Consider the following 115,343-nt stretch of genomic DNA (forward strand, 5'->3'; position numbering starts at 1 on the left):
ATAGCAATTTTATAAAATTTAATTAATGTCGATATGGGAATTCCCCTGTTGCTTTTAAACCGCTTAATTGCGGTTTCTTTATATATAAATTTAACAAACTAAACATGTTGATGATATTGATGTCGTTGACATCTAGTAACCGTACCTAAACCTCTGTATATACACGTTTTGGGCATCCACAGAATCGACAGCAAAGCTAGACACGCACACAACTCAATATAGCTAGTACGCTGTCACCTTATTAACTCACATAAAGATATTTAACATGGAAAGATACTCATCACCGATATCTTATTTCTGGGGCGCTATATGCACGCTTTTAGGCGCACTTAGTTTAAATGATATTGCCATTATTGTCGGTATTATCTTATCAATAGCGACATTTATTATTAATTGGCTGTATAAGCGCCGAGATTTTTATCATAAAAAAAACTTGAGAGAGCAATATTATGCGAAATACCACAAAAATAGCGACGAGTGCGATTTGTAGTGTTTCGGTAATAATCGGTATTGTTATTACCAACTACTCAGATGACATAAGAACAAGTCAATCGGGTCTTGAAATAATCGGTAATGCTGAATCCTGCGTACGAGAGCCTTATTATTGCCCAGCTAACATATTAACGGTTGGCATTGGTTCAACGGGTAATCATATTGAACAAAAAATTTATACTGATGATGAGATAGCAAAGCGTTGGGTCGATGACATAAAAACGGCTGAACAATGTGTTAATCGCTATGCTAAAGGCTTTCATCTTCCCCAGTCTGTTTTTGACGCTGTGACCTCAATTACCTTTAACGTTGGATGTACAAAAATGCGAACATCAACAATGTATAAACATCTGAATAACGGTGATTATAAGGCGGCTTGTAATGAATTCCCAAGGTGGAATAAAGCAGATGGTAAGGTTCTAAAAGGTTTAGCAATCAGACGAGAAAAGGAGAAGGCGTTATGTCTATCTTATGTTTTATCATCGCATCGATAATGGCTATCAAAGGTGTCAACGGCTGGGGTTGGTTTTTATTTGTCTCGTTATTGTTGAGAGATTCATCATGTTCAACGTATCAAAAGTAAATATATCATTGATTAGTATGTTGTTATTTGCTTGTTATTTCGCCTACAAATGTCGGCAAGATGAAAAGCTTGCAGTGGTGAGAGCAAATAAAGCTGAAGCAAAGTACGAAAAATACATACAAGATAATAATGAAGTTAAAAAAATTGAATCAAACATTATTGAGGCGATAAGAAATCGGTGTAACTAGCCCCCCCTAAAATAGTACAGCAAAAAAGTAGAAAGTTCTCTATGATAAAAGTAAAAGAGGATTCAATTATGAAAAAAATGACTGAACATCAAATCGTCGCTATTTTAAAAGAAGCTGAAGCAGGTATTCCTGTCAAGGAACTCTGCCGTAAATAGGGCATGGGTAATTCAACTTTTTATCAATGGCGGGAAAAATACGGCGGTATGAAAATTTCAGACATCAAACGCTTAATTTTGTTATGGATAAGCTGATGAAAAATTGATATCGATTCGTTTTCGAACATTCAGCGTAATAGGTGTCTTTTTTGCTTTAAAGCAAAATCATAAAAAAAACAATAAAATCAATGGTTATTTTAATTTCTTGTTGTTTCGCTCACAATGCTTTATTTGCTTGGTTGTTTACAAATAGAATTCTAATAAGATCAATGCTGATGTTGTTTTGGGATTTGGTGATAATCTTTTAGATCAAAAAATACCTAAAACACTAGCCAAGATTTTTTTTAACAGTTATACTTTCATCAATTAAAAAACAAGCTCACTAAGCGAGCAATTAATTATAAAAAAGTGAAACAAAACAAAAATTTACTTGACAGGTCAAACAAAATGCCGTATCATCTTAAACACCAAACACCAAACACCAGCGCTGGCAGTCCTATGTCTTAAATCGTTCGATTAACGCTGTTGGTCGAGTTTGTCGCTTTAGTTCATTTATCCCTTCGGGGTCATCTCTTAAATTATTATCACAACTTGCTAAAAAACCGTTACAGGCGTTGTCGCTATTACTATTTTTGCTATATTCATGGCATTTATATGCATTACCTCGTGATAATAATCGCAGTGATGCAATCATGCTGCCACCAGCCCCCTTTATCATGTTTGCTTCCCCTCATCTTTCCCCTTATTCATTTACTAATAATTCCGATGGGTTCGGTCCTACACCCACCGCGCCAGGATTTGTCTACAATAAAGGATTTTACAACACCCAATCATATGCCTCTAATTTTCCTACCACAGGGGCTAATGGGTTGTATTTTGATTTAGTCCTAGGTGGCGATGCCAATGATTTGATATGGAATACACCCATTACACACGAAGGAATTACTGCCACTGTAACCAAAATAACAGCGAATGATTCTTGGGTTCATGAAGCTTGTTCGAGTGTGAGTGTGATTCCCTGTGAACCACAGTTAGAAGCAAAAGTATTTGTACGCGTCACTTTAAACGGTCCATTTGCCGATAATGCTCAGATAAATTCCAATAATCCTGTCCCGGTCTTTAAGCCAAGTTTGCCACAAACATTTGAATTAGTCGGTATAAATAGACATAATGAAGAGGTTGTAAAATATGGTTTTGTGTTGAAGCACTGGTTTGTCAATCGCGGTGATAAAAAAGGTAACCAATCAGAGCAAACTGCATGGTGCAGTGCGATAAATTATCGTATACCAAGAGTAAAAGATCTGACCAATGCGAAGTGTCGTCCCAACCACCCTCGCGAAGATTTTCCTTGTAGAAATGGAATAGATGGCGCCTTACCCCAATCATTAGATTATAATACGTTATTACGTCATGTTGATGCTGGCTTTATAACCGAGTGGGGGTCTTTGCTTAGTAATGCTGGCTTCAAGAACGACCGCTACTGGACTAGCGATAGCGATTTCTTCGTAGACTCGGGCTATGGTAAAGTAAAAAATCCAAATTCAAATTTTGTTTCTAGTATCAATTATGGTATGTGCGTTCACCCTTAATACTGACTTCTTAATTCTTGTATAAAAGGATATGCAACTTGACATAAATCAAAGATAAAGCTGTTAACGTATAATGCTCAACGTTAGTTAGTCTAAGTCGCCAAGCGAGCTAACGTTAAGTGCGTTTGTACAGCCAGCATATGTTTTTAATGCTGGCGTAAAAGTATTATTTAAACATCAATAAAATCAATCCTTTTTCTGACTGTTTTTTTATTGATAGCGCATTCACATTTTATAAAAGCCAAAGGTTATTATTATTTATTCAGAGTTAGAAAGTGTTAACACCACCGTAGCTTGTTACGTTATGGATAAGCTGATGAAAAATTGATATCGATTCGTTTTCGAGCATTCAGCGTAGTAAGTGTCTTTTTGGTTTTAAAACAAAATCATAAAAAAAACAATAAAATCAATGGTTATTTTAATTTCTTGTTGTTTCGCTCACAATGCTTTATTTGCTTGGTTGTTTACAAACATAATCCTAAACACTACACTAGTCAATGTTCTCAACGGGGTGCCCAGTGGGGCTGAGAATGTTAGCGTTAGATTAGCATAACCCGTCGAACCTGAACTGGATCATGCCAGCGGAGGGATTTGAGTTATTATACCTACTCAAACCTTTTGTCTTTTATTTGCTATTTTGGAGGCAAAATGTTTTGTAAAAAATTGTTATTATCTTTGGTATTATCTGCACTTTTTATGGCAAATATTGCAAATGCTACCAACATAAAACCTACCTTGATTGTGTATAGCTACAACTCTTTTATTTCTGAGTGGGGGCCAGGGCGGGAAATTGAAAAGGGATTTGAAGCGCAGTGTGGTTGCGAAGTTGAGATTGTTACATTAGGCGATGGCGTATCGATTTTAAATCGAATGCGTCTTGAGGGCGATAAGACCAATGCCGATGTTGTTTTGGGATTAGACAATAATCTTTTAGAACAGGCTAAACAAGCCAATATTGTTATTCCTCACCAAATCAATAAACCCGATAATTTAAATACCAACTGGTGGGATGATGATTTTGTGCCTTATGATTTTGGCTATTTTGCTTTTATTTATAATCAACAAAAAATCAGCAATCCACCACGCTCTATGCATGAATTAGTTGATAATAAAGCCAACTGGAAGATTATCTATCAAGATCCTAGAACCAGCACTCCGGGGTTAGGTTTATTATTTTGGATAAAGAATATTTATGGTGATGATGCCTCATCAGCATGGCAAAAAATAGCTAAAAACACCGTGACAGTAACTAAGGGCTGGAGTGAAGCTTATGGGCTATTTTTAAAGGGTGAAGCTGATTTTGTGCTTAGCTATAGCACTTCACCTGTTGCTCATATTATGAATGATAATGATTATCGTTATGCTGCGGCTATTTTTGATGAAGGGCATTATCGTCAAGTTGAAGTTGCTGGTATTACTAAATATAGTCAGCAACCCGAATTAGCACGGGCTTTTTTGCAATATTTATTGACCCCCGATGTGCAACGTCAATTTGCTGAGAAAAATACCATGTACCCTATTATTAATACATCGTTACCTGAAGCTTTTAAGCAAGTTAAGCCTATAAATAAAGCGCTTGAGTTTGATGCAAAGCAAGTTGAACATAATCAAAAAACGTGGGTACGAGAATGGCAGTCTGCCATTAGCAAGTAGTTTTATTTTACCTAATGTCGAAGTTAAGAATATTACTCCCAGGAATTAGCGCTGCTAGCCTGATCTTAATGATATTAGGCGCAGCACTCTTTGCGCTTTGTTTGACTGCGATTAAATTTAATAATTTAGTCGTCTATTTTGATGAGTATTTATTACATGTTATTTGGATAACTTTATTTCAAGCAACATTATCGACTTTATTATCTGTATTATTGGCAATTATCATGGCTAAAGCTTTGTCGATGATTGATTTTTTAGGTAAAAGATTATTATTGCGCATTATGCCAATTACCTTTATTTTACCGACACTTGTTGTAGTCACTGGGTTGTTGTCGGTTTATGGTAAACAGGGCTTATTAGCGACTGTTTTCGGTTATTTTGGGGTGCCTTTTATGACATCGATTTATGGGTTAACAGGCATTTTACTTGCACATGTATTTTTAAATTTTCCGTATGCTTGCTGTCTATTCTATCGAACGTTAAATAGTGCACCAGTTGAACACAAACAGCTAGCTGCACAATTAAACTTTTCAAGTTTTACTTACTTTAAATTGATTGAGTGGCCATTACTGCGTCGGCAACTGTTCCCGATGGCTGCGCTTATTTTTATGCTGTGTTTTTCTAGCTTTGCGATCGTATTAGCGCTAGGAGGTGGACCAAAATATACAACATTTGAAGTCGCCATTTATCAATCTATTCGTGACTTAGATTTAGCTCAGGCTGTGCTTTTAGCTTGTTTACAGTTTATTTGTTGTGTTTGTTTTATTTGCTTGATGCAAAAATTTACTCATAATAATAACCACCATCAAAAACCTAATACATGCTATGTTAGGCAAAGTTACCGTTTGCCTGTTTCAAATCATTTAGCCTTTTTATGTATGATTATTATTGTTACTGGTGGGTTATTTATTTTGCTACCGATTATGACCCTACTCATTGGAGGGGGATATTTTTTTCAATGGTCATTTTTAACTGCGTCTTTTCAACAGGCAGTTATGTTTTCATTATTAATTGCTTTTGGCTCAGCTACTATTGCCATGTTGCTAGCATTGTTATTACTTTATACTAATAGCCGTTTGTTAATTAATCACAAAATACAGTGGAGCAACCAATTAATGTTAGTTGGATCGCTAATTTTAATTATTCCAAGCATGGTATTTTCATCAGGTCTATTTTTATTATTATTTCCCTTTGCGCATAGTTTTATCGTTGTTTGCCTTTTAATTATGCTATGTAATGGTTTAATGGCATTGCCTTTTATATTGAAAAATCTTGCTGTACCTATGTTTGATGTTGTATCGCGCTATTGGCAATTAAGTCAATCACTTAATATTAATGGCTTTTTTCACTTTTATTTGATTGAATATAAAGCACTAAAAAGATTAATTATCCAGAGTTTTGCTCTGTCTGCAATATTATCATTGGGTGATTTTGGTATTATTGCTTTATTTGGTGGGAAATCAGTGACCACATTACCGTATTATTTGTATGAACAAATATCAAGTTATCATTATAAAGAAAGTGCCGTAACGGCCGCATTATTGTTAATATTATCTTTTAGTTTATTGGTTGTGATGGATTATGATCGAACTAAATCAAATTAATTATCATTACGATAATTTTAGAATGCATTTTAATCTCAAAATTGCAGCAAAAGAAAAAGTCGTCATTATTGGACGCAGTGGTGCTGGTAAAAGTACCTTGTTAAATTTGATTGCTGGATTTGTTTTACCAAACTCGGGGCAAATTTTACTTAATCATCAAAATATGACTCGCACCTTGCCAGGCAAACGCCCCGTTTCGATTTTATTTCAACGTAACAATTTATTTAACCATTTAACCGTTGAGCAAAATATTGGTTTAGGTATAAAACCTTGTTTAAAACTGAATGCATCTGAACGGCAAACAATAGAAGATATACTAGTTAAGGTTAGTTTAGCAGGTTTTAACAATCGTTATCCTAATCAGCTTTCAGGCGGGCAACGGCAACGTGTGGCATTAGCGCGTTGTTTAATTCAGCATCGCCCTGTTTTATTGTTAGATGAACCATTTTCAGCGCTCGATCAAGCTCTGCGTTTTGAAATGTTGGCGTTAGTCGATCAAATTTGTGATGATTTCAATTTAACTTTAATGATGGTATCACACTATCTTGATGATTCACTTAATTATTTTTCACGTTGTTTGGTGGTTGATAATGGCAACATTGTTTTTAACGATTTACCAACACAGCTTGCACAATCTAAACATAACGAAATTGCAAAAATGTTGGGTTTTAATTATTCTTAAAAAGGGTTGAAGCTTGGAAATAACACTTTTACCTGCCTATTTTATTATTCAATATTAAGTGAATTGTGATTTTATTGAGTTAAAAAATTACGATTAATTGATTAATTACAAATTTATTAATTAGATGTTTATAAATTGCACTATCTCTATTTTGTTGGTCAACGCTTAAGGTTTAATTAATCTATTTAGATTAAATTACCTTAATTATTAACAACATTAATTAATTATTTATGCAAAATGGACATACATGCCATAAGTTTAGTTGGTTAGTACTTAGCTCTGATAGCTTATTTTTCACTTATTTGTTTGTGCTTTACCGCTATATATTTTTATTTATGATCACGACGAAGATGTTTATCAAATACTATCCCAGAATATATTAGTAAGAAACGAGAAAACACTGACTTGAACTGTGTTTTCTGCTTTGGTTATTGCTAGCGTGAATATCAACGTATACAAACCATTATCAAACTATGTCAATCGAAAATTTAGCACATAAAACGTAATTCACACATGATTAGTTTTTACTGGATTAAGTGATAGCTTATATGTTACTGAAAAAATTTTAGTTAATCGGAAATTTTCCATGAATCGATCCGTTGGGTTGGTGATCCTTATGATAAAAAAGGGTTAATTGATTTTGATAAATTAGAAAAGTAGCTATCGTCGGTGTTTACACTGCCACTTAAGGTGTGATATTGTATATTTATACAGTTATATTTTATTTGCCGTAATACCGTTTATGCGAAAAATTATTCATGTTGATATGGATTGTTTTTATGCCGCTGTTGAAATGAGAGATAATCCCCGTTATCGTAATGTGCCTATTGCGGTGGGGGGCGATCCTCGTAAGCGCGGTGTGGTGGCTACTGCCAATTATTTAGCACGCCAATATGGTGTGCACAGTGCAATGTCAATGGCACAAGCTATAAAACTGTGCCCCAATCTTAAAATTATACCCGGTAGGCATGCGGTATATAAAGAAGTATCAAACCAGATCCACCAAATATTTAAGCGGTATACCCAAGCGATTGAGGCGCTATCACTTGACGAAGCTTATCTTGATGTGACTGATTGTAAACTATGTCACGGCTCGGCAACTTTGATTGCGCAAGATATCCGCCAAGCTATTTTTAAGGAACTTGAGTTAACCGCATCGGCTGGTGTTGCTCCACTGAAGTTTCTTGCCAAAATCGCTTCTGACATGAATAAACCTAATGGTCAATATGTGATAACACCTGATGAAGTTGATGGCTTTATTGAACAGCTCCCTTTAAAAAAAATTCCTGGTGTGGGAAAAGTGACTGAAAAAAAATTAGCTGATTTGGGATTATTTACCTGTCAAGATATAGTCAATTATGATGTGACTAAATTATTTAACCATTTTGGCAAATTTGGGCGAGTCTTGTATGAACGATGCCAAGGTATTGATGAGAGAGAAGTATGTAATGACAGGCAACGCAAATCGGTTGGTGTCGAGCGCACTTTAGTTGATGATATTCATCATTGGGAAGCGTGTTTATTACAGTTTGATTCATTATTTGAAGAGCTTGAAAAACGATTAAGTAAAGTGCGTTCTGATTTATCGATCGCTCGGCAGGGTGTCAAATTTAAGTTCGATGATTTTCAACTTACCACTCAAGAGCATGTATGGTCAAAACTAGATAAGGCCGATTTAATTAAACAAGCCCATAAAGTTTGGTTAGAACGTCGTAACGGGCGTGGCGTTCGGTTAATTGGTTTTCATGTCACGTTAATCGATCCACAAGTTGAAAAACAGCTCATTTTTCCATTTTAAGCTTTTTTCTTATAAAAAAAGAGGATGCAGGCAAAGCCTGTATTCATCCTCATAATCATTTATCAATTAATGGATAATTATCACTTTAAACTTGCACCATTGGTGCTAATAACTTTTTTATACCATTCAAAAGAATCTTTTTTATAACGCTTCATGCTACCGTTGCCTTCATTATCACGGTCAACATAAATTACACCATAGCGTTTTTTCATTTCACCAGTGGTAAATGACACCACATCAATAATCCCCCAAGCGGTATAGCCCATCACATCAACACCATCATAATCCATGGCGGTTTGCATCGCTTTGATATGAGCACCTAGGTATTCAATGCGTGGTTTGTCATGCACTTGGTTACCATTTTCTAGCTCATCAATGGCACCAAATCCATTTTCGACAATAAATAATGGTAACTGATAACGATCATATAAACGGTTTAAGGTATAACGTAATCCTTCAGGATCAATAGGCCAACCCCAGTCACTGCTTTTAATATAAGGATTTTCAACCGCATTAGGTAGCGCTCCGTTAACAATGTTATCGCGATTGTCATTTTTGGCATCTGCTTTTACAACCGTTGACATGTAGTAACTAAAACCAATGTAATCAACTGTACCTTGTTTTAAATAAGCAAGATCTTCTTGTGTAATATCAAGTTTATAGCCTTCACGTTCGAATTCTTTTAATGCATATGCAGGGTAATAGCCACGAACGTGAACATCAGGGAAGAAGAAGCGTTGATGCATAGCGATTTCTGATGCCATCATATCTTCAGGGTTACAAGAATATGGATAAATTGGCACATGTGACACCATACAACCAATTTGAAAATCTGGATTGATTTTTTTACCAGCAATCACCGCTTTGGCACTGGCTAATAGTTCATAGTGAGCAACTTGGTACAGAACTTCTTGCGGATTTTCGCCCGGTTTAACTTGGACGCCCGAATTCGTCCAAAAGAAGATAGGATTACTGGTATCCATTTGATTATTAATTTCGTTAAATGTCATCCAGTATTTGACTTTATTTTTATAACGCTCAAAACACGCAGTGGCAAAACGTTCAAAAAATTCCACTGTTTTACGGTTTCTAAAACCACCATAATGGCGAGCTATATGTAATGGCATTTCAAAATGTGATAGCGTGATAACAGGCTCTATGCCATGAGCAATGAGTTCATCAAAAACATTATCATAAAAGCGCAGGCCTTCTTCGTTTGGCTCAAGCTCATCACCTTTTGGAAAAATGCGTGTCCAAGCAATTGACGTGCGTAAACATTTAAGACCTAATTCAGCAAAGAGTTTGATATCATCTTTATAATGATGATAAAAATCAATGGCCGTATGGTTTGGGTAAAACTTATCGGGTTCAATATCTTGGGTGATTTGTCTTGCAACGCCATGAGCACCAGCGGTCATAACATCAACCACGCTGGGTCCTTTACCGCCTTCGTTCCAGCCACCTTCAAATTGGTGAGCGGCTAAAGCGCCGCCCCATAAAAATGGTTTTTTAGTCATTTTTGATTCCTTGTTATTGCTTAATTTTAAATATGATATCATCAACTGTTACTTCTGTTTTATCCGTTAATGAAATGAATTGGTATTGATCGGTATTAACAATAATAATTGGGGTGATTAACGGGTAGCCAGCTTGCTTAATTGCCTCAGGATTGAAGCTGATGAGTAAATCACCTTTTTTTACTTTTTGGTGTAATTCAACGTGATATGCAAACTCGTTATTGGTCAAATTAACCGTATCAATCCCCACATGAATTAGTAACTCAACGCCGTTATCTAATGTTAAACCAATGGCATGTTTAGAATTTTCAAATACCGCAGTTACCTCGGCATCAAAAGGCGCATAGACGTGATTATCAGTCGGTTCAATCGCAATCCCTTCGCCCATTAATTTTTGTGAAAAAGCAGGATCAGGTACTTCACTTAGGGGTAAAGCATGTCCTGTCATTGGGCTTGTGATATCCAGCTCGTCAAGCAAGACTTTAGGCGTATCATTTTCAATAACAGACTCATCTTGTTTCGTTTCACCAGTACCAAAGATTTGAATTAAAACGACAGGTCCCACCAAAGCAATAAGTGACCCAACTGCAACACCAATAAATGAGCTAGGGCTGTTTGGGCTAATTGCATTGACGATAGTTAAAGGGCCAGGCAAACCAGCATAAGCAAAGTAGTGAGGAGAAAAGAAACCAGCCACAATACCACCACAAGCAGCCGAAATACAGCCATAAATAAATGGCTTTTTAAAACGTAAGTTAACGCCATAAATAGCCGGTTCGGTTATCCCAAATAAGCCAGTAATAAAAGCGGATAATGAAATGCCTTTCATCTCTTGAGTTTTTGTTTTTAAATAAAAACCAAATGCTGCCCCGACTTGACCAATAACGGCGATGGTTTGAAATGCTTGGAAAGAGTCTTGACCATATTGTTTAAAGTTTTCAACGATAACCGGTGTGATCCCCCAGTGCACGCCAAAAATAACAAACACTTGCCAAACTGCACCAATAATTCCACCAGCAAACGATGGAGCTAAATTAACAAACCAGTTATAACCATCAGCAATATATTGTGCACCATTGGCAGTTAATGGACCAACAATAAGTAATGTTAAAGGTACCATAATAACAAGACTAAATAATGGTAATAGCACCGGTTTTATAATACTGTGCAGGCGAGGTTCTAAGAAGCGCTCTAAATAAGAGAGTAACCAAACTAAAAAGAGTGGTGGTAAAACGGTTGAGGCATAAGTGGTTTTCGATAGTGCAATGCCAAATAGATCAATTTCTTGCCCCTCGCTTATTAGTTTTGCAAACTCAGTCCATGTCGGCGATAGCAGTGCTGCACAGCAAGCAACGGCGATATATAAGTTACAACGGAAATGCTGTGAAGCGGTAATGGCAATAAAAATTGGCAAAAAGACAAAAGGCGCCCAAGAGATGAAATTGAACACCTCAAAAGTTCCAGTCTTTTCTAGCTCAGGGCAGACCAATTTAAGTAAAATCAAGATACCTTGCAAAATTCCTGATGCGGCTAAAATATAGACAAACGGGGCAAATACAGCCGACATTGTTGCAATGATGCGATTTAATATGTTGCTATCATTTTCTACTTCAATTTTGTTATCAGTATTAACGAGTTGAGTAAAAGCGTTATAGACTTTATCAACATGCGTACCAATAACCACTTGGATTTGACCGCCTTTTTCAACAACGGTAATCACGCCTGGTAATTTAGCAATGTTTTCTTTTGCGTGATCTGGTGTATGTTGGGTAACAAGGCGAAGGCGTGTTGCACAGCGAGAAACGGTAACAATATTTTTCTCACCACCTAACTCATTTAAAATATCAACAGCTAGCTTGTTATAATCTCTAATTTTTGATGACATCCATAAACTCCTTAAAAGCAATTCAGTAAGATTATTTTATAGGCAATTTCAAAATTGTTAATTAACAATTATATTGTTTGTGATCTAGATCGACTTTTTACATCATTTAATTTAAAAGTTAACCTAACCTGTATAAAATAATAGTTAAATTGCTTATTCAATAAAAAGATATATCAATGATTAAATATCAAGATGTTGCCAAAAAAATTAAACAGACGATCTATCAGCAACAATTAGCTAAAGGTACTCAACTTGCTAATATTGAAGGGTTGATTAATCAGTATCAGGTGAGTCGTAGCACAATTATTAAAGCGCTCAATTGTCTGGAACGACAAGGCGTTATTTATCAAGTGCAAGGTAGCGGTATTTTTGTTCGTGAGCGCAAAAAAAGAGGCTACCTCAGTTTTTTACAAAGCCATGGCTTTACTGTTGATTTAGATGATGTATATGGTTCATCTAAAGTGTTTAATGTTGACATTATCAAACCCAGTGCAAGAGTGAAAGAAAACCTACAATGTGATGATTGTGAAGATGTTTATTTTGTAAAAAGATTACGTTATGTTGATGATAAATTATATTGCTTAGAACAGTCCTATTATCGCAAAAAGCTTATTTGTTATTTAAATACAGACATTGTTGAACGTTCAATTTTTAGCTACATTCAAGAAAATTACAATATCAATATTGGTTTTTCTGATAAATATTTTCAAATCATCAAAATTGATGCAAACATAGCAAAATATCTTGGGTTACAAGCGGGGGATCCTGCTCTTTGCGTTGAAGAAATATTTTATACCTCATCTGGTGAGCCGTTTGATTTCTCAAAAATTATTTACCATTATGAAAATGCAAGATTTTGCATACAAAATCATTCAAAATAAGCCATTTAACATAGTCAAAACGGCGCTACGCTGTTATAAAAATTGGCGGTAAATAGGTACTAATTCTTATTATTTTCGATAACAATTTTATATCTAAGTTAATTAGCTTGTTTTATTGGTGGTTTGTTATCTGCCATGATGCCAACCAATGCGTGAGGTTTATAGCATTCTTCTAAGTAGTTTAGTTCGTCATTGCTTAATTGTAATTGGGTTGCTTTGACGGCTTCTTGAATTTGTTTGGTTTTTGTTGCACCCACAACAGGAGCAGTAACTTTAGTTAATAGCCATGCCAATGAAACTTCCGTCATGGATACTTGGTGGCGTTCAGCAATTTCTGCAACTCGATCGATGATCACGTGGTCTTGCTCGGCGGTTTTGTCGTATTTCTTCTTCGCATAGTTATCCGCATTGGCGCGTACAGTTTGGGTGTTATATGGACGAGCAAGGCGACCGCTGGCAAGTGCGCTATAAGGCGTCATAGCAATATTATCTTCTTGGCATAATCCAAATAATTCTCGCTCATCTTCACGCATAATTAAGTTATAGTGGCTTTGAATTGAAACAAACGGTGTTAAGCCTTCATATTTTGCTATGGTGTTTGCTTTTGCCAGTTGCCATGCATAACAGTTCGAAATGCCAATTGCACGGATTTTGCCTGCCAGAATATTTTGATGAAGGGTTTCAAGGACTTCTACTATAGGTGTGTTGTAATCCCAATAGTGATAAATATAAAGATCGACGTAATCCACCCCCAAATTTTTTAGGCTTTGGTTGAGTGATTGGTTGATAGCTTGTTGCCCAGTTATGCCATTAGCAATTTGCTCAGCTGTACGTGGTAAAAATTTTGTTGCTATGACCACTTCATCACGCTGGCTCATATCGCGTAATGCTTTGCCAACATATCTTTCGCTTGAGCCATTTTGATAAGCGATTGCGGTATCGAAAAAATTAATACCTTGCTCAAGAGCATATCCAATAATTTTGCTGCTTTCTGATTCATTTAGTGTCCAGTTGTGAATACCTGCTGTAGGATCGCCAAATCCCATACAACCTAAACAAATCTGCGAGACAGTTAAATCACTATTACCCAGTTTAGTGTATTGCATGATCACTTTCCTCTATTTAAAACAGAAACCTCTAATGCGCCTTATTATATTGCGCTTTTATTTTTATAGTAAATTTGAATGTGGGTTAATGTGATATCGATCACTTTTTTACAAAAAATAGAACGGATAAGAACTTCATCTATTAAATTAAAAAATATATTAAATTAAAACATATACTAAATTAAGACATAGCAGATTATGGCAAACCATATTGCTTGATTATTTATAGGGCAGGGAAAAGTCAATGCGCAATTCCATGCCCTTTATCGTTAATAATTAGATGTTATCACTGCCACCAACCCCTTTAAATTTTTCAACCATTGTTGCTATTTTTTCAAAAACCCGACGTTTTTTGATTAAATATTGTGGATTAAGTGGGCTCATCTTCGGTAACATTTCGTTTAATTCAGTGCCATTTTCGGTTGCATATTTGCGCTTTAATGAAGAAGCAATATAGCGTTTGGTTGCTGCTTCATTTAAATTCTCTTCTCCGATTAAGACGTTAATTTCAGCTTGTTGCTGACGTTGTGCATATTGATAAAAAGCATCAACCGTACTGGCTTTGTCGGGAATGTTATTTAAATCCGTTTGATTAATAAACTCAACAATTAACCCTTCTTTAGCTCGGTTTTCTAAACTTGAACGAATCAATCGTTGAGTCTCTTCAACAATATCTTGTTTGGTTTTTTCTTGTTTATTTTGTTCATAAATTAGCTCAAGAATATAATCCAATTAGTCTTTGGTTTTTAGGTTTGGGTTGTACTATGTTATAACAAAGCAAAAAAACTAAAAACCAAAACCCTTTTTTTCGCCATATTTTAAAAGTAAAGAAAATCAAATAATTAAAAACTTCCCTCAAAAAAGGGTTTTTAAAACCCAAATCACTATTTGCCTTTTTGCATACAATATTGATAGTATATTAGCTTCTAGTTCACTGCCGTGTAGGCAGTTTAGAAATTGTTGTAGGTCTGATAGATAGTATTCAGTATGTTCACTGCCGTGTAGGCAGTTTAGAAATCTCACCTGGCATTGCATATTGCACTTCCGCAGTTCACTGCCGTGTAGGCAGTTTAGAAAAGTATTTAAGTGATGCATTAGCCAGCTTTAACGTTCACTGCCGTGTAGGCAGTTTAGAAAATAGATGCTAATTTATTGGAAGTCATTATTAAGTTCACTGCCGTGTAGGCAGTTTAGAAAAGATGGCTCTACATTAGTATTAGGCACGGATTGTTCACTGCCGTGTAGGCAGTTTAGAAAACCTAAAATTATCAGGCGAACAGATGAATTAGGTTCACTGCCGTGTAGGCAGTTTAGAAAAAACCAACGATAAATTACCGTTGGTTGTTGTTGTTCACTGCCGTGTAGGCAGTTTAGAAACTTTGCAGCTATTCAATGTGCGAAAAGGCTACGTTCACTGCCGTGTAGGCAGTTTAGAAATGACATAGCAGAGCCACCAGCACTCGCTGATGGTTCACTGCCGTGTAGGCAGTTTAGAAATATCAGTTCTGCTGAAGCGATAGCACTGGCATGTTCACTGCCGTGTAGGCAGTTTAGAAATGTTAATACTGCGTCTTCAAATGCTTCAAATGGTTCACTGCCGTGTAGGCAGTTTAGAAATGACCTGATATACATTTTATGTATACCAGCCTGTTCACTGCCGTGTAGGCAGTTTAGAAATAAAAGTCCCCGACGGTACAAAGAAATTATAGGTTCACTGCCGTGTAGGCAGTTTAGAAAGCTCGGGCATGCAGTCGAAGCAACGACTGATTGTTCACTGCCGTGTAGGCAGTTTAGAAATGAAAGTCTGGTAATTGGTGACCGCATTAAATGTTCACTGCCGTGTAGGCAGTTTAGAAAAAGATCTACAATGGTCCAGCTTATAAAAAAAAGTTCACTGCCGTGTAGGCAGTTTAGAAAAACCCATGTGACTGGACGAACTCCATCAATAAGTTCACTGCCGTGTAGGCAGTTTAGAAATTGGTTAGATTTAGCTACTTATCAGCGTATAGGTTCACTGCCGTGTAGGCAGTTTAGAAAGTTGCGATACAAAAGAAGGTAAGCAGCAATGGGTTCACTGCCGTGTAGGCAGTTTAGAAAGCATTCTGGATCTGAGCATGAACAATATTGATGTTCACTGCCGTGTAGGCAGTTTAGAAAAGAACACAAACAGCAGGTTTATAAAATTATGCGTTCACTGCCGTGTAGGCAGTTTAGAAACAGTCGAGTTAAAAATTGTCATGATAATTGTCGTTCACTGCCGTGTAGGCAGTTTAGAAAAGATAATAAAAATAGAGCTGTGCCAAAAGTTAGTTCACTGCCGTGTAGGCAGTTTAGAAATGTCGGTCGACCCGTTATTTCAACGCGACCTTGTTCACTGCCGTGTAGGCAGTTTAGAAAGCCCGTTTTCGTTTTCTCATTTGAATTTAAGTGTTCACTGCCGTGTAGGCAGTTTAGAAAAACAGCACGTTGTGCTTCAAAACGTGCAGCATGTTCACTGCCGTGTAGGCAGTTTAGAAAGAATCGGCAGATAGCAACAATACAATGATAAGGTTCACTGCCGTGTAGGCAGTTTGGAAATGATAAATGATTTCCTAATAACGATAAGCTGTTTTGCTGAAAAATACTTTACGCAGTATTACCGTATGATAAAAGCGAATAGATCGTTGTCAACTTTATGAGGCGCTAGTTATTTGTTCTTTTTGCCATATCTCCGTGAAATATTTATCACTTTGAGCTGTTTTACTCGTTTGCGGGCATGGGGGGATTTTGTCAAATTTGATTAATACCATGGTTATCATACGTTATTAACAAATAAGATACTGGAAGTTTTTATTTATTTCGAAACGGTATAGAATCCTGAATATTTTTTACAAAAAAATAACTTAAAACGTGACAATTGTGTAAATACATTCATAATGATCATACAACCACGTAAAAAATTACGTTGCTTGTTTTTGTGTGGTATATGCAATGGGTATTATGTTAGTTAATGCTTGATTAGGTCTTTTGGGGTTATCAATGGTTGGATAACTGATCCATAATTCGTTTAGCCAAATTAATAGCGATGGTTTTTTAGGGTATTATCGCCATATCACTTGTTGATAATATGGCGATAATTTTGTTTTATGTATATTCATCGCCGTCGTTTTTTAAGTACGGCGCACGATGCGAGTAATTTCTACCATTAAATTAATGGGGTATTTTTAATATCTTCGATCGTTTTTGTGCCAGCTAATTGCATGGTAATAGATAGCTCTTTATGTAGATGATCAAAAACGGATTTAACACCTTCTGCGCCACCTAAATTTAGTCCATAAAGAATAGGACGCCCAATAGCAACAAGATCAGCACCGCTTGCTAAGGCTTTAAATACATGTTCACCACGGCGAACGCCACTATCAAAAATAATCGGTACCCGTTTGGCAACTACTGCGGCAATGTTTGGTAATACGTCAAACGAGGCTGGGCCACCGTCTAATTGACGCCCACCATGGTTAGATACCCAAATTCCGTCTGCCCCAGCAGATATTGCAATGGCAGCATCTTCAGGTGATTGGATGCCTTTGACAATAACAGGTAACTTGGCCATCTCTTTGATTTTTTGAATATCTGATGGCACTATACCTTGTTTAGCTGCTGCATAAATTTCGCTAATGCCTTTACCTGAACCATCACCATTACCACTTGATTGGCTATAAGCGCTTAAATTTTTCATAGGAAGAGGGAATTGGAATTTATTGATAATATCTTCTTCACGATATCCGCCTAACGTTGAATCAACTGTTAAGATAATCGCTTTTGCACCGGCTTTAACTGCTTTATCAACAATAAAACGGTTGAAACCATCATCTTTACTCATATAAAGTTGGAAAAAATACGGTACATTAGGAGCAGCACTGGCAGCTTCTTCAATGGAAGTATTGGCATAAGTACTAATGGAGAAAATAGAACCCGCAGCGGCAACCCCTTTAGCTGTATCCATTTCGCCTTTTTCGTGAGCTAAACCTTGTGCGGCTGATGGTGATTGAATAATTGGGGTTTTTAGTGGGATATCCCATAATTTTGTTGTTAAATCGGCATGATCAACCCTTTGTAATACTCGGGGAACAATTTTTTTGCGGTTAAAAGATAAGGTGTTTTCTCTCATCGTCCACTCATCTTCGGCACCACCGCGGATATAACCAAAAGCACCAGCTTCCATTCTTGCTTTAACTAATGCTTCTAATGAAGCAATATTAACGATCTCTATAGCGTGTTCTTCATTACTTGTATGGTATGACATGATTCACTCTTAATTATGAGAATTAATGTTGCCATATTGTTATATCACAGCTATTTTTATTTAACATTAGGTAAAAATCTTTTTTTCTGAAAAGAGCATTTTTTATTATGAAAAATGCGATATTAATAAATACATGATAGGCAATGATGAAAAGCATCTTACGATGCTTTTTGTGAGGAAAGAAAAATGAATGGTGATTATTTTATGCCATACTCAGCCCGATAAGCTTCAACTTGTTTTACTTGATCTTGTCGCTCTGGGGATTGATAGAGGTATTGGATCAAATCATCTAATGTGATAATTGAAATCACATCACAATGATAAGTTTGTTTAATTTCTTGGATTGCTGATAGCTCACCACGGCCTTTTTCTTGTCGGTCTAAACAAATTAGTACACCAGCAAGTTTAGATTGGTTATCTTCTAATATTCTCATCGATTCACGAATCGCCGTGCCAGCGGTAATAACATCATCAACTAGCATAACCCGTTGCTGATAAATTGAACTACCGACTAGGTTGCCACCTTCGCCATGGTCTTTAGCCTCTTTGCGATTAAAACAATAAGGTACATCGATATTATGGTGTTCTGATAGTGCAACAACGGTTGAAGAAACAATCGGAATACCTTTATAAGCAGGACCAAAAATGACATCATATTCTAAGTTGGCATCCATCAACGCAGCAGCATAAAAACGGCCTAATAAAGCCAGATCTTTGCCAGTATTAAATAATCCAGCATTAAAGAAATAGGGGCTTTTTCTCCCCGATTTTAGTGTGAACTCGCCAAATTTTAATGCTTGCCTATCTAAAGCAAATTCAATAAATTCACTTTTATATGATTTCATCGGTTTTCTCCAATTTTCTTCAATTAGCTGTTTAGTCGTTCAAGGCTTGTTTTTGCGCATCAATAATGGCGGCTATCCCATTTTTTGCTAATCCTAATAACGTTAACAGCTCTTCATGGCTAAATGGTTCACCTTCCGCGGTGCCTTGTATTTCAATAATTCGTCCGTCATCTGTCATTACAACATTCATATCGGTTTCTGCATTTGAATCTTCTATATATTCCAAATCACAAAGCGCTTGACCATCTACAATGCCGACAGATACAGCTGCAACTAAAGATTTAATTGGGTTTTGCTTAATTTTACCTTCGGCAACCATGTTATTAATGGCATCGTTCAGCGCAACACAAGCCCCAGTAATTGATGCTGTTCTTGTACCACCATCGGCTTGAATAACATCGCAATCTAGCGTGATAGTGTATTCACCTAATAATTCTAGATCGATCATTGCGCGTAATGATCGGGCAATAAGCCGTTGAATTTCCATGGTTCGACCTGTTTGTTTGCCTTTAGCCGCTTCACGTTGCGTACGTGAATTGGTTGCTCGTGGTAACATACCGTATTCGGCTGTTACCCAACCTTGATTTTTGCCTTTTAGAAAACGTGGTACCCCTTCATCAACAGTGGCATTACACAGTACTTTAGTTTCACCAAATTCAACTAGTACAGAGCCTTCTGCATGCTTAGTATAATGACGGGTTATTTTTATAGGGCGGATTTGTTCCGCAGATCGACCAGACGGGCGCATGCAATTCTCCAATTGTTACAATTAAAAAATATCGTTTTGAACTCATTATTTAGGAGGACATCAACAAGATAGGGTTAATGTTTAGCCTAAGCTAAGAGCGCATTATACAGAATATATGATACAATGCCCAGCAAGTTTTTATAATTTTAAGGTGTTATTATGATTTGCAGTATGACCGCCTATGCAAGAAAAGAATTAAGTCAATCATGGGGAACCGCTTCTTGGGAGCTACGTTCAGTCAATCAGCGTTATTTAGAAACTTACATTCGCTTACCAGAACAATTTCGTTCACTTGAACCTATCATCCGTGAAAAATTACGGAGCCGTTTAACTCGAGGAAAAATTGAATGTAATTTACGTTTTGAGCTAGATCCTGCGGGGCAACATCAAGAACTCTTGTTAAATAAAGATTTGGCTAAACAAATACTTAATGCAGCAAGTTGGGTACAATCCGAGCATCAATCAGGGCAAACCAACCCTATTGATGTGTTACGTTGGCCGGGGGTTTTATCGGCTAAAGAGCAAAATCTGGATGCGATTTCCCAAGAAATTATAGTCTTATTAGATAGTGCGATTGATGATTTTATTACAGTGCGTGAGCGTGAGGGTAAAGCGCTTAGCGATTTGATTGTTAAACGCTTAGAAGCTATTACTGTTGAAGTTAATAAGATTCGCAATTACATGCCTCAAATACTTGAGTGGCAAAAAGAACGTTTAAAAAGCAAATTGCAAGAAGCCAATATTGAACTTGACCATTCTCGCTTAGAACAAGAGATAGTGATGCTTGCTCAACGTATAGATGTCGCCGAAGAACTTGATCGACTAATGACACACGTTAAAGAAACCTATTCTATTTTGAAGAAAAACGAAGCGATTGGACGTAGGTTAGATTTTATGATGCAAGAATTTAATCGTGAATCGAACACTATTGCCTCTAAATCAATTAATGCAGATGTTACAGCTAGCGCAATTGAACTTAAAGTACTCATTGAACAAATTAGAGAGCAAGTACAAAACATTGAATAATGACTTGATTAATGAGCCGATATCTTGGTAGTCTAGCTGTTGTATTAGCTTCTATTTTATGGAGGGCAATGTAGCCACATTTGCTCCCTCACTTTCTTCCTTGTTTATTGGCGCAGTTGCAATGGGGATTGGTGGGATTTTGCAGTGTGTTTTAGCTGTCTCTAAAATCATTAACGAGCGTGACTTGTTAATCCAGCATATCTATTTTCTTATTGTTGGTGCTATTTGCCGCAATGATTTATCCTTTAGCTCTTTATTCATCAATGCGATTATCGGGCGTGACAATTGGTACGGTTGTATCTATTGGCTCGGCGTCGATTCTCTTGGTTGTAATTGAATATGTGAACGGTGACTTTCGCTTAACTAGATGCTGGTTAATTGGCGCAATGTTTGGCATTTTAGGGATAATACTACTGTCACTTTCAGAAAATAATTTAATAAGCGTTCAAAGTAATCATATCATCTTTGGTGTTTTACTTGGTTTGGTTGCTGTATTTACTTATGCTTTATACTCATGGCCAGTGCATCAGTTTTAGTTAATGTTGAAAGAAATATCAACTAAGCCAGCCATGGGGCAACTTTTGGTTGTGGAGGCGTATTATTAATACCCATCATGGTGCTAACTGGTTTTGGTGTATGTGATTCATTAACGAATATGACAGTTTGTGTCTATATGGCATTAGTCCCTATGTTTGTAGGATATCTTTGTTATGGATTTGGCTTATCAAAAATATCCGCTAGTACCGCAACAACTATCACTCTGCTTGAGCCTGTAATAGCGGCAGTTTTAGCAATTTTGGTAGTAGGCGAAACATTGCCTTTAATGGGGTGTATCGGTATTTTCTTTATTCTTATTTGTCTTGCTTTAATAACGATTGATATAAACAAGTAAGTTATCAAAAAACAAGGATATGCAAGCAAGGCATTACACTTCTCATTTTTTATTACTTATCGTTAAAAAATATTCTCTACTTATTTTTAAGTTAAACGGGTATTGATAAAATTTAAATTAAAAAAACACAATGGTAATATAAATATGCCAATATTATGATGAAAGATAAAAGTTTGAAAAAATTATTAATCAAAGGGTTACTAATTCTATTTTTAGCTGGTTTTGTCAATGCTGACACCAATAATACCTCACTAAAAAACTTACCGATTGATGATGCCATTAAATTAGCTACTGACGCCAATAATGCAAAAGCCCAATAAAATTAGGTTAAATGCAATAAAGCTTATGAAGTCTTAATTTTGGTTTACGCATCAATAAAAACATATATTATTGATATTTGTTAAATTATAATTATTTTGATGAATTAAAACATCAACCCCAACAATATAATAGATATTACAATAAGAGGAAAGAATAATGAAAAAACTATTAACTACAGGCTTACTATTTATACTTTTAGCTGGTTTTGCTAATGCTGATACTGATAAAACTTCGCTAAAAGACTTACCATTTGATGAAGTGATGAAAATGGCAACCGAAAAAAATGATGCAAAAGCGCAGTATGATTTGGGTGTTCGATATGATCGCGGCGAAGGAGTTGAACAAGACTATGCTAAAGCAAGAGAATGGTATGAAAAATCAGCTGCTCAAGGTTATGCGAGTGCTCAATCTAATTTAGGTGTTTATTACGATTATGGTACGGGTGTTGAGCAAGATTATGTGAAAGCAAAAGAGTGGTACGAAAAAGCAGCCGCTCAAAATGATGATTACGCTCAATATAATTTAGGTATCTTATACAGTGAAGGGCGAGGAGTAGAAAAAGATGTGTCTAAAGCCAGAGAACTATTTGAAAAATCTGCGAAACAAGGTCTTGCCAATGCGCAATATAATTTAGCTATTATGTACTTACAAGGCGAGGGTGTAAAAAAAGATATAGTTACAGCAAAAGAATGGCTCGAAAAAGCCGCTATACAAGGTGTGCCACAAGCACAATTTAATTTGGGTGTCATGTATGAAAATGGTCAAGTTGTAAAAAAAGATCATAAAAAAGCCATGGAATGGATTGAAAAAGCGTGTAAAAACGGAGTTAATCATCCACTTTGTAACTAAAGCGTACTTTTAACCTGCAATACCAATAAAACTCGATTAAACGCAAAAAGGGGGAAATGAACTACTCCCCCTTTTGTTAATGTTATATTAAAATAATTCTAATTAGCTGCTGTGTGGATTCTTGTTCTGATTGATTTAAAATACCAAACAAGTACAGTCAAAGCGATACCAGCAGATAATAAATCCGCGATGGGTGATGAAGCCCAAACGCCATTAAGCCCAAAGAATAATGGCAAAATATAGAGTGTTGGCAATAAGATGAGGATCTGCCTTGAAAGGCTGAGCAAAATAGAAATTTTTGCCATACCAATACATTGGAAAAAGCTGGTTGTCACCATTTGAAAGCCAACAAAAACAAAAGACAGTGTAGTAAATTGTAAAGCAATAGCCGAAAGTTGCACTAAATCTTCCTCCGAACTAAAAGCTCGTACTAACATATCTGGAATAAAAAATCCTAACATAAAACCGAGCGAAGTCACCACTGTAGCCACTTTAACAGCATAAAAAAAAGTTTTTTTAACGCGATCATAATTTTTAGCACCATAATTATAACCAATAATAGGTTGCATACCTTGATTGATACCAATAACAATCATAATCACTAAAGTAATAAGCCGGTTAGCATTCGAATAAGCCGCAATCGAATCATCACCAGATATATCTGCAAGTGGCGCATAGCGGTTAAGTTGCCAGTTAATAAACACCACAACAATTGATGTTGCTACTTGCATTGAAAAAGGCGACAAACCGATTGATATCACTGATTTAGCAATTGAAAAGTCCAGCTTAAAATTACGACGATAAAGTTTGATATTACTATTCTTATTTAAAAAGTGTTGCATAACAAATACAAAGCTAATCATCATCGATAGTGTTGTTGCAAAAGCTGCTCCGCGCATGCCCCAACCTAAACCAATAATAAAAATTGGCGCCAAAATGATATTGGCAATTACGCTAACAAACATGGTGACCATCGCTTTAAAGGGGTAACCGCTCGCTCGCATCATATTATTGTAGTTAAAGGTAAGCGTTAAAAAGATACTGCCGGGTAAAAAAATCGTTAAAAACTCTCGGGCATAGACATGATTCTCTGGGCTTGAACCCACAAAGTGCAACACAGGATCAACAAAATAGAGCAATAACGAAAGCGTAATGCCACTCAGCACTGCGGTTAGCATAAACGAGGTACCTGCGACTTTTTCGGCTTTCTCATTCTCGCCACGACCTAAAAAAATCGAAATTCGACTAGCAGAACCAATACCTACTAGCATACCAATGCCTGCAGCTAGGTTCATAACTGGCAAAATAATACCAGCACCGCTTAATGCTTCACGGCCAATCCAGTGACCAATAAAAATGCCGTCAATAATGTTATAAAGCGTATTGACAATCGCTCCAATTACGGCGGGCAGTGCATATTGCCAAAATAATGCACTAATTTTTTTATTTTTAAAATCGTTATAAACATCAAGAGAGTGAGCCATTGCTTTTAATTTCCTGCTGTTAAATATGTACAGAAGTTACAGATAACTATGTGTTTGAGTTAAAAGAATATAATCATTATTGAAATTCGTTATGATTTATTCATGCCAGTTTGTTGGTTATATTACCAAAATAATAAACGCGGTTTGTTATTTTTACTTATTTTTAATTATTACTGACAGTGGTCTATAGCAACTACCCTAATATATTCATTGCCATTATGGCGGTTAAATCTTGTCAAAAAATTTTAGGTAATGATGCATTTGAGTATCTATTTGATGCAATTTGACTGTGCTAGTTTAACAGACTGGTAAATTGTTAATAGCACTTTTTCAACGCTTTGATAAAATAACGCTCTTAATGATTATTGCGATCCAATAGGAACCTCACCAATGAGCGTACAGATAGAAAAGATCATACTGCATAAATTAATTAGAAAAAGTGATACAGAAATCGAACTGCAACTTCGTGATTCAATGCTAAGTAATGAGCAGGCGGTTGTTAATCTAATTGAAGATATCAACCGTATTTATAACAACAAAAGCAAAGCTTATGGGCTATTTAATAGCGACAGCTTGTTTGAGCAATCGCTAAAAGAGTTACGTCTTGGTAATCAAGACTTTTTACATTTTAGTCAGGAATCAACCAAACAACTGCGTAATGAACTGGCTAAATATCCTTTTGCTGAAGGGGGCACGGTCGTATTTTGTCAGTATCGCTATTTAGCGGTTGAATACCTGATTATTGCGGTATTAAACAGCTGTTTAAGTATGCTAGTTAATGAAGACTTAGATATTAGCGAAACGCAATACCTAGATATCGCTCATGCTGACATTATTGCTCGAGTTGACATTACCGAGTGGGAAACCGAAGCTGACTCAAAACGGTACTTAACTTTTTTAAAAGGACGAGTAGGGCGAAAAGTATCTGACTTTTTTATGGACTATTTAGGTGCAAGTGAGGGATTAGATGCAAAAGCGCAAAATAAAACGCTGGTCAAAGCGGTTGATGATTACTGTCAAGAAATGCAATTTGACAAACAAGACAAAACCAGCGCGCGCGAAAACGTTTATAACTACTGTCAAGCCCAATTACAAGCAGGCGAAGAAATTGAACTGAAAAATTTGGCCAACGAACTACCAGCCAGTGTTGACAATAACTTTATTGAATTTATTAAAAATAGTGAATATGATTTAGAAGAAACCTTTCCCGTTGATCGCAGTGCACTGCGTCAGCTTAAAAAATTCTCAGGTAGTGGTGGGGGATTAACATTAAGCTTCGATTCGAATTTATTAGGGGAGCGCATTAAGTGGGATCCGCAAACTGACTCTCTAGTGATTAAAGGGGTTCCACCTAATTTACGTGATCAGCTACAACGCAATAGCGGTTCCAACTAATTATCAACCAACAACGTTATTAGGACACAACATGAAATACATTGGTGCACATGTAAGTGCAGCAGGTGGGGTAGACAATGCCCCAATTAACGCCTATCAAATTGGCGCAACCGCATTTGCGCTATTTACCAAAAATCAACGACAATGGCACGCCAAACCGCTTGAGCCCACAATCATCGACAGCTTCAAAAAACGTTGCGAAAGGTATGGCTTTACTAGCAAACAGATCTTACCGCACGATAGTTACTTAATTAATTTAGGCCATCCAGATCGAGAACAGCTCGAAAAATCTCGCACTGCCTTTTTAGACGAAATGCAACGGTGCGAACAGCTAGGACTGACATTACTTAATTTTCACCCAGGTAGTGACTTAAAACAGATTTCGGTTGATGAATGTTTATCGCGCATTGCCGAATCGATTAATATCACGCTTGATAAAACACAAAATGTGGTTGCTGTTATTGAAAATACTGCGGGGCAAGGATCTAACTTAGGCTATAAATTTGAACATTTAGCGCAAATTATTGATCAAGTTGAAGACAAAAAACGAGTGGGGGTTTGTATTGATACTTGCCATGCTTTTGCCGCAGGTTATGATCTCCGTACTGAAAAAGCTTGCCAAGAAACCTTTGCCGAATTTGAAAAAATTGTTGGTTTCAAATATTTGCGAGCTATGCATTTAAATGATGCCAAAAGTGAATTTGCCAGCCATGTTGATCGCCATCATAGCTTAGGCAAAGGTAATATTGGTGAAGAGGCATTTAAATATATCATGCAAGATCCAAGAATTGATGAAATTCCGCTTATATTAGAAACCATTGATCCGGATATTTGGGCACAAGAAATTGCTTGGTTAAAGGAGCAAGTGAACTTATGATAAAAAAAGTATTCTACTTTTTTTGTATTTTTACTTTAGCTATGCCTAGTTTTTATAATTATGCAAAAAACCTTGAAAACAACACTTTGATAGAGTTTGATGGTAGTGGTTATCGGAAGGATATTCGAGTATATTCACTAGCACCTATTGATTATATTAAAGATGATCCTAACTTTATGTTTGTTTCATTATCTGATGATATTAAGTTATATGATGAAGAAAATAAGGAAAGTGTTTTTTTGATTCCAGAAGGCAAAAGAAAAAATTATAAAAAGAAAGAATATTTATTAACTGATTCGTATCGAGCTAAGTTCTTTTCTGAAGTGGGGATATCTGAAGACGATACTGTTTTTATTTATGATTATGATCAAAATTATTTAAAATCATTTCCTATTAATAGCTTAAAAGTTTTAGCTATTGTTAATCCTTATAAAGACGCAGATGATGGTCCTTTCCATTTATCTGATTATATGTTTGGTTTTAAATTAGATTCAAAAGGATTGAAAGATTATTCATATAGCAATCTTGTTTATATTGGTAAAGAAAATCCTTTTGTTCAAAAGCCCTTAACGCCTTTATTTTGGAACAAAATTGATGAAAAGGATTCTCCTGTTCTTGATGAAAATGATGACATTACCTCTTTAGCATTTGATGGCGACTTGAAAGATTTAAAAAAAGTGGATAGTTATTTGGCTCAAGCAAATAGTTTTCGTTTTTTTATAAAAAATTATACAATAAAAAATGAAAGTGCACTTTTCCATAGTGGTGAAATCATCGCAAGACATTTAATTATATTAGACTCTGACTCCAATATAATAACGAATGTGATTGACGGTATAATGGAAGGCGACATGTTTTACCCGTTAAATAACTTAAATAGCAAAGATGAGCCTATATATCAATGGACAGGTAAAATTTTAAAGAATGAACCACCTGTTGTATTTGGTTTTAAATCATCATCGTTTGCTTGTACTCCTGTTTTTCAATTTATGCACCCATTGCACGACTATTTTGTCCCAAGGTGTGATGCTCGGCACTGATATCCGATAAATTATTTTTATCTGAAAAACCGTAAAATCTCGTTCTTGAGAGGAAGAAGATATTAGAAGAAGATGTTAATAGAGTAAATTTTATGTAGGATTCTTTTTAAAAAGATTATCTATTTTTAGTATAGCTACAATAAGTATATAAATAACAAATTAGTTAAAATAAGGAATAGCGATTTGAATCAATCAGTATTGCCATTAACAGAGCTTAATAGTCCACCTTATTACCCAATTGAAGAAAGCCCTTTACCAGCTAGTTTCAGGCAGACTATGCAACAAAATTATGCGCAGCAATTAGTCATGTTAGCCGCAAAAGCAAAAAACGAAGCTGATGATAATGCGATTTGGAGCAGAAATTATCATTATGCTCATGAACGTAATGCAAAATTAAAAGCATGGACATCAGATACTCTTGATGATGTTTTTGCTTATTTAAATGGCGCTGAAAAAGAAGCCAGTTTAGATCTAAACAATAATAATCAATTTATTTGCCAAAACAATCTACTATTACTTACGTTGTACCGAGAATGTCTCCAAAAATTACCAGAATGCCATGTACAGCATTTATTACGGGCATATTATATTGAAACAAATATGCAAATTACCCATAATTTAGATTTACTTTTTGAAAAAGAGGAATAACTCCAGTAAGCAGATTTGCGACAATTTACTGACTTATTAGCCAGAATAATACCAAGCGAGCAAAAGGCAAAGCGATATATCGCAGATATTTTTAACGAAATTTTCTTTACCTTTTTAATTTGCTGAAGGTTATGCGGATTATATAGCCGTTGCGAACGCTTTAGACAGATTGAATCCAGAATGGATGGAGAAAGAACTATGAATAAAATAAATCAATTATCATCACAACAACTAATTACCGCCATATTTGAACCTGTAAAGCAATTGAATAAAGCCATGCCAGAACGTATTACTCAATATATTTTATATGGTGAAGACCCAAATGTGTTGGTTGATTTAAATCAGTTAAGCCAATCTTCAAACTCGACGAAAAATCTTTATGAATTACTTAGAAGACCTTGTGATTTGTATATCATTAGCCTTGATGACAAAGCGAATTCATCGGAAGATGCAAGAATAGCTTTTTACCAACGTTGGACTGATGAGTATTCTAATGAACAGATAACCCGTTTTGCCCGAGTTTTAGCCTCAGTTTGTAGCAATTTACACTTTATTAAACTCATTACTTCACAGGTACCATCTTGGTTTTTATATCTGCTATATGATGGTTTGATTACCACAATGACAGATTGTATTAACGAGGATCAACGACAAAATTGGTCAATTAAACAATTACAGCAATTGCTTGATGCTCAAGAGCCAGAATCAAGCCAGAAGTTACTAATGGCTATTTTTGATCGTCAAAATATTTCAATTAACTATCAGAGTTATTTCAGAAATTTCTTTATAATTAATGATTTATTACCTTATATTATTGAGCATATCGAGATTTTCAAACAATTACCCGAGCAAGGTATGGCGGTATTAGGGCAAGTTGAGCAATTAAAATATATCCAACAACATCCTGAGCTCCACACAATGATGATTGACTTTATTACTGTACAGTCATTAAATAGCTCAAAACAAGTTAGCCAGCTAGCAACGGAAATGCTACTTAGCTCTCCACGCGAAATAGTACAACCACATTTACAACGGTTATTAACCTCAGGTACCGTTAAACAACGTAGCAGTGCTGCGACATTGCAAGCTAGAATGTCATCTGATCCGACAATTTTACAACAAGCCTTAGCTAGCGAAACAAATAAAACCGTTATTACGACAATTGAAAGTGCACTGTCTCGGCTTGAAAGTGCCAATGCCGTTGAACAACAAGCAACGTTGGTCATTGCTGATTTCGAGCCAATACAAAATATTGATTTACCAATCAATGCTCGAGATATTTTGCAACAAAATTATGAAGAATATTTGATAGAATGTGAAAAAGCAGCGCAAAAAGAGGCTGAATATAATAAAAAATATTTAACAAATTGGACGACAGAAGCAGAAACATATAAAGCCTTAAAAGCGGTCACATCGAAAGATTTGGATGATATATATCACTATTTAAATGGTAAAATTGAACTTTCGGCATTATTTAAAAAAATAGATAATAGCTTCAGTACGTCATTTGTATTGGCTAAAAATAGGCTACAAAATTTACCTGAATGTACACTTTTTCATTTTTTGCGTGCGGCTAGATTGGCTGATAAGTATTCTGGCATTTATTATTTTCAACAATTATATGAAAAAAACGAATTTTTAAAAGACTTTGATCTTAGGCAGATAGCCTATGTATTAGCAAAACTTGATGATCCTGAACGTTCTCTCTATGCTATTGCTTTGCCATTTTTAACCACAGACACTTATCATGAGATCTATGAAAATGAGCCAAACAAATTATGGCCATTTTTTGCCGAACATGAATTTTTGCTTGATGAGGCGTTGGGATTTGCCCCAGCCAACGAAATCTGGTCGTATATCAATATAGATAAAGCGAGCGCTATAAAAATATTACAAACTTTTCCAACTTTGCCTGCTAAGTATGTTTCTTATCTATGTGAATTAGCCTTGGAAGAAAGCAAACAAATACGCTATACAGCGCAAGATGCTTTAAGTGTAATACCAAATATTCACAACCAAGTGGAGCAGGCGTTATCATCGGCTAAACAAGAAGTACGTATTGCGGCAGCTAATTGGCTTGCACAGTTAGGGCAAAAATCTTCGATTAAAGCGTTAAATGAGGCTTTACAAAAAGAAAAGCGTGAAACCGTACAAGCGTCATTATTAATTGCGCTTGAAAAAATTGGTGAAGATATTAGCCAGCAATTAACCACTAAAAAACTATTAGCTGATGCACAAAAAGGCTTAAAGGGTAAAAAACCTACTGATTTTGATTGGTTTGATGTAACGCTAATACCATCATTAACTTGGCAAAATGGAGAAGATGTCGAACCGCAAATTGTGCAATGGTGGGTATGGTTAGCTGTCAAGTTGAAAGAACCCGCTAACCCATTATTAGGCATTTATAGCCGTTTATTAAGTTTGTCAAGCCAACAACTATTAGGCGAATTTATTTTACAAAGTTTTATCAAACAAGATACTCGTAGACCAACAGTGGAAGAGGCTGAGACACAAGCCAATTTATTGGCGGATAAGCGCTTACAACAATGTATCAAGTGGTATCAACAATATCCTCAATATTACCCAAGTTATGCCAATATCACTTTTGAACAAGTATTTGAAAATATAAAAAATGAAACACTTGCCGTCTATCTTGGATCGGCCATTAAAGCAAAAGGTCTATTAGCATTAACTCGTGGTATTGAAGGTCGTGTTGCGGTTTCACTAGTACGTAACTATATGAAAGATCATCAACAACGACGAGCACAAATTGAGGCCATGCTTGAACCACTTGCAAATAGTGATGATCCACTTATTACGCAACTCCTCTTATCGCTTGCACGCCGTTATCGTACCGCATCGATACAAGAAAAAGCACGATTATTGGTGGAAAATATTGCGAAGCGTAATGGTTGGACGACCGATGAACTCGCTGATCGCACCATTTCTACCGCAGGGTTAGATGATAATGGGGTGTTAACGCTCGATTATGGCGAACGAATTTTTACGGCGAGTTTCGATGATAAATTTAAATGGCATTTAAAAAATTCAGATGGTGATGAAATTAAAGCGTTACCTGAAGCACGTAAAAGTGAAGATGTAACGTTAGTGAAAGAAGCTAAAAAACAGTTTACTAACAGTAAAAAAGAGCTAACGCAATTACTCAATATGCAAATGACCCGTTTTTATGAAGCCATGTGCGCACAGCGCCATTGGCGAGTTGAGGATTGGCAAAAATACTTGCAACCACATCCAATTGTGGGAAGGCTTATTCAACGTTTAATTTGGCTTGAATTAGATGACAAAGGGCAAATTGTAAATAGCTTCAGGCCAACCGAAGATGGTAGCTTAATTACTACAGACGATGATGAAATTTCATTAAATCAAGTAAATAAAATCGCTGTTGCACATTCGGCATTGCTATCAAGTGATAACATAAAAGCATGGCAACATCATCTTAAAGACTACAAAGTCACGCAACTATTTGAGCAGTTTACACACTCATTACCCGATGTGAGTAAAGTTGAAAATAATATTATCAATGAATGCTTTGGCTGGTTAACTGATAGCTTTACCCTACGTGGCATTTTAACAAAATTGGGCTATAAACGTGATGCTGTTGAAGACGCAGGTTGTTTTTATGGCTACTATAAATATTTTGTTGGCCTTAATCTGTATATCAATATTGAATTTAGCGGCAGTATGGTACCTGAAGAAAATGTTCCTGTGGCACTTTTTAACCTGTATTTTAGTAAAAAACCCGGTTTAAAACACCGAGCAATTGAACTTAAGCAAGTGCCACCCGTCTTGCTTGCAGAAGGCTATGCTGATTATATGGCTGTTGCTAAGGCCAGCAGTGGTTTTGATCCAAAATGGGAGCAGAAGCTATTATGGTAAAAAACGCACAAGCTATTCGTTTAAGTGCTGAACAACGTTATGCTGATGAGCTAAATACGCTACTTGAATTAGATAATGCAAACAATAAACCTCAAGGTTGGAACTTATCACCCAAATTAGTACGGCAATTTATTTTAGGTAATAAAGAGCTAGGCATTAGTCGTAAATTTTTTGGTGATGATCCACTGGTCGATCGGGCAATTGTTTCTTTACTTGGTAAACAAGGTTTGATGTTAGTCGGTAAGCCGGGAACCGCTAAATCGATGTTGTCTGAATTGCTAGCGGCAGCGATTAGTGGTGATTCAAATCTTACTATTCAAGGTACGGCTGGTACCAGTGAAGATCATATCCGATATGCTTGGAATTACGCTTTACTATTAGCTGAAGGACCAACAGAGCGCGCATTAATCGGCTCGCCTATTTACCATGGTATGCAACAAGGTAAAATTGTTCGTTTTGAAGAGATCACGCGTTGCCCACCCGAAATTCAAGATGTACTGGTATCATTAATGTCTGAAAAGCAAATGATGATCCCTGAAATGGGGCAAAGTGTAAAAATGAGTGCTAAGCCTGGATTTAATCTTATCGCTACGGCAAACTTGCACGATCGTGGTGTGCACGAAATGTCGGCTGCATTAAAACGTCGCTTTAATTTTGAAACGGTTAATCCTATTACAGATAAAAATTTCGAAATAGAATTAATTCAAACACAACTTAATCAGGAATTAGGCGAATTAAAATCACAAGTCATTGTCCCTATTGATGTCATTGAACTGCTAGTGACCACATTTCAAGAGCTAAGACAAGGGCAAACGCAAAATGGCACTCACCTTAAAGTGCCTGATGCCGTGATGTCAACGGCTGAAGCTGTGAATATTGTGTATGCTTCAGCATTAGATGCTTATTATTTTGGTGATGGCACACTAAATGGGGGGCAGATTGCCAAACAACTGATAGGTGTTGTTTTAAAAGATAATGCTGACGATATCAAACGAATTCAATTTTATATGGATAATGTGGTGCGTGAACGGGCTAAACATTCATCGCAATGGCACTCGTTTTATCAGGTATCTAAACATTTTTGGAAATAATTAATCAATAATGATAATGAGCCGATCACAATTACCACAACGCCTACAACATGCTTTAATAGGTAAAGAAGCCTTGCAACAACAGCAGATCTATTTTGCGCCTGTGCGTCATCATAGTCCTGCTTGTAGCTATGCTGTTAGGCAACTGATTAACCAAATTAAACCTACCCATGTTTTAATTGAAGCGCCTGCGAGCTTTTCATCCATACTCGATGAATTATTACATCACGAAACTGAGCCACCTATAGCCATACTTTGTCAAGCTGATATCCAAATAGCAAAATACCTAAATAATGAAGAACAGGCGATAGGTAACGAGCAAGATAACGAAAAAGATAACGATAATGAATTGCTATCAGCAACGGAATTGATTACGCGCACCGCATTTTACCCATTTTGTAGTTATTCACCTGAATGGCAAGCAATGCAATTGGCAAAAAAATACCATGCCAATATTCAATTTATTGATCTACCTTGGGCTGAGCAAGCTGTTCAAGAAATGATGCCAAAGCATGATGCATCATTGTTATGTGAAACCTATTTGAAACACAGTGAATATATTACGCAATTAGCTAGAAAATTACACTGTCGTGATCATGATGAAGTTTGGGAACATTTGTTTGAATTACGTGATTTTGCTGATATTGCTAACTGGCGCACTTTTTTTGAAGATACTTTCATTTGGTGTGCCATGGCAAGGTTAGAATATACTGCTTCATCGCTTGAATTAGAAGGCTCTAGCCAACGAGAACAGCATATGATAACGGCAATTAGGCAATTAAAACAGTCCATGCCAGAGGCAAAAATTGTTGTTGTCACAGGGGGATTTCACACTTTAGCGCTGTATGAGGGATTGGCGAACGCAAAACTCATTGTACCCAACAAAGCAAAAATTAATAAAGTAAATCAACAGCGCGAGGCGAAACAATGGCAAAATAAAAATGATGGTGATCGAACTTGGCTTATTCGTTATAGTTTTGAGCGCCTTGATGCATTAAACGGCTATTTTGCCGGTATGCCTTCTCCTGCTTATTATCAAGAAGTGTGGCAGTCAATGCTAACTTATGAACAAAATTATGAACAAAATCAATCACAAACCACACAAGATCACCGACAAGCACAAGCCTTGCAATTTTTATCAAATATTGTGCAGCAATTACGAAAACAGCAAAGTGTTGATAATGGCGCCAATAATGAAATTGGCTTAGTACCCTTAAAATCTGCGATTGAACAAACCTATTTATTAGCCGAGTTACGAGGGCATTGTGGTCCAGGACGATATGATTTACTTGATGGTATACAGTCAGCCTTTATCAAGGGTAGCATTCATGATGTGCGTGGAGAATTTTGGCAAATAATTCATCGTACTTTATCGGGCGACCAATTTGGCAAAATCCCAAGTAACATTGCTTCACCGCCGTTAGTCAATGAGGTTTACGCAATGCTCAAAAAGTATCGTTTTAAATTAGACGATACATTACCTAAAATTGCACATATTGATATTTACCGTAAACCTGAACATCGGCAACGGAGCCGTTTTTTACATCTGCTGGCTTTTTTAGATGTTGGCTTTGCCCAGCGTCTTGATGGTCCCAATTACCAGTATGGAACACGGTTAACCATCATGTTTGAAGATTGGCAATACCAATGGACACCAATGGTTGAAGCCAAGTTAATTGAACTATCACAACAAGGCACTCGGTTAGAACATATCGCTTTACAAAAACTACATCTATTGATGAAGTCATTAGCCGAAGATGGCATAACCCAACCTTGCCAACTTGTTGTTCAAATTATGCTAAAAGCGGCTTTAATGGGATTTCCATCCTATTTTACAACGTTATTGACAAAGCTATCAAAATACTTAGATACGGATAATACGTTGTCATCATTAGTTGATTGTGGGCATCGATTACTTTATTTGTGGCAGGGGCGTGATTTTTTAGCGCTTAATGATAGTGCCACTTTGTTAGCTTTATTAGCTAAAGTACCAAGGCAAGCTTTTTTCTTACTAGATACATTAAAGCAATCAGATGAGCAACAACAGCAAGAAAATTTCAATACATTATTATCACTTAGAGATCTACTCAATAATTTACCTGAGCAACTTAACTCGAAAAAGCTTAAGCAGGATTTTTATTTTAATTTACAACGTTTACAGCCTTTATTAACCCAAGCGCCACTAATTCGTGGTGCCATTGATAGTCTCTGCTACCTAGATTCGCAAATTAGCCAATCAGAACTTGATGAAAAAATAAAAATTGCTTTTGATTTAGGTGCTCAATATGAACAGGTAAGTAGTTATTTAACTGGCTTGATTCAATGTTTACCAGAATTACTTATTCAATCGTCGCAATTGTTAATGAGCCTTGATGAATTGTTGGCACAATGGGAGCAAGAAAAATTTATACAAATACTGCCTGATTTACGATATGCCTTCGCAAAGCTGACGCCGAAACAAAATGCGACAATTGCTGAAAAAATTGCTAAAAAATATCATATTAAAAAGCAGAGCATGGACTTTGAACAATATAAATTTAGTGATGACGACTTACAAAAAACACTCGCTTTAGAATTTGCTATTTGCCAGTATATTAACCAACAACAACTCCAAGATTGGTTTAAACGGTAAGGTATAAACATGAATAATAATAAACCAATAATCGACACGCAAATCGTTAATCATATTAAACGATGGCGGTTGATTTTAGGTAAATATGCTGATCATCACCTTAATCAAATAGCATTCGATAAAAATGATCTTAGGTTAGAACAATCACTGGATTTCCTTTATCGGCATGAATACCGTCAACGAGGGTTAAACGTGGATGAACAAGATCACACAAAGCACAAAGGGAAGGGCGGTAGCAATCATCATTCTGTGTTTAACACCATTAATTGGTTAAATAAAACGCGAAAACTATTTCCTAAAAGCACTTTTGAACGAATGCAACAGCAGGCAATAGAACGTTATCAATTACACGAGTTCTTAAACGATCCTAGCGTTATTAATGCGTTAGAACCCAATATGAATTCGCTGCATTTATTAATGAATTTTCGGGGGCAATTAAAAAAAGAGGTTTATTTGGCAGTAAAAGAATTGATTCAAAGGGTTGTTGATCAGATCTTACAAAAAATTAAACCCAATTTTATTAATGCGATAAGCGGTAAAAAACATCGATTTCGACCTTCCCAAATACGTTGTAGCCAAAACTTCGATTGGCGAGCTACAATGAAAGCCAACTTAAAACATTTTGATCAAAACAACCAGCGACTGATGATTGAAAATGTCATTTTCAACTCGCGAATGAATAGGCATTTACCTTGGGATATTATTTTATGTGTTGATCAAAGTGCATCAATGAATAACTCAATTATCTATTCTGCGGTTTGTGCAAGTATTTTGGCGAAATTACCTACAATTAATTTGCACTTGTTTGTTTTTGACACGCAAATTGTTGATCTTACTCATTTAGCTCACGATCCTGTTGAAGTGCTTATGAGCGTTCAGTTAGGTGGCGGAACAAACATTGCAAAAGTGCTTAATTATGCTGAACAAAAAGTCAAAACCCCGCATCGAACTATTATGGTATTGGTTAGTGATTTTTGCGAAGGGGGATCACTCATTGAACTTTATACCACCGTGTCAAGGATGAATAGTAACCGCATTAAAATGTTAGGATTAGCCGCATTAGACGACAATGCCGAGCCGGTTTATGATTTGCAAATCTCACAGCAATTAGCTAATCGAGGTATGCAAATTGCTGCATTAACGCCTGAACATTTTGCTACTTGGTTAGCGGAGGTTATGTAATGAGTTGGCAGCAAATTTATTTAAATTATGATCAAGACGCTTTAGCGCTTTATGCTAACATTGGTTTAATTCGCCGCGCTCGTAAAGATATTGAGGCAAATAAAATTGAATTTATTCAGCAAGAAAATAATAATATTTTGCAATTCAATGCTGATGGACAACAAGTTTGTTTGCCTGCACAAGGGATTCAAGCCGCTAGTTGCAGTTGCCCAGCGCATGGGCATTGTAAGCATATCATATCGGCTGTTTTATGGTTGCAAGCGCATAATTCGGAGCATGGTTTAGCGAATGGTTCAGCAAATAGTTTAGCAAATAACTCAGCAAATAACTCAGTACCAGAAGAAACTCCCTCTCATTGCACTAAACGAGATGATAGAAGCCCAATAAAACCATTAACGCCATTAGATGATTTGAATAAAGTTAATAATCAGGCTAAACAAGATCAGATTAAGCCAATCACGCCTTTAACTAACGTGTTAACTGAATTATTATCATTAGATGCCAGCAAGCTTTTAAAAAAAGCAGGTAAAGCGAACACACTGACGGCTTATGAACTTGTATGCAATTGGCAAAAAAATAATTTACTGACAATTCAATACCAACAATCGCAACAATCGCAACTACGTATTACGGTACCTGAAAGTTCTGAACCTATTATTTATATAGCAGGAACAGGTTTTGATGGGATGATCTCAGCACTTCCCATAAAACAAAAAATGGCCGTGCATTTAGCCATTATTGCTTATCTTTTTGAACAAAATAATCAAGCATGGCAATGGCCAGTAGCCGTAGATCAGATAAAAAATGAGACTCAACTACTTTCACTTGAAGAAATTACCCTCATAAAACAGATTCAAACATATATTTATAAGCTTATTTATCAAGGCTTATCTCATATTAGTCATAATCAACTATCGCATTTACAATTATTCAATATATCAGCCAAAACACAAAATTTACCGCGGTTGGCGGCAATGCTTAGGCAACTATGTCAATTGGTTGAGTTACTGGCTAACCGCCATTTTACCGTTGAAGAACAAGATATTTTACTGTTTTTGGGGCAGATAAAAGCTTATACCGAAATGCTATTACATAATCAAGGTGAACCGCTTAGCAAATTGCGAGGTAAGATAACGCGCCAATATAAAACAACAGAGCAAGCACTTGACTTATTACCATTAGGGGGACGTTGGTGGCAAAGTAGAACAGGAGCCGTTGGTGCGACATTTTACTTTTGGGATATAAAACAACAACAATACCAAGAAACGACATTAGCCAGATCTGATAAAAATAATATCAATTTTAACCGTGTAACAATTTGGAACAGTATGTCGATATGGCAAACATCCCCTGATAGGTTAATGCAAAAAGCCATAACACTTCATCGCCCTCGTATATCCCAAAATGGCGAGTTAGCCAGTAGTGGTTCGACCGCTACGTTACAACAAAACGGGTGGAATGATGAAAATTATCTTAAATTTAAAGCAACTACAGGCTTCCAAAATTGGTCAGTATTAAATGGTTATTTGCAAAATAGCCATTTGCATGACGTTCTTTTTAATGAGGTAGTATTTGTTCATATACAAAATAACGATAAACCGTATTTTGATGAAATTAGGCAAAGTTTAGTTTGGTGCGTAAAAGATGCCGAGAAAAACCAGTTATTTTTACGGCTGTTTTGGGATGAATATAGAAAATCACGCATTGAGGTTTTACGCAGTTTTCTAGAAACACAAAATCAGCCTTTAACCATATTAGTGAAAGTCGTAAAAAACGAGAGTTTTTTAGATTTAGAACCTTTCGCTTTACTTTATAAAGCACAAAAAACAAATGAAATAAAAACCTTAAATTTTGATTTTGAAGATTCTTGGTGCCGAAGAAAAACCGCAGTGGTCGAACACATGTTTCTCTCAAATACTTATACAATGCGAAAAATGCAGTTAAGCGAAAATAATTACACTAAAGATTCGCTTTCAACTTTTATTATTCAGCCACTATTAACAATACTTGAAAGTGTGGCTTGTTCGGGACGACTTGAATTATTCATCGATCAAAAACAGCAATTGAAAGCGATTCAACATGATTGTGATACTTTAGGATTAAACTCATTAAGTTTAGTGTTAAACAAAATCCTTAGCAATCAACTCATCTCGATAACGCATCTATTACAAGCGGTTTATTTATGTTATCTATTAAAAAAAATGCATTATCAATTACCTATACAACTTATTAAGCCGAATTGTTAGCTTAAAACTTGTTCAGAAAAGATATTGATTTTATTTAAGTTTTTTGTTGCGCAATTGCTTTCTCATCCTAAATCATTTTAAAGTCGTTGAAATGGTTTTTATTGATGCCAAAATGAATCGCCAATGCATTAATCGTAAAAATGATTAAACTCTATAAAAAGTAAAAGTGGTGATTCAATCTGATAAATTAATCAATCGTTTTTTAGCAAGTAAAGAAATAATGAAAAACGTTATAAGAAAATTCACCTTGCCTTAGTGTAACCTTGCTTTAGTATAACTTAGCTTTTTAGGCTACCAGCCAGAGCGATTAACTCTGGCAGAATATCTAAAATTAACACCAATTGTTGCATAACTAACAAATCATTATTGGCTAGATTATCATTGAACGAGAGCGTTTCAATATAATCTGTGGTCGATTTTTTTATTAATTGATATTTTTCATCCAGTTTTTTATCTGTTAACAGATTGATAATATACACTGATAGATCGTCAAACAGTTCAAGTGTGTGGGGCGAAATCCCTTTATCTCGGTGTGCGCCTAAGGTAGAAAGATAACTAATCAATGTGTGATTAAGGGTTAATAAACGAAATCCTTGATCAATAACAGTTGGGTTCATATGAGGCTCTTTTGTCATCAAACTAATTAAAGACGATAAATCGGCATTGCTATCATGAGCGGCTCGCCTTGCTAATCGATATTGCGGATCGTTGGTTTTTCCTGATAAGTACTGGCTACCAATTAGCGCTAAATAATGGCTGTCATCATGACAAACTCGATCAATCAATTTTGGTAAGTTTCTAAATTTCCAATCAGGCCAAATAAAACTGACGGCAAACCACGCAATAAAACACCCTATTAAGGTGGCAATAATGCGTGAAATAGCCACCGAAATGCTACTTTCACCAATCAGGCTAAAGCTAAAAAATACTAACAATGTAATAAAGGCGGTGGCGTAAGCATATTGTGAATTTTTAAATAAAAAGAATAACCAACCAGTAATGATAATTAACACTAACTGCTCTTCAACGCTAGGAAATAAATAAGTAAGAGGAATGCCAATAATAATACCTAATAGAGTGCCGATTACACGTAATTTTAATCGGTGTTTTGTCGTTGAGTAGTTAGGTTGGCAAACAAATAGGCTGGTTAAAATAATCCAATAACCATGAGTAAGCTGGAAAAAGGAAAGTACCATATAACCAACAAATAGGACAAGGCTCATACGAATTGCGTGGCGAAATAATGCTGATTTAATCGTCAAATTACGTTTGATTTTGCTAAAAATATCATGAAAGCTCGTTAACTCTTCGTCAACTAGCTGATTATCTTCTTGTTCTTTTGATAGATGTTGTTCAGTATCAATATTGGCTAATAATAGATCAATAGATAGCAAGTTTTGATATAAGCTTTGCAAAGATTTAACCAATAATGCATTGTTTTTATCACGAATTTGATATTGTTTGATAGCTTCTTCAAGGTACGAAAAGTAATGCACAAACAGGGGATCGTGCTGATAAGTTTGATTTAGCTTAATTGACACAGCTAACTTAGTGCAAGCTTTGCCTTGCAAATTTAAAATACGTGCAAACCGAAACAAAATATCGCTATGCTTAAAATGCTGGCTTAAGATTTGATAATTGCTATGTGACGAGCTAGCCCGCTCATGAATATCTTGTGCGACAAAATAATAGTTAAGCATCTTTTTGACAGAAGATTGCCCTCTGTAACTCTTTAGTCGATTAAACAGTGTGCTTTTGGTTTGATTAAAAGCATTAATCAACTGATTATTGCTATCGGCCAGTTGTTGTGTTTGTTTGATAAAATGATTGGTTTCATCGGGATCAAACATTGCCGCTTTATCATCAAGATATTGCGCCAACTTTAAAAAACAGTAAGATAAACCTTGTTGTGTTGTCCGAATTGGTTGAATTATTGATTCTATAAACGAAACAATACTATACCAAAGTGTTCCTAACAATAAAAAACAGGGTAATGTATAGTTGTCTGTATATAAATTATGCCCAAGCATGGTATAGGCAGCAATCAAAAGTGACCCAAAAGCAATAACACCATAACGTTGCCCAAGCGAACCAAGCATAATAAAAATAAAAGTCGAAGATACTAAACCAATAATAAACAACACAGGATAATTAAATAGCAACTCGACCGAAAAGGTCGCAATAGCAAAACAGATCAACGTAAGAATTAAATTAATACAGCGACTTAATAAACGCGTATCGATCTCAGTCAAACCCGCTGCCACCACACCAAGCGTAAGGGGAATAACTAGCGAAGTATACCCAAAATACCACGGAACCAAAGTCGAACCTGTTAAACTAATTAACATTCGAAGACTAAAAAGAAGATTACTGCTGTAAAAGACTTTACGTAAAGTCAAAATGAATGCGTGCACGGTGTATACGGTTTAGTGTGAGTTGAAACGATGGTAGCTAGCATACTATATTGTCGGGATTTGTGGAAGAGTAGGCAAAAATTGTCATCCTTTATAAGGTAAAAATAAAAAATTAAATAAAATCAATTGCTTTTCTGACTGGTTTTTCATCAAAAAAATTCGTCCATTTTTACCATTACTAAGCGGCTGTTGTTTTTTTTTGACGCAATAATATGCTAAGAATCAATCATATCTAAAAGTCGCAATAAAAACTTTCATTTAAAATAGTGGAGCTAAAACGCTTTAACCTAGTTATTTTAAAAGTCACTCCATCAATTAAAAAATTTACAAAAAACTGACAAAAAAACGTGCTAAATATTTTTGAAAAGTAACAATTTCAATTATTGAAAAACAATCTCATCAAGTAAGTGGTAAACCAGAAAAATAAAAAAAGGTTTGTGTGGTAAGTGAAATGTGATGCTGTATTATTTTGGGCTTCAATGCTGGTAGCCCTATGCCTTGATTGCTACCGCCTTTTTCTAAATCGTCAATTCAGTTAAGAATTTGTGGTCGATATTTTGCTGGTATGTTTACTCCCTTTTATATTTTTTGGAAAAAACGCCAAGAAAAAATTCAATAAAATCAATGGTTTTTCTGAATGATTTTTTAGGCTGACAAAGGTTTATTTTAAGGTTTGTGGGGTTTTAGGTGTTTTAAGTTTTGTCAGTAAAGTGTGTTATTAGTGAAAACCTCTGAAGCGTTAATCTCTTAAACGTATCCCATAAAATCGAATAGAATAATGCGATTTCCCACAAAGCCAATTCTTAAAAGTCGTTACGCCATTCATTATTAATAATTAAACAAAAAACAAACAAAAAATTAACAAAAAGGTAGCAAAAAAAATTTTAGTGGTTATAATTTCGCGGTTTAAAAACTAAACTAGACAGTGATATTACACGCAGAAAAAAATTAAAATAAAACAAAAATCACGAGATGGGTTAAATGTAATGCAGTATTATTTTAGACTCTGGATGTCCTATATCTTAACTTTTTTAGCTAGCTTCAAAAATTACTTTTATACACGCAACTTAATTAAATTCGCAAAACTGTCTTTTTCGTTAAAGCAAAAATTGCTATCGCCACGCTTCTTGTTGCCGTTGTTGCTACTATGTTCATTGGATGGGCAAGCATTATCTGCGCAAAGCACAAAAGTAATACAGGGCAGTGCGCCGTATTTTACGTATGATGGTGGGCAAACGAAGATCTCAACCACCGAGGAATTATTAAGTATTAAGCTATCAGACGGTCAAATTATCACGCCACAAAAAAATCCGTCAAGCCCAACAAATCCCATTGAGTTACCGCAACTGGGTGATAGTTTTAGTGATATTACTATGCTCGTTCCAGTGGACGTGAATTCAATAGCGCTAAATGCATTACTCGGCCCGCCATATCATTATTGGGGGGATGATGATGGCGACGGTCAAGACGCTAATGGGGCTAGCGCAACAGGGACTTTAACGGTTGATATCACCGATAAAGATGATAATGCCGTGAATCGTAATACGGTATTAAATATATGTGATGCACCTTATAAAGTAGTATTAACAAGCAGTGACGGTAGCTTAAGTACACGTTATGGCATGCCCAATAATAGTACATTTGATAGTGGTAGTGCTGTTTACTATATCAAACCAAAGGGATCAATCCGCTGTCATTATGATGATATCAAATACGTAAGACCGAATTTATTGAATAGAAATTCGACACCAAAAGGCGCATTAGGCATTTTTGAGACTGTTGGTCATTCTTATCAGTTTGATCTTTTTGGTAGCCTGCACACCGACAATGATAGAGGCGGATTTTTAGTTCAATCAACTAAGTTGGCTACCTATGAACAAAATTTTCCGACAACAGGCGCTAATGGGCTGTATTTTTATTTAGATATGGATGATGATGTAAATCCAAGCGAATTAAGTTGGCCTTCGGTAAGTCAGGGGGGGATAACCGCTAGCATGACAGTAGAGCCGCCAAAACCATCAGCAGGTAACGGTTATTACTTTGAGCGTTTAGGCGGGGTAAAGGTCACCCTTACAGGTCCTACGGTAACGGCAGCTCAAAGACAATCTAGCAATCCAGGGACAATAGCTAAGCCAACTTTACCGCAACTATTTGTACTAAAGGGTTATGATAAAAGTAATAATGTGGTAATTAAATATGGATTTGTGTTGAAGCAGTGGTTTGTTCATCGTGGTACAAAAGGGACTTCCTATTCTGACTCATTAGCATGGTGTAATAGTTTGGGTTATCGTCAGCCAAAACTTAAGGATATAACCAATGCGAAGTGCGGTATTATTAATTCCCGTTTCCCTTGTGTAAATGGCATCGATGGAGCAGTGCCAACATCAAACGCTTGGGGGCGTCAGCGTAATATAGGTGCAAGTTTTAGTTCTGAGTGGGGGGATGTGAGTTCTTATACTGATTCTAGTTTTTTCAACGACAATTACGATTGGCATTGGACTAGTGACATTTTCAATGCAAGCAGCCATTTTGTGGTAAGCCCAGCGGAAGCTACTGTTGATTCCCGCGGGAATGGCGACAATTGGTATACCTTGTGCACTTATCCCTAGCGTTGGGCATTGATAAAAATTCTAAGTTTGCAAAAAGCAATATCAAATTCGATTAAGCAAAGTCAGTAAAGCGCCAAACGTTCTGTAGTCAGGTGGCGCTTTAGTTAATTACCCCCCCAGTTAAGCGCTTTTGTAGTAGCAAGAAAAGGGATTGTTAATCAAATGACTAACTGTCATATTATGGCTAAAAAATAACGTTAAAAACCTCACATAAAAACTTAAAAATCAAGAATAAAAAAATTAATAAAATCAATAGGTTTTCTGACTGATTTTTGATGATAAAACGTATTAATCTTTTGTTAGCTTAAAAATTCTTTTGCTATTTTTTACTAATGAGAAGTAAGTCTTAAAATGATACGATTAATCATAAGCAGATGCTATTTATTGCCCCTTGTTTGTTTTAAAAATATGCATTAAACAATGGGGATTTAAGATAGCAGTGGGAACAATATCCATTGTACGTTAAAATAGTCAGTATTATTACGAAAAATGATAAAGGAAATCGTATGACCACTGAAATGACAACGCTCGATAAAATCAAAAAACAAATTGCCGATAATCCAATTATTCTCTATATGAAAGGTTCGCCAAAATTACCAAGTTGTGGCTTTTCGGCACAGGCGGTGCAGGTTTTATCACAATGTGGAGAACCATTTGCCTATGTTGATATTTTGCAAAATCCAGATATTCGTGCCGAATTACCTAAATTTGCTAATTGGCCAACGTTCCCACAATTATGGGTTGAAGGCGAATTAGTGGGAGGGTGCGATATCTTACTAGAAATGTTTCAAGCTGGCGAGTTGCAAACACTTATTCAACAAACTGCCGAAAAACATAAACCTTAATTTTTAAATAGCATTAAGCGTGCAGATTAAGCGCGCTTTTTTATCGGTTTTTATCGGTAATTTTTTATTATTGTGTTTATGAATGCTTCGTGTTACTAAGTATTTTCTCAATCCATGATTGATGTTACTTCTCTATCATCTATGGCTGTTAAAGGCCATCCACCTAATGTTTTAAGTCGATTGACGATTTTGCAAAAGAGTATCGCAGTTTTTTGCGTGTCGTATAGCGCACTATGAGCTTGTTTATGATCAAATTCGATTTGTGCTACTTGACAAGCTTTGGCCAGTACGGTTTGCCCAAAAACTAAGCCACTTAGTGATGCCGTATCGAAGGTGGCAAATGGGTGGAATGGATTACGTTTGATATTTGAGCGTTCAGCGGCAGCCATTAAAAAACTGTGATCAAAGTGTGCGTTGTGTGCCACAATGACTGCGCGGGTACATTCGTTATTTTTTATGCCGGCTCTAACCATTTTGAATATTTCGTCTAAAGCGTGCTTTTCATCTACCGCTGAGCGTAAAGGGTTAGTCGGATCGATTCCGTTAAAAGCCAGTGCTGTTGGCTCTAAAATCGCGTCGCTAAATGGATTAACATTAAATTGCAAGGATTGATCTGGCTCTAGCCAGCCGTCGGGTGTCATTTTTAAAGTAATAGCGGCAATTTCTAAAATAGCATTGAGTTTTGGATCAAACCCTGATGTTTCTATATCAATAACAACAGGATAAAACCCACGAAAGCGTTCACATAATTTGGCGTTTGGCACGTTAATCTATCTTAATTTGTCAAAAAAAGACTATTATGCCAGCTTTTGATTATTTCGCCTAGCATTGGCATTGAGATTTGCTATTGAATAGTTAATTTTAATGCGCTTTTATTTTGGTAAGGATTGTAGCCAATTTGGCAAAATGGAGATTAAAACGAACAAGAAGATGCGCTGATTGATTAAAGTGATTATAATCAATCATCATCATATAAATGATCTTAAAACCGAGTGAATTATGCACAACTTTGAATTAGAAAAGATAATTAATAATGAACTACAAATTACCCGTTATCGTGATTATGCACCAAATGGATTGCAAGTACAGGGGCGCGAACAGGTGCATAAGATTGTGACTGGCGTGACCGCGTGTCAGTTATTATTGGATAAAGCGGTCGAATTACAAGCCGATGCTATACTTGTGCACCATGGCTATTTTTGGAAAAGTGAACCACAAACCATTACAGGTATTAAATATAAACGGCTTAAAACACTATTAACGCATGATATTAATTTATACGGTTATCACTTGCCATTAGATGGACACCCCATTTTTGGTAATAATATTGAGTTAGCTAATTTGTTGGGGATTGCGGTCGATAAGCGTAATGATATCGCTGATCTGCTTTTTACTGGCACGTTAAACATGCCACTGACGGCGTTACAATTTAAACAACACCTAGAGCAAATGTTACACAATAATCAGCGACAAGTGTTATTTTGTGGTGATAATGCACAACCAGTGATTAATCGTATTGCGTGGTGTAGTGGTGGAGGGCAAGATTATATTGAGCAGGCAGCGCAAAATGGCGTGGATGCTTTTTTTACTGGCGAAGTTTCGGAACGCACTATTCATATTGCGCGCGAATACGGCATTAATTTTTATGCTGCTGGGCATCACGCTACCGAGCGTTACGGCATTAAAAAATTAGGCGAATGGTTGGCTAATTATCATGGTGTTGAAGTTATTTTTATTGATATTGATAATCCAGCGTAACAAAAGTTGAATTTACTTTAGAAATATCGCATACTTGTTCGCAGATTTTTTATTCTTTACGTTGTGTTATAAACCAATAATATGAGAGGTCATTTTATGTTTACAGGAAGTTTGGTCGCACTTGTTACTCCGATGGATACAAAAGGAAATGTTGATCATGTAAGCTTAAAAAAATTGGTTGAATATCATATTGCTAATGGGACATCGGCTATTGTTTCGGTTGGGACAACAGGAGAATCGGCAACCCTTGATCATCACGAGCATATTGATGTTATTAAACGAACAATTGATTATGCTGACGGTCGTATAGCCATTATTGCGGGCACAGGGGCTAATGCAACTAAAGAGGCTATTGAATTAACTCATCGGGTTGAAAATATCGGTGTTGTAGGTTGTTTAACGGTTGCGCCTTATTATAACAAACCTACTCAAGAAGGTATGTATCAGCATTTTAAAGCCATTGCCGAAAGCACCGCTCTGCCTCAGATTTTATATAATGTGCCAGGTCGTACCAGTAGTGATATTAAACCTGAAACGGTTGGACGCTTGGCTAAAATCAAAAATATTGTTGCATTAAAAGATGCAACAGGCGATCTTTCTAGAGTCTATCCTACTCGTAAATTGGTTGGGCCTGACTTTAAGTTACTTAGTGGTGACGATTCGACATTTTTGGATTTTATGATTTTAGGTGGTGATGGTGTTATTTCCGTTACCGCTAATGTTGCAGCTAAAGCTGTTGCAACTGTATGTCAACTTGCTGCCAATAACCAAATTCAAGAAGCCCGAACTTTAAATGATACCTTAATGGCTTTACATCATAATTTATTTATCGAACCGAATCCAACCCCAGTCAAATGGGCTTGTGCAAAATTAGGTTTAATGCAAGATGCAACAATTCGATTGCCAATGGTATCACTCAGTGCATCATCGATCCCCGCAGTTGAGCAAGCGTTAAAAGAAGCAAATTTACTCTAATTAGTGTTGTATAACCTTTATTTTAAAAAGTAGATATCTATGTTAAATCACATATTGAACAGAACTTTATTTAAAAACAAAGCCATTAAAAAAGTGGCTGTTTTAACCATTATGACTTCTTTATTTCTTGTTGGCTGTGGGAGCAATCAAAACTATAAGCGTGAAGTCGATGGAAATGAAGATTACCTTAAAGCGCCTACATTAAAACCGTTAATTATTCCTGAGGGCATTTCTGTGCCAGCTGAAAGCGGTGAATTTTATGTTAATAATGCTGAAGTTAGCGGTGATTTAGGCAAAAGAGTGGATATCCGCCCACCCATTTTACCGATTCCGACTATTCAAGAAGCCTTTGCAATTTATAATAACGGCGCGGTGACTTTTAACGTGCCATTAAGTTATAACGTGTGGGATCGTATCCCGAATAGCTTAAGCAAAAGAAATATCTCCATTGTTAGTCAAGATCATAATACGCTAAAAACTGGTAAGGCATTTATGGTACGTGCAGATGAAGATCAAACCGTTGAAGCAGCTTATTCATTTAAAAGACAATTAGTGGGTGATACCGAAACGATAGTGATTTCAACGGTTTCATTAACACGTGGGGCTGATGATTTAACTTCGCAGCCTATTGAAGTACAGCGTTATGTTGTTAGCTTATTTAATGGCATAATGGATGATGTTGCACCAGATTCATTGCGCGTTGTACCACCAAAAGCGCAAAGTGATGATGCTGCGAAAGACAAGGCCGAGGGCAAGAAACCCGCAACAGCCGTGAGTGGTGAAAATCAATAATAAGTTTGGAATTTAAGGAGCGAATAGCTCCTTAATTCTTTATTGGCAATTTGATATAAGGTTATAAGCATGAAAAAGTTGGCTGAGCTTTATCGTGGTAAAGCAAAAACGGTATATACAACCGAAAACCCTGATTTATTAATCCTTGAGTTTCGCAATGATACATCGGCATTTGATGGTTTACGTATCGAACAGTTAGAACGTAAAGGAATGGTTAATAATAAATTTAATTATTTTATTATGACTCAATTGCGTGAAGCAGGTATTCCAACCCAAGTTGAAGCTTTACTATCAGATAATGAAGTGTTAGTTAAAAAGCTACAAATGGTACCTGTGGAATGCGTGGTGCGTAATCGTGCAGCGGGATCTTTAGTTAAACGTTTAGGTGTTGAGGAAGGCAAAGTTTTAAATCCTCCTACATTTGAATTATTTCTCAAAAACGATGCATTGCATGATCCAATGGTAAATGCATCGCATTGCAAAGCCTTTGGCTGGGCTAGTGAAGATCAACTAGTTAAAATGAAAGAGCTCAGTTTTAAAATTAACACAATTTTAACTGATTTATTTGATAAAGCGGGGCTAATATTGGTTGATTACAAACTTGAGTTTGGCTTATTTAAAAATGAAATTACCTTAGGTGACGAGTTTTCGCCCGATGGTTGTCGTTTGTGGGAAAAAGATACACTAAAAAAAATGGATAAAGATCGCTTTCGACAAGGTTTAGGTGGCGTAATTGAAGCCTATGAAGAAGTGGCAAAACGTATAGGTGTTCCTTTGTAATGTTTGCGCAGTTTGATATTTCTTTTTTTCTTCTTTTAGGGTTAGCTGCACTGTGTTATTTAACACATAATAACACAGTGACATTTGCAGTACTGTTATTGTTATTATTTAAGCTAACGCCATTAGCTGTTTACTTTCCATTTTTAAATCAATATGGTTTAACTATCGGTATTGTTATTTTAACGGCGGCTATGATGGTGCCATTGGCGGATGGATCATTAAAGATTGGCGATCTTGCCAAATCGTTTACCTCTTGGCAATCTTTATTGGCGATCGTTGTAGGTATTTTGGTATCGTGGCTTGGTACACGTGGTGTATCGCTAATGGGAGCACACCCAACCATTATTAATGGCTTAATTATTGGCACATTAGTTGGTGTGGCTTTTTTCAAAGGCATTCCTGTTGGACCGTTGATTGCGGCTGGTTTGTTGTCGTTATTGATTGGAAAAAGTTAGTCTATGTGCAACGCCAACAGCACAAGAACGCTATGGGTGTTACAGGGTGAAACTAGGCAATTATTTGCACAACTTAGTCATATTATCGGTAATTATGCTGGAGATTGGCTAACGATCACCTCGCAGACTAATTGGCCAAATGAATTTGTTTCCAATATGCTTTCCCCTAACCAAACTAAAAAGTTATTAGGGCGCCAATTTCGACATGCTATATTTGATGCAACAGCAGGGTTCAACCTTGATGCCTTTGCTATGCTGGTTGGCACGCTCGTTAAAGGTAGTATGCTAGTTTTGTTATTACCTAACGACTTATCCCGTTGGCACGATCAGGACAGCTTGCGTTGGAACGAAAATCCAACCGCTATTACTGTGCCTAATTTTATTGCGCATTTAATGCAGACCTTGGCGGAATGTGGTTTATCCTCTAGTTGCAGATATTTTTCCAAACCAGCGACATTCTCGATCCCATCTTTACCTGTTATTACCGATAATTATTGCGATTTAACCGAACAACAAAACACGTTAAAGCAATTGTTAAACAGCAATAAGCTCATTAATGTCGTAGTTGCCAAACGTGGGCGAGGCAAATCAGCATTAGCTGGGCAGTTTAGTCATTATCGGCGTTGCATTGTTACTGCACCCAATAAATCAGCATTAACTACCTTTTTTACTTTTGCTAAGCCGAATACCCTCTTTTTTGCTCCTGATGAATTAATTGCATGTTCTCATAATAATTTTGCGGATTATTTGATTATTGACGAAGCTGCAATGATCCCTTTGCCAATGCTAAAAAAATTGCTACAACAGGCAATTGCCAATAATAGCAGAGTGTTGTTAACTACTACAGCTGAAGGCTATGAAGGTACTGGGCAGGGCTTTTTGTTGAAATTGTTGTTAGACAATTCATGTCAATATTTCTACCTACACACACCCATTCGTTGGCATGCAGGTGATAAGTTGGAGCAATTTAGTGATCGGTTGTTGCTAAATGGTTTATTAGAGCAAAAGGCTGGCTCCGAGCTCAATGTATTATTAGCACAATATTCGAAGGTTGAACGCAATGATATTAACACATTAAGATCTATCTTTTATTTATTAAAAATCGCGCATTATCAAACCACATTAACTGATTTAAGGCGCTTGTTTGACGCACAAAACTTGTCGGTTTGGCAGGCGACAATCGGCAATGAGCAAGTTGCTGCGGCACTCGCCGTTGATGAAGGCAACTTGCCCGATAGTCTGATCAATGAAGTGTGGAAAGGAACTCGCCGACCTAAAGGCAATTTAGTTGCGCAATCGCTTGTTGCACATGCGGGAGAACGGTTGGCAGCTAAATTGCGTTCGGTTAGAATTAACCGCATTGCGGTGCTAAACACCTATCGGCGCAAACATATTGCTAGCCAACTTATACACACCCTATTTGATCATGCTAAAACACAGCATAATGATTTTTTGTCAGTTAGTTTTGCTTATAGCCCGACTAATTATCAATTTTGGACCGCTTGTGGATTTGTTTTGGTTCACGTTAGTAGCCATAAACAGGCAAGTAGTGGCAGTTATTCTGTTATGGCGCTTAAACCACTAACCGAATCTGGATTGCATTTAACCATTAAGCTAGAGCAGAAACTACAGCGCAATGCATACTGGCTTAAAGATATCATCGATTTGCCTTTCAGCGAGATGATCACAAAAGACAGTAATGTCATGCTTTCACAAGATTTAGATGCGCAAGATTTAGATGAACTGGCTGGATTTGTTTACTATCACCGACCGTTTGAAGCGACTTATGCGGCGCTGTGCCGATTGAATCACTATAATCAAACCCACCAGCAACCATTATCAATGCAGATATTGTCAGCATTGATAAAAAACAAAAATAATCAACCATTGATCGTGAATTTATATCAACTTGCGGGTAAATCAGCGCTAATGCAGGCTATTAAGCACGAGGTCAAAACATGGTTGGAAAAGTAAGGCAATAGTGTGATTTTTAACAAAATACCCAATAAAGTTAGCTGATCATTATTGCAGGTTGCCATGAGGTATGTTTACAATGATCATCATGTTTCAATTTAGTTTTTTTAACTCAATTCGTTTTTATTAAAAAGGAATCGAATGTGACGCATAATAATTTAGAAATCCGATCGCAACATCGGTATTCACAAACCAATCAACCAAAAAATCAACCAACAACAGGTATTGAATATTTTTTTAAAGGATGGTCATTGGCGTTTAGCCCAGGTATTAAGCGATTTGTTTTTTTACCCATAATCGCCAATGTTGTGGTTATGTCGATATTATTTTATTGGTTTTTTCATACCATCTCGGGCATGGTCGATTGGGGGTTATCGTATATGCCAAGTTGGTTACATTGGTTAGGGTATATCCTCATTTTAATGGTCATTTTGATGTTAGTTATCCTATTTTGTTATTTCTTTAGCACTATAACTAATATCATTGCCGCACCGTTTAACGGTTTATTGGCCGAACAGGTTGAGGCACAGTTAACGGGTATTCCTGCTCCTGATACATCGTGGATTAGTATCATTAAAGATCTACCACGTATTTTTGGCAGAGAACTACACAAACTCGCCAATTATCTATTATGGGCAATCCCCATATTGTTAACTTATTTTATTCCTGTTATTGGACAATCAATAACGCCTGTGGTTTGGTTTTTATTTACTGCTTGGCAAATTAATATTCAGTATGCTGATTATGCCTTTGATAACCATAAAATAACTTTTCAGCGGATGAGTGAGTTACTTAAACAAGATCGGGGTGATAATTTAGCTTTTGGCATATTAGTCAGCTTTTTTACTATGGTACCGGTGCTTAATTTAATTATTATGCCTATTGCTGTGTGTGGCGCAACAGCAATGTGGGTTGATCGCTATCGTCATCAAGCACTATTTGATAGTAGTGCCCAAGATTTTCGCTAAGGCACGTGTTACTTTTTGTTAGTTGAATTTTTTGATGGCTAATCGTCGTCGTCATCTTGATAAGGGATAGGTTTTATCCCTTTCTTTTTTTCAAGATACGCTTTGTAACTTAGCCGATTCAGTGCTTTAATAGCATTAATAAAAATCCCAATTAAAATCACCACAATCATCCACCAGTAATCTTTTAACCACTCCATGCTATTTCCTTTTAAACTAATTGGATAACGACACAATGATAGCTATGTTAGCAATAATTTTTCTAAAATACGGTGATAAATCGCAGTTAAGGTAATAATATCTTGGCAATTAGCGTTTTCATTGACTTTGTGTATAGTTTTATTAAGTACTCCAAGTTCAATAACTTGGCATCCCATTTGAGCAATAAAACGCCCGTCCGATGTGCCGCCACTGGTCGATAGTTTAGTGTCAATATTGGTAAATTCTTTAATGGCACTAACCGCTGCATTAGTTAAATCGCCTTGTGGGGTTAAAAATGGGTGCCCTGATAATCGCCAATTTAATGTATAATTTAAATTATGCTTTTGTAAGATCTGCTCTACGCGTGTTTTAATTGCCGTGTCAGTCAATTCACTACTATAACGAAAGTTAAATTGTACACTCAGATCGCCAGGTACAACATTTTCAGCGCCAGTACCACCATTAATATTGGCAACTTGCATAGTCGTTTGTGGAAAGTATTGATTGCCTTCATCCCAAATAGTATTAACAAGTTCATCTAGTGCAGGGGCAAAGCGATGAATAGGATTATCCGCAAGGTGCGGGTAAGCGACATGACCTTGAATTCCATGTACAATCAAATTGGCAGTGAGTGAGCCACGGCGTCCATTTTTAATCTGATCACCAAGTACAACGTCACTTGACGGTTCGCCTACAATACAGTAATCAACACGTTCTTTTCGTTTAATAAGCAAATCAACGACTTTAACTGTGCCATCGCTTGCATCGGCTTCTTCATCTGATGTAATTAAAAAGGCCACTCGCCCAGCATGATTTGGGTATTGCTTAACAAAATCTTCTGCGGCACAAACCATTGCAGCAACACCACTTTTCATATCAGATGCGCCACGACCATAAAGCACACCGTGTTCATCAATGGTTGGTGTAAACGGTGGGTATAGCCATTTGCTTTCATCACCAACTGGCACAACATCGGTATGTCCAGCAAACATAAGGGTTTTACTGGTGGCATCACCATGATAAGCCCATAAATTTTTGGTTTGCCCAATATTCACTTCTTCAATAATAAAACCGAGCGGTTTTAATCGCTCAATAATCATCTTTTGACAGTTTTTATCGTCAGGGCTTATTGATTTTTCAGCAATGAGTGCTTTGGTTAGCGCAATAACAGGTTCAGTCATAATAGTCTCGATTTTATTTAGATTGCGAAATAAATTGTGAATAGAGTTCATTTGAAAACCCCAACACAGCACGCTTGCCACCGTCAATAAGCAAAGGGCGTTTTAAAATGGATGGGTTGGTTAACATAATCTTTTTTGCAGATTGCACATCATTTATTTGTGAACGGACGGGCTCATCTAATTTTCGCCAAGTTGTTCCTCGGGTATTAAGTAAACTTTGCCAATCGACTAATTGCAAAAAAATATCTAAAAGATCTTCAGAAAGACCATCAGTTTTATAATTATGAAATTGATAACTGACATGGTGATCATCAAGCCAAGTAAAGGCCTTTTTCATTGTATTGCAGTTTTTAATGCCATAGATGATGTACATAATAGAAATCCAAGTTTGAAGGATAACAAAATTATAGCAGTATGGGCATTGTGCAGCAAATTGCAAGAAACTATTTGGTTAGATATCTTATTATTGATTGATTTAGTGTCATTAATTTTTTATCCATTGGTTTTATCTTAAAATAGAAATAAAACCAATGTGGTATCTGATGTTTTTTGCGTGAAAAATTAAGTTATCATATAAAAATTTAAAAACTTGTTACCCTTTTTTTTAACAAAAAATTAAAATTAATAAAAACAATGAATTATAAAAACCTTTTCAAAAAGGGTTTTTGAAGACAAAAATCCTATTTGCCTTTTGCCAAACAAAGTTTATAGTATATTCGTTTCTAGTTTACCGCCGTGTAGGCGGTTTAGAAATTAAAACGGCAGAGATTGATAGATGGTATCAAGTTTACCGCCGTGTAGGCGGTTTAGAAAGTGGAGAGGAAAGGTTCGGAAAACGAGGTTAGGTTTACCGCCGTGTAGGCGGTTTAGAAAAGTTTTGCGGATTGTGGGTAAAACTTCCTCAAGTTTACCGCCGTGTAGGCGGTTTAGAAATAAATTTTTTAGTTACTGCGGGATCTTTAACTGTTTACCGCCGTGTAGGCGGTTTAGAAAAAGAGCGTTTAGTAAATTTAAGCAGTTTAATGGTTTACCGCCGTGTAGGCGGTTTAGAAAGCCAATTGTTGTGCCTGCAAAATCGTTATCAGGTTTACCGCCGTGTAGGCGGTTTAGAAAATTGCGGGGGCTCGCGCCTCCCCAAATTTATAGCTTAACGCCGTATAGGTGTTTATTTTATATAAAAATAATAGATTAGTAATTTATTTTGATAATTTAATAAAGCAGTAAGCTGATATTTTACAACACTCGAAGATAATTATTGCTATTTATTCAGCGTTGAATAGTGTTGACGCTCTAGGTTTGTAATTAGCAAATTTTATACTCAAACGCGCATTCACCTAAAAGTTTTTACATTGTGATTTATCGAGTTTTGATAGCGTTACATTTTTAATTACAAAATAACGCTAGCATTAATGTTGAAGATAAAGAAATAGCTAATATTACTATAACAGTAGAGCTTTGTGCGTATTTTAATTATGTGGCAATGATCGTTCCTCAGAATAGCTCGTTCATTTTACAATTTTGTCTTAGATTGATGTAGGTTTACCACGAGTTTCCCAATTAAAAATTGCTAGCCAGATAGTATTTATTATTTTCAGTGGTAATTAATTTATTATCTAAATAAAAGCTTAACTTCTTGGATTGATTTTTGATTATTAGATGCCATATGTTTTTATTATTTGAACTGTTTGGTTGTTTTTTCGTGTTTTATTTGTCATTGTTGCGAGTGATTCGCATTTTTATACTAAAAATAACTTTTCTTTTCTTTAAAATACGTGTTGTTAATTTAATGCTATTACTTTTTTATTAATACTGTCATCTTTTTTAGGAAAAATAATGTCATCTTTTACCCTTAACCAACTACCTTTAGGGCACGAGGCGGTTATTTCTAGATTATTGCCCGAATCGTTACCCTTTCGTCGAAAGTTACTTGCAATGGGTATTACACCGGGTTGTAAGGTTTTGGTTGTGCGTGTTGCGCCACTTGGTGATCCGATCGAGATCAAAATGCGCGGTTTTTTGCTTTGTTTACGTCGTAATGAAGCGAAAGCTATTGAAGTAATGGAGGTCGCTGCGTGAAGATAGCACTCATTGGTAATCCTAACTGCGGTAAGACTACGTTGTTCAACTTATTAACAGGCTCTAAACAGCGAGTAGGGAATTGGCCTGGCGTGACTGTGGAACGTAAAACGGGTATTTTTACTTATCATCATAGGCAATATGAGATTATCGATTTGCCTGGCACATATTCGATAGAGCCTGATCCGCTCAGTGTTTCGCAAGATGAACTTATTGCTCGTCAATTTGTGTTATCTGAAAGTGACAGTGTTATTATTAATATTATTGATGCAACAAATTTGCAACGTAGCCTTTATTTAACGTGTCAATTAATTGATTTACAAGTCCCCATAATTGTTGTGTTAAATATGATGGATGCTATTAAAGCTATTGGCGAACAGATTAATGTTGATATGTTGTCTACACTACTTGGTTGTCCTGTTGTTGCGATATCTTCTACAAAAAAACAAGGTTTATCGCGCTTTTATCAACAAATTGAAGCCATGTCGAAAAATCCACAAATTGCTCAGCCGTCGGTTGATCTACTTGGTGAAGAGCAGCAAACTGTGATTAATCGTTATGTTTGCGATCTACCCGAAGATAGCATTATACGACAATTTAATCGCTGGCAATTGATGGATGTATTATTGGATGATTCGCGTTATAACTTGGCGCCATGTGAGAAAAAAATGTTAGTGGATTGTCGTTTAAAACTTGCGCAATGGTGTGATAATGAAATTGATGTGGCACTTGCTAGCGCTCGTTATGATACGATTGATGCAATTTGTAAAAAGGTGATTGAGAAACCACGTGAGCTTAGTCATCGGTTTTCTGAAATACTTGATAATATTACCTTAGGACGCATTACTGGCATTCCCTTCTTTTTGTTGGCTATGTATGCCATGTTTATGGTGGCGATTAATTTTGGGGCAGTATTTATTGATTTTTTTGATGTACTGTGTGGTACTGTTTTTGTTGATGGCACAACTGAATTACTTCATGCTATAAATGTACCAAGTTGGCTTATCGCGATTTTAGCTAATGGCATTGGTCGAGGTGTGCAAACTGTTTCGACGTTTATTCCTGTTATTGGTGCCATGTTTTTTTGTTTATCGTTTTTGGAGGATTCAGGCTATTTAGCCAGAGCAGCAATGGTTATTGACCGATTGATGCGATCTATTGGTTTACCAGGTAAAGCATTTGTGCCAATGCTAGTTGGTTTTGGTTGTGGGGTGCCAGCCATTATGGGTACACGAACGCTAGAGAGCACTCGTGATCGCATTATGTCGATTTGTATGATCCCTTTTATGTCGTGTGGGGCAAGATTGCCTGTGTATGCGTTGTTTGCTGTGATATTTTTCCCTAAGAATGCTTCGATAGTGGTGTTTACTTTATATTTGATCGGCATTGCTGTGGCTATGTTAACGGGGTTTGTGCTTAAATTTACGCTATTAAAAGGTTCATTAACGCCGTTTATTATGGAAATGCCTGTTTATCGTATTCCGACTTTAAGCAGCTTATTTAGTTTGACGTGGCAACGGTTAAAGTCATTTATATTTAGAGCAGGTAAAGCTATTGTATTAATGGTGACGGTATTAAGCTTACTTAATTCATGGGGAAGCAATGGATCGTTTAGGGCTGAAAGCTCACAAGACACCATGCTTTCAGTGATTAGCCAAGATATCACCCCAGTATTTGCACCTATGGGCATTACCAACAATAATTGGCCTGCAACAGTGGGTATTTTTACTGGTATTTTCGCTAAGGAATCGGTAATTGCAACATTAAATTCACTTTATTCTATGAATGATAATAACGAACAAGCTGAGCCATTCAGTTTGTCACAAGGCGTTTTAAAAGCATTAGCTACCATTCCCCAAAATTTGCAGACCTTGTCTGATGCGGTCTTAGATCCGTTAGGGCTCACTACCGTTTCGCAAGATATTGATTCGTTAAAAGTTGATTTAGAGGTAGATTCGGCGACGATTTCACAAATTAAAATGGCTTTTGGTTCGCCTTCTGCCGCTATGAGCTATTTGATCTTTATTTTACTTTATACGCCTTGTGCCGCAGCGTTAGGGGCTGTATATCGTGAGGCTGGTTCAAAATGGATGATATTTGTGGCAATTTGGACTTTTACTATTGCGTGGCTAGCAGCAACAATTTATTACCAATGTACTTTGCTTGGGCATTCGGCTGTAGCTACTTGGTGGATCTTAGGATGCTGTATTTTTATTGTTGTGGCTTTGCTGTTTATGCGTTTTTTAGGTCGATATTCAACTTTAAATCAATAAGTTGAACTCAGTTTATGAAATCGTTAAAAATTATTGTATTGTCATTAAATAAATGGCTGGTTAATTTGTAAAAATAATAATAGAGGAGCGATTTGCAGGGCTCGCCCTGCAAATCATATTAATGTTATGTTAATGACGTCAATTCGTGATTATGTGCAATTAAAAGGCCGTGCATCATTGCAAGATATTGCAAGGCACTTTCGTTTACCTGAAAGTGCCACCGAGCAGATGTTACGGTTTTGGATAAAAAAAGGAATGATTAAATTGATAGCGCAAAATCAATCACTTCCTTGTCAAGCAGATAAATGCCATTCTTGCTCAAGTTGTAATTTAACAAATCATATTGAATATGCTTGGGGGTAATCAAATGCATTTGTTAGATTTGTCTGACTATTTTAGTATTCATTAGTTTTTATTTTTGTTGGTAGATTAATATAAATTAATAGAGATTTGATTTTGTGATTTAGTTCTCATAATTGAAATTATTTGTACGGTAAAAATAGCAAATATAACTAATCAAAATAAGTGAATTTATCTTGGTAAAGCTTGATAATAACGTCTTATTTGCAGTTTGAGATGTTTGTTTTTGCCAACAATATAATGAAATCATCGGCCGATGACAAAGTCGTTTTATTATCGAATAAATGTTATTATACTTTCATTATAGTAAAGCGCTGTATGAGGATAAAAAATATGAATCAATTAGATGAATTTAAAAAACTAACAGTAGTTGTAGCCGATACAGGTGATATCGATTCGATTAAACAATTTTCGCCTGAAGATGCAACAACTAATCCCTCTCTTGTTTTAAAGGCGGCACAGCTTCCTCAATATCGGTATTTGATTGATTCTGCGATTGAAACAGCTAAAAAATTAGGTGGTAGCAAAGAACAGCAATTGATTAATGCTTGCGATCAAGTGGCAGTCAATATCGGTGCTGAAATTTTAAAATCAGTGCCAGGACGCATTTCGACCGAAGTCGATGCTCGTTTGTCTTTTGATAAACAAGCGTGTATTGAAAAAGCTCGTAAAATCATTGCGCTTTATAAAGAAAAGGGCATTGATAAGTCACGCATTTTAATTAAAATTGCATCAACGTGGGAAGGTATTAAAGCGGCTGAAGTGCTCGAAAAAGAAGGCATCAACTGTAATCTAACTTTATTGTTTTCATTTGCACAGGCACGAGCTTGTGCTGAAGTAAATGTCTTTTTAATTTCGCCTTTTGTTGGGCGTATTTATGATTGGTATCAAGCTAAAAAACCTATTGATCCTTACAATGCGGATGAAGATCCAGGCGTTATTTCTGTTCGTAATATCTTTAATTACTATAAACAGCATGGTTATAAAACCATTGTAATGGGTGCGAGCTTCCGTAAAGTCGATCAGATTTTAGCGTTAGCTGGTTGTGATAGATTGACTATTGCACCTAACTTACTTGCTGAAATGCAACAATCAAATGCCACTGTTGTTCAAAAACTTAATCCAAATCAACCTGTAGTTGCTCGACCAGAGCCAATGACTGAAGCCGAATTTAGATGGCAACATAATAGCGATGCTATGGCAGTTGAAAAGCTAGCCGAAGGAATCCGTGCTTTTGCCATAGACCAAGGCAAATTAGAAGATATGATTGGGGCATTATTATAATCATTTTGAGCACTAGGGGAGTTAACTCCCCATCTTTACCATTATTTTGTTTTGTTAATTTGACTAACGATTTCGCAAGTAATTTTACCTTGCATGTATTAACAATTTTTAACTCAAAAATTTTTTTGGAGATTACAACATGAATGCAACCTCACTATCTCAGCGCGAACTGGCGAATGCGATAAGGGCATTAAGCATGGATGGCGTGCAAAAAGCAAAATCAGGCCATCCTGGAGCACCTATGGGTATGGCGGATATGGCTGAAGTCCTTTGGCGTGGTTTTTTAAAGCATAATCCAACTAATCCAAAATGGGCTGATCGCGATCGTTTTGTTTTATCAAATGGTCATGCGTCTATGTTGATCTACAGTTTATTGCATCTAACAGGTTATGCGGTGACAATTGATGATCTTAAAAATTTTCGTCAGTTGCATTCAAAAACAGCAGGTCACCCTGAATATGGTTATGTGCCTGGAGTTGAAACGACCACAGGTCCACTAGGGCAAGGTATTGCTAATGCCGTTGGTATGGCTATTGCCGAAAGAACCTTAGCTGCGCAATTTAATAAGCCTGCTCACACTATTGTTGATCACCATACTTATGTGTTTATGGGCGATGGTTGTATGATGGAAGGTATTTCGCATGAAGTATGTTCGTTGGCTGGTACTCTTAAATTAGGGAAACTCATTGCATTTTACGATGATAATGGCATTTCAATTGATGGAGAAGTTGAAGGCTGGTTTACTGATGATACAGCTAAACGTTTTGAGGCTTATGGTTGGCATGTGATTAGAGGTATAGATGGTCATGATGCCAAAGCGCTAAAACAAGCCATTGAGCAAGCGCAAGCAGTAACTGATAAACCGTCATTATTAATGTGTAAAACCGTTATCGGATTTGGTTCGCCAAATAAAGCGGGTAGTCATGAAAGCCATGGTGCGCCATTAGGTGATGCCGAAATTGAAGCAACACGTGAAGCACTTGGCTGGGATTTCCCTGCTTTTGAAATTCCTAAAGCTTATTATGATGCTTGGGATGCTAAAGATAAAGGTAAGCAGTGTGAAGATGAATGGAATGCCCGTTTTGATGCGTATGCAAAAGCTTATCCTGAATTAGCCAAAGAATTTACACGCCGTGTTAATGGTGATTTGCCTGAAAATTGGTTACAAATTGCTAACGATGTGGTGAATAAATTACAAGCTAACCCTGCAACGATTGCAACACGTAAAGCATCGCAAAATGCCATTGAAGCCTTTGCACCTGCTTTACCTGAGTTTTTAGGTGGTTCGGCTGATTTGGCGCCAAGTAACTTAACTATGTGGTCAGGATCAAAAGAAATTTTAGCTAATCCTAGTGGTAATTATATCCATTATGGTGTGCGCGAGTTTGGTATGTCCGCTATCATGAATGGTATTGCATTGCATGGCGGGTTTATTCCATATGGTGCGACTTTCTTAATGTTTATGGAATATGCACGTAATGCGATTCGTATGGCCGCGCTAATGAAAATTCGGTCATTATTTGTTTATACTCATGATTCAATTGGTTTGGGTGAAGACGGACCAACGCATCAACCTGTTGAACAAATGGCTAGCTTACGTATTACGCCAAATGTTAGCACATGGCGCCCGTGTGACCAAGTAGAGTCAGCGATTGCATGGCAATATGGTATTGAGCGCAAAGAAGGACCAACAGCATTAATCTTTTCAAGACAAAACCTAAAACAGCAAGAGCGTACAGCTGAACAACTAGCTAATGTTTATCGTGGTGGTTATATCCTAAATGATTGCACGGGCGTACCAGAATTGATTATTATTGCTACTGGTTCGGAAGTAGAGCTTGCTGTTGAAGCGTATCAACAACTGACCCAAGCAGGAAAGAGAGTACGTGTGGTATCAATGCCATCAACTGACGCATTTGATAAACAAGATAGTGCTTATAAAGAGTCAGTACTGCCATCATCAGTGACAGCTCGTCTTGCTATTGAAGCGGGTATTAGTGATTTTTGGTATAAATACGTTGGGTTAAATGGCAAAGTTATTGGCATGACAACTTTTGGTGAATCAGGACCGGCTGATCAACTGTTTAAAGAATTTGGCTTTACTGTTGAAAACGTACTTACACAAGCAAAAAGTTTGCTGAAATAGGTAACAACTAGCACTCTCAGTAATGCACTAAAAAACGCCATCATTTAGATTTGTTGATGGCGTATTTAAAACTAGTATCAATTAAAAGGATTTGGGTCTTCTTTTAATTGATCAAACTGAAATAGTTTATTGGTTTTCCAGTCTTTTATTTGTATTTGCGTTTGTTCTGGTATGTCTGTTAATTTATTTAGCATATAATCATGTCGTACATCTAATTTAATTCCCAACCAGTTGCTTAATAAATAAACAAGTTGTAATCCAGATATTTGTTTATTAATTTTTTGTTGAGATTTGTTATCTGAATCAAAAAAGATAAAAGGAATTCGATAGCTATCTTTATATTCGGCATTGTGTCTTAAGTCATTATATTGGTCGGTATGAGCAAGCCCATGATCTGCAAAGTAAACAACAGAATAATCTTGATTATGTTTTTTTAACATATCAATAGTTTGAGCAATAAGGTCATCTGTTTCTTTGATACTACTTGCATAACAAGAAAGATTTTTATTATTAAGATTAAACTGTACATCAAATTCTAATCGTTTACAAAAGTGAGGATGCGAACCTATAAGATGCATAATAATAAGTTTTGGTTTATTTCCTTCTTTTAGTAAAATATTATTTAATTCTGGTAATAATAATGTGTCATATTTCCCTCTTGATGATTTGCCATTATACTCGCCTTTCTTAGTATAAAAAGCATGCTGAGTATACGAGGCAATTCTTGGTACTGTAATCTCAATTTTTCCTAATTTTCCTTGATTTGATAGCCAATAAGTTTCAAATTTTGCATCATTAGCAATACTAACAATATTATTATTTAATTGTGCATGAACTTCTTTGCCATTTGGAAAAACAGATTGACTAATTATATGCGGAATGGATGATTGAGTATTTGGCGCTGGTGCAATAAGTCCATCCCAAATAATGCTGGCATGATTTCGAGCAAATGGTGTATTGTCATATTTAAATCCATAAGCACTCCTATAGTCCTTTCGAACGCTTTCGCCAATAATAATATAGGTTTTATGCTTTGGATTAACCGATATAATTGGTATGCTATTGGTTTGTTCGATCTGTTTAATTTGCTGTTGTTTTTCTGTTAAATATAGTTTTCCGCTTTCATAGAATGCAATACAAAATTCTAAAATAGGATATTTAGTATTGCTAAAAATAGAGTAAATTGTTGAATTGAAAGTATCGGGATGATATTTAATAGTTACTTTTATTGGTTTATGGAAGCATAGCACTAATATGAAAATAATCAAATAGCGATTATTTACTTTTGGAAACGGAAATTTTTTAAATAAGAAAATAAAAAATAGTATCAAGATTGTAGGAATAAAATAAAAATAAATAGGTAGTTGTGAACAAAATTCTGATATTTCATCAAAGTCTGTTTCTGCGATAGAGCTAATTACGGCAACGTTCGGCGGGCCATAATAAAATCCTACAGGTAGATAAAGAGCAGCTACCACAAACCAAATGCAAAAAAATGCGAAAAAAAGTAAGTCTAGCTAAAAATATCAGAGAAAAATATGTTAGAAATATACGATCAAAACGTTGCGGAAGTCCTAACAAATAAACAAGCAGAATGGAAAGACAAAGGCACATTCCATGTGAAAATAAGGTTTCTTTTTTTATCACTATTGTAATTGTATTAATTATTGGTAATTTTTGAGTCTGGTAATTATATATTTATTAGTTTGTTAAGCAATACATGATGTATAACTCACTCGCATTATTTACAGTATTAAGAAAAATTATTGTAATAAATATGTATAAAAAAAATATTAATTGCTTGTTATTGAGAAACGGTTTAGCGTTTATACAATAAAACAAAAATCACAGTCACTAACTTAGCATTGATATTTAATGTCAGTTGTCCCACTATTTATAAAGCATTAAAACTCTACCGTCACAAGCTTTTTAAATACAATTAGGTTCAAGTGAACGTTATAAAATAACAAAATATGGGCTTAAAAGGCAGGTTAAAGTTGAGAAAACGATAACAGATCGTCTAAATTCGGCTCAGCACCTTTTTACAGTATGATGTGTTACCACAAATGTCTTATACCATTAACGATATTTGCTCAGTTAACGGCACCGAATACAAAGGAACTATTGAGCATGATTTTGTTAAGTTTTGCCAAGACAATAAAATCAATCAAAAGTTAACTAAAATTGTCCATCCTCAACTAATGGTAAAGCTGAGCGAGTGATAAGTTTATTAATGGAAATTTGGTATGAACAATAAGTATTGGCCGATGTAATTGCCAACAAGCCAAATTTTGTCATTTTATTAACTTTTACAATACATTTAAACTACATAAAGGCTTAAATGGTGCTACACCTTATGAGATGCTTGAATTTTATTTTAACAAAAATGTGTAAACAACCAGAGGAGATCCTACAACCATTAAATGATATCGATTTCTAAATATTTTTTACAACTATCGCACAATAAATTTATATAAACTTTTTTCATTAAATTAAAGTATTCGACATTTCTTTTAAAAATATATTTGAATATGAGCTTAAGTTATCTTGGTTTTCCCCAAATGGATGCCTTTTTCCTAATTTAATTAACCAACGACTAAATTGATTTAAATAGGCTTTATTATCAGCATTAACTTCAAATATTGCTGAATCACAATAAGATTCGACTAGTAAATCTAGCAATTGTAAAAAATCCTCATCATTTTTTAATATTTCTTCAGTTTTTAGTAGTTGAAGAGAATTCATCAAATTTATTATTTCAGGTAACGTTAAAATAGTTGGACCATTTCTTATATTAGTCAATATTTCTTGAATCATTTTTATTTACCTAAAATTAACATGCAGAATTTATTAAAATATATAATAACTCATGCTTACTGTTTTAAATTCACATTTTCAGCGAGTTGTGTAGAAACTTTTATCAGAAAACACGAGATGGATGATAACAGGTAATCATTACCTATTTGCCCAAATAGGTGCTTAAATATGAAGTGATTACGTTCTTTCGCATTTGAGCGCCCGCAGTGATCATTATATTATTGTGCTTATTCTTAATCCTTGAGCACTTAATCCCTAAGCGATAGCTAAAACTATGGGGCTAATTAAGGCTAATTGCCCAAAAAGATAGCTGATGCAAGGTGGCTCTGTAAGATTGACGTTGGTGATGATCAAGCTCTTTAATGAGTAAAAAACCACAAAAGCGCTTCTATAAAAGCAAAAAACGAATTTATATTGAAACACGACCTACCTGAAAGTTTTTGATAAAATTCCTAATTGCAATTAATACAAATTCATTACTTTTTCTACATACTTAATAATGCATTATTTTTAATTAATCTTTCTTAAATACTAAGGCGTTATTTAGTAATTCTAGCACGAGGTTAAGCGTGTCCTGTAGAATTTGTTGATGCATGTTTTGCTTATTTTTGTATACCACACTAATATTGGCAAGCCCTTCAAGTATTACCATTAGTTTATTTGTTAAAGATGCCTTATTGGGGTAATTTTCAAGCTTATAAAAAATAAGATTTCGAATAAATTCTTTATGCTCTACTACAATATCAGATATGCATGATGAATCTTCTGGTATTTCTTCCATTGCACGGATAAACAAGCAGCCGTTAAAATTTTCTTCGCAATACCACTTTTCATGCCATTCAAAAATCTTCATAATAGCTTCTGTTCCATTAAGGTTTAAGATAGCTTCGTTAAGTTTTGCTTTAAACCTCAAATCTCTTTGCTTTAATACTTCAAGTATCAATTTATCTTTACTGCCAAAATTATTGTATAAGGTTGTTTTAGAGCATCCTGATTTATCTCTTATCTCATCGACGCCAGCATTAGCAAAACCACTTCGATAAAACAGCGCTTCAGCTGTTTCCATTATTCGTTTGTATGTTTTTTTCAAAATAAATTACCTGAAATAAATTATCTGTACTACTATTAATTTTGTACAGATCGGTACAGTTTTATTTAATCATTATTATAACCAAACAGGACAATAGCGAATGAAATTCTTTTTTTTCGATGGCGAAAAACTACCAAGTAGACCCAAATTACTGGACTTAACACAGGGGTTGTTAGGTGGCTTTTTGGCAATTTTAACATTAGTATATTTGACAATATACTCTGGTAGCTATTTTATAATGGTCCCGTTTGGCGCTTCTTGTGTAATTTTATTTGCAGTTTCTCAATCTCCTTTGGCGCAGCCTAGAAATGTGATCTTTGGGCATCTTATCTCAGCGTTTATTGGGTTGCTATTTTTAAAGTTGCTTGGTGATTCAGTATTCGTTATCGCTTTCGCTGTGGGATGTGCTACTGCTACCATGCAGTTTTTGCGATGCGTGCATCCGCCAGCAGGCGCTAATCCGCTAGTTATATTGTTAACAGCAAATCAAGTTAATTATAATTTTAGTTTTTTGCTGTTTCCTGTGTTATCAGGCTCTATCGCATTAGTTATCATTGCGTACATTGTCAATAATCTTATCGGAAAAAGCAAGTGGCCAATCTATTGGTTTGCGCTCTTTCGTAATAAAAAATTATAGCTAAATTTCCAATAAAAACGCGATTAATATTATTTTTATTGGAAATAATATAATTGTTTTTTCTCAAACCTGCTTGCAAATGGATGCAAAGATTTACCGTTAATATTGCACTTAATTTAATGGTTAAGATTCTAGAGGAAGGTAATATGATAGTCGTTGTTGCTTTAGTGCATTGAGTAATAATCTAAAGCAATTTCGAGTTGGTTTTATGCCATCATTAATGGTATTTTATCACCACAATCATTATTGTTTTTCATTGTTGTAATTTTTAACTAAAATTGCATAATAGAAATAAGTTATCACAATCAAAGCAATAATCTTATAAATTATTTAAATTTTAGAGTACAATAATAGTTACTTATCTTAATGATCATGTCTTATTTTGGTTTTTGCTCATAAAATAAATGTGAGTTGATTGTCAATTACACAAAAGTTACACCGATTTTTATATAAATTGTTACCTGTTCCAATTTGGAAGTTTGTTCAATTCTGTATTTGGAACTGTAGTTCAACATATCATGTTAGCTGGGAGAAAGGAAATGTATTTATTAGAAATGGCACCAAAATTTTTGTTAGCACTAGTTATTTTACTTATTTACGTCAAGTTATCAGGTAAAAGTCAAATTGCACCAATGTCACAGCTTGATCAGGTCGGTAGTATGGTTATTGGTGCGCTGGTTGGGGGTGCGTTACTTAGCCCAACAGTATCGCCTTGGGAAGCTGCTGGGTTAGTGGCGATTTGGGCGGGTCTACTTGTTTTAATTCGTTTTATCAAATCTAAAAACTCACGCCTACGTGATGCCATAGATGGTGAACCGATACAATTAGTGAAAAGTGGCTATTTAATTACGGATAATTTTATAAAAGCGAACTTACCGGTAAGAGATTTTGAAACTTTAGTGAATATACAAGGTATAGCTTCATTTGATGAATTAAAAGAAGTTTGGTATGAACTCAATGGTTCTTTAACCATTATCAAAAAAGGCGATAAAGATATCGCTGTACTCATTATAGAAAATGGTGCAATTAGTCAGGATAATCTTAAGCAGCTTAACAAAGATGAAGATTGGGTTAAACGCGAGATCACCAAACAAGGTTACGAAAAAATAGAAGATATTTTTTGCGCTGAATGGTTTGATAATAATTTGATTATTTATCCTTATGATGCAATTCGTGAAGGTAAAAAATAATTATTTTTTAGGGTGGATTGAGGTCCACCCATTTTCAACTCAATTAATTTATATCCGCGAAATAATTAACGCAGTTGGCTATCTTTACTGCCACGGCGATTATATAGGCTCGATGCTTTAGTTAATTGTTTATCGATTTCTTGTTGGCAAGACAAACAATATTGTACGCCGGGTAATGCTATTTTTCTGGCATCAGCGATAGGGTCGCCACACTCAATGCAAAAGTGAGCGCTAATTGTACCGTAATTGAGTTGTCGCCTTGCGTTTTCTATAGCATCGGCAATAGTACCTTCGATTTGTTGGTTAACAGCATCGTCAGATGCCCATCCACTTGCCATAAAAGGAGCCTCCTATAACTGAAATAGTAGGGTAATGATATGGTGTTTTTTTGGACTGTTTCAAGTAATTTAGGGCGTTAATCATCCAAAATTATGTTATTGACTACAGCGGTGCGCATATTTAATTTAACATTATCAAAATGTGGAGGTTTTTATGCAACAATATGAACAAGCAACATTTGCTGGTGGTTGTTTTTGGTGTATGGTAAAACCCTTTGATAAGTATGAGGGCGTGATCAATGTTGTATCGGGTTATACAGGTGGACATGTAATTAATCCAACCTATCAACAAGTCTGTTCAGGCACAACAGGGCATACTGAAGCCGTGCAAATTACGTTTGAACCGAAAGTCATCAGCTATAAAAAATTGCTAGAAATTTTTTGGCAACAAATTGATCCCACTGATTCTCAGGGGCAATTTGCCGATCGGGGCGATTCTTATCGTCCTGTAATTTTTTATCATAATGAATATCAACATAAACAAGCGCTGGCCTCTAAACAAGCATTACAAGCCAGCGGGAAGTTTGATAAACCAATTGGTGTTGCCATCGAGCCTGCTGTGAGTTTTTATGTCGCTGAAGACTATCACCAAAATTATTACACTAAACAACCGCAACGCTATAACCAATACTATCAACTATCAGGGCGCTCTCATTTTTTGGTTCAACATTGGCAAAAACACAAATAAGAGGATGAGTTAATAATGCAAAATTATCCGCACTATGATAGTAAACAAAAATGGATTCATTGGTTAACTTTTACCTTGATTTTGCTCGCGTTTTTAGTGGTTATGTTTAAGGCGGTATTGTCAAACTATTTGGGGGGTATGCCGGTTATTTACTTATTACATAAATCTTTGGGTGCATTGATTTTTGTATTAACGTTGTGGCGATTTGTGTTAATAAAGCACGGAGGCGTACCAGATGTCTTACCCAAAGATCATAAATTACAGCGGGTCTTGTCAAAATCAACGCAAGGGTTTATCTACATTTTATTGATTATTGTGCCGCTCTCTGGTTGCTTGATGAGTCGTCATCCACTGAATTTTTTTGGTATCGTCTCTATACCTGTTGTTGATTTGCCAAATCAGGCTTATCAAATATTTCATAGCGTTCATCAAGCCAGTTCATATTTACTTGGTATTTTACTTATCATACATATAGCTGGTGCTTTATATCATTATTTTGTAATTAAAGATAAAGTATTGCAATCGATGTTAAACTGATGTTAACCGACATTAATTAAAACAAGTAACTTTAAACTACAAGAAGGTGATTTATGAATAAAACCATGAAAGAAAAAGCGCTATCCATATTAACACCTATGCAATATTATGTTACCCAACAAAATGGTACAGAGCCACCGTTTGATAATGAATTTAATGCCAATCATCGTGAAGGATTATATGTCGATATAGTATCTGGTGAACCATTATTTACCTCGTTAGATAAATTTGATTCAGGGTGTGGCTGGCCTAGTTTTGCTAAGCCAATAAATAAGAGTAGTATTATTGAAAAAAAAGATACCAGTTTTGCTATGCGTCGCACCGAAGTGCGATCAGCGAATGCCGACTCTCATCTTGGACATGTTTTTACTGATGGTCCAAAAGAGCTGGGTGGGTTACGCTACTGTATTAATTCGGCTGCTTTACGATTTATACCTAAAGATGAATTAGAATATGCTGGTTATGGGCAGTACATAAAGCTATTTGATAAATAATAAATAACAGTCGATAAAATAGAACTTATAAAATAAAAATCCTATCATCTAACAAGATGATAGGGTTGATAAAATCTTAGCAAGCTTAGTTGTTTCGTTTAAATAAAATATAACTAATTAACAAAAATACAACACTGGTTATCAACGATCCAACGATGGGATAAATTCCAATAACAATACTCACTTGCGCAAATAAATTATCAGCAATATAAAATAAGAAACCGAAGCTAATACCAATTACTATACGAATGCCCATCGATACGCTACGTAATGGACCAAAAATAAATGACAAAGCGAGCAACATCATCACAGCAACCGAAACGGGTTTGATAATCTTCTTCCAAAATAGCAAATCATAATACTTGGTATCTTGTCCTGAGCTTTTAAGAAATTGCGAATATTGATAAAGTCCAGAAGCTGACAATGAGTCAGGATCAAATGCTACAATACTTAATTTATCTGGGGTAATGTTTGTTTTCCAAGGGATGGATACCATATTGACTCCTACCACTTTGTTGAGCGCTGTTAGATCATTTTTTTCTACTTGTGATAAAGTCCAACTGTCATTTTCATATACTCCATAAGCAGCATGGGTAATGGATAGCAACTTATTTTGATCAACGGAATAAATATAAACATTAGATATTGAATTATCGTTATTCACCTGCCCAATAAACACATAATCATTACCGTCTTTAGCCCAAATGCTGCCTTGCTGTGCCATTAAGGTATTACCATAAAGCTTTTCAGAGCGCATATTGCGTGCAGTCTGTTCGCTAATAGGAGCAATCCATTCTCCAACTGCCATTGTAATTAATACGAGCGGTAATGCTGTTTTCATAACCGCAAGGGCAATTTTGAAACGACTAAAGCCTGACGTTTCCATCACAATTAGTTCACTGCGTGATGCCAATAAGCCTAAACCAATTAAAGCCCCCAATAATGCTGCCATAGGAAAGAAAACTTCTAAGTCTTTTGGCGCCATTAAAAAGGTATAAACACCAACAGAAAACGCATCATAATCAACTTTTATTTTTCGAAGTTGATCTATAAAACGGATAATACCGGACAGACTAATCAGCAAAAAAAGGCTAACACCAATGGTACTTAAAATAGTTTTACCAATATAACGATCTAAAATCGAAAACACACTTTTCTCCTTAAGATGCCGAATATTTTAAGCGAAGTTTACGCATAAATAGATTATCCCAACAATTTAAAATGAGTGCCAATACAAAATATCCTAAATTCAGCGTATAAAACCACAATTCAGGATCTAATCTACCTTTCCCTGCGTTAGCCTTAATTGAACTCGCTGACAAAAAGTAAACCAAATAAAGCAGTAGCGCTGGAAAAACTTGAGCTAAGCGTCCTTGGCGTGGGTTAGATACGCTCAGCGGAATAACTAAAAATGCCATCAAAGGCACCGAAATAATCAATGTTATTCGCCAATAAAATTCTGCATTGGCTTTAGGGGTATTAAGGTTTGTAAGTTTAGACAATCCCAACTGTTGAACATTGGTTTTATCGACCTCTTCAGTAATATTGAGTTCTTTGGGTTTAATGATACCTAAATAATTATGAAAGTTTGAGATCCGAAAATCTTTTAATTGCGCTGTGCCTTCATAACGGTTGGCATTTTCAAGCTTAATGATTTGATTGCCTTCATCATCATGACCTGTTTTACCTTTATTGGCAAGAATGATAGATGGTCGTTGATTGGCTTTGGGATTGATTTGTGCAATAAATACGTTTTCTAGGTTATTATCATCAACATTACCAATATAAATCACTGAATTACCATCTGGCGTTTGTTGAAATTGACCCGCTAATAACCCCGCTAAACTCGGATTTATTTTCGCATTTGCAAGTAGCTGATCTTGTTTAATGTTAGACCAAGGGCCAAACCAAAGTGCATTCATCGCTGTCAATATACAGGTTAGAATACAGAGGAAAAGCACCACTTGATAAGTTAAGTTCTTTTTAATGCCACAAGCATACATAGCGACCATTTCACTGTCAGAATAAAGTCGTCCAAAGACCACAAGTACGCCTAAAAAAAGACTTAGCGGTAAAATAAGATCGGCCATATTTGACACCCCTAAAACTAATAATGGCATAATTAATTCTCGGGGGATCGAACCATCAATAGCGCTTGACAAAATTCTGATTAATTTTTGAGAAAAGAAAATAAGCAATAAAATAAATAAAATTGCTCCTTGGGTTTTCAATGTCTCTTTAACTAAATATCGACGAATTATCACAACTTACCTATACATGTTGGCATAAAATCTGACTATTATAATCTGATTTGAGCTCTTTTAGTTATCTTTTTGTTGCTATCCAATAATGAAGCGATAGAATATTCATTATCTTTATCAATTCATAAACGAGAAACACCATGGAATTTCAAATAAAAAACAGTGCTATTATCACCAAGCAAAAAACAGAGTGTTTAGTTATTTCAATAGCTTCAGGAAAAAATCAGTCCGATTTTGTTAAAGATATTGACAACTCAACCAATGGTTTAGTTAGCCAACTCATTAAATCGGGTGACATCAGCAGTGAATTGGGGAGAACTACGTTACTCTATGCCAACAGCAACAATTTAAAACGAAAACTGTTATTTGTCGGTTGTGATAAAGCCAAAAATTTTGATTTGTCACAAGCCAAAAAGGTGATTCAAGCAGTAATAAAAGAAGTCCTTGCCAAAAAAATCAAAAATATTGCATGGGATTTGTTAACAATTAATGAAGCCAATAATGCAAAAATCGCTAAACAATTACCGCAAATTGTTAGCGATATTACTTATCAATTTGATGAATTTAAAACGACTAAAACGCCTGTACCTAGTTTAACTAATGTGACATTATTCACTCACAACGAAAATGAGTTACCACAGTTAGCTAGTAATTTGTTACAAGGTCAAATTATTGCTGATGCGATAGCGACAACAAAAACCATTGCCAATATGCCATCAAACGTTTGTAACGCAAAATACTTAGCCGATCAAGGTAAACAGCTAGGCAAATTACACTCGCCATTAAAGGTCACTTGCCTTGGCGAAGATGAGTTGGCAAAATTAAACATGAATGCTTATTTAGCCGTCGGACGTGGTTCAGAAAATGAATCAATTATGACCATTATTGAATATGCAGGAGCAAAAGACAAACAAGCTAAACCGTATGTATTAGTCGGTAAAGGGCTTACTTTTGATTCTGGTGGCATATCTATCAAACCATCGGCAGGTATGGATGAAATGAAATATGATATGTGTGGTGCAGCGACGGTATATGGCGTTATGCAAGCTGTAGCCGAATTAAAATTACCAATTAATGTCATAGGTATTATGGCAGGTTGCGAAAATATGCCAGATGGCAACAGTTATCGGCCTGGTGATATATTAACGACAATGTCTGGTACCACTGTTGAAGTAATTAACACCGATGCTGAAGGTCGTTTAGTGTTATGTGATGTTTTAACTTATGTTGAACGTTATAATCCAAAAGCAGTTATTGATATTGCTACCTTAACGGGAGCTTGTATTGTTGCATTGGGGCATCACTATACAGGCGTAATGGGCAATAATGATCAATTGATAACACAACTTGTTTCCGCTTCTCAAAAAGCAGGTGACAAAGCATGGGCACTACCGATTGATAATGACTTCCAAGAACAAATTAAATCTACATGTGCCGATATTGTAAATGCAGGTGGTCGAGATGGGGGCACCATTACTGCTGCGTGCTTTTTATCACGCTTTACCGAAAAATATAAATGGGCGCATTTAGATATTGCCGGCACAGCATGGAGCTCAGGTGCAAAAAAAGGTGCAACAGGACGCCCTGTGGCGATGTTGATTCAATATTTACTAGACCAATAAATTGAGCGTTGATCTAATGAAAAAAGTCATCTTCTACTTACTTGAAAACCAAACACAAGCCGACGAATCGGGCATTTTGTTTTTTGAGAAGTTAGCATGTCAAAAAATTGTTGAAGCATGGCACGCGAATCAGCGTGTGCAAGTTGCTTGTCAAGATCAGGCTCAGGCCGAACGAATCGATGAATATCTTTGGCAACTCGAAACGGATAATTTTGTTCCTCATAATTTGGCTGGAGAAGGGATGAAAGGCGGATCGCCGGTTGAAATTAGTTGGCCGCAAAAACGTAGTAGCGCTAGTCGTCAGTTGCTGATTAATTTACAAGAGCAGTTTCCCGAATTTGCTAGTGTCTATCGTGATATTATCGATTTTGTGCCAACTGATGAGCGACTAAAGTCGCTCGCAAGGGTTAGGTATAAGCTATATAAAGAGGCTGGTTTTAATCTTAAAACGATTCCGATAATTTGTGCCTAAAAAAGTATCTTATTAATTTATTTTTGTTTTTTTGTGCTTAATAAAAAATTCAATAAAATCAATAGCTTTTCTGACTGTTTTTTGATGGCGATTTACAAGATACCGAACAATCGACAATCGTTTTAAACTTGTTTTATCAATTCATTAAAATTAATCACCATAACGAATTTAAATCGTTTATAAAAAAGTTTTTTGCAAACCTCATCTGGTTTTTCTTTTGTTAAGCAAGATGACATGTTCTATCTTTTAGTGTCACGCCCATTTCAATACTTAATAATAACTACCAGCAACTGGTACAATGTTATATCGCTAGTTAACCTAAAAATAGATAAAACTCATCATTAATCTAAACGTCTCTTATGTTATAAAAGCAGGTATTATGCAAAGTTAGCATCGTTAACTGTTATTGATGCTATTTGTTTGAGGCCGAAAATATACTAGCAATTGAGAAAAATTCGCAAATTGAATAAAAATATTAGACGAAATGATTTTTACCGAAAATAATGACCACCGAAGTAAATAGTACTTGAAAATGAAAAAGAGCACGTTGTGCAACCATTTTTATTATTGCCCATTTAAAGACTATTTTGCCAGTTTATGGTATGATTAGCGCCAAATTCAGTGGCAATAATGCGTTATGGTGATTATGAGTTATCAAGTTCTGGCTCGCAAATGGCGACCAAAATCATTTTCCGAAGTTGTTGGGCAGCAACATGTCCTTAAAATTCTGTCTAATGCGCTTTCACTTGGACGCGTTCATCACGCTTATTTGTTTTCTGGTACTCGTGGTGTAGGTAAAACGTCGATTGCCCGTTTATTGGCTAAGGGTTTGAACTGCGAAACGGGTATAACAGCGGCCCCTTGTGGTGTATGTGATAATTGTCGTGATATTGAGCTAGGTCGATTTGTTGACCTTCTAGAAATTGATGCCGCATCACGTACTAAAGTTGAAGATACACGGGAAATACTTGATAATATCCAATATTTGCCAACAAAAGGTCGATTTAAAGTTTATTTGATTGACGAAGTGCATATGTTGTCGCGCAGTAGTTTTAATGCGCTACTAAAAACCTTAGAAGAGCCCCCTGAGCATGTTAAGTTTTTATTAGCGACCACCGATCCGCAAAAGTTACCCATTACGATATTATCACGCTGTTTACATTTACATTTAAATGTGCTTGATACGGCTTTAATTAGCCAGCAACTTGAGCATATTTTACAATTAGAACAAATCAGTAGTGATCCCAAAGCGATTGGTTTATTAGCAAAAGCTGCTAACGGCAGTATGCGTGATGCTTTGAGTTTGACTGATCAAGCCATTGCTCTTGGTAATGGTATCATTGATGTAAAATCAGTGGCAATAATGCTTGGCACACTTGATAAATCGATTCCATTTGCTCTTGTTGAGGCAATGCATAATGGTAATGGCAATGCCTTAATGCAACAGATTGAGGTGGCAGCTATGCAAGGTGCAAATTGGGATCATTTATTAGCCGAAACAATTACACTATTGCACCAAATTGCTTTATTGCAAGTTGTACCAACGGCACTTGGTGATTATACTGATAGTGAAGAGCGCATCCGTTTTTTAGCACAATCTATGGCGCCAAATGATGTACAACTTTTTTATCAAATTTTATTGATGGGGCGTAAAGAACTAAGTTTTGCACCTGATAAAAAAATTGGCGTGGAAATGAGCTTTTTACGTGCTTTAGCTTTTATACCAAAGTCGGTTGATGCTGTTACACCATCAGTAATGCTACGGTCTGCTAGCAATACGCAGCAACCAGAGTCAATCCAAGCACAACCTAAGACTAATCAACAATCGCAAACACAACAACCTAAAAATAATGTTGAGCAGGTTACACCTCAACAACGTTCGTCATACGCAGTAACAAGTTCGAGTTTACCACCAAAGTTACAAACCGAAGATCAAAAAACGAACGATTTAATGGCAGATGTTGTTCCTTTAAAAGCGGAACCAACGGCTGATACAAAACCGAAAACGGTTGATTTAGCGATTCCTGATGATACTCCGTCGATGACTAAAAGCATTTTAGAAATGCGCATGCAGCTAATCAAAGAGGAACAAAATTCAAAAAAGTCTGAATCGGTTGATGTAAATCAACCTAAAAAACGAGCAGTTAATAAATCACTGACGCGAATTAAACAGAATATTCAGCAACCAGTAAATGAGGTTAGCGCAGATCCCCATAATACTGATCACGATAATAGTAAAGAAGAAATCACCGCTGAAAATTATCAATGGCAAGCTAGTGGTTTAATTGCTATGAAGGAAGAATTGGTTATTGATACTAAGGCCTTTCGTGAATCGCTTAACGGCGACAAAACACCCGAAATGACCCAAAAACTGATTACAGAAATGGCACAAAAAAATGCTTGGTGTGCCGAAATTGAGCAATTGAATTTGCCACCGTTAATTAAACAAATTGTGGTTAATGCCGCTTTTCAACAAGTGGATGATAACACTATTGTGTTACGTGTGCGCTCGGCTGTTAAGCATTTAATTAATTCGGCAAATAACGTAGCTAAAGTGCAAAAGGCGCTTTGTGAACAGCGTAAGCAAGAACTTGATGTAAAAATCATTATTGATGACAATCAAGATTATAAAACGCCATTGGAAATGCGCGAAGCATTGTATCAACAAAAATTAGCAAAAGCTAAAATAATCATTGCTGAAGATCCCAAAGTGGCAACAATTTGCCGATATTTTGACGCTAAGATTGATGAGACAAGTATTCGTCCTGTATAATACAGCGATATTTTTTTAACGAGGAATAATTATGTTTTCAGGTGGAAAAGGTGGCTTGGGCAATTTAATGAAACAAGCCCAACAAATGCAAGCAAAAATGCAACAAGCGCAAGAAGAGATCGCCAAATTGGAAGTTACTGGCGAGTCTGGTGCTGGCTTAGTCAAAGTCACGATTAATGGTGCACACAGTTGTAAGCGTGTTGAAATTGATCCATCACTTATGGCTGATGATGATAAAGAGATGTTAGAAGATCTTATTGCTGCTGCTTATAATGATGCAGCGCGTCGTTTAGATACAGCACAGAAAGAACGTATGGCGCAAGTTACTGGTGGCATGCAATTACCGCCAGGTTTTAAAATGCCATTCTAAGATAACACATTAATTTTGCGATTTATGTTGCCGATATAGTCAATAAATGTCGGCAATATTATTTTTATTGCCTGTCTATTTATACAGTTTTTCTTTATTATTTTTTTGCTATCGGGTAAACTACGCTTAATTATTTGCTGATTTATTATGCTTTATTATTAAGGATATATTGTGATTGGTCGTTTACGAGGCACTATTATTGAAAAACAACCCCCAAAAGTACTGATTGAAGTTGGCGGTGTCGGTTATGATGTATTTATGCCGATGACCTGTTTTTATGAATTACCTGAAAATGGGCAAGAGGTTATTGTGTTAACCCATTTTTCGGTTCGTGAAGATGCCCAAGTATTGTATGGCTTCAATCAAGACCAAGAGCGCGAGCTATTTCGTGAACTAATAAAAGTCAATGGAGTAGGACCTAAATTAGCGTTAGCCATTTTATCAGGTATGTCCGCAGGGCAATTTATTAGCGCCGTTGAGCAAGGTGAAATTAAAACCTTAGTAAAATTACCCGGTGTAGGTAACAAAACAGCTGAACGGCTAATTGTGGAAATGAAAGATCGCATTAAACGTTTTGGAGAACAATCACCAAGCGCTAGCACCACTATTGAAACAAATAGTGTTCAAAAATCGGCTAATCAAATTGAAAGCGAAGCGGTTTCAGCTCTAATTGCACTTGGTTATAAACCACAAGAAGCCAGTCGTATCATTAATAAAGTCATTAACCCAGATATGGATTGTGAAACACTGATTCGTGAAGCCTTAAAATCGGCATTGTAAATAGGGATTTATTATGATTGAAGCGGATCGTTTGATCACCCCACAAGTACAAAAAGAAGAAGAATCGTTAGATCGTGCTATTCGCCCCAAATATTTGGACGAATACATCGGCCAACCACAAGTGCGCGAACAAATGAAGATTTTTATTCAAGCAGCTAAACAACGTAGTGATGCGCTCGATCATGTGCTTATATTTGGTCCGCCTGGGCTTGGTAAAACCACGTTAGCTAACATTGTAGCGAACGAAATGAATGTTAATTTACGTACTACATCTGGTCCTGTTTTAGAAAAAGCGGGCGATTTAGCCGCTATGCTAACCAATTTAGAGCCTAACGATGTATTGTTTATTGATGAAATTCATCGCCTATCACCTGTAGTTGAAGAAATTTTATACCCAGCGATGGAAGATTACCAACTAGATATTATGATTGGCGAAGGGCCTGCGGCACGTTCGATCAAAATTGATCTTCCTCCCTTTACATTAATTGGTGCAACAACGCGAGCTGGTTCGTTGACTTCGCCACTGAGAGATCGCTTTGGTATTGTACAACGTCTTGAATTTTATCGTGTTGAGGATTTGGAATATATTGTTAGTCGCAGTGCCAAATTTTTAGGCATGGATCTGTCAGATGAAGGGGCTCATTTGATTGCCAAACGTTCACGTGGCACTCCTCGAATTGCTAATCGCCTTTTGCGTCGTGTGCGCGATTATGCCGATGTAAAATCCAAAGGTGTTATCGACAAAAAAATCGCTACCCAAGCACTGGATATGCTTGATGTTGATAACGAAGGTTTTGATTATATGGATCGCAAATTGTTGCTTACAATTATCGAAAAATTTATGGGTGGGCCTGTTGGCTTAGATAATATTGCGGCGGCAATTGGCGAAGAGCGTGAAACGATCGAAGACGTGCTTGAACCGTTTTTAATCCAACAAGGTTATATCCAAAGAACCCCTCGTGGCAGAATTGCAACACCACATGCGTACCGCCATTTTGGCATTATTCAGGATAATTAGCCCAGTATGTCAATAAATGTATATTAGCAAAAAGCGCAATGATTTGATGATTTGCGCTTTTTATTACGAATATTTTATTGCGATTTCAGCTTAACCGAGTTCCTTTTCGGTAAAAATACCACTAAATAAGTCAGTACTTAAATAACGTTCGCCAGAAGAAGGCAAAATGACAACAATGGTTTTATGCGCATTTTCAGGTAATTTAGCTAAACGATCGGCTGCAAAAACCGCAGCACCAGACGATATGCCAGCTAAAATGCCTTCTTTTTCCATTAATATACGAGCGGTATCAATAGCATCTTCGTTAGAAACTTTTTCGACCAAATCGATTAAACTTAAATCTAGATTTTCAGGAATAAAACCAGCCCCAATACCCTGAATTTTATGCGGTCCTGGCTTGATTGATTCACCTGCTAGCGCCTGAGTAATTACGGGTGAATTAGTTGGCTCAACGGCGACTGCAGTAATATTTTTACCTTGCGTTTTTTTGATATAACGTGTTACACCAGTGAACGTACCACCAGTTCCAATGCCAGCAACAAACACATCGATTTGACCATCGGTATCATTCCAAATTTCAGGACCAGTGGTTTTTTCGTGAATTTCAGGGTTAGCAGGGTTACTAAATTGTTGAAGCATGATATTTTTTTGTGGATTACTGGCAACAATTTCTTCGGCTTTATCAATGGCACCTTTCATACCTTTTGATGCTTCAGTCAATACTAAGTTGGCACCTAAAGCTTTTAACAGCTTTCTGCGTTCAATACTCATGCTTTCAGGCATAGTTAATGTTAGCTTATAACCACGAGCTGCAGCGACAGCCGCAAGTGCAATACCCGTATTACCGCTGGTCGGCTCAATTAATTCAACATCTGAAGTTAATAAACCACGCTTTTCCGCATCCCAAATCATATTCGATGCAATACGACACTTCACGCTAAAACTTGGATTACGTGATTCGACTTTAGCTAAAATATTACCATGACCAAAGTGTTTTAAACGAACAAGTGGGGTATGACCAATAGTTTGTGAATTATCATCAAATATTTTGCTCATTATCATTTCCTTATTTAGTCACAGTTAGATAGGCGACAGCCATCTATCTGGTTACTTAATCATATTCGCTATTATAAATCTATCTTAAAAAGATGGTACTAATTAATTAGTATAATGATATTCATTTAAGCTATAAGCAGGAAAATGGCTTTTTATCAAAAAGCTAAAAGCATATTTTGGTGCGAATAAAGGTTTAATAAAATTTCGATATTAAAATAAAAGTTAAATAAAATCAATGGTTTTACGAATTGTTTTTAACTTGCCAACTTTAAAAAAACTAAGAAAAATTGAACAAGATTAATGGAAAAAAGGATATCAAAATGGAGTAAAGTGGTAGGGTATTTAACCTGAAAGCAAAACAGGTTGGAGTCATTTATAAAATGAAGCTATGACCTTATCTTTTTGGTACTAAAAGTGTGGATACACCAAGTTATCTAGCCTTTTAGGTATATAGCAGATAAGTTGGATGCATAATTTAGAACTTATCTATATTTTATTTAGTTGTGGTAGCCTTCGTTTGATTAGAATCAAAATCAGCCCAATATAAAGTAGGTCAGGTTGAGTTAGGGGATATTTACTCAAACGTAAAAAAAGTATTAGGAACAGTACGGGTTAATCAAATACCATTATCAGCTAAATAGAACTTGAAGCCTTGTTGATGCACTAGCAAAGCTTTTACTTTTAATACAATCGGTTTACCATGCCGTTTGCCTACAGCATTAGCTGCCTGTTCATCGAAAGATAAGTGAACATAATGGCGGTCACCTGCAATTAACCCTTGTTCTTTAATTGAATCAATAAAACGAGTTGCCGTTCCATGATACAAAAATTCTGGTGGGATTTGTTGTTGATATTTGATTTCAATCTGTTTAGTTGAATGCCCTTGTGTAGCACGAATTTTTAACCCATCTTCTGAAATTGTAAAACGTTTTTTATCACTTGTTTTAACAACTTCCTCAATTATATCTCTGGTAAGATATTCACCATGGTGATTAGCTTGCATAATTAGCGTTTCAATCTCAATCCACCCATTAGAATCTAAAGCTATACCTATAGCTTCGGGTTGATGTCTTAAAATGTAACTTAGAAATTTACTCGTTTTTTCTAGTTTTTTGTTCAGTTTTACCCCTTAACTTTCTAAATTAGCACTTGAGGATATTTTTTAATATTTTTATATCAACAAGATAAATTCAATAATGACTTACTTTATTCTATTTCAATTAGAACAAAACTCTAATTTATCTTTGCATCGCTTAAAATTTTTATTTGCTATTTTTACTCAGAGTTAATGCCTGTCGTTCCACCATTTATAAAGCATCAAAACTTTGTTGTCGCAAGTTTTTTTAAGTCATAATTAAGCGCAAATTAACGTTAAAACAATAAAATATGGGTTTAAAAGGTGGGTTAAAATTGAGAAAACGATAGAAGAGCGTCTGAAACAGCAAGCAAAGCGTTATAAAAAATTTAAATACCCCAAACTGAGTACATAACTCATGTAGAAAATTAAGTTGCTTATTTGTAATAGTTTTTATTTAATCTGATGGACACCCAATAAAAAAGGACAACTGTCAGATTAGGTTTGAGCTAGAACAAATTATAATCTTTCAATTTATCTTCATTTTATACTTTATAATGCTTATTTCTCCTGCCTAAAATATTACAAAAACAAACGCATTCTCCTTTTATTATTTATTCAAAAATATTCAGAAAATTCATTGATTTTATTAGTTTTTTTGCAATCTCGGTTCTGATAAGAATCAATCTCCCTTTAATAACGCTACAATTTGCTTAATATCACTAGGTGTTGTTTGACAACAACCACCAATTAATTTAGCCCCTAATTTTATCCAAGTCGGTAATTGATTACTAAATGTACAATTATGTTGATGGTTTTTATGCCATTGTTTGGTAGTTGGATCGTATTGTTCGCCTGAATTTGGGTAGACTATTAGCGGTTTGGTGGTGAGTTTATTTAGTACCTCTAATGTTGGGGTGACGTTTTCTAATGCAATACAGTTAATGCCAATACTGACAATTTGCTCGATATTGTTTAAGTAGTTGATAACTTGTGATAATGGTGTGCCATCACTAAGGTGCTTTGAATCTTTTAGCGTTAATGAAAACCAACATGCCATTGTCGGGAATTGTGCGATAAGCGTAGTTAATGCTTTGATTTCTGCAAATGAAGGTAGGGTTTCACAAGCAAGAATATCAACTCCCGCTTCAATCAATGCTTGAATTCTGTCTTGATGAAAAGCAATAAAAGCCTCTTTATCAAGATGATAATTGCCTGTGTATTCTGATCCATTGGCAAGATATGCGCCGTAAGGTCCCACTGATCCGGCTATTAGTAAGGGTTTGTTTTGTTTGGTATCAGTTAAATACTGTTGTTTGGCTTGTTTTGCAAGTTCAACGCTGGTTTTAATTAGTTTGATAGATTCATCAAACGCAATGCCTTTTTGGGAAAACCCTAATGGTGTAGCTTGATAGCTGGCGGTGATGGCGCAATCAGCACCAGCTTTAAAATAATCATAATGGACTTGGCGGATTAATTCTGGTTTTTCAATTAATATTTTTGCCGACCATAAACTATCGTTAAGATCGCATCCGCGGCGCTGTAGTTCGCTAGCCAGCGCGCCATCAATAATAATGTGTTTTTTTTGCTTTAAGAGCGAGTGAATTAAATTATTATTGGTCATATTTTGTCACTCGCTTTTGGTAGGTTTGGGTAAAGTGGTGGGCAATAAAGCAAACAATCACAAATGGAATACCACAATAAAGCGCTATGCGTTGTTGAGGATCGAAAGCTAAGCCAATGCAGGCAATCAAACATAAAATAAAACCTAAAATTGGCACAAGTGGATAAAATGGTGCTTTATATTTTAGTGTGTTTTGTTCGGTTGTAGATAATTGCTTTCTAAAAAAGTAATGTGAAGCGCAAATGCTTAACCAAACAGCAACAACGGCAAAGCCTGAAATAGCTGTTAATGCCACAAATACGGTATTAGGAGCGATAACGCTTGTGAGCAATGCAAGTAATCCGCCTAACATACTCATTGTGATAGCAAATGCGGGAATACCATCTTTGGTCAGTTTGCTAAAGCATTTGGGTAATGTTCCTTGATTGGATAGCGACCATAGCATACGTCCTGATGCATAAAGGCCTGAATTAGCAGCAGATAAAATTGCAGTTAAAATCACAAAGTTAAGCATATCAGCAGCATAAGGCAGGCCAATGTTTTCAAAAACAGTGACAAAAGGGCTTTTTATCACGCCTGCTTGTTCCATTGGTAAAAGAGCCGCAAGAACAAAAATTGTGCCAATAAAGAATATAATAAGCCTTAAAATAGTGGTTTTGATAGCTAATGGGATGATTTTTTCTGGTTGTTGGGTTTCACCTGCTGCAATGCCTATTAATTCAGTACCTGAAAAGGCAAAATTGACTGATACCATCGTCATAATAATCGGAGTGATGCCGTTAGGAAACCAACCATTATCGGTAATATTGTGCAAAAATGGGGCTGGCATGTTGTCTTTCATTGGGATAATGCCAAAAATGGCTGCTGCACCAGCAATAATAAAAATGACAATAGTAAGCACTTTGATAATTGAAAACCAAAATTCACTTTCAGCAAAAAATTGTGCAGTTATAATGTTTAATACAAAGATCACAATGCAAAATATTAAACACCAAATCCAGACTGAAACAGAAGGGAACCAGTATTGCATACATAAGCCTGCTGCAGTTAGGCTTGAGCCCAGTGCAACTGTCCAAGTTAGCCAATATAGCCACGCAACAGTATAACCTGTGCCAGGGCTAATAAAACGTGATGCATAAGTGTGAAAAGCGCCTGTTTCGGGCATGGCAACCGCTAGCTCTCCAAGGCATAACATAACTAAATAAACCACTAGTGCGCCAATTAAATAAGCAATAATTGTGCCGATAGCACCAGCGGTTGCAATAATATATCCAGTATTAAAGAATAAACCAGTACCAATCACACCACCGAGTGATAGCATAATTAAATGCCTAGTTTTCATGGTTCGTTTGAACTGGTTTTTATTTGATGCGTTGACCTGAGTGTTCATAAGAATGTTTTATTCGGTTAGTTTAAATTACATTCCGCCAATAAAACTGGCGGAATAATTAGGAAGTTAATTGAATTTATATTGATAATTTATTGAAGACTATTTAAAAATGCTTTTTTAGTCATTGTCTTATCATTTACCTTGACGTTGTCAAGGGCACGAGAATATTCAATGTCGGTGAATATACCTTGTTTACCGTCTTTACTGAAATTAACTATTGGTGAATTATATAAAAACATTTTGCTCATCATGACTAGATTCGAGCTTGCTTTATTAATTTGTTCTGGTGTGACGTTATCGGTATTTGGATGTTCTATTTGTGCTGAAATACGTCCTAATACATCAAATGGTGCGCTAAGCTGTAGTTTTAGGCGATCTATTTTATCAACATTATTATTATTATTTTCTAATGCATCTTTGCCTATATCTTTTACATCCATCACAAAATTAAAATTGATATCTCCAGCCGCGTTGTGCCAATTAAATTTGTTTAGTGAAAATTTTGTATGAACTGGGCGACTGCTATCAATAATTTCATCAAAGTCTTCAAGGCTAAATTGATCAGAAAATAGATCTTTATCGGCACCTTGGAAATTAAAGTCTAATGATACTTTTCCTAGATTTTGTTGTCCCCACAGAATTGAATCTATGCTACTAAATAATGAACCATCTACGGTATTAGCATTATTTAATGTGCTTTTTTGGTTTACAATCATGTTATTGATTACTACCGATTGAACTTTTGAAAATGAAGCGGTAGCAAAGGTGAATGCTAATTTATCGACGCTACTTTGTGTATCACCATTTTGGTTTTTGTAGTTAAAATTACCTTTTGATTGGAAATTATCAATATTAACCGTACTTTTTGTTATGCCATCTAGCGTGTATTTAGCATGTCCAATATTAAATTGGTATTCAAAGTCTTCTAGTGTATTAAGTGGTTTTAGCGATACATTAACATCTTTCAAACTATAATTGTTATCATCTGAAATGTAATCTAATTTATCCAATTGCACTTTAGCTTTCACGTCGGTAGCATCTGCATAGCTACTGAAGGTATAACTCCCGTTGCTCACATTGAGTATGCCATCATTGATGGAGGGTATTTCGCTTTGTGTGGCTTGAATTGCTTTATTGGCTAATTTTAGCGTGATATATTCGCCATAGCTTATTCCTATATGCCCAGCAATAAATGGTTGATTACCAGCAAGTTTCCAAAGTGTTGGATTGCTTTGTTCTGTCATTTCGTATTCTAGCCAAGCTTTTTGTGGGGCTAATGTCCCTTTAGCAAGCGCTGCAATAGGGAAAGGACCATGGTGGATGGTTATATCATCGTCAAATAAGGTTTTAGGCTTAGCATTTTCACCTAAAGTATTTTGAGGTGATACTGTTACAGTTAAATGTAATTTAGTTGAAAATATATTTTTTTCATAATTGCTTTTCATTACTGACACTGTAAAATCATCTTGAAATTCGTTAATTTTGGCTGTTATTTGTGCTAATTGATTATCGATATTATTTTCAATGATATTACCTGTTTGCCATGCCATGCCTACGTAGGCAACGCCTAATACAGCAACTATTCCTATTGCAAGTGTTGTTTTTTTCATTATGAGTCTCTTAGTTATTTTTGCTAGATTTAATATATTATTTTGATAATTTTAATCGATTTATACCTTATAGGCGATATTTTTTTAATATATTGAAAAATATTTATTTCTATATTTATTTCTATTTAGTTTACATGCCTTGTTTATATACGAATGTAAAGTGCCTAAATAGGCATGATTAAATTTGCATTTAAATATCGATACAATCAGTCAATGTAATCACGTTAGCAATTTAATTTATTCATTATTATTGTGTTTTAAAAAAATAAATTATAAAAAATTTTCAAAAAAATCTCTTTTATCTAATAGATGTCCATTTACGGTCACGTTCTGATCTCCTTTAGTGTATTTGATATCAGAATAATAACCTTCATTTTGATCTTTATTAAACGTAAACATTTTTGATTTACCAAATAGCTTTTTTGCATCCGTTTTTAATGTTGCAAAGGCGTTGGTTAGCTGTTCTTGGGTAACTTCGTTTGCATTGGGGGTTTTTATTTGCGCTAAATAATAGGCTAATACATTAAATGGCGCATCAATTTTTAACTTTAAACTATCAATGTTATCAATACCTAGCATGAGTTGTTGTAGTTCTGCCCATTCACCAGATATGTTACAGAAAAAATTCGCATTGATATCACCAGCTGGGTTTTTCCAATGTAGTTTATTTAATGCCAATTTGATGTTGGCTGGTGCTTGTTGGTTAACATCGGCTTCATAAAGGTCTATATCAAAATTGTTTAATATCATGGCAATATTAATACCTTGGTAGCTAAGATCTAAAGAACCATTACCTAAATGTTGTTGCCCAAACAATACTGATTGGGCATCTACTTTTAACCAACCATCTATCGTATTAGCCGTGCTTAAGGTATTTTCTTCTGCAATGGTGAGTTTTTCAATCATGATTGATGAGTCATTAAACTGGTTAATGTCAGGCTCAAATGTTATTTTATCTATTGTGACATGCGCATTAGAAGCTTGATATTTATTATTTAAACTCCCTTGGTATGTTAGGTGATCAAGTGTAAGGCGTGATGCTGAATATTCATCGATCAGAAAGGCTATTTTATTAGCGTTTATGGTGTAATTAATGCCTTTTTTTTCTGGGCTAGGCTCAGCTAATAAGTTGAATTTATTTAAAGTAATTGTTGGTTCTTTGGGATTGTCATAATAATTAAATTTATCAATATTGGCTTTGGCAACGATACTTGAAAAATCTTCATTGCTTTCAATTATAACATTGCCATCAGAAACATCTAAACCACCATGAATAAAATAATTAGCATCAAAATGTGAAGTGAATGCTGAATCAGTCAGTTTAAGCGCTTTATTAGTCAGTTTAATGGTGAGAAATTCGTGATAACTTATCCCCATATTGGCGGTGATAAACGATTGGTTACCCGCTAATTTCCAAAGCTCGGGCGCTGATTTTTCAGGCATTGCATAGTTGATCCATGCTATTTGTGGTGTAAATTTTCCTTCAGCTAGTGCCATCATAGGAAATGGCCCATGATGAATTGTAATTTCATCATTAAAAATAGTTGTTTCTGCTTGTTTTTTTTCTGCTTGCTTTTTGTCTTGTTCAAGTTGCAAATCGGTATCTTTGGGCACTAATTTAATGGTAAGGTGAAGTTGCGTTGAAAAAATAGCTTTTTGGTAATCGCTATATTCAATCACCACGTTAAACAAATTTTGATAATTATCAACTTGTTTTGTGATTTGTTGTATTTTATTGTCGATATTAGCTTCAATCATATTGCCAGTGTGCCAAGATGCGCCTATGTATCCTGAACCTAATACAGCAATAATTGCTATGGTAATAATGCTTTTTTTTATCATGATTTTCCGCTTATTTGGTTTAATTAATATTTGTTTTATTGAGCTGGTTCTTGATGCTCAGAAAACGCTTTTAATAAAGTTTTAATGTAGTCTATTCGTTCTGTTGATTGTAATTGTGAACGAAGTAATTTTAATCTATTGGCGCTTTCCAAACGGTAATTTTTCGGTTCTTTTTGAATTATTTCAATTAAATAATCAACCGATACCTTATTATTGCTACCAAATTCAATATAGCCACCTTTTTCACCAAATTCGATTTTTGTGATGCCTAATTGATTGGCGTGATAACGAATTTTGGTGGTTTCCAATAAAAATAGTACCGCATCGGGTAATTGACCAAAGCGATCTCGCATTTCGATTTGAATTTCTGTTAGCTCATCAAGGCTATTAATACTTGCAATACGTTTATAAAGCGATAATCGTGTATTTACATCAGGAATAAAATCATCAGGGATGAGTGTTGGTAAACGTAACTCGATTTCGGTTTGTTGGTTGTTGAGTAATGATTCAAGGGTTGGCTCTTTGCCTTCTTTGAGTGATTTAACGGCGTCTTCAAGCAATTCGATATAAAGATTAAAACCAATGGTTTCAATTTGTCCACTTTGATCGCTACCTAATAGTTCGCCTGCACCACGAATTTCAAGATCATGTGTCGCTAGGGCAAATCCTGCACCTAAATCTTCAAGCGAGGCAATGGCTTCAAGGCGCTTTTTAGCATCTTTGCTGAGCAATTTAGGGTGAGGTGTTAATAAGTATGCATAAGCTTGATGATAAGAACGACCAACACGCCCACGCAATTGGTGCAACTGAGCTAAACCAAATTTATCGGCTCGATCAATAATAATGGTATTAGCGTTAGGAATATCAATACCTGTTTCAACAATTGTTGTGCAAACTAGTACATTATAGCGTTGATGATGAAAGTCATTCATGACGCGCTCTAAGTCACGTTCATGCATTTGTCCATGACCAATGGTAATGCGTGCTTCGGGAACCAATTTTGCTAATTCTTCGCTGACTTTTTCGATATCTGATACATCATTATGTAAATAATAGATTTGACCGCCACGCAAAATCTCACGCAAAATGGCTTCTCTAATCACAAGATCATCATATTCTCGAACAAAGGTTTTTACCGCTAACCTGCGAGCTGGTGGTGTTGCAATAATAGAAAGATCTCGCATACCCGTCATTGCCATGTTGAGCGTTCTTGGAATTGGGGTGGCTGTTAGGGTTAAAATATCGATGTTTGCTCGCATTGCTTTGATGCGTTCTTTTTGACGTACGCCAAAACGATGTTCTTCATCAACAATTAATAAACCTAAATCTTTCCATTTAATATCTTCTTGTAATAATTTATGTGTACCAATGACGATATCAATTTTTCCCTCTCCAAGTGCTTCAATAATAGCTTTTTGCTGTTTGGCGGTCTTAAAGCGAGATAGGCTTTCGATGCGAATTGGCCAGTTGGCGAAACGATCGCAAAAGCTTTCATAGTGTTGTTCTGCAAGGAGTGTTGTGGGGACTAAAACAGCGGTTTGTTTATGATTAATTACCGCTAAAAAAGCAGCACGAATTGCTACTTCTGTTTTACCAAATCCAACATCACCACAGACTAATCTGTCCATGGCATAAGGCGAACACATATCGCCAATGACTGCACCAATAGCATTTTGTTGATCGTCGGTTTCTTGATAAGGGAATCCTTGGCAAAATAACTCATAGTGTTCTCGATCTTGTTTAAACTCGAAACCAGGTTTGCTTTCACGTTCAGCATAAATATCCAGTAGTTCAGCTGCGACATCTCGCACTTTTTCGGTCGCTTTTTGCCGTGCTTTACTCCATGTATCAGTGCCTAATTTATTTAGTGGAGCATTTTCTTCATCTCCACCAGAATAGCGACTAATTAAATTTAATGACGCAACAGGGACATAAAGTTTGGTATCGTTAGCATAGAGTAATATAAGATATTCGGCTGTAATGCCTCCTGTTTCTAATGTGGTGAGTCCTCCATATCGACCTACACCATGTTCCAAATGAACAACAGGTTTACCCGGTGTTAGCTCAGCTAAACTGCGAATAAGTGAGTCAGTATTAATGGCCTGCTTGTGTTCTTTTTTACGACGAATAATACGTCTGCCTAGTAGCTCATTTTCGGTAATAAATGCAAAATTATCTTGCTGATTAATAAAACCTTGTTCACTGGCACCAATCATTAGGTAAAAACGATTGTTGTTGCTTTGTTGCTCGTCAAGTTGATTGAGGGGCGTTGGGTGAATTCTAATTCGTCCTAAAATTTCTTGTAATGCTTCTTTACGTCCTTCTGATTCAACCGAAAATATGATTTTTCCTGTAAAATCTGCAATAAATTTTTCAAACTGTAAATAAGGATCTTTTTGCTGACTTTGAATGGCTATTTCTGGTAAAGCACAATAAGGTAGATTGATGTTTCTATTTGACTCAATAATTGGCTCGTGGGTTAAAACCATGCGTGGATATTGTTTGAAATAAGCAAATATTTCATCAGTTTTAGACCAGATCAAGTTAGGTTCTAAAAGCGGCCTCATTGGATCAACACCACGGCTATCAAAACGTTGACGAATATCATGCCAATATTTATTAGCGTATTGTTCAATATTTGCGGTATTGATGATGAGTGTCTTATCAAGAAAATAAGAACAAAGCGAAGTTAATGGCTCACTGAAAAACAGAGCTTGCCAATACTCAATACCTGTTGGCAAAATATTTTTACTCACTTGCTGGTAAATACTTTCTGGCTCTAATCTGACTTCAAATTTTTCGCGCCATTGGCTTCGAAATAGCTCAATAGCTGCTTTATCAAAGGGAAACTCATGAGCAGGTAGCAATTGGATTTGTTCTATTTCATCAAGTGTTCGTTGAGTTTCGGCATTAAAAGTGCGAATGCTGTCAATCTCATCATCAAAAAAATCAATTCGATAAGGGTGATTACTTCCCATCGGGTAGATATCAAATAGGGCACCGCGAGTGGCGTATTCACCATGTTCCATAACTTGGCTTACTGAACGATATCCTGCATTTTCAAGTTGTAAACGTAGGTTCTCTCGACTAATTTGTAAGCCTTGTTTCATTATAAACACATGCCCATCTAAATAGCTTTTAGGGCAGACTTTTTGCATTAATGTATTGATGGGTAAAATTAAAGCCCCTTTTTTTAGATGAGCTAAATGATACAAGCAAGACAAACGCTCAGAGATGATGTCTTGGTGTGGCGAAAAGCTATCATAAGGTAATGTTTCCCAATCTGGAAAAGAGATCGAGGGGAAAGTTGAGAACTGTTTTAGCTCTTCATCAATACGCGAGGCTTGTTGCATATCATCAGTAATAATCACAACTAAGCCATCATGCACATTCACGATTTGTGCACAAAGTTGTGATAAAGATGAGCCAACAAGTTGCCCAATGTGTTTTACTTCACCTGATTTTTTAGGTATTAACGTTGAAATATTTTGTGTTTTAGGCATGATGAGTTCGTTGAAATTGCTACAAGATTATAGGTTAGATTATAACGTAAGTACGTGGTTGTTTTCTATAACTGTTTAATCCTGTATGATAAGCACCTTGCATTTAATTCGTAAAACTTTGTCAAAAAGTTTCAGGTAATATATACGTTTATGTCAAAAATATTTCGCCCATTAGTGTTTTATATCGGTTTGCGTTATGTATATGGGCAAAAAACCGATGGTTTTGGTCGTTTTGTATCATGGTTATCAATGATTGGAATTATGCTGGGTTCTATTGGTCTAATCGTTGTACTATCTGTGATGAATGGATTAGAAGATCAAATGCAAAACAGTATTTTAAAGTTTTTTCCTCAAGCTCAAATTACCTCTAATCAAGGAAGAATTGATCTCAATGTCATTTTAAGTTCACCTTTTGAAAAGATTTCAGGTGTTAATCGCATTACGCCTTTAGTCACTAGTGATGTAGTATTACAAAGCGAACAAAGTATTACTGTCAGTACTTTAATGGGGATAAAACCGGAAGATGAAGACCCAATAAGTGATTATATTTACATGGGTTCAATTTCGGATCTACAAGCAGGACAATATAATGTTATTTTAGGGCAAACGCTTGCCAATCAGTTAGGTGTTACAATAGGTGATAAAATTCGATTAATGGTGACAGATGCAAGCCAAATAACTCCAGTTGGGCGCATTCCTTCGCAACGTTTGTTTAATGTGGTTGGACTGTTTTCAGTTAATCATGATATTAATCAATCTCTTATTTATGTTAATCAATCTGATGCAAGAAATTTGTTACGTTATCCTGCCAATATGATCACTAGCTGGCGCTTATTCTTAGACAAACCCCTTGATATTGCATCGGTCACTAATACCGCATTACCAGAAGGGTTAGTGTTTAATGATTGGCGTGCAAAACGCGGTGAATTATTTCAAGCCATTAAAATGGAAAAGAATGTCATGGGATTATTGATTAGTTTAATTGTTATTGTTGCAGCTTTTAATATTATTACTTCATTAAGTTTACTGGTAATGGAAAAGCAAGGTGAAGTGGCTATTTTGAAAACGCAAGGTCTATCGCGATTTAAAATTATGTTCATTTTTATTATTCAAGGTGCAAGCTCTGGCATAATTGGCACGCTCTTAGGGAGTGTTTTAGGATTGTTACTTGCAGTCAACTTAAATGAAATCATGCAAGCGTTGGGTTTATCTTTAGCGGGTATTTTGCTACCGTCGCTCGTTGAGCCATCGCAAATTATTTTAATTATTATTGGATTGCTTATGTTATCGTTAATTTCAACTATTTATCCTGCATACCGTGCAGCCAATATTCAACCTGCTGAGGCTTTACGTTATGAATAATTCTGAAAAATTACTATCAGCAAACAATCTTTATAAAACTTATAAAGAAGGCAAAATGGTAACGGAAGTTTTAAAAGATGTTTCATTTGATATTTACCCAAAGTCGTTACTCGCCATTATTGGTAGCTCAGGCTCAGGTAAAAGTACATTATTACATTTACTTGGTGGGCTTGATAAACCTACTTCAGGTGATATCATTTTTAAATCACAGCAGTTAAATCAATTATCTGAACAAGAAAAAGCGCGATTGCGCAATCAAGAAATTGGCTTTGTTTATCAATTCCATCATCTATTACCTGATTTTACGGCATTAGAAAATGTAGCTATGCCACTGTTAATTGGTGGTGTTTCGCCAAATGAAGCAAAACAACGTGCTAGGGCAATGTTAGAATCCGTTAACTTAGTAAAACGAACTAACCACCGTCCTTCTGAACTGTCTGGTGGTGAACGCCAACGTGTAGCAATAGGGCGAGCATTAATTAATAATCCCGCTTTAGTTATGGCTGATGAACCGACGGGTAATCTTGATAAATCAACGGCAGATTCTATCTTTGAACTATTGATTAAATTAAATCGTGAACATGGTACTGCATTTTTGGTTGTTACGCATGATCTAGAGTTAGCCAGTAAACTTGATAAACAGTTGGTGATGAGAGATGGCAAACTATCTGATAGCGTATCATCAGATAAAAAGCTAATGGATAACTAATATGAATTTATCTTTAATTACCGCCATCAAATTTCGAAAAGGGCGCCGTAAAAGTGGCATGGTGTCATTAATATCTATCATTTCAACATTAAGTATTGCTATTGGTATAGCGGCATTAATCATTGGGTTAAGTGCCATGAACGGCTTTGAACGAGAACTACATAACCGCGTATTATCTGTTGTGCCTCATGGCCAATTGTATCTTGATTCTGGCAATTTAGAGAATTGGCGCCATGTACAGCAAGAGCTTACAGAAAATAAAAATATTGTATCAGCCGTTCCATTTGTTAGTTTTACTGGGCTTATTGAAAACGGTAGTAAACTTGGTGCTGTTGAAGTACAAGGGCTTGATCCTGAGCAAGAACAGCAAATTAGTGCATTACCTAACTATGTGCTCAATCATAAATGGCAAGAATTTAAGGCAGATAATCAACAAGTTATTATTGGTTCTGGTTTAGCAAAATCTTTAGCGGTAAAAGAGGGGGCTTGGGTTTCTTTATTAATTCCTGTATCAGCAAGTGGATCAACTCAACTTAAACCGCCTAAGCGAGTTCGCTTACAGGTTATTGGTATTTTGGATTTAAGTGGTAGTTTAAGTAATAACGTTGCTCTATTGCCTTTAGTTGATGCGCAAAAACTACTCAATATAGGTGACAGTGTCACTGGGATAATGATTAATGTCAATGATGTATACCGAGCTAATCAAATTATAGGCCAAGCTGCATTGAGCTTAGATGACACCTTATCATTTAATAGCTGGGAAAATTCATTTGGTTTTATGTATCGCGATATTCAAATGATACGACAAATTATGTATCTGGCAATGATTGTGGTCATTGGTGTTGCTTGTTTTAATATTGTATCAACGTTAGTTATTGCTGTTAAAGACAAACAACGTGACATCGCCATATTGAAAACACTAGGTGCAACTAATCGATTAATCAAACATATTTTTATTTGGTATGGGGTAATTTCTGGATTAATTGGTAGTTTAATTGGTGTTATTTTAGGTGTGATATTGTCATGGCAACTTTCCAACATTATGGGGTTCCTTGAATCATTAATGGGGCATAAAATTTTAAACAGTAATATCTATTTTATCGATTTTTTACCATCTGAAATTCATTTCTTTGATGTGGCGATAGTGTTTATAACTGCTATGTTACTTAGCTTAATTGCTAGCTACTATCCTGCTAAACGAGCTTGTAAAATTGAGCCAGCCCGAATCTTAAATAGCTTTTAACAGTTAGCTTAAATAAAACGCTGTTTGATTGGTTATCATCAGCGTTTTTTTATTATTAATTATAGAGATAATAGCCATTAGGTAAGGCATAATGCATATATACTGTATATATTGCCAATGCAGTAGTCATCAATAATAGGCTAATAATAAGTAACGCTAGCTTACTTGGATATTTAAAAATTTTAAGACACAATGAAATTAGCCCACCAAGAACAAATCCAGTACAAGCACCACCGATATGTGCCATATTATCAATTGAAGGCAATAATCCTAATCCAGCAGTTAAAATTAAACTTAGTAGCATTGCCTTGATTGGCATTTCTTGTATATTGGTTTTAAACACTAAGCTATAGGCTAATAATGCAGTAATAACACCTAAAATAGCACCTGATGCACCACAACTAATTACATTATGGTGAATTGTGGCAATATCGCTTGATAAGCTTCCTACTAAACCAGAGAAAAAATAAATACCAATAAAAGCAATGCGAGGTATACGCTGTTCTAAAATTGGTCCAATACTCCATAATGCCAGCATGTTCATGGCTAAGTGAGTAAAACCTACGTGCATAAATAAATTGGTAAACATACGCCAATATTGACCAGAAAAAGTCAGTTCTGCCACATCGGCTCCCCAATCAATTAAAAAATGATTTTCATACAAGGTTGAAAAACCTCGGCTATCAAGCAATCTAAATGCAAAAAAGCAAAAAATGTTTACAACAACCAAGGTTGAAGTGATTTTAGATTGATTTGCGTAATATTTAAGGTCATTTAAAGCGCTCATCAAAAAATCCTTTTAAATCGTTTTGTATCATTAAATGGTATATTAATAATAAATGGTATATTAACAATGTGTAGGCTTAATTTAGTCGTTTACCTAATATCAGCAAATCACACTGAACATTATCAAGTTCAGCAATTTTGGGAAGAAAGCCCCATTGTTCATATTGCATTTTTTTAAATAAATTAACGCTAGGTAAATTATGCCCAAAAACGTAGCTAAAAATTGCCTCAATTCCAGTTTTTTGGGCAAATTTTTCAATTTCAGCTACCATAAATTGACCAATTTTTTTACCACGAAAATCTTGATGAAGATATAAGCTAATCTCAACAGTTTTATAAAATGCAGGACGACCATAAAACGAAGATAAACTAATCCAACCACATGGTTGATCTTGGTATTTTATTAGCCAAATTGGGCGATTATGTGGATTATGTTGGTGAAACCAGTCTAATCGACTCTCAACAGAAACCGGCTCCGTGTCGGCAGTGACTTGCCTGCCGGCAATTGTTGAATTATAAACATCAACAATAAAAGGCAAATCGGTTAATGTGGCATCTTGATAAGTAATCATAGCTCTTGTTATAAGTGATTAAAGTAATTTTATTGTAGTTTTATTATTTGTTTTAGGCAATAAAAGATATTTTTTCAACAAAGAAGATAAAAGCCTATCGTTTGTTATTTTATCAAATAATATTAGGATAATATTGTTTAATAATACTGGATGTTGACCAAATGGGTTGTTATCATCCTACCAAAATCCTTGCCAACCTTTTTTTTAATAATAAATTAAAGTAAATAAAAACAAATAGTTAATGTAGTGTCTAATAAAAGGTTTTTTGAAGATAAAAATCTTATTTGCCTTTTATTAAACAACGTTTATAGTATATTCGATTCTAGTTTACCGCCGTTTACCGCCGTATAGGCGGTTTAGAAAGCAATAGCTGAAAACGAAAACTCAAAACCAACGTTTACTGCCGTGCAGGCGGTTTAGAAAATTAACCCTAATTATTGGCTTTTTTATGTAAAGTTTACCGTCGTGTAGGCGGGTGTGTTTATAATGACAGTAAAAATCTATTGGGAATTTAAAGGACAATTAGCTATAGATTTTTATTGATTAACATGAGTAATCAACCATTAATTAACTGCAATAAATTAGCTACTAGATAAGGACAGCCTTTAGGGATTTTATATAAAATCCCTTATTTAATTTAGCATTTATCAACAAAGTAACGCATAATGCGATTATCATTAGTTAGTTCGGGGTGAAAGGCGCAAACTAGGATATTGTTTTGTTCTGCCATAATACAATGTTGTTGGACAAATGAGAGTTGCTGAACAGCTTTTCCTGCTTTGGCAATATAGGGGGCTCGAATAAATACAGCGGGTATTTGTAGACCAACAACTGCTATATCTAAGGTTGTTTCAAAGCTGTTAACTTGGCGTCCAAATCCATTTCTTTCAACACTTATATCGATTAAATTTAATAACTCTACTTCGTTATGTGTTGTGGTTTTACCGCAAAGCACAAGCCCAGCACAAGTGCCAAAAATACCTTTGCCTTGTTTAGCAAATTGTTGAATGGGTGTTAAAAGCCCATTTTGTTTGATTAAACGGCTGATTGTTGTGGATTCTCCACCTGGAATAATTAAACCATCTAACCTTGCTAATTGTTCAGCTTTCTGAACTAAAGACGTTTGTACATTGTTGATACTACTTAACATTATCATATGCTCACTTACCGCACCTTGTAAATTAAGCACACCAATATGCTTGATACTTGGTTTTGATGAATACATTATTACCAACCCCGATCTTGCATTCTTTCAGATTGAGTCAGTGTGCTAATTTCAATGCCTTTCATTGCTTCGCCTAAACCTTTTGAAAGCTGAGCTAAGCGTGGATAATCATCAAAATAAGTCGTGGCTTGTACAATGGCTTTGGCAAATTTTTCAGGGTTTTGTGATTTAAAAATCCCAGATCCAACAAAAATACCATCGGCACCAAGTTGCATCATTAATGCCGCATCGGCGGGGGTTGCTATGCCGCCTGCGGCAAAATTAACAACGGGTAATTTTCCTTGCTGTTTGATTTGTAAAATCAGTTCGTAAGGTGCATTTATTTCTTTGGAGAAGGTCATTAATTCATCTTTTGATTTACTGACCACTAGGCGGATTTGTTCATTGACTTTACGCATGTGGCGCACAGCTTCAACAATGTTACCCGTGCCGGGTTCACCTTTGGTGCGTAGCATTGATGCACCTTCGCCAATTCGGCGTAGTGCTTCACCTAAATCACGGCATCCACAAACAAATGGCACGGTAAATTCATCTTTAAGTAAGTGGTACTGTTCATCGGCAGGGGTTAATACCTCGCTTTCATCAATATAATCAACGCCCATCGATTCTAGAATACGGGCTTCAATAATATGACCAATTCGAGCTTTAGCCATAACAGGTATACTCACAGCGTTCATCACTTGCTCAACAATGGTTGGGTCAGCCATTCTAGCTACGCCACCAGCCGAGCGGATATCCGACGGTACTCGTTCTAGTGCCATCACTGCAACTGCGCCAGCTTGTTCGGCAATTTTGGCTTGTTCTGCATTAACAACATCCATAATTACACCGCCTTTTTGCATTTGTGCCATGCCTCGTTTAACGGTTTGTGTGCCTGTAACTTGGTTCATCTTTTACTCCTTTTTAGGTTTATAATGGCAATATTGTTTAACTGTAATTAGTGTGGAGTATTATTCAAAAATAAAGCACAATAAAAAACAGCCAATTGGACTATAATAAAACCATCCAATTTTGGGTAAATTTGCTGTAACAAAAATAATTAAAAAACGGGCTAAACCATTAAAGTGGAATAATAATGTGGGATAAACAAAAACTGGTACCATTTACTGGAGCGCTTTTTAAAAAGGTGACGCAGCTAATAGAACACTATATTGAGCAGGGCGTGTTGTTCGCGGGTGAAAGGCTACCTTCAGAACGTGATCTGGCAAAAAAATTATGTGTTAATCGCTCAACCGTGGTTCATGCGCTGGAGTTGTTAACAGAACGGGGTGTGCTGATCCGCCGTCAAGGGAGTGGCACCTATGTTAATAAGCAAAAATGGGGCGTGCAAGCTTATTCATCGATTAATTGGCGTTTACCTGCACATTTTTATCATAATAAACAATCATTTTATCAGCAAAAAGTAGCACAAATTCGCGAACAACAATTGTGTATTTGTGATCTGGCTAATGGTGATTTACCAACATATTTAATCCCCAAGCTCCAGTTGCCAAATATTTCGTTAAATGAATTAATTATGCACGAAAAAAACAGTGATATGTTGCAATTAGGTTTGCCATCGCTTAAAGCACAAATTGCACTTTATATGCAAAGCCAGTTTGCTATGCAAGTTGATATTAATGAAATTTTAATTACATCAGGTACGCAACAATCATTATTTCTTATTACACAGGGCTTACTTAAACCTGGCGATGCAGTTGGTATAGAGTCTCCTTCTTATTTTTACTCATTACCTTTGTTTCAAGCAGCGGGATTACGTTTATATGGTATTGAATGCGATAATGAAGGCATAACGCTTGATAGCCTATCAAATTGTGTACGGCAACATCAAATAAAATGGTTATTTTTAAATCCTATTTTTCAAAATCCAACAGGGTTTGTTATGAGCAATGAGCGAAAGTTGGCAATATTGGCATTTTGCCGACTACAATGTATCGGGATTGTTGAAGATGATGCTTATAGCCGTCTAGCATTTACTCCTGATTTAGCTGTAACGCCAATTAAAAAGTATGATCAGCATAACCAAGTTATCTATTTAGGGTCGTTATCAAAATATATTGGGCGTAATATTCGTGTCGGGTGGATGTTAGCTCCGCATAATATTATCGAAAATTTAGCCAAAATTCGTCACCATATTGATTCAGGTTTAAGTATATTGCCACAATTATTAGCTCAAGAATATTTACAACGTTATCATGCCTCACACCAACAACAATTACGTCAAGCGCTACAAATCAAAGCTGAACAGTTAATGCAGTGGTTAGATAGCTATTTTGGTGGTGACATTACTTATCAAGCGCCGTTGGGTGGTTTTCATCTGTATGCACATTTGCCCGTGAGCACGGTGGCGCAAGAATCAACCTTGCTTAATCAATTGCTGTCAAAAGGGATAATTGTATCGCAAGGTGCCGATTTTGGTGACGAACTTGGCACCATTAGGTTAAGCTTTGGTCATTTTGATCAGCAACTGAATATGGACAAATAAAATAGATTAGCTTTTTATTTTGTCAGATAGCATTTTCGTTGCACTCAGTAAATATTGAACAAACTCGTTGATTCTTTCACTTGGCATTTGAAATCGAACCCCTGATGTGCTAATTGCGGCAATGACTTTGCCACTTTTATCATAAACTGGTGCAGCTAAGCAGGTCACTTCATCAAAGTCTTCGGCGTTATCAAATGCCCAACCTTGTTCGCGTATTTTTTTAAGTTCCTTTTTGTATGCCGTTTTTGTGGTAATTGTGTTTTGTGTTTTAATCACTAAGTTTTCGTTTGGATATAACTCATCAATACGCTGTTCTGGTTCCCATGCTAAAAGTGCTTTACCAAGAGCAGAGCTATGCAATGAAAGCTTGCGACCTAGCCAGCTTTTGACCTGAATTGCGCTAGGGCTTTCGACTTTGGCTAAATAAATCGCTGAGTTGCCGTCTAATATGCCTAAATGGCAAGCAAGTTGTGTTTTATCTCGCAAAAATGAAAGAGGCTCAATGGCTAGCTCTTTTATATTAAATTGTTCAATTGCTTTATTGCCAAATTCATAAAAAGCAAGTCCTAAAAAGTATTTTCCTTCATTTTGCCTTAATAAGCTATTAGTAATCAAACTGGCAAGTAATGTTGATTTACTTTAGTGGTTATTTTTTAATCGATTCATAAAAGTATTAAATAATCAAAATATTAAAGAGTTATCAACAAGCTTATTCAATACTTATTAAATCCAACAGTGAATAATATTTTAAGTTAGTTTTGGCATTATTAGTTAAGCCTGTGATGAAGGTTTGCTTCAAAATTTGTTCTGACGATTAAACTTAATTTGCTTGTTTTATTTTGGTGTATAATCCTATAATTTATTGTTATTATTGATAAAATTGATATTTATCTTCATTAGCTTTTCGATATGAGATATATTCAGATGAGTGGAAATTACCAATCAATAATTATTCCTTAAGCATAATTAAATCATTTAGCCAATTATTAAAATTAGTTTCATCTTATTATTTATTATTAAATTGTGTTATAAATAATTGAAGGTGTTTTGTAACTTAATGATTAAATAAAAATCCTTGGCAAAGAATGTTAACTAAATAATTCAAATTTAGTTAATGAATTGTTTTATGTCGATCTTCTTAGGGTTACTGAATCTTAGCGGGTTGTTTACTGATAATGCCCTAAATGGTTATAATTAATACATAATTTAATAATTAATAAATGATATTAGGAGGCAGTTTTGCATCTTTCACCAAAAGCTTTTCGTGTTTTAGGGATTGTTGCTACATTTGCATCATTAGGGATGTATGTTTCTTATATTCCTCAAATCATTGATAATTTACATGGGCTTAAATCAAATCCTACTCAGCCATTAGCAGCTGCGATTAACTGCTCACTTTGGGTTTGCTATGGTTTATTAAGAGAAAAAAAAGACTGGCCAATTGCAATTGCTAATTCGCCGGGTGTGTTTTTTGGCTTAATGGCTTTTTTTACCGCTCTATAAATAAGGTAAAGATAAGTAAGGTAAAGCCATTGAACGGTAATTAATTATAGGGTTATTGCTGTTTTGTGGGAATTTTGTTTTCAATGATAATGCAAGGCCTTTTGAATCAGGTTGAAAAAGTAAGCTTTTTTAAGCTAAATAAAATCATAACTAGAGAAGTTTAATATTTGATCTATTTAAAAACTATTTAATAATCAATAGGTTTTTTAGTTATCAACAGGTTTGTTAAACTGTTATCAAACTTTACTGTGAATAAGTTGTGTTAGCAGATTTGTTGGATATTTAATTATGGCGCAATGTTATTTGTAGTTGTAATTCAAAAAGTAAAGGTAAATTTTCCAATCATTTTCTATTGCAGATGGTAGTTAAATTACATATAAAAGGGAAAAAAATGAAAAAATTAATCGGCATGTTTTTACTTGGTTTACCGATGTTGGCGGCGGCATCAAATTGTGATGAAATTAGCCGTAACATTGCCGAAAAAATCAAAAATAATGGCGTAGATCCGTCACTGTTTCAGCTGAAATTAGAATCGGTTGATAAGTCAGAACAGCAAATTGAAGGTAAAATTGTGGGATCATGTGATCGTGGTCAGCAACATATTATTTATGTTCGTTTATATAGCACTACAACCACGTCACAAACACCGTCAACTAATGCAAAAGATGAGCCTACACAAAGTGATGAGGACAACTTAACACAGCCTTCAACAATTAATCCAACAGAACAAAATGCTCAACCGATTCCCCAAGATAATCAATTAGCACCAGTACAGAATTAATTATCAGTAGTTAGTCACAGTCTTGAGTCAAAAAATAGGGCGTAGTGCCCTATATTTTTATGGCATGGTTATAGTAAATGGTTGTAATTTACTTTGGTATCATCGCTCCATACACTTGCTTGTACTTGGCCAATGTGTTTTTGCTGTAAAAGTAGCATTGTTAGTCGTGATTGACCAATACCGCCACCAATTGTTTGTAATAAATCCCCATTGATTAAAGCTTTATGCCAAGCAAATTGCAAGCGATCTTCGTCATTAGTCAACTTTAATTGGCGTTTTAATGTTTCAGGATCGACACGAATACCCATTGATGAAATTTCAAAGGCACTATTTAATACCGAATTCCACACTAAAATATCGCCATTCAAACCTTTAGAGCCTAAATCGTTATTGCTACTCCAATCATCATAATCAGGAGCACGCACATCGTGTCTTTCATTATTTGAGAGCTTACCGCCAATACCAATTAAAAATACAGCGCCAAGCTCTTTGGAGATTGCGTTTTCTCGTTCTTTAGGTGGTAAATTTGGATAGCGCTTTAAAAGTTGTTCGCTATCGATAAAAGTGATTGATTCGGGTAAAAAGCGTGAAAGATGATATTGTTGAGATACCGCTTTCTCAGTCGCTTTAATAGCGGCATAAATATTATCGACAGTTTGTTTTAAATAAGTTAAATTGCGATCTTCAGGGCGAATGACTTTTTCCCAATCCCACTGATCAACATAAACGGAATGAATTGGCGAAAGCTGATCTTCGTCAGGGCGCAATGCTTTCATATTTGCATAAATTCCCTCGCCAGCTTCGAATTGGTGATCACTTAAAATCTTACGTTTCCATTTTGCAAGTGAGTGTATAACTTCATATTGTGCATTAGGAATTGCTTTTACCTTAACTTGTACTGCGTGCTCAGTCCCTGACAAATTATCTTGAATACCATCGCCCACTTTACTTAATAACGGGGCTTGCACTTCAATAAGTGATAAACGCTCGGCAAGCTGATTGGCAAAAAATTGCTTAACAAAGCTAATTCTCTGCTGTTGCTCTTTAAATGATATCGTCATGTTTACACTCTAGTTATTTAGTTTTTGGTGTATGAGTAAGGTAAACTAGATGAGTACATTTTGCAAGATGTAGATAGAGTATTAAAACAAGGTTTTATACGTATTCAGTTTTATGGTTTTTGATAATTTAGCGCATTGCTAAAATAGAGAAATTTATAAAAATAATTATGATCACACAAAAACAATTGATTTTTTTAACGTTATTTTTCTTTACGCTTCTTAACAAAAATTTTATTGTGAAACATAATTCATTTCTTTATACTTTGTCGAAAAATCGGAAGCATTTGTAATAAAACAAATAAGTAAAAGGATAAAAGGATAAAAGGATAAAAGGATAAAAGGATAAAAGGATAAAAGGATAAAAGGATAAAAGGATAAAAGGATAAATGGATGATAACATGTTAAAATACAATTGTTTACATCAAGTTGGCCAACCAATAAATTATGGCTTATTTGGCGTTAAGAACGGGAAGCGATATCTCGGTTATAATAATCTAATAACAAGGGAATGTTATAAGTTCCATTTTAAAAAATCAAAATTTTTATTTGCACCATTAAATTCTCTGTTTATTGGCATCTGTTTGCCACTAACAATGAGCATCAATACAGCGAGCGCTTTAAATGTGACAACAGTTAATGCGATCAATGGTAATGCGCCGTATTTAACATTTGATAATGGAATAACTAAAGTAAATGATACTAGCTCATTATTAGGAATAACGTTATCTGATGGAACAATCATCAAAGCGGATGACGACAACTCCAGCGAAAGTCACCCGATAGAGTTACCTAATGCAAATGATACATATTCAGATATCCAAACAGCAGTACCATTTCCTAGTGAAGGTAATAATAATTATCCAGTAATTAATATCAATAATTTGATTAATGAGCCGTATAACTATTTTGGCGATGATGATGGTGATGGTAACGCGACCGCCATGGGAAATGTGAAAGTAAAATGGGAAAGCAAAAATGCCCGCAATAGCTATGAAGATATTACATCAATAGTCAAAAATGGTTCAAATGCAATACTAAGCATCTGTAATCCCCTCTATAAACTAACTATAAGTTCAACAGATGGCTACTTACAGACCGAATATGGTGTGCCTAATACTACTAATTTCGCAGGTGGAAGCCATACATATTATATCAAGCCTAATAAAAAAACCGCATCGGTTTGTTATGCTCAACCTAGTTTAGTGATAGATGGGACCTCTGGTAGGGTGGCGTACATGGGGTTTAGTGATTATTACGATTTAGATTGGGATGGAATGACGTGGGTAGCTAATAAAGGGTATAGAGTATTCAGCGCCTCAAATAGTGGAAATTATGAAGGAGATTCAAGTATAACTTGGAATAACTTTCCAAGCACTGGCTCACATGGATTGTTTTTTTATTTATTATTTAAAAATATAACGCCTGCTCAGGTATTAGCTGCTAATGGCAATACAGTAAGAGCAGAAGAGGACAGTAATGTAAGTTTAGCCCTTAGTGCGGAAAACACTCCTCGTTGGGCATTCCATTTTAGCATGGGGGGCTTAAAGCCTAGTAGCGTAGGTGATGTGGAACCAGGTTTGAAGATAACGCTAAAAGGTCCTAGGTATAACTCAGGGAATAAGAGTTTTAGCCCGGTTACCTTTAAGTTGTACGCCGACAGTGGAAAAACAAAATTATTATATGAATTTAGACTAATGCGTTGGTATATAGTGCAGCCAGGAATTAATTATAAAGGAACAAACATCGGAGCAGATGCGCAAGCACAAGTGAGAAATTATTGCCAAAGTTTAGGTAGCGGCTATCGCTTACCAGATGTTAATGATTATACGAACGCAAACACAAAATATTATGGGTGGGAAGGGGGCATTCCTGGTAGACCTTTGAATAGTTGGGAAAATGGTGTTTATCGTCGCCAATTAAGCTATCAGGAGACTGGAACGAAATGGCAAGGGGGAATATTTAGTGAATGGGGGTGTATGGCCCCAGCTAGTAGTAGTGTAGACCCTAATGAGCCGTATAATTGTACTGGTTATTCAGGAAGTGATTGGGATATATATGCTGGGTATTGGAGTGGCAATAGTGGTTATTATGATTTAGGGTTAACGGTTAGTGCAAATGAAGGCAATGCTTATCGATATAATTTTTACCGACAATCTGCGGTTAGCCGAGCCGTTTGTGTAGCTCCATAATGAAATAGTTGTAGACTCAATCAGGCAAGATCATACCCATTCTACATAGTAGGCTGGGTATGATCTTGCTGAGTTCAAAAAATAAGTGAATAATTGTAATGGTTTTTACTTAATTTGATATTTAATTTATTTTATAACCAAAAAAGCGTGCTAGAAATAAATCAAATAGCAAAACCCAGATTATGGGCGATCTAGCGTTGCTAATCAATTCTGTGAACAAGGAATATTAGCTTCAGGTTGTGGCGATTATATTATTATTTAGAAAGTTTTAAAAAATATTTAACCGCCAGCATCCAAGTTATTTATGCGTATAAGATATCTATTATGTTGGATGTATTATAGGGAATAGGTAAAATATACCAATAAACGTTCACTGATACCTAATCAAGGCTAGGTTTTGCCAAAGTTTATACCCAAAAATAATTTAATTGCGACAGGTATGCTTGATGATAAGTGCTTCCTTTCTTTGATATTGAACAAATGCCACTATTACGCATATGAATGAGCGACCGAATAATGCGCATAAAGAAAGCTATGCTCATGAATTTTATTTTTAACCTTGAATATATTGCTCACACCCAAACCAAAGCTTATAGTCACAAACGAATAGAATTTGTGAACGATTGCATAAGACGATAGAAATTGAAAGTTACGATGTGGTGTTCAGACATAAGACTTATATTGAATTATCTGAAATTCAACAAGATATTGAACAAGAGCTGGAATTTTAAAATAAAGAAAGAACGTATTCAGGCAAGTATTTTTATGGCAAAACGCCGTGGCAAATTTTGCTAGGTACAAAAGGTGTTAGTTAAGGAAAAGCAACTGGACAATTTATTTTACTCATCGGCTCCTCATTTTGTTAAAATGTATATTCGATGAATATTTAGTGTCTGTTAGATTAAGTTTGAGCTACTACAATCAATAAAAAAACCGTTCTTAAATAAACGGTTTTTTATTGATTGATACTAACTTAGTGCTTATTAAGCTTTGTATTTTCTCATTACAATTGAGGCATTAGTGCCACCAAAACCAAAACTATTTGACATGACTGTTGTGAGTTCACGTTCAGTTGGTTCGGTAATAATATTCATACCAATAGCAGCTTCATCAAGTTCATCAATGTTGATACTTGGAGTAATAAAGCCATGTTCTAACATTAATAATGAATAGATAAGCTCTTGTGCGCCAGTGGCACTTAATGAGTGGCCTGTCATTGATTTGGTTGATGAAATAGCCGGAATGTTATCACCAAAAACTTGTTTGATTGCCCACAATTCTTTGACATCTCCAACTGGGGTTGATGTACCATGAGTATTGATATAATCAACAGGTACATCTAAGTCTTGAATAGCCAGTTGCATACAGCGCATTGCACCTTCGCCTGATGGTGCCACCATGTCATGACCATCTGATGTTGCACCATAGCCAACAAGTTCACCGTAAATATGAGCTCCACGCGCAAGAGCATGTTCTAGTTCTTCAACAACAACCATACCAGCACCGCCAGCAATAACAAAACCATCACGGTTTTTATCATAAGCGCGTGATGCCTTTTCTGGATTGTCGTTATATTTGGTTGATAAAGCGCCCATAGCGTCAAATTCGCAAGACATTTCCCAGCAAAGCTCTTCACCACCACCAGCAAAAACAATATCCTGTTTGCCAAGTTGAATGAGTTCAGCTGCATGACCAATACAGTGAACCGATGTTGCACAAGCTGATGTCATTGAATAGCTAACACCTTTAATTTTAAATGGAGTTGCTAAACAAGCCGAAATTGCTGATGACATTGATTTGGTTACTGCATAAGGACCAACTCCTCGTAATCCTTTTTCTTTCATGCCAGCAACGACATTGTATTGTGTCTTAGTTGAACCACCATAGCCCGCAATTAGACCAGTACGAGGGTTAGAAACTTGTTCAGGGGTTAATTTTGCATCTTCAATAGCTTGTTGCAAAGCAAGATAACCATAAATAGAAGCATCATTCATAAAACGAACAACTTTGCGATCAATCAATCCTGTAGTATCTAGTTTGACATTTCCGCATACATGGCTACGCATACCGCTATCTTTCATTTCTTGAGAAAAGGTAATACCGCTACGGCCAATTTTTAGTGATTCTAAAACTTCTTTAGTATTATTCCCAATACTTGAAAGAATTCCTAACCCTGTAATAACAACACGTTTCATTTACTATTTAGCTCCTAAGTTATATCTGGCTTCATACAAAAAAGTGCGTTGATTATAGCGTACAGTTGTAAGCTGAACAATACTTTGCCGAGTTTTTTATTTCTGTATCCTAATATCGCCTTAATTATTTATATAGGTAAAGCAATTACAATAAATTTACCGCTTAAAAAAATGATTAAAATAGTGAGTGATGACGGTTTTTGTTAGCAATATATACTTGCAAAACCTACTATGGCTACGATATACTGTATAAATAAACAGGCAAGTGTTGAGTTCAATATGACTGGAAAAATAATAACCAAACTGGAAATTTTAGCTGAATCGGCAAAATATGATATTTCTTGCTCGTCGAGTGGTGCATCAAGAAATAATAAAAATAAAGGCATAGGTAATGCATATAAATCTGGTATTTGCCATTCATTTACCGCTGATGGGCGATGTGTTTCTTTACTCAAAATTATGTTAACTAATTATTGCATGTTTGATTGCGCTTATTGCATTAACCGACAAAGTAACGATATTCCTAGAGCTGGTTTTACTCCGCGTGAATTGGCTAACCTCACCATTGAGTTTTATCGTCGTAATTATATTGAGGGTTTATTTATTAGTTCGGGCATAGTTAGAAGTCCCGATCATACCATGGAAAAAATGATTAGAGTGGTAAAAATTTTGCGCCATGAGCACGATTTTAATGGTTATATTCATATGAAGGCGATCCCTGGCGCAAGTAACGAGCTAATTAATCAAGCTGGCATGTTAGTTGATAGGATGAGTGTTAATTTGGAAATTCCAACCGAAGAAAATCTTAAATTATTAGCACCTGATAAAGATCACCAAAGTATCTATCAGCCTATGCGTCAAATTCATCAAAACCTATTAGAAAATATTGAAGATCGCAAAAAATTTCGTGCTACACCCAAATTTGTACCCGCCGGTCAAAGTACACAAGTTATTATTGGTGCAACAGATGAATCAGATAAACAGATATTACAATTAACGGCCAAACTTTACAAACGACCTAGTATGAAGCGGGTTTACTATTCGGGATTTATTCCTGTAAATGGTTACGATAAACGTTTACCTGTAGTGCAAGAGGTGCCAAGAGTACGTGAAAACCGTTTATATCAAGCGGACTGGTTACTGCGTTTTTATGATTTTAATGTTGATGAAATTGTTAACGATCAATACCCCGATCTTGATTTGACTGTCGATCCTAAGCTATCTTGGGCCATCCGCAACCCACAATGCTTTCCAGTTGATGTTAACCGTGATAGCTACCAAAAAATTTTGCGGGTGCCAGGTATTGGTATTAAATCGGCCAAGTTGATTGTGATGGCAAGGCGTCATCGAAAGCTTACTTTTGATGCGCTTAAGCGCATTGGCGTTGTTTTAAAGCGTGCACAATTTTTTATTGTTTGTCATGAAATGAGGAAATTTAAAGTGCTTGATTCATCGGCCGAGTATATCCGACTCTCTTTGCAAGATCCCCCTTTGTTAGAGGCAAAGCAAGATAATATTCCACAGCAACTAGTCATGGGATGGTAGAGTATGTTAGCATTCTATTACGATAAAAGCTTTGAAGGATTATTATGTGCGGTATTTGAGGCTTTTAAGCTCAAAAAAATGCCTGAATGTTTGTTAGCTACAGAGCAAGTAGAGCCACTATTAGTATCTGACACACATCATGTCGAATTTGATAATGCCAAATATGAGCGTGTTCGAAAGGCATTAATTAACAAACTTAGTAAAGTTGCTCTACGCCATTTAATGTATGTTTGGTTATCTGAACTGCCCGAAAGTGATTTAATCGTTTTTCGCTATATTTGCAAGGTATTTAAATCATCTCAATCAATCGAAACCGATTTTGCCGATCAAGATGTGCTGGCGGTACATGATATCGCTAAAAAAGTTAGTCGAGAACGGCATCGTGTGATCCAATTTGTACGTTTTAGTGCTATAAATAATCCTGTTAAAGATGTGTTTAATGATAAAGAAGATAAAATCTATTTTTCAATCATTGCTCCTATATATAACGTATTGCCGTTGGTACTAAAGTTTTTTAAAGATCGTTTTGCTGATCAAAAGTGGGCTATCTATGATGAAAAGCGCGAATATGGTTATATTTATAATTTACATAGCATTAAACCCGTTTCGCTGACTGATAAAAATGATTTGATTATTAACAGTCAAGTGAATAAAAATTATCTAGCTAGGGATGAAGCATTATTTCAAACCATGTGGTTACGTTATTGTAATGCGTTAACTATCAAAGAACGAATCAACCCAAAATTACAAAGGCAACAAATGCCAAGTCGATTTTGGCATTTGTTGCCAGAAATGAAACTCATGTTGAAATAAATTCTAAAACCAAAGGTCGCCAATAATTGACAGCCTTTAGTATAATTTAATAAAAATTATTGAGAATCAATATCGCTAATAAAATCATTAATAGATTCTTCGCGTTGTTGCTGCTTATTTTCGTCTACTTTACCACCAGAGGCTACAAAGTCATGACGTTGAAAGTAAGCATTGCGCATAAAGTTATAAGGGTCATCGCTATTCTTAATTAAATCTTCATATTCAATCGCAACTGCACGCGCTTCAATACCGTCAAATACACCACGTACTAACGCCCATTGCCAATCTAACCAAACAAGTGGAGGATAAAGGGTATCAACCACACTACCACCTTCGTTTCTTAACGTTGCGGAACCATAAAATGGCAATACAACATAAGGGCCATAAGGCAGATCGTAATGACCTAAAACATCACCAAAAGTTCGTTTTCCACCTTTTTGCAATTGTGGATCTGACATACTTGCAACATCCACCAAACCAGCAAAACCGAAAACCGTATTTAAGAAAAAGCGTGCTAAATGCGTTCCGGCTTTGTGAACATCGCCTTGTAATAAGTTGTTTGCCATTGATGCAGGTTCGGAAAGATTAGACGAAAAGTTAACTACACCTGTACGAATAGGTGATGGAACGTAATCCTTCCAAGCGACTGCAGCTGGACGTAAGACATAAGGATCAAGCGCATAGTAGTTAACATTAAACATGGTTTTGTTAAAGCCAGATAATGGGTCACTATAGGAATTTGTTTCAGGTTGATAAGTGGCACAACTGGTAAGCGCCATCACAGAAAACATCATACCAACTATTCGTTTTTTCATAGTATCTTTAATTAAATTTAATGAGGTTAAATATAGTTCAATTGTATCATGATTACTTAAAATAAAAAATTTTTCGTTATTTAAATGGCATTATCTTTGCAAATTTATTAGAATAAGCCACCTATGACCTCATAGTTAAATGGATATAACGAGCCCCTCCTAAGGGCTAGTTGCAGGTTCGATTCCTGCTGGGGTCAAAACCGCAAGCAAGATTAAAAACGATACTCTACGATTCAAGCCTTATTTCAACAGTATTTTTAATCGATTAACACGATTAGACACGATTCTAAACGATTGACAACGCAAATGCTTAAACGGTATATTTACGGTATATTTTAATATCGTAATCTAAAATACCGTAATATGTTAACTATAAAAGCCATTGAATCAGCTAAACCCAAAGAAAAACCGTACAAACTGCCAGACTTTGAAAGTTTATATTTATACATCACGCCCACAGGTACCAAATCTTGGCGTTACGATTATCAATTTAACGGTAAAAGAAAAACGTTAACAATAGGTAAATATCCATATATTAGTTTAGCTGATGCTCGAAATGAAAAGGAGCTGGCTCGGCAGATGCTTGCTCACGGTAAAGATCCTGCTGTCGAAAGGAAAAAAAAATCCTTACTCGCAAATATCGCCCAAGGGAACACGTTTAAAAAAATAACACTGGAATGGTTTGATACAAAAAAAAGAAATTGGTCCATTAATACCAGAGAGATGATTATTCGGTATTTTGAAAAAGATGTTTTTCCATTTATTGGTGACATGGACATTACGCAAATCAAGCCTCTTGAAATGCTAAGTTGTTTAAAACAAATAGAAAACAGAGGGGCATTGGAGATTGCAAAAAAAATGCGCCAACGATGTACCGAAGTTTTTCAATATGCAATTATTACAGAGAGAGCGGAAAACAATCCTGCACGTGAATTAGCTAAAGCCATGATCACGCATACGCCAGAAAATTATGCGTTCCTAATGGAGGACGATATGCGCGAGTTCATGAGAGCGCTACAATCGTATTCGGGTAATATTTTAGTTCGTTATGCTACAGAATTATTAATATTAACGGCTGTCAGAACCATGGAATTATTGAGTTGTAAATGGGAGTATGTTGATCTTGAGAAAAAATACATAATACTACCCAAAGAATCAATGAAAAAATCACGCGTTCACGTGGTTCCGCTATCTAATCAGGCTATTAATATTCTTAAATTTTTACAACCAATTACAGGGCGGGGAGAATATGTTTTTTCTGGTAGAAATAGCAGTTCAAAACACATGTCTAACGGCGCTATTTTGGGTTTAATAAAACGGTTGGGATTTGCTAATCGTGCAACTGGGCACGGATTTAGACATCAATTTTCTAGTGTGTTAAACGAGCATGGTTTTAATCGAGATTGGATAGAAAAACAGTTAAATCATGAGGAGGGCAGTGTGCGAGGTATTTACAACCACGCACAGTATTTGGAGGGACGTCGTGAGATGATGCAGTGGTATGCGGACTATATAGATAGCCTAACCGCATGATTGATATTCTTGTTCTTTTTGGGCAAGATAGGCGTTGATGGTAGACAATTTCCAGCGTGGGTGTCTACCTAAATACAAATCGGGCTTTGGGAATTTTTCCTTTGCCACCCATTTGTCTAGTGTCGTTTGATCTAGCTCGCCCAAATATGAGCAAACTTGCGCCTTGCTGTAGCGCGGATCTTCAATTGTTAGATTATTTAACATTATTTACTCCTATAATTTTCTCATCTCTCATCAATAAATAAACTACGTAATTGTCTGTATTTATTCATGTTTTAATCTTAAGCTATCAGCAAATGCTAGAATTTCAGCTTTATTGTTTTTGTGGCGGAAAATCACTACCGACAACTCCGATGTATGTTTCGTTATCAGCTTTTTTTACGGCTTCTTCAATAGCTTGCGCTTTAATTTCGTTGATATGTTTTTGTGATTTGCTGATTCTTGAATTCCAAGCCAAAATTGCTTTATTTTCAGTATCTTTTTCGCAACCTCTTGCATTACAATCATAGCAAACCACAGCGAAACAAATAGCATCTCTGAGATGCTCAGGAATATCTTCATTGAGTCTATAATCAATCTCATCAATGAATAAATATTCACTGCCGCAAAACGGGCAAGGTTTTAATTGTTTTGTCATAATTGTTCTCCTCATTTAACTGTTACTATCACGCCGTTTTTTATTACAGCGCGCAAACCAATACATTTAACGGGAAATAAACCATCCCCTAGTTTTGTATAAACTGGCAAAATCTCAGCAATTATTTGCTCGTGTATTTCGCTCAAATTTATTCCAAACATGCGCTCTAATATCCTAATTGTTGCATGTTCGCTAACTATTAGTTTATTATTACGTGATAGTTCATTTATCTTTGTTTGTACGTCGAGTATTTCATTTTTGATTGAGTTATAGCGATGCTGACAATCTGTTAATTCTGTTTTGACAACGCTTTGCTTCGCTTTTAATTTTTGTAATTGAGTTTGATATTTCTTTAGAGTATTACTATTCATAATTCGCCTAATTCCTCTACATAAATCAGTATATTACGTCAATGCTCAGCATTACATATCCATCTCTCAAATACTCTCCATCATCTAAAATGTGAGAGATAATAACGCTACATTGACGACCTGTGCGGTTACCTTGCTCGTTAATTTCATGCAAATTTAGAATATCTCCAACTTTGTAATTGCGGTCATTGTAGCGAATTTCGGCCTTTTTTATGTCTTTTACAACATCCATAAAATACTCTGATTTAATTTTTAGTTCGTGTGTAGTCATGATTATTTCCTTTTAATTACAGCTTTTACTGGTTCGACCATACAGTTATCAGCAAACACTTCTCCTTGACCGCTAATAAGATTGATTGCGCATCCGTTAGTTATTTCGTGTACACCTTTAGATGAGCATTTGAAAACAAACGACAGAATAATCGGGTCTAATTCAATCTTCATATAAAGCTCGTTATCAAACAAGAAAACATAACCATAGTCGATATGTTGAAATTCGATTTTGCCGTGGTTAAATACGGATTCATCAATTTGCATAATTATTCCCATAAAGTATCTACGCTAAATAATCAGCGCAGATAGTTGTAATAAATTAATAGAATAGAGGGGGTGCTCGGCAGCTATTAGTGATTAACCGCCAAGATAGTTGATTTAACTAATTGATTTAAAATGGGATGTTGTCATCAAATGTATCTTGATGCTGTGTTGTTGTTTGTTGCTGTTGTTTTTGTTGTGTCTGGCTAGCGTTATTATTGTCACGACTACCCAAAATTTGCAATGTACCACCTATTGGGTTGACTACAACTTCAGTTGTATAATGATCGTTACCTGATTGATCTTGCCATTTTCTTGTTTGTAATTGACCTTCAATATACACTTGAGCGCCTTTTTTGACGTACTCGTTAGCAATTTCGGCTAATTTACCGAATATAACAACTCTATGCCATTCAGTGCGATCTTTTTGCTCGCCAGTTTGTTTATCTTTCCAAGTTTCTGACGTTGCTAAACTAAGATTAGCAACTGCATTACCATTAGACATGTAACGAACTTCTGGGTCTTGACCTAAATTGCCTACTAAAATTACACGATTAACTCCACGTGCCATTTTTATTCCTCGCTATTAATTTATTTGATAGTTTATCTTCATGGCGATGTAAACGAGCATGAGCAGACCTAGTCATTAACGCTAGATTATTAATGTCGTTATTTGTTTTATCACCATCTATATGATGAATACATTCATCTTCGAGTAATTTTCTTCCTAATCGATTTTCAAAAACAATAACATGCAAAAGCCGCCCCTTGTTTTCTCCTCGTGTTATTTCATAATAACCACTTGGTTTTAAGGAAATTCCTTTAGCATTTGTTTCTGCATTTTTAAGTCTTGCTTTTGACATGTTCTTCTTCCATTCGTCTGTAAAAGTACGAGTTATACCTTTATTTGCTGAAAGCCTTCCATTTTTAGCAGCTAAACGAACTCCATCAGCTCTAGACCTAAGAATGTTTGATTTTTTTAAATGATGTCTTATGGTGCTTTGTGGCGTGTGTAATATAACTGATACTTGAGGGATACTTAAACCTTGTTTATATAATGAGATTAGATTCTCTTTGTCCATTCAACCTCCACTAAAATAACTTTATTTATTCCACGTGCC

Annotated in this window: 99 protein-coding genes, 1 tRNA gene, 2 pseudogenes, 2 CRISPR repeat arrays and 1 riboswitch; of the genes and pseudogenes, 60 read left to right on the forward strand and 42 right to left on the reverse strand. The window is 35.8% G+C overall.

Annotated features, from left to right (window positions below; genetic code table 11):
• Positions 1–265: 265 nt before the first annotated feature.
• The 3 genes and pseudogenes from A9G41_RS14960 to A9G41_RS14670 all read left to right on the forward strand — a co-directional run.
• Positions 266–490, forward strand: a complete 225-nt coding sequence (locus A9G41_RS14960; protein ID WP_081301583.1) for a phage holin family protein — start codon at positions 266–268, stop codon at positions 488–490.
• On the forward strand, positions 450–986 hold the full coding sequence (locus A9G41_RS04280; protein WP_075539362.1) for a lysozyme: 537 nt from the start codon (positions 450–452) through the stop codon (positions 984–986). Before A9G41_RS14960 ends, A9G41_RS04280 begins: the two co-directional genes overlap by 41 nt.
• Positions 987–1,331: 345 nt before the next feature.
• A pseudogene (locus tag A9G41_RS14670) lies at positions 1,332–1,493 on the forward strand (transposase); the annotation flags it as partial.
• Positions 1,494–1,914: 421 nt separating this feature from the next.
• On the opposite strand, the gene A9G41_RS04290 reads toward A9G41_RS14670, so the two are convergent.
• Complete coding sequence (locus A9G41_RS04290) at positions 1,915–2,136, reverse strand: hypothetical protein (protein WP_075539364.1); 222 nt, start codon at positions 2,134–2,136, stop codon at positions 1,915–1,917.
• Here A9G41_RS04290 and A9G41_RS04295 point away from each other — a divergent pair.
• From A9G41_RS04295 to dinB, 5 genes are all read left to right on the forward strand, one after another.
• Positions 2,135–3,007, forward strand: coding sequence for a hypothetical protein (locus tag A9G41_RS04295; protein WP_075539365.1), 873 nt, complete (start codon positions 2,135–2,137; stop codon positions 3,005–3,007). The genes A9G41_RS04290 and A9G41_RS04295 overlap by 2 nt on opposite strands.
• Before the next feature lie 497 nt (positions 3,008–3,504).
• A riboswitch (TPP riboswitch) is annotated at positions 3,505–3,615 on the forward strand.
• Between the two features lie 40 nt (positions 3,616–3,655).
• Complete coding sequence (gene thiB / locus A9G41_RS04300; protein ID WP_065582731.1) at positions 3,656–4,660, forward strand: thiamine ABC transporter substrate binding subunit; 1,005 nt, start codon at positions 3,656–3,658, stop codon at positions 4,658–4,660.
• A 14-nt stretch (positions 4,661–4,674) separates the two neighbouring features.
• Positions 4,675–6,264, forward strand: coding sequence for a thiamine/thiamine pyrophosphate ABC transporter permease (gene thiP, locus A9G41_RS04305; RefSeq protein WP_075539366.1), 1,590 nt, complete (start codon positions 4,675–4,677; stop codon positions 6,262–6,264).
• Complete coding sequence (thiQ, locus tag A9G41_RS04310; RefSeq protein ID WP_075539367.1) at positions 6,242–6,946, forward strand: thiamine ABC transporter ATP-binding protein ThiQ; 705 nt, start codon at positions 6,242–6,244, stop codon at positions 6,944–6,946. Before thiP ends, thiQ begins: the two co-directional genes overlap by 23 nt.
• A 742-nt stretch (positions 6,947–7,688) precedes the next feature.
• Complete coding sequence (gene dinB, locus A9G41_RS04315) at positions 7,689–8,744, forward strand: DNA polymerase IV (RefSeq protein WP_065582734.1); 1,056 nt, start codon at positions 7,689–7,691, stop codon at positions 8,742–8,744.
• An 80-nt stretch (positions 8,745–8,824) separates the two neighbouring features.
• Here the strand turns inward: dinB and A9G41_RS04320 are convergent, their stop codons facing one another.
• Complete coding sequence (locus A9G41_RS04320) at positions 8,825–10,261, reverse strand: 6-phospho-beta-glucosidase (RefSeq protein ID WP_065582807.1); 1,437 nt, start codon at positions 10,259–10,261, stop codon at positions 8,825–8,827.
• A 13-nt stretch (positions 10,262–10,274) separates the two neighbouring features.
• The gene (locus A9G41_RS04325) at positions 10,275–12,146 is read right to left on the reverse strand and encodes a glucose PTS transporter subunit IIA (protein ID WP_065582735.1); all 1,872 of its coding nucleotides are present in this window, start codon (positions 12,144–12,146) and stop codon (positions 10,275–10,277) included.
• 176 nt (positions 12,147–12,322) lie between these two features.
• Between A9G41_RS04325 and A9G41_RS04330 the strand changes: the two genes are divergently transcribed.
• Entirely contained in the window at positions 12,323–13,027 is a 705-nt protein-coding gene (locus A9G41_RS04330; protein WP_065582736.1) for a GntR family transcriptional regulator, read from the forward strand.
• Between the two features lie 98 nt (positions 13,028–13,125).
• On the opposite strand, the gene A9G41_RS04335 is transcribed toward A9G41_RS04330, so the two are convergent.
• The 5 genes and pseudogenes from A9G41_RS04335 to rph form a co-directional block, all read right to left on the reverse strand.
• The gene (locus A9G41_RS04335; protein WP_075539368.1) at positions 13,126–14,133 is read right to left on the reverse strand and encodes an aldo/keto reductase; all 1,008 of its coding nucleotides are present in this window, start codon (positions 14,131–14,133) and stop codon (positions 13,126–13,128) included.
• Positions 14,134–14,409: 276 nt separating this feature from the next.
• A pseudogene (locus tag A9G41_RS04340) lies at positions 14,410–14,865 on the reverse strand (type I restriction endonuclease subunit R, EcoR124 family); the annotation flags it as partial.
• Between the two features lie 197 nt (positions 14,866–15,062).
• Positions 15,063–16,710: direct repeats of the CRISPR family, unit length 28 nt; unit sequence GTTCACTGCCGTGTAGGCAGTTTAGAAA.
• A gap of 607 nt (positions 16,711–17,317) precedes the next feature.
• A complete protein-coding gene (locus A9G41_RS04345; protein ID WP_075539370.1) occupies positions 17,318–18,415 on the reverse strand; it encodes a lactate oxidase in 1,098 nt (365 codons plus the stop codon).
• 197 nt (positions 18,416–18,612) lie between these two features.
• On the reverse strand, positions 18,613–19,260 hold the full coding sequence (gene pyrE / locus A9G41_RS04350) for an orotate phosphoribosyltransferase (protein ID WP_075539371.1): 648 nt from the start codon (positions 19,258–19,260) through the stop codon (positions 18,613–18,615).
• 31 nt (positions 19,261–19,291) lie between these two features.
• Positions 19,292–20,008, reverse strand: a complete 717-nt coding sequence (gene rph / locus A9G41_RS04355; protein ID WP_065582744.1) for a ribonuclease PH — start codon at positions 20,006–20,008, stop codon at positions 19,292–19,294.
• Positions 20,009–20,167: 159 nt separating this feature from the next.
• Here rph and A9G41_RS04360 point away from each other — a divergent pair, with 159 nt between their 5' ends.
• From A9G41_RS04360 to A9G41_RS04370, 5 genes are all read left to right on the forward strand, one after another.
• On the forward strand, positions 20,168–21,034 hold the full coding sequence (locus tag A9G41_RS04360) for a YicC/YloC family endoribonuclease (RefSeq protein WP_065652836.1): 867 nt from the start codon (positions 20,168–20,170) through the stop codon (positions 21,032–21,034).
• 58 nt (positions 21,035–21,092) lie between these two features.
• Positions 21,093–21,371, forward strand: a complete 279-nt coding sequence (locus tag A9G41_RS14500) for a hypothetical protein (RefSeq protein ID WP_218057995.1) — start codon at positions 21,093–21,095, stop codon at positions 21,369–21,371.
• Positions 21,372–21,647: 276 nt separating this feature from the next.
• The gene (locus A9G41_RS14505) at positions 21,648–21,926 is read left to right on the forward strand and encodes a DMT family transporter (protein WP_218057784.1); all 279 of its coding nucleotides are present in this window, start codon (positions 21,648–21,650) and stop codon (positions 21,924–21,926) included.
• Positions 21,927–22,099: 173 nt separating this feature from the next.
• Complete coding sequence (locus A9G41_RS14215) at positions 22,100–22,246, forward strand: hypothetical protein (RefSeq protein ID WP_176700874.1); 147 nt, start codon at positions 22,100–22,102, stop codon at positions 22,244–22,246.
• 157 nt (positions 22,247–22,403) lie between these two features.
• Positions 22,404–23,096, forward strand: a complete 693-nt coding sequence (locus A9G41_RS04370; RefSeq protein WP_065652835.1) for a tetratricopeptide repeat protein — start codon at positions 22,404–22,406, stop codon at positions 23,094–23,096.
• A gap of 98 nt (positions 23,097–23,194) precedes the next feature.
• Here the strand turns inward: A9G41_RS04370 and A9G41_RS04375 are convergent, their stop codons facing one another.
• Complete coding sequence (locus tag A9G41_RS04375; RefSeq protein WP_065588804.1) at positions 23,195–24,580, reverse strand: MATE family efflux transporter; 1,386 nt, start codon at positions 24,578–24,580, stop codon at positions 23,195–23,197.
• A 390-nt stretch (positions 24,581–24,970) separates the two neighbouring features.
• Here A9G41_RS04375 and yejK point away from each other — a divergent pair, with 390 nt between their 5' ends.
• The 9 genes from yejK (at position 24,971) to A9G41_RS04420 (ending at position 39,588) form a co-directional block, all read left to right on the forward strand.
• Positions 24,971–25,975 carry a nucleoid-associated protein YejK gene (gene yejK, locus A9G41_RS04380; RefSeq protein ID WP_065582748.1) on the forward strand — a complete coding sequence of 335 codons (1,005 nt, stop codon included), beginning with the start codon at positions 24,971–24,973 and terminating at the stop codon, positions 25,973–25,975.
• Between the two features lie 31 nt (positions 25,976–26,006).
• Complete coding sequence (gene nfo / locus A9G41_RS04385; protein WP_075539372.1) at positions 26,007–26,852, forward strand: deoxyribonuclease IV; 846 nt, start codon at positions 26,007–26,009, stop codon at positions 26,850–26,852.
• Positions 26,849–27,892 (forward strand): hypothetical protein, encoded by a 1,044-nt coding sequence (locus tag A9G41_RS04390; protein WP_075539373.1) that lies wholly within the window; start codon positions 26,849–26,851, stop codon positions 27,890–27,892. Before nfo ends, A9G41_RS04390 begins: the two co-directional genes overlap by 4 nt.
• 183 nt (positions 27,893–28,075) lie before the next feature.
• Positions 28,076–28,540 (forward strand): hypothetical protein, encoded by a 465-nt coding sequence (locus A9G41_RS04395; RefSeq protein WP_065582751.1) that lies wholly within the window; start codon positions 28,076–28,078, stop codon positions 28,538–28,540.
• Between the two features lie 198 nt (positions 28,541–28,738).
• The gene (locus tag A9G41_RS04400) at positions 28,739–32,437 is read left to right on the forward strand and encodes a DUF4132 domain-containing protein (RefSeq protein WP_179854678.1); all 3,699 of its coding nucleotides are present in this window, start codon (positions 28,739–28,741) and stop codon (positions 32,435–32,437) included.
• On the forward strand, positions 32,413–33,528 hold the full coding sequence (locus tag A9G41_RS04405) for an ATP-binding protein (protein ID WP_141675235.1): 1,116 nt from the start codon (positions 32,413–32,415) through the stop codon (positions 33,526–33,528). Before A9G41_RS04400 ends, A9G41_RS04405 begins: the two co-directional genes overlap by 25 nt.
• 16 nt (positions 33,529–33,544) lie before the next feature.
• Positions 33,545–36,160 (forward strand): DUF5682 family protein, encoded by a 2,616-nt coding sequence (locus tag A9G41_RS04410; protein ID WP_082259616.1) that lies wholly within the window; start codon positions 33,545–33,547, stop codon positions 36,158–36,160.
• Positions 36,161–36,169: 9 nt separating this feature from the next.
• Positions 36,170–37,342: a VWA domain-containing protein gene (locus tag A9G41_RS04415; RefSeq protein WP_075539376.1), complete on the forward strand. Its 1,173-nt coding sequence runs from the start codon at positions 36,170–36,172 to the stop codon at positions 37,340–37,342.
• Positions 37,342–39,588, forward strand: a complete 2,247-nt coding sequence (locus tag A9G41_RS04420; RefSeq protein WP_075539377.1) for a hypothetical protein — start codon at positions 37,342–37,344, stop codon at positions 39,586–39,588. The genes A9G41_RS04415 and A9G41_RS04420 overlap by 1 nt, the downstream gene beginning before the upstream one ends.
• Before the next feature lie 278 nt (positions 39,589–39,866).
• Here the strand turns inward: A9G41_RS04420 and yccS are convergent, their stop codons facing one another.
• Entirely contained in the window at positions 39,867–42,002 is a 2,136-nt protein-coding gene (yccS, locus tag A9G41_RS04425) for a YccS family putative transporter (RefSeq protein ID WP_075539378.1), read from the reverse strand.
• Between the two features lie 1,010 nt (positions 42,003–43,012).
• Here yccS and A9G41_RS04430 point away from each other — a divergent pair.
• Together A9G41_RS04430 and A9G41_RS04435 are read left to right on the forward strand one after the other, a co-directional pair.
• Complete coding sequence (locus A9G41_RS04430; protein WP_075539379.1) at positions 43,013–44,611, forward strand: hypothetical protein; 1,599 nt, start codon at positions 43,013–43,015, stop codon at positions 44,609–44,611.
• A gap of 518 nt (positions 44,612–45,129) precedes the next feature.
• Positions 45,130–45,456: a Grx4 family monothiol glutaredoxin gene (locus A9G41_RS04435; RefSeq protein ID WP_065580276.1), complete on the forward strand. Its 327-nt coding sequence runs from the start codon at positions 45,130–45,132 to the stop codon at positions 45,454–45,456.
• A gap of 107 nt (positions 45,457–45,563) precedes the next feature.
• Here A9G41_RS04435 and rnt read toward each other — a convergent pair whose 3' ends face one another.
• Positions 45,564–46,220: a ribonuclease T gene (gene rnt / locus A9G41_RS04440; RefSeq protein WP_218837669.1), complete on the reverse strand. Its 657-nt coding sequence runs from the start codon at positions 46,218–46,220 to the stop codon at positions 45,564–45,566.
• Positions 46,221–46,455: 235 nt separating this feature from the next.
• Here rnt and A9G41_RS04445 point away from each other — a divergent pair, with 235 nt between their 5' ends.
• The 7 genes from A9G41_RS04445 (at position 46,456) to cysZ (ending at position 53,158) form a co-directional block, all read left to right on the forward strand.
• Positions 46,456–47,214, forward strand: a complete 759-nt coding sequence (locus A9G41_RS04445; RefSeq protein WP_075539380.1) for a Nif3-like dinuclear metal center hexameric protein — start codon at positions 46,456–46,458, stop codon at positions 47,212–47,214.
• Between the two features lie 96 nt (positions 47,215–47,310).
• Positions 47,311–48,189 carry a 4-hydroxy-tetrahydrodipicolinate synthase gene (dapA, locus tag A9G41_RS04450; protein ID WP_065566282.1) on the forward strand — a complete coding sequence of 293 codons (879 nt, stop codon included), beginning with the start codon at positions 47,311–47,313 and terminating at the stop codon, positions 48,187–48,189.
• Positions 48,190–48,228: 39 nt separating this feature from the next.
• Positions 48,229–48,981: an outer membrane protein assembly factor BamC gene (gene bamC, locus A9G41_RS04455; RefSeq protein WP_075539381.1), complete on the forward strand. Its 753-nt coding sequence runs from the start codon at positions 48,229–48,231 to the stop codon at positions 48,979–48,981.
• 69 nt (positions 48,982–49,050) lie between these two features.
• Positions 49,051–49,761 (forward strand): phosphoribosylaminoimidazolesuccinocarboxamide synthase, encoded by a 711-nt coding sequence (gene purC / locus A9G41_RS04460; protein ID WP_065652824.1) that lies wholly within the window; start codon positions 49,051–49,053, stop codon positions 49,759–49,761.
• Positions 49,761–50,216 (forward strand): DUF441 domain-containing protein, encoded by a 456-nt coding sequence (locus tag A9G41_RS04465; RefSeq protein ID WP_065652823.1) that lies wholly within the window; start codon positions 49,761–49,763, stop codon positions 50,214–50,216. The genes purC and A9G41_RS04465 overlap by 1 nt, the downstream gene beginning before the upstream one ends.
• Before the next feature lie 3 nt (positions 50,217–50,219).
• A complete protein-coding gene (locus A9G41_RS04470; RefSeq protein WP_065652822.1) occupies positions 50,220–52,190 on the forward strand; it encodes a tRNA(Met) cytidine acetyltransferase TmcA in 1,971 nt (656 codons plus the stop codon).
• Positions 52,191–52,354: 164 nt separating this feature from the next.
• Positions 52,355–53,158, forward strand: a complete 804-nt coding sequence (gene cysZ / locus A9G41_RS04475; protein ID WP_081302220.1) for a sulfate transporter CysZ — start codon at positions 52,355–52,357, stop codon at positions 53,156–53,158.
• A gap of 38 nt (positions 53,159–53,196) precedes the next feature.
• On the opposite strand, the gene A9G41_RS13435 is transcribed toward cysZ, so the two are convergent.
• From A9G41_RS13435 to A9G41_RS04485, 3 genes are read right to left on the reverse strand one after another with little or no spacing between them, the layout of a single operon-like run.
• On the reverse strand, positions 53,197–53,355 hold the full coding sequence (locus A9G41_RS13435; protein ID WP_081295541.1) for a YpfN family protein: 159 nt from the start codon (positions 53,353–53,355) through the stop codon (positions 53,197–53,199).
• Positions 53,356–53,397: 42 nt separating this feature from the next.
• Positions 53,398–54,537 carry a succinyl-diaminopimelate desuccinylase gene (dapE, locus tag A9G41_RS04480; protein ID WP_065582810.1) on the reverse strand — a complete coding sequence of 380 codons (1,140 nt, stop codon included), beginning with the start codon at positions 54,535–54,537 and terminating at the stop codon, positions 53,398–53,400.
• Between the two features lie 13 nt (positions 54,538–54,550).
• A complete protein-coding gene (locus A9G41_RS04485) occupies positions 54,551–54,910 on the reverse strand; it encodes an ArsC family reductase (protein WP_065582761.1) in 360 nt (119 codons plus the stop codon).
• A 352-nt stretch (positions 54,911–55,262) separates the two neighbouring features.
• A CRISPR array of direct repeats spans positions 55,263–55,650; the repeat unit is 28 nt; unit sequence GTTTACCGCCGTGTAGGCGGTTTAGAAA.
• 720 nt (positions 55,651–56,370) lie between these two features.
• Between A9G41_RS04485 and A9G41_RS04490 the strand changes: the two genes are divergently transcribed.
• From A9G41_RS04490 to tkt, 5 genes are all read left to right on the forward strand, one after another.
• Positions 56,371–56,613 carry a FeoA family protein gene (locus A9G41_RS04490; RefSeq protein ID WP_081297763.1) on the forward strand — a complete coding sequence of 81 codons (243 nt, stop codon included), beginning with the start codon at positions 56,371–56,373 and terminating at the stop codon, positions 56,611–56,613.
• Positions 56,610–58,886: a Fe(2+) transporter permease subunit FeoB gene (feoB, locus tag A9G41_RS04495; RefSeq protein WP_065582762.1), complete on the forward strand. Its 2,277-nt coding sequence runs from the start codon at positions 56,610–56,612 to the stop codon at positions 58,884–58,886. Before A9G41_RS04490 ends, feoB begins: the two co-directional genes overlap by 4 nt.
• 132 nt (positions 58,887–59,018) lie before the next feature.
• Positions 59,019–59,249 (forward strand): FeoC-like transcriptional regulator, encoded by a 231-nt coding sequence (locus A9G41_RS04500; RefSeq protein ID WP_065582763.1) that lies wholly within the window; start codon positions 59,019–59,021, stop codon positions 59,247–59,249.
• Between the two features lie 330 nt (positions 59,250–59,579).
• Positions 59,580–60,530: a transaldolase gene (gene tal, locus A9G41_RS04505; protein ID WP_065567596.1), complete on the forward strand. Its 951-nt coding sequence runs from the start codon at positions 59,580–59,582 to the stop codon at positions 60,528–60,530.
• A gap of 139 nt (positions 60,531–60,669) precedes the next feature.
• Positions 60,670–62,676, forward strand: coding sequence for a transketolase (tkt, locus tag A9G41_RS04510; RefSeq protein ID WP_065582764.1), 2,007 nt, complete (start codon positions 60,670–60,672; stop codon positions 62,674–62,676).
• 77 nt (positions 62,677–62,753) lie between these two features.
• Here the strand turns inward: tkt and A9G41_RS04515 are convergent, their stop codons facing one another.
• Entirely contained in the window at positions 62,754–64,154 is a 1,401-nt protein-coding gene (locus A9G41_RS04515; RefSeq protein ID WP_065582765.1) for a phosphoethanolamine transferase, read from the reverse strand.
• Positions 64,155–64,742: 588 nt separating this feature from the next.
• Between A9G41_RS04515 and A9G41_RS14220 the strand changes: the two genes are divergently transcribed.
• On the forward strand, positions 64,743–64,898 hold the full coding sequence (locus tag A9G41_RS14220) for a hypothetical protein (RefSeq protein ID WP_176700471.1): 156 nt from the start codon (positions 64,743–64,745) through the stop codon (positions 64,896–64,898).
• Positions 64,899–65,163: 265 nt separating this feature from the next.
• On the opposite strand, the gene A9G41_RS04520 is transcribed toward A9G41_RS14220, so the two are convergent.
• Positions 65,164–65,493: a hypothetical protein gene (locus A9G41_RS04520; RefSeq protein WP_065582766.1), complete on the reverse strand. Its 330-nt coding sequence runs from the start codon at positions 65,491–65,493 to the stop codon at positions 65,164–65,166.
• A 514-nt stretch (positions 65,494–66,007) separates the two neighbouring features.
• Entirely contained in the window at positions 66,008–66,559 is a 552-nt protein-coding gene (locus tag A9G41_RS04525; protein ID WP_065582767.1) for a TetR/AcrR family transcriptional regulator, read from the reverse strand.
• Between the two features lie 124 nt (positions 66,560–66,683).
• Between A9G41_RS04525 and A9G41_RS04530 the strand changes: the two genes are divergently transcribed.
• Both A9G41_RS04530 and A9G41_RS04535 read left to right on the forward strand, forming a co-directional pair.
• A complete protein-coding gene (locus A9G41_RS04530) occupies positions 66,684–67,220 on the forward strand; it encodes an HPP family protein (protein ID WP_065582768.1) in 537 nt (178 codons plus the stop codon).
• 539 nt (positions 67,221–67,759) lie between these two features.
• On the forward strand, positions 67,760–68,410 hold the full coding sequence (locus tag A9G41_RS04535) for a DUF421 domain-containing protein (protein WP_065582769.1): 651 nt from the start codon (positions 67,760–67,762) through the stop codon (positions 68,408–68,410).
• Between the two features lie 65 nt (positions 68,411–68,475).
• Here A9G41_RS04535 and A9G41_RS04540 read toward each other — a convergent pair whose 3' ends face one another.
• Entirely contained in the window at positions 68,476–68,748 is a 273-nt protein-coding gene (locus A9G41_RS04540; protein ID WP_065582770.1) for a DksA/TraR family C4-type zinc finger protein, read from the reverse strand.
• Positions 68,749–68,902: 154 nt separating this feature from the next.
• Here A9G41_RS04540 and msrA point away from each other — a divergent pair, with 154 nt between their 5' ends.
• The 3 genes from msrA to msrB are packed head-to-tail and all read left to right on the forward strand — an operon-like array spanning position 68,903 to position 70,467.
• Entirely contained in the window at positions 68,903–69,436 is a 534-nt protein-coding gene (msrA, locus tag A9G41_RS04545) for a peptide-methionine (S)-S-oxide reductase MsrA (RefSeq protein WP_065582771.1), read from the forward strand.
• 15 nt (positions 69,437–69,451) lie between these two features.
• Complete coding sequence (locus tag A9G41_RS04550) at positions 69,452–69,973, forward strand: cytochrome b (RefSeq protein ID WP_065582772.1); 522 nt, start codon at positions 69,452–69,454, stop codon at positions 69,971–69,973.
• Positions 69,974–70,026: 53 nt separating this feature from the next.
• Positions 70,027–70,467 (forward strand): peptide-methionine (R)-S-oxide reductase MsrB, encoded by a 441-nt coding sequence (gene msrB / locus A9G41_RS04555; protein ID WP_065582773.1) that lies wholly within the window; start codon positions 70,027–70,029, stop codon positions 70,465–70,467.
• 85 nt (positions 70,468–70,552) lie between these two features.
• On the opposite strand, the gene lptG is transcribed toward msrB, so the two are convergent.
• Entirely contained in the window at positions 70,553–71,617 is a 1,065-nt protein-coding gene (gene lptG / locus A9G41_RS04560) for an LPS export ABC transporter permease LptG (protein WP_065582774.1), read from the reverse strand.
• A gap of 10 nt (positions 71,618–71,627) precedes the next feature.
• Positions 71,628–72,731, reverse strand: coding sequence for an LPS export ABC transporter permease LptF (gene lptF, locus A9G41_RS04565; RefSeq protein WP_065582775.1), 1,104 nt, complete (start codon positions 72,729–72,731; stop codon positions 71,628–71,630).
• Between the two features lie 137 nt (positions 72,732–72,868).
• Between lptF and A9G41_RS04570 the strand changes: the two genes are divergently transcribed.
• The 6 genes from A9G41_RS04570 to ruvB all read left to right on the forward strand — a co-directional run bounded on the left by A9G41_RS04570 (position 72,869) and on the right by ruvB (position 79,763).
• Entirely contained in the window at positions 72,869–74,350 is a 1,482-nt protein-coding gene (locus tag A9G41_RS04570; protein WP_065582776.1) for a leucyl aminopeptidase, read from the forward strand.
• Between the two features lie 16 nt (positions 74,351–74,366).
• Positions 74,367–74,822, forward strand: coding sequence for a DNA polymerase III subunit chi (locus A9G41_RS04575; protein WP_065582777.1), 456 nt, complete (start codon positions 74,367–74,369; stop codon positions 74,820–74,822).
• Positions 74,823–75,468: 646 nt separating this feature from the next.
• A complete protein-coding gene (dnaX, locus tag A9G41_RS04580) occupies positions 75,469–77,595 on the forward strand; it encodes a DNA polymerase III subunit gamma/tau (RefSeq protein ID WP_065582778.1) in 2,127 nt (708 codons plus the stop codon).
• Positions 77,596–77,626: 31 nt separating this feature from the next.
• Positions 77,627–77,965 carry a YbaB/EbfC family nucleoid-associated protein gene (locus A9G41_RS04585; RefSeq protein WP_065567582.1) on the forward strand — a complete coding sequence of 113 codons (339 nt, stop codon included), beginning with the start codon at positions 77,627–77,629 and terminating at the stop codon, positions 77,963–77,965.
• Between the two features lie 171 nt (positions 77,966–78,136).
• Positions 78,137–78,745, forward strand: coding sequence for a Holliday junction branch migration protein RuvA (ruvA, locus tag A9G41_RS04590; RefSeq protein ID WP_065582779.1), 609 nt, complete (start codon positions 78,137–78,139; stop codon positions 78,743–78,745).
• A gap of 13 nt (positions 78,746–78,758) precedes the next feature.
• Complete coding sequence (gene ruvB / locus A9G41_RS04595) at positions 78,759–79,763, forward strand: Holliday junction branch migration DNA helicase RuvB (protein WP_065582780.1); 1,005 nt, start codon at positions 78,759–78,761, stop codon at positions 79,761–79,763.
• A gap of 90 nt (positions 79,764–79,853) precedes the next feature.
• Here the strand turns inward: ruvB and cysK are convergent, their stop codons facing one another.
• The 7 genes from cysK to mfd form a co-directional block, all read right to left on the reverse strand.
• The gene (gene cysK, locus A9G41_RS04600; protein WP_075539382.1) at positions 79,854–80,819 is read right to left on the reverse strand and encodes a cysteine synthase A; all 966 of its coding nucleotides are present in this window, start codon (positions 80,817–80,819) and stop codon (positions 79,854–79,856) included.
• A 616-nt stretch (positions 80,820–81,435) separates the two neighbouring features.
• Positions 81,436–81,939, reverse strand: a complete 504-nt coding sequence (locus A9G41_RS04605; RefSeq protein WP_065582782.1) for an RNA 2'-phosphotransferase — start codon at positions 81,937–81,939, stop codon at positions 81,436–81,438.
• 637 nt (positions 81,940–82,576) lie between these two features.
• Positions 82,577–83,518 (reverse strand): homocysteine S-methyltransferase, encoded by a 942-nt coding sequence (gene mmuM / locus A9G41_RS04610; RefSeq protein WP_065582783.1) that lies wholly within the window; start codon positions 83,516–83,518, stop codon positions 82,577–82,579.
• Positions 83,508–84,908 carry an S-methylmethionine permease gene (gene mmuP, locus A9G41_RS04615; RefSeq protein WP_075539383.1) on the reverse strand — a complete coding sequence of 467 codons (1,401 nt, stop codon included), beginning with the start codon at positions 84,906–84,908 and terminating at the stop codon, positions 83,508–83,510. The genes mmuM and mmuP overlap by 11 nt, the downstream gene beginning before the upstream one ends.
• Positions 84,909–84,997: 89 nt before the next feature.
• On the reverse strand, positions 84,998–86,518 hold the full coding sequence (locus A9G41_RS04620) for a YdgA family protein (protein WP_065582785.1): 1,521 nt from the start codon (positions 86,516–86,518) through the stop codon (positions 84,998–85,000).
• A gap of 270 nt (positions 86,519–86,788) precedes the next feature.
• Positions 86,789–88,360, reverse strand: coding sequence for a DUF945 family protein (locus A9G41_RS04625; protein ID WP_065582786.1), 1,572 nt, complete (start codon positions 88,358–88,360; stop codon positions 86,789–86,791).
• Between the two features lie 35 nt (positions 88,361–88,395).
• Positions 88,396–91,863, reverse strand: coding sequence for a transcription-repair coupling factor (gene mfd, locus A9G41_RS04630; RefSeq protein ID WP_075539384.1), 3,468 nt, complete (start codon positions 91,861–91,863; stop codon positions 88,396–88,398).
• A gap of 159 nt (positions 91,864–92,022) precedes the next feature.
• Between mfd and lolC the strand changes: the two genes are divergently transcribed.
• The 3 genes from lolC to lolE are packed head-to-tail and all read left to right on the forward strand — an operon-like array spanning position 92,023 to position 95,177.
• Positions 92,023–93,225 carry a lipoprotein-releasing ABC transporter permease subunit LolC gene (lolC, locus tag A9G41_RS04635; RefSeq protein ID WP_075539390.1) on the forward strand — a complete coding sequence of 401 codons (1,203 nt, stop codon included), beginning with the start codon at positions 92,023–92,025 and terminating at the stop codon, positions 93,223–93,225.
• A complete protein-coding gene (gene lolD / locus A9G41_RS04640) occupies positions 93,218–93,934 on the forward strand; it encodes a lipoprotein-releasing ABC transporter ATP-binding protein LolD (RefSeq protein WP_075539385.1) in 717 nt (238 codons plus the stop codon). Before lolC ends, lolD begins: the two co-directional genes overlap by 8 nt.
• Before the next feature lies 1 nt (position 93,935).
• A complete protein-coding gene (lolE, locus tag A9G41_RS04645; protein ID WP_065653024.1) occupies positions 93,936–95,177 on the forward strand; it encodes a lipoprotein-releasing ABC transporter permease subunit LolE in 1,242 nt (413 codons plus the stop codon).
• A gap of 55 nt (positions 95,178–95,232) precedes the next feature.
• Here the strand turns inward: lolE and A9G41_RS04650 are convergent, their stop codons facing one another.
• The 4 genes from A9G41_RS04650 to pdxS all read right to left on the reverse strand — a co-directional run bounded on the left by A9G41_RS04650 (position 95,233) and on the right by pdxS (position 98,650).
• The gene (locus tag A9G41_RS04650; protein ID WP_075539386.1) at positions 95,233–95,964 is read right to left on the reverse strand and encodes a rhomboid family intramembrane serine protease; all 732 of its coding nucleotides are present in this window, start codon (positions 95,962–95,964) and stop codon (positions 95,233–95,235) included.
• 76 nt (positions 95,965–96,040) lie between these two features.
• Positions 96,041–96,535, reverse strand: coding sequence for a GNAT family N-acetyltransferase (locus A9G41_RS04655; protein ID WP_065567039.1), 495 nt, complete (start codon positions 96,533–96,535; stop codon positions 96,041–96,043).
• 637 nt (positions 96,536–97,172) lie between these two features.
• Complete coding sequence (pdxT, locus tag A9G41_RS04660) at positions 97,173–97,760, reverse strand: pyridoxal 5'-phosphate synthase glutaminase subunit PdxT (protein WP_075539387.1); 588 nt, start codon at positions 97,758–97,760, stop codon at positions 97,173–97,175.
• Between the two features lie 2 nt (positions 97,761–97,762).
• Positions 97,763–98,650, reverse strand: a complete 888-nt coding sequence (gene pdxS, locus A9G41_RS04665; RefSeq protein WP_065580269.1) for a pyridoxal 5'-phosphate synthase lyase subunit PdxS — start codon at positions 98,648–98,650, stop codon at positions 97,763–97,765.
• Between the two features lie 185 nt (positions 98,651–98,835).
• Between pdxS and A9G41_RS04670 the strand changes: the two genes are divergently transcribed.
• Entirely contained in the window at positions 98,836–100,245 is a 1,410-nt protein-coding gene (locus tag A9G41_RS04670; protein WP_075539388.1) for an aminotransferase-like domain-containing protein, read from the forward strand.
• Positions 100,246–100,251: 6 nt separating this feature from the next.
• Here A9G41_RS04670 and A9G41_RS04675 read toward each other — a convergent pair whose 3' ends face one another.
• A complete protein-coding gene (locus A9G41_RS04675) occupies positions 100,252–100,860 on the reverse strand; it encodes an IclR family transcriptional regulator (RefSeq protein ID WP_081302215.1) in 609 nt (202 codons plus the stop codon).
• A 624-nt stretch (positions 100,861–101,484) separates the two neighbouring features.
• Here A9G41_RS04675 and A9G41_RS04680 point away from each other — a divergent pair.
• Together A9G41_RS04680 and A9G41_RS04685 are read left to right on the forward strand one after the other, a co-directional pair.
• Positions 101,485–101,748: a SemiSWEET family transporter gene (locus A9G41_RS04680; protein ID WP_081297764.1), complete on the forward strand. Its 264-nt coding sequence runs from the start codon at positions 101,485–101,487 to the stop codon at positions 101,746–101,748.
• Positions 101,749–102,139: 391 nt separating this feature from the next.
• Complete coding sequence (locus tag A9G41_RS04685) at positions 102,140–102,529, forward strand: DUF1161 domain-containing protein (RefSeq protein WP_065582795.1); 390 nt, start codon at positions 102,140–102,142, stop codon at positions 102,527–102,529.
• A gap of 68 nt (positions 102,530–102,597) precedes the next feature.
• Here the strand turns inward: A9G41_RS04685 and asnA are convergent, their stop codons facing one another.
• Positions 102,598–103,590 (reverse strand): aspartate--ammonia ligase, encoded by a 993-nt coding sequence (gene asnA / locus A9G41_RS04690; RefSeq protein WP_065582796.1) that lies wholly within the window; start codon positions 103,588–103,590, stop codon positions 102,598–102,600.
• A gap of 593 nt (positions 103,591–104,183) precedes the next feature.
• Here asnA and A9G41_RS04695 point away from each other — a divergent pair.
• Positions 104,184–105,779 (forward strand): hypothetical protein, encoded by a 1,596-nt coding sequence (locus A9G41_RS04695; RefSeq protein WP_141675236.1) that lies wholly within the window; start codon positions 104,184–104,186, stop codon positions 105,777–105,779.
• 983 nt (positions 105,780–106,762) lie between these two features.
• Here A9G41_RS04695 and fabB read toward each other — a convergent pair.
• Positions 106,763–107,974: a beta-ketoacyl-ACP synthase I gene (gene fabB / locus A9G41_RS04700; protein ID WP_065582798.1), complete on the reverse strand. Its 1,212-nt coding sequence runs from the start codon at positions 107,972–107,974 to the stop codon at positions 106,763–106,765.
• Between the two features lie 279 nt (positions 107,975–108,253).
• On the opposite strand from fabB, the gene A9G41_RS04705 reads away from it, so the two are divergent.
• Together A9G41_RS04705 and A9G41_RS04710 are read left to right on the forward strand one after the other, a co-directional pair.
• Positions 108,254–109,519 carry a putative DNA modification/repair radical SAM protein gene (locus A9G41_RS04705; protein WP_065582799.1) on the forward strand — a complete coding sequence of 422 codons (1,266 nt, stop codon included), beginning with the start codon at positions 108,254–108,256 and terminating at the stop codon, positions 109,517–109,519.
• A gap of 3 nt (positions 109,520–109,522) precedes the next feature.
• A complete protein-coding gene (locus tag A9G41_RS04710; RefSeq protein ID WP_065582800.1) occupies positions 109,523–110,332 on the forward strand; it encodes a TIGR03915 family putative DNA repair protein in 810 nt (269 codons plus the stop codon).
• Between the two features lie 56 nt (positions 110,333–110,388).
• Here A9G41_RS04710 and A9G41_RS04715 read toward each other — a convergent pair whose 3' ends face one another.
• Positions 110,389–111,147 carry an MlaA family lipoprotein gene (locus A9G41_RS04715; protein WP_065582801.1) on the reverse strand — a complete coding sequence of 253 codons (759 nt, stop codon included), beginning with the start codon at positions 111,145–111,147 and terminating at the stop codon, positions 110,389–110,391.
• Positions 111,148–111,272: 125 nt separating this feature from the next.
• Between A9G41_RS04715 and A9G41_RS04720 the strand changes: the two genes are divergently transcribed.
• Together A9G41_RS04720 and A9G41_RS04725 are read left to right on the forward strand one after the other, a co-directional pair.
• A tRNA-Arg gene (locus A9G41_RS04720) sits at positions 111,273–111,344 on the forward strand.
• A gap of 166 nt (positions 111,345–111,510) precedes the next feature.
• Positions 111,511–112,680, forward strand: coding sequence for a tyrosine-type recombinase/integrase (locus tag A9G41_RS04725; protein WP_065582802.1), 1,170 nt, complete (start codon positions 111,511–111,513; stop codon positions 112,678–112,680).
• On the opposite strand, the gene A9G41_RS04730 is transcribed toward A9G41_RS04725, so the two are convergent.
• From A9G41_RS04730 to A9G41_RS14510, 7 genes are all read right to left on the reverse strand, one after another.
• Positions 112,669–112,884 (reverse strand): helix-turn-helix transcriptional regulator, encoded by a 216-nt coding sequence (locus tag A9G41_RS04730; protein WP_065568999.1) that lies wholly within the window; start codon positions 112,882–112,884, stop codon positions 112,669–112,671. The two genes, A9G41_RS04725 and A9G41_RS04730, sit on opposite strands and share 12 nt — an antisense overlap.
• A gap of 109 nt (positions 112,885–112,993) precedes the next feature.
• Complete coding sequence (locus tag A9G41_RS04735; protein WP_065582803.1) at positions 112,994–113,317, reverse strand: Lar family restriction alleviation protein; 324 nt, start codon at positions 113,315–113,317, stop codon at positions 112,994–112,996.
• 11 nt (positions 113,318–113,328) lie between these two features.
• Complete coding sequence (locus tag A9G41_RS04740; RefSeq protein ID WP_065581716.1) at positions 113,329–113,688, reverse strand: hypothetical protein; 360 nt, start codon at positions 113,686–113,688, stop codon at positions 113,329–113,331.
• 25 nt (positions 113,689–113,713) lie between these two features.
• Positions 113,714–113,959 (reverse strand): DUF3850 domain-containing protein, encoded by a 246-nt coding sequence (locus A9G41_RS04745; protein ID WP_075539389.1) that lies wholly within the window; start codon positions 113,957–113,959, stop codon positions 113,714–113,716.
• A gap of 2 nt (positions 113,960–113,961) precedes the next feature.
• Positions 113,962–114,237 carry a hypothetical protein gene (locus A9G41_RS04750; protein WP_065609673.1) on the reverse strand — a complete coding sequence of 92 codons (276 nt, stop codon included), beginning with the start codon at positions 114,235–114,237 and terminating at the stop codon, positions 113,962–113,964.
• 115 nt (positions 114,238–114,352) lie between these two features.
• Positions 114,353–114,793, reverse strand: a complete 441-nt coding sequence (ssb, locus tag A9G41_RS04755; RefSeq protein ID WP_065583520.1) for a single-stranded DNA-binding protein — start codon at positions 114,791–114,793, stop codon at positions 114,353–114,355.
• On the reverse strand, positions 114,777–115,304 hold the full coding sequence (locus A9G41_RS14510; RefSeq protein WP_065583519.1) for an HNH endonuclease signature motif containing protein: 528 nt from the start codon (positions 115,302–115,304) through the stop codon (positions 114,777–114,779). The genes ssb and A9G41_RS14510 overlap by 17 nt, the downstream gene beginning before the upstream one ends.
• Positions 115,305–115,343 lie beyond the last annotated feature (39 nt).

The organism is Gilliamella sp. Nev5-1 (genome assembly GCF_001690895.1).
GTDB classification, from domain to species: Bacteria; Pseudomonadota; Gammaproteobacteria; order Enterobacterales; family Orbaceae; genus Gilliamella; species Gilliamella apicola_C.

Bases quoted from the DNA above. Each gene is read 5' to 3' on its own strand.
- A9G41_RS14960 (WP_081301583.1), top strand. From the start codon at position 266: ATGGAAAGATACTCATCACCGATATCTTATTTCTGGGGCGCTATATGC.
- A9G41_RS04280 (WP_075539362.1), top strand. From the start codon at position 450: ATGCGAAATACCACAAAAATAGCGACGAGTGCGATTTGTAGTGTTTCG.
- A9G41_RS04295 (WP_075539365.1), top strand. From the start codon at position 2,135: ATGTTTGCTTCCCCTCATCTTTCCCCTTATTCATTTACTAATAATTCC.
- A9G41_RS04290 (WP_075539364.1), bottom strand. From the start codon at position 2,136: ATGATAAAGGGGGCTGGTGGCAGCATGATTGCATCACTGCGATTATTA.
- thiB (WP_065582731.1), top strand. From the start codon at position 3,656: ATGTTTTGTAAAAAATTGTTATTATCTTTGGTATTATCTGCACTTTTT.
- thiP (WP_075539366.1), top strand. From the start codon at position 4,675: ATGTCGAAGTTAAGAATATTACTCCCAGGAATTAGCGCTGCTAGCCTG.
- thiQ (WP_075539367.1), top strand. From the start codon at position 6,242: ATGATCGAACTAAATCAAATTAATTATCATTACGATAATTTTAGAATG.
- dinB (WP_065582734.1), top strand. From the start codon at position 7,689: ATGCGAAAAATTATTCATGTTGATATGGATTGTTTTTATGCCGCTGTT.
- A9G41_RS04320 (WP_065582807.1), bottom strand. From the start codon at position 10,261: ATGACTAAAAAACCATTTTTATGGGGCGGCGCTTTAGCCGCTCACCAA.
- A9G41_RS04325 (WP_065582735.1), bottom strand. From the start codon at position 12,146: ATGTCATCAAAAATTAGAGATTATAACAAGCTAGCTGTTGATATTTTA.
- A9G41_RS04330 (WP_065582736.1), top strand. From the start codon at position 12,323: ATGATTAAATATCAAGATGTTGCCAAAAAAATTAAACAGACGATCTAT.
- A9G41_RS04335 (WP_075539368.1), bottom strand. From the start codon at position 14,133: ATGCAATACACTAAACTGGGTAATAGTGATTTAACTGTCTCGCAGATT.
- A9G41_RS04345 (WP_075539370.1), bottom strand. From the start codon at position 18,415: ATGTCATACCATACAAGTAATGAAGAACACGCTATAGAGATCGTTAAT.
- pyrE (WP_075539371.1), bottom strand. From the start codon at position 19,260: ATGAAATCATATAAAAGTGAATTTATTGAATTTGCTTTAGATAGGCAA.
- rph (WP_065582744.1), bottom strand. From the start codon at position 20,008: ATGCGCCCGTCTGGTCGATCTGCGGAACAAATCCGCCCTATAAAAATA.
- A9G41_RS04360 (WP_065652836.1), top strand. From the start codon at position 20,168: ATGATTTGCAGTATGACCGCCTATGCAAGAAAAGAATTAAGTCAATCA.
- A9G41_RS14500 (WP_218057995.1), top strand. From the start codon at position 21,093: ATGGAGGGCAATGTAGCCACATTTGCTCCCTCACTTTCTTCCTTGTTT.
- A9G41_RS14505 (WP_218057784.1), top strand. From the start codon at position 21,648: ATGGTGCTAACTGGTTTTGGTGTATGTGATTCATTAACGAATATGACA.
- A9G41_RS04370 (WP_065652835.1), top strand. From the start codon at position 22,404: ATGAAAAAACTATTAACTACAGGCTTACTATTTATACTTTTAGCTGGT.
- A9G41_RS04375 (WP_065588804.1), bottom strand. From the start codon at position 24,580: ATGGCTCACTCTCTTGATGTTTATAACGATTTTAAAAATAAAAAAATT.
- yejK (WP_065582748.1), top strand. From the start codon at position 24,971: ATGAGCGTACAGATAGAAAAGATCATACTGCATAAATTAATTAGAAAA.
- nfo (WP_075539372.1), top strand. From the start codon at position 26,007: ATGAAATACATTGGTGCACATGTAAGTGCAGCAGGTGGGGTAGACAAT.
- A9G41_RS04390 (WP_075539373.1), top strand. From the start codon at position 26,849: ATGATAAAAAAAGTATTCTACTTTTTTTGTATTTTTACTTTAGCTATG.
- A9G41_RS04400 (WP_179854678.1), top strand. From the start codon at position 28,739: ATGAATAAAATAAATCAATTATCATCACAACAACTAATTACCGCCATA.
- A9G41_RS04405 (WP_141675235.1), top strand. From the start codon at position 32,413: ATGGGAGCAGAAGCTATTATGGTAAAAAACGCACAAGCTATTCGTTTA.
- A9G41_RS04410 (WP_082259616.1), top strand. From the start codon at position 33,545: ATGAGCCGATCACAATTACCACAACGCCTACAACATGCTTTAATAGGT.
- A9G41_RS04415 (WP_075539376.1), top strand. From the start codon at position 36,170: ATGAATAATAATAAACCAATAATCGACACGCAAATCGTTAATCATATT.
- A9G41_RS04420 (WP_075539377.1), top strand. From the start codon at position 37,342: ATGAGTTGGCAGCAAATTTATTTAAATTATGATCAAGACGCTTTAGCG.
- A9G41_RS04430 (WP_075539379.1), top strand. From the start codon at position 43,013: ATGTCCTATATCTTAACTTTTTTAGCTAGCTTCAAAAATTACTTTTAT.
- A9G41_RS04435 (WP_065580276.1), top strand. From the start codon at position 45,130: ATGACAACGCTCGATAAAATCAAAAAACAAATTGCCGATAATCCAATT.
- A9G41_RS04445 (WP_075539380.1), top strand. From the start codon at position 46,456: ATGCACAACTTTGAATTAGAAAAGATAATTAATAATGAACTACAAATT.
- dapA (WP_065566282.1), top strand. From the start codon at position 47,311: ATGTTTACAGGAAGTTTGGTCGCACTTGTTACTCCGATGGATACAAAA.
- bamC (WP_075539381.1), top strand. From the start codon at position 48,229: ATGTTAAATCACATATTGAACAGAACTTTATTTAAAAACAAAGCCATT.
- purC (WP_065652824.1), top strand. From the start codon at position 49,051: ATGAAAAAGTTGGCTGAGCTTTATCGTGGTAAAGCAAAAACGGTATAT.
- A9G41_RS04465 (WP_065652823.1), top strand. From the start codon at position 49,761: ATGTTTGCGCAGTTTGATATTTCTTTTTTTCTTCTTTTAGGGTTAGCT.
- A9G41_RS04470 (WP_065652822.1), top strand. From the start codon at position 50,220: ATGTGCAACGCCAACAGCACAAGAACGCTATGGGTGTTACAGGGTGAA.
- A9G41_RS13435 (WP_081295541.1), bottom strand. From the start codon at position 53,355: ATGGAGTGGTTAAAAGATTACTGGTGGATGATTGTGGTGATTTTAATT.
- dapE (WP_065582810.1), bottom strand. From the start codon at position 54,537: ATGACTGAACCTGTTATTGCGCTAACCAAAGCACTCATTGCTGAAAAA.
- A9G41_RS04485 (WP_065582761.1), bottom strand. From the start codon at position 54,910: ATGTACATCATCTATGGCATTAAAAACTGCAATACAATGAAAAAGGCC.
- A9G41_RS04490 (WP_081297763.1), top strand. From the start codon at position 56,371: ATGTCATCTTTTACCCTTAACCAACTACCTTTAGGGCACGAGGCGGTT.
- A9G41_RS04500 (WP_065582763.1), top strand. From the start codon at position 59,019: ATGACGTCAATTCGTGATTATGTGCAATTAAAAGGCCGTGCATCATTG.
- tal (WP_065567596.1), top strand. From the start codon at position 59,580: ATGAATCAATTAGATGAATTTAAAAAACTAACAGTAGTTGTAGCCGAT.
- tkt (WP_065582764.1), top strand. From the start codon at position 60,670: ATGAATGCAACCTCACTATCTCAGCGCGAACTGGCGAATGCGATAAGG.
- A9G41_RS14220 (WP_176700471.1), top strand. From the start codon at position 64,743: ATGTCTTATACCATTAACGATATTTGCTCAGTTAACGGCACCGAATAC.
- A9G41_RS04520 (WP_065582766.1), bottom strand. From the start codon at position 65,493: ATGATTCAAGAAATATTGACTAATATAAGAAATGGTCCAACTATTTTA.
- A9G41_RS04525 (WP_065582767.1), bottom strand. From the start codon at position 66,559: ATGGAAACAGCTGAAGCGCTGTTTTATCGAAGTGGTTTTGCTAATGCT.
- A9G41_RS04530 (WP_065582768.1), top strand. From the start codon at position 66,684: ATGAAATTCTTTTTTTTCGATGGCGAAAAACTACCAAGTAGACCCAAA.
- A9G41_RS04535 (WP_065582769.1), top strand. From the start codon at position 67,760: ATGTATTTATTAGAAATGGCACCAAAATTTTTGTTAGCACTAGTTATT.
- A9G41_RS04540 (WP_065582770.1), bottom strand. From the start codon at position 68,748: ATGGCAAGTGGATGGGCATCTGACGATGCTGTTAACCAACAAATCGAA.
- msrA (WP_065582771.1), top strand. From the start codon at position 68,903: ATGCAACAATATGAACAAGCAACATTTGCTGGTGGTTGTTTTTGGTGT.
- A9G41_RS04550 (WP_065582772.1), top strand. From the start codon at position 69,452: ATGCAAAATTATCCGCACTATGATAGTAAACAAAAATGGATTCATTGG.
- msrB (WP_065582773.1), top strand. From the start codon at position 70,027: ATGAATAAAACCATGAAAGAAAAAGCGCTATCCATATTAACACCTATG.
- A9G41_RS04570 (WP_065582776.1), top strand. From the start codon at position 72,869: ATGGAATTTCAAATAAAAAACAGTGCTATTATCACCAAGCAAAAAACA.
- A9G41_RS04575 (WP_065582777.1), top strand. From the start codon at position 74,367: ATGAAAAAAGTCATCTTCTACTTACTTGAAAACCAAACACAAGCCGAC.
- dnaX (WP_065582778.1), top strand. From the start codon at position 75,469: ATGAGTTATCAAGTTCTGGCTCGCAAATGGCGACCAAAATCATTTTCC.
- A9G41_RS04585 (WP_065567582.1), top strand. From the start codon at position 77,627: ATGTTTTCAGGTGGAAAAGGTGGCTTGGGCAATTTAATGAAACAAGCC.
- ruvB (WP_065582780.1), top strand. From the start codon at position 78,759: ATGATTGAAGCGGATCGTTTGATCACCCCACAAGTACAAAAAGAAGAA.
- cysK (WP_075539382.1), bottom strand. From the start codon at position 80,819: ATGAGCAAAATATTTGATGATAATTCACAAACTATTGGTCATACCCCA.
- mmuM (WP_065582783.1), bottom strand. From the start codon at position 83,518: ATGACCAATAATAATTTAATTCACTCGCTCTTAAAGCAAAAAAAACAC.
- mmuP (WP_075539383.1), bottom strand. From the start codon at position 84,908: ATGAACACTCAGGTCAACGCATCAAATAAAAACCAGTTCAAACGAACC.
- A9G41_RS04620 (WP_065582785.1), bottom strand. From the start codon at position 86,518: ATGAAAAAAACAACACTTGCAATAGGAATAGTTGCTGTATTAGGCGTT.
- A9G41_RS04625 (WP_065582786.1), bottom strand. From the start codon at position 88,360: ATGATAAAAAAAAGCATTATTACCATAGCAATTATTGCTGTATTAGGT.
- mfd (WP_075539384.1), bottom strand. From the start codon at position 91,863: ATGCCTAAAACACAAAATATTTCAACGTTAATACCTAAAAAATCAGGT.
- lolD (WP_075539385.1), top strand. From the start codon at position 93,218: ATGAATAATTCTGAAAAATTACTATCAGCAAACAATCTTTATAAAACT.
- lolE (WP_065653024.1), top strand. From the start codon at position 93,936: ATGAATTTATCTTTAATTACCGCCATCAAATTTCGAAAAGGGCGCCGT.
- A9G41_RS04650 (WP_075539386.1), bottom strand. From the start codon at position 95,964: ATGAGCGCTTTAAATGACCTTAAATATTACGCAAATCAATCTAAAATC.
- A9G41_RS04655 (WP_065567039.1), bottom strand. From the start codon at position 96,535: ATGATTACTTATCAAGATGCCACATTAACCGATTTGCCTTTTATTGTT.
- pdxT (WP_075539387.1), bottom strand. From the start codon at position 97,760: ATGTATTCATCAAAACCAAGTATCAAGCATATTGGTGTGCTTAATTTA.
- pdxS (WP_065580269.1), bottom strand. From the start codon at position 98,650: ATGAACCAAGTTACAGGCACACAAACCGTTAAACGAGGCATGGCACAA.
- A9G41_RS04670 (WP_075539388.1), top strand. From the start codon at position 98,836: ATGTGGGATAAACAAAAACTGGTACCATTTACTGGAGCGCTTTTTAAA.
- A9G41_RS04685 (WP_065582795.1), top strand. From the start codon at position 102,140: ATGAAAAAATTAATCGGCATGTTTTTACTTGGTTTACCGATGTTGGCG.
- asnA (WP_065582796.1), bottom strand. From the start codon at position 103,590: ATGACGATATCATTTAAAGAGCAACAGCAGAGAATTAGCTTTGTTAAG.
- A9G41_RS04695 (WP_141675236.1), top strand. From the start codon at position 104,184: ATGAGCATCAATACAGCGAGCGCTTTAAATGTGACAACAGTTAATGCG.
- fabB (WP_065582798.1), bottom strand. From the start codon at position 107,974: ATGAAACGTGTTGTTATTACAGGGTTAGGAATTCTTTCAAGTATTGGG.
- A9G41_RS04705 (WP_065582799.1), top strand. From the start codon at position 108,254: ATGACTGGAAAAATAATAACCAAACTGGAAATTTTAGCTGAATCGGCA.
- A9G41_RS04710 (WP_065582800.1), top strand. From the start codon at position 109,523: ATGTTAGCATTCTATTACGATAAAAGCTTTGAAGGATTATTATGTGCG.
- A9G41_RS04715 (WP_065582801.1), bottom strand. From the start codon at position 111,147: ATGAAAAAACGAATAGTTGGTATGATGTTTTCTGTGATGGCGCTTACC.
- A9G41_RS04725 (WP_065582802.1), top strand. From the start codon at position 111,511: ATGTTAACTATAAAAGCCATTGAATCAGCTAAACCCAAAGAAAAACCG.
- A9G41_RS04730 (WP_065568999.1), bottom strand. From the start codon at position 112,884: ATGTTAAATAATCTAACAATTGAAGATCCGCGCTACAGCAAGGCGCAA.
- A9G41_RS04735 (WP_065582803.1), bottom strand. From the start codon at position 113,317: ATGACAAAACAATTAAAACCTTGCCCGTTTTGCGGCAGTGAATATTTA.
- A9G41_RS04740 (WP_065581716.1), bottom strand. From the start codon at position 113,688: ATGAATAGTAATACTCTAAAGAAATATCAAACTCAATTACAAAAATTA.
- A9G41_RS04745 (WP_075539389.1), bottom strand. From the start codon at position 113,959: ATGACTACACACGAACTAAAAATTAAATCAGAGTATTTTATGGATGTT.
- A9G41_RS04750 (WP_065609673.1), bottom strand. From the start codon at position 114,237: ATGGGAATAATTATGCAAATTGATGAATCCGTATTTAACCACGGCAAA.
- ssb (WP_065583520.1), bottom strand. From the start codon at position 114,793: ATGGCACGTGGAGTTAATCGTGTAATTTTAGTAGGCAATTTAGGTCAA.
- A9G41_RS14510 (WP_065583519.1), bottom strand. From the start codon at position 115,304: ATGGACAAAGAGAATCTAATCTCATTATATAAACAAGGTTTAAGTATC.